Consider the following 87,300-nt stretch of genomic DNA (forward strand, 5'->3'; position numbering starts at 1 on the left):
GCCACCCGACAATGCGAACTCACTGTTCATGGCCTTGCACCGCGACATCTTCTGGGTCGGCAGACAATGGGCGGTGACAGGTGCCGGTATCCAGGCTGTCGATCAGCGTCTGCGTGGTGTGCTCGACATCGCGATCGCGCGGCTCTGGGATGACGATCTCGTGTGCAGCCGGCGGGCCAAGCCCGGCGTGAATGCTGCGGATTTCGACAAGGCGCTGACGGTGGCGCGCGAACGCTTTCCGCAAACGCCGGAGCCGGACCCGATCCTCGCGCAATTGGAGGCGCTAGGGGTGACCGAGGCTCCCGTCGTGAGCCTGGTGGTGCCGGCGATGAAGCTGCGCGCGGAAGGCAGGCTCGCACGCTTCCTGCCGCAATGGCGCATCCGCAGGTAGCAGGACCAGGCTGGGAACCCGCCCCTGGACCCTGTCGGCCGGTTTGCCTGATCGGCCCCGGCCGGATAAGACGGCTCAGACCCGCTTCAGGAACGATTTTTAACATGCGCATCCTCTGCACCAATGACGACGGCATTCACGCCCCCGGCCTCAAGGTCGTGGAGGAGATCGCACGCGCATTGTCCGACGACGTGTGGGTCGTGGCGCCCGAGCTCGATCAGTCCGGCGTGTCGCATTCGCTCTCGCTGAACGATCCGCTGCGCCTGCGCGAGGTCGGACCAAATCACTTCGCGGTGCGCGGCACGCCGACCGACTGCGTCATCATGGGGGCCCGCCATATCCTCGGCACCAAGCCACCGGACCTCGTACTGTCCGGCGTCAACAAGGGCCGCAACGTCGCCGAGGACGTGGTCTATTCCGGCACCATCGCCGGCGCGCTGGAGGGCACCATCCTGGGGCTGCCGTCTTTCGCCCTGTCGCAGGAGTTCAGCGTCGAGACGCGCGAGCGGCCGCTTTGGGACACCGCGCTCAAATTCGGACCCGACATCCTGCGCAAGGTGATCGCCGCCGGCATCCCGAAGGACACCGTCATCAACGTCAATTTCCCGGCCTGTACGCCGGAAGAGGTGCTGGGCATTCGCGTCACCCGCCAGGGCAAGCGCAATCTCGGCTTCCTCAGGATCGACGAGCGCAGGGACGGCCGCAACAATCCCTATTTCTGGATCGGCTTCGAGCGCGCCGCGATGATGGATACGCCTGCCGAAGGCACCGATCTGGCGGCGCTGCGCGAGCGCTATGTCTCCGTCACGCCGCTCCGGCTCGACCGCACCAATGAGGCGTTTTCCGAAGCGCTGAGCGCGACGCTGAAGTAATCGCTAGCCGCCGCGAAGGGCGGCTTCGATGGTCTTGCCGAGCGCGTCGAGCTGGAACGGCTTCTGCAGGGCCGGCCGGTCGCGGTACTGCTCGGGCAGGCCGGAGGAGCCGTAGCCGGTGGCGAAGATGAACGGGCAGCCCTTCGCCCTGATGACATCGGCGACCGGAGAGATGACCTTGCCGTTGACGTTGACGTCGAGGATGGCGATGTCGAACTCGGTCGCCTGGGCGAGCCGCAGGGCCTCGGTGATGTCACCGGCCTCGGCAGCCACCTTGTAGCCGAGCTCTTCGAGCATATCCGCGACCATCATCCTGATCATCACCTCGTCCTCGACGAGGAATACAGAGCGGCCCGAAGGTCCGGTCGCGGTCATAGTCGTTGAGTCCTTGCCCATTTGCGGAAAACGTTCGCAGATAACGCGAATCGACGCAATGCGCGTTTCGGCGAGCGGACACCTGAAAATGGTCTTTGCAGCCAACCCGTTGCAAGCCGATTTATGGTCCAATACCGCGCCCGAACGGCTATCATGGGTTCCTGGGTAGGAACAGGATTCCTGCCCCGGGTCTTAACGAGACAAGTGGCCCCGGACCCGACGAGACGATAAGCAGCGATGACCTCCGATCAGCACCCGCCGGAAAAGATGATGTTTCAGCTCTCGCTGAGGCGGCGGGGCATCAGCGATCAGGCGGTGCTGCGGACCATGGAGGAGGTGCCGCGCGATCTGTTCGTCGAGGAGACCGATCGCGACGCCGCCTATCGTGACAGCGCGCTGCCGATCGCCTGCGGGCAGACCATCAGCCAGCCCTTCGTCGTCGCCTACATGACCGAGCAGCTGCAGCTCCAGAAGAAGCACCGCGTGCTCGAGATCGGCGCCGGCTCGGGCTATCAGGCCGCCGTGCTGTCTCGGCTCGCGGGCCAGGTGCTGACCGTGGAGCGCTACCGCAAGCTCGCGGAGGCGGCACGCGCCCGGCTCGAAAAGCTAAACTGTCACAATGTCGAGGTGATGCTCGGCGACGGCCTCAACCTGCCGGCCAATATCGGCCCGTTCGACCGCATCATCGTGACCGCCGCGATGGAGCAGCTTCCGGAGAACCTGGTCGAGCGGCTGGAGGTCGGCGGCATCCTGATCGCACCCATCGGCCCGCACCATGGTGTGCAGACGCTGGTCCGCTTCAGCCGGACCGAAGCCGGGATCGAGCGCAAGGAACTCGTCGAGGTCCGCTTTGTGCCGGCGCTGCCCGGGGTGGCGCGGGAGCTGTAGATTTCCGGATCGGCTGTGCCGCCAACATCTTATTGGGAGGGTTAAGCCGTTATTTACTCGCGACGTGTTTACTTAAAAGACCAGTTCTGTTGCGTACGAGTGAGTAACCATGTCTGTAGTCGCCGAGTTGCTTTACTCGCGCCGCGTGCCGCAGGTTGCGGTCTTGGCGCTGATCTCGTTCAGCTTCGCAGGGTGCAGCGCCGACATGCAGTCGCGGCTGTCCCAGTCGAATTTCTCCAATCCTTTCGCGTCTGAGCAGACCGGCTCGGTGCAGCAGGCACCGCCGCCGCAGCGTGAGCTGCCGCAATATTCGCGGCCGCAGACGCAGCCCGGTTATTATCAGTCGCAGCCCTTGCCGCCGCCGGCGGTCTCCGCGCCGCAATCCTATCCGGTTGCGGCGGGTGGCGGGGTGTCCGGAGGCGGTCGCGGCGTCAGCTCCTACGCGCCCCCGGCACAGCCGCATCTTGAGACCACGGCCACCGTGCCGCCGCGCTCGGTCGCGGCCGCCCAGCCGGCCGGCGGGACCAAGATCATCGTCGGCACCAGCGACACGCTCGACGTGCTCGCCAAGCGCTATCGCGTCACGCCGCAGGCGATCCTCGCCGCCAACGGCTACAAGGGCCCGCGCGCGCTCTCGCCCGGCCAGCAATTGATCATCCCGCATCCGGCCACAGCGGCTGCGCCCGCACCGGCGATGGCTCCTGTCGCGGCGGCTCCCGCGATGGCACCAGCTGCGAAGCCGGTTGCAGCTGTCGCCGCGCCGCCGAGCACGCACTTCGTCAACCACGGCGACACGCTCGCCAGCATTGCCCGCAAGAACCACATCTCGTCGGCTGAGCTTGCCCGTGCCAACGGCCTCGATCCGTCGGCCAAGCTCAAGCTCGGCACTAGGCTGACCGTGCCGGGTGCCAAGACCGCTGCCCTCGCGGTGCCGGTTGCTGCGGCCCCTGTCGCGGGCACGCTGCAGCCCGTTGCGGTTGCTCCCGCACCCGCCACCAAGATGGCTGCTGTCGCCGCACCCGTGCAAAGCGCGCGTCTGGCCCAGGCCACGGCCAATGTCGAAGAGAAGGCCGCGGAGGCTCCGGCGAAAGCTGCGGAGACCACGAGCGCGCTGCCGACCTTCCGCTGGCCGGTGCGCGGCAAGGTGGTCACGAGCTACGGCGCCAAGACCAATGGCAAGTCCAATGACGGCATCAATCTCGCGGTGCCCGAGGGTACGCCGGTCAAGGCGGCAGAAGACGGCGTCGTCGCCTATTCAGGCAACGAGCTCAAAGGTTACGGCAATCTGGTCCTGGTTCGGCACTCCAACGGCTACGTCACCGCATATGCCCATGCGAGTGAGCTGATGGTGAAGCGCGGCGATACCATCAAGCGCGGTCAGGTCATTGCCAAGTCGGGTCAATCCGGGGAGGTGGCGTCGCCGCAGCTCCACTTCGAGATCCGTAAAGGATCGAGCCCGGTTGACCCGCTTCAATTCCTGAACGGCGCGTGAGGCGCGGGCCCACAGAGTAGGGCACGCAATCATCACGAGTATGCTGTCATCGCCCGCTTTGCGCGCATTGCGCACTGGTGCGGGCGATCCAGTATTCCAGAGGCGGCGGTCGCCAAGCCGAGAAGCTGCCTCGAACCGTGGCGTACTGAGGCTTTGTGTCCGGACAATCAATTTTCGAAAAACAACCCCATGCAAAGTAGCCGATGGCTGCCGGTGAAATGTCCTAATGTCCTGAAGCTGCTTCAGTTTCGAGGGCGCAGCGGACTTGGCAGGCCGGACCCGGCAACATCGCGAATAACCCGACCGGGACACCCTTTGATTTAGATCAACCTGGAAGCCTCGCGTTCCGTGTCCGTAGCAGCGCAGGCCAATGACGCACGGGTCCGGAGTTCGGCATGAAGCTGGCTGATACGAAATCGCCGCCTGATTCCGGACAATCGTACCAGCATCCAACAGGTGAGGGGATGCTGTTCGTGCCGGGTGGCACGTTTCGCATGGGTTCGGATCGGCACTATCCGGAAGAAGCGCCGGTCCACCGTGTCACTGTGGATGCGTTCTGGATGGATTGCCATCCAGTGACCAACCGGCAATTCAAGGCGTTCGCGAAGGCTACCGGCCACGTCACCGTTGCCGAGATCGCGCCCGATCCAAAGGACTATCCGGGAATACTCCCGCACATGGTCTATGCGGGCTCGCTGATGTTYTCTCCGCCCGCGCATCCGGTCAGTCTCCGGGACTTCAGCCARTGGTGGACCTTCGCCAAAGGCGCRAACTGGCGGCATCCCTACGGGCCGGGCAGCGACATCCGTGGGCWGGACGATCATCCCGTCGTGCATGTGGCCTTYAGCGATGCGCTCGCCTACGCAARATGGGCCGGCAAGGATTTGCCWACCGAAGCGGAATGGGAGTTCGCGGCGCGCGGCGGRCTGGACGGCGCCGAGTTCGCATGGGGAGATGAATTTGCGCCSGGGGGCCGTCACATGGCCAACACCTGGCAGGGCGAATTTCCACGCCAGAACACCAGGGACGACGGATACGAACGGACATCGCCGGTCACCGCATTTCCGCCGAACGGTTACGGGCTGCACGATCTGATCGGCAACGTCTGGGAATGGACGTCCGACTGGTACTCGCCTCGGCATGAGGCTGACGCAGCAAAAGCCTGCTGCATTCCAGAGAACCCGCGCGGCGGCCGCGAGGCCGATAGCTACGACCCCAGAACGACCAACGTCAAGATTCCACGCAAGGTCATCAAAGGCGGCTCGCATTTGTGCGCGCCGAACTACTGCCGACGCTACCGGCCGGCAGCGCGACACGCGGAGCCGGTCGACACATCCACGAGCCACCTTGGATTTCGGTGCATCAGGAGAGGTGTCTCTAACGCATCATAATGGGAGAGCGAGGCCATGTTGAATTGCATATTCAATGACAAGCCGCCGTTTGCCGCAATTCCACCGTTCAAGACATCCAGTTGCCACAAGAGGTCCTACGCCTCGCTGCTTGGCGCGACGATGTTGATGTCGCTGTTCGGGGCAGCCAGCACGCCGGCGACCGCACAGCCGGCACAAAAGCCCAACATCCTCTTCATCATGGGCGACGACATCGGCCTGTACCAGCCGAGCATCTACCATCGCGGCCTGATGGTCGGCGAGACGCCCAACATCGATCGCATCGGCAACGAAGGCGCAATCTTCACGCATTACTATGCCGAGCAGAGCTGTACCGCCGGTCGCAATGCTTTCTTCACCGGCATGCATCCGCTGCGGACGGGAATGATCCCTCCGCAACTGCCCGGCAGCCCGTCCTATTTGCGGCCCGGCACCCCGGCGCTCGCCAAGTTCCTGCTCGATCTCGGCTACAACACCGGCGAGTTCGGCAAGAACCATCTCGGCGATCACACCGACGCGCTGCCGACCGCGCATGGCTTCCAGGAATTCTGGGGCTACCTGTATCACCTCGATGCGATGCAGGGCGTGAGCTTCCCGGACATCAACAAGTCGCCCACCCAGCAGTCGGTTGCCCCGCCATGCAAGAATACGCCGATCCCCGGCATCCCGGAGGTACCGGGCGCGGTCGATCCGAAAACGACGGTTTGCCTGACGCCTCCGCGCAACGTCCTGTCGTGCAAGTCGGATGGTACATCCAGGACCCAGCAGTGCGTCGATCAGGGCCCGCTGACGCTCGATCGATCGAAGGGTGTCGACGAGGAGATCTCGGCCAAGGTCATCGATTTCATCGATCGCAACGATCCGAAGACGACGGGCAAGCCTTTCTTCGTCTGGTACAACCCTGCGCGCATGCACATCACGACCGTGCTGAATGACAAGTACCTGGCCATGGTCGGCGAGCCCGGCGGCAAGGACTGGGGCCTCAACGAGGCCGGCATGAAGCAGATGGATGACAACATCGGCTATGTGCTCAAAAAGCTCCAGGACATGGGCCAGCTCGACAACACGATCATCGTGTTCACCACCGACAACGGCGCCGAGACCATCACCTTTCCGGACGGAGCACCACTCCGTTCAAGGGCGGCAAGCTGAGCACCTGGGAAGGCGGCATGCGCGCGCCGGCGCTCGTTCGCTGGCCGGGGGTCATCAAGCCCGGCACCATCAAGAACGACATCTTCGCGTCACTCGACTGGCTGCCGACGTTTGTCAACATCGGCGGCGGCGCAAAGGGAGACGCGCTGAAGAAGCGCATCGAGGCCGGCCAATATCCCGGCATCGTGAAGACCACGCTCGATGGCGTCGATCAGACCGAATACCTTTCCGGGCGTTCGGAAACGTCGGCGCGCGATACCTTCTTCTACTATTCGGGCAAGGATCCGTCGGCGGTCCGCTACAAGAACTGGAAGATCTACTTCACGATGGTGTCCGACGCGCCGCAGGGCTTTATTGCCGGCGCGGCTCCCTATCACTGGGCCCAGGTCGTCAATATCAAGCGAGACCCGTTCGAAACCTCCATTGGTTCACAATACAAGACACTCATGGGCGTGGGCGGCGTAATCGGCTCCCCTTCTACAGCCTACGTCTATGACTGGAACATGCTGCCCATCGGCCAGGCGCTGTGGCTGAAGGAACTCGAGACCTATATTGCGTACCCGCCGCTCCAGGACCCGGCGAGCTACAACCTCGACCAGGTGCTGCAACAGGTCAAGCAGGCCAAAACTGCCGGTCGCAGCGACTAGCCGCGTGCGACGAGCGTGATCCGACGAAGCGGGCGCCCCAGGACGGGGCGCCCGCCAACGGAATGGCGAGCAAAGTGATAACGGCCCGCGCGGGCCGGTCGCCACCTCCACAAGCCATTTCGGCTTCCGATGCATCAAGCGAACAGAACCAATTGCGTCACAACGGAGAGGAGCACGTCATGAGTAACAAGCTTCCACCTGGAGATTCCCACGACGCTACTCCGCAATCGGGCAACGGAATGAAACGCCGCGATCTTTTGCTGAGCGGGAGTTCTCTTGTCGCCGCTTCGGCACTCACCGCGGTCGGGCTAACAAGTTCTGCGCATGCGCAGCAACCAACACCGTCACCCGCGCCAGCCGGGCAGCGGCCGAACATCGTCGTCATCATGGGCGACGACATCGGCATGTGGAATATCGGCGCATATCACCGCGGCCTGATGGCTGGGCGGACACCCAATCTCGACAAGCTCGCCGCCGAAGGCATGCTGTTCACGGATTACTACGCGGAGGCGAGTTGCACGGCAGGTCGCGCCAACTTCATTACCGGCGAGCTGCCGATCCGCACTGGTATGACCACGGTCGGTCAGGCCGGCGCTGCCATAGGCATACCGGCGCAGGCCGTGACCATCGCCACGGCGTTGAAAGGAATGGGCTACGCCACCGGCCAGTTTGGCAAGAACCACCTTGGCGACAAGAATGAATTCTTGCCGACAGTGCACGGCTTCGACGAGTTCTTCGGTTACCTCTATCACCTCGACGCCATGGAAGACCCCGCGCACCCGAATTACCCGCAGGACCTGCTGAACGTCGTCGGTCCGCGCAATATGCTCCATACATACGCGACCGCCGTGGACGACCCCACCGTGGATCCACGCTGGGGCAAGGTCGGCAAACAGCGGATCGAGGATGCCGGAACGCTTTATCCAAAGAGGATGGAAACCGTAGATGACGAAATTCGCGATCTCGCGCTGAAGTTCATCGAGAAGGCCAAGGCCGACAACAAGCCGTTCTTTCTATGGCTTAACCCGACCCGGATGCACATCGTCACGCATCTTTCACCAAAGTACGAGGCAACGCGCAACTCCAAGAACGGCTGGTCGATACATGAAGCCGGCATGGCGCAGCTCGATGACGACGTCGGCATGGTGATGCAGAAGCTCAAGGATATGGGCGTGGACGACAACACCATCGTGGTCTTCACCACCGACAACGGCACCGAGGTCTTCACCTGGCCTGATGGCGGGCAGACGCCTTTCGCGCAGAGCAAAGGCACCGTCATGGAAGGTGGCTTCCGCGTGCCCTGCATGATCCGTTGGCCGGGCAAGGTGCCGGCCGGCAAGGTCGAGAACGGCATCATTTCCGGTCTGGACTGGTTTCCGACCTTRCTGGCGGCCGCCGGCAACCCGAACATTGCAGAGGAGCTGCAGAAGGGCAAACAGATCGGTGACACGACCTATAAGTGCTATCTGGACGGCTATAACCAGATGGACATGATTACCGGCAAGGGGCCGTCGAACCGGCACGAAATCTTTTACTTCGGAGAGAGCGAACTCGGTGCCGTGCGCATCGACGACTTCAAGTATCGCTTCATCGACCAGCCAAAAGGCTGGCTCGGCGAAAAAACCAAGGTTGACGTGCCCTATTTGACCAATCTTCGCCTCGATCCATTCGAGCGCACGGGCTGGCCCGATAACGGGAGTAAAGAAGGCGCGCAGCAATACTTCGACTGGTTCAAATACGAATTCTGGCGCTTTGTATTTGTTCAGCAGCAGGTGGAAAAGCTGGCGATGACGGCGATCGAGTTTCCGCCGATGCAAAAGGGCGCGAGTTTCAACCTCGATGCCGTGAAGGCGAAAATCGAGGCGGCCCGGGCGGCGGTGGGCAAGTAGCGCCTGGCATCGACTGGTTTCATGGCGGGCGCACCGAACTCCTGTGCGCCCGCTTGGCAACGGAAAGGAGTCGACCTTGAAACCGATCATCCGTTTTCCTGCTATCGATCGCCGCATCCTGCTCTCGTCACTGGCCGTCCTTCCCTTGCTCTCCGCCTCACTCCGCTCCACCTCCGCGCTGGCACAGGCACGCGATCCACTCCCGTCCTGGAACGAGGGGGCGACCAAGGCTTCGATCCTCGATTTCGTCGCGCGGGTCACGACGCAAGGCGGGCCTTTCTTCGTGCCGGTCGAGCAGCGCATCGCGACCTTCGACAATGACGGCACGCTCTGGATCGAGCAGCCAATGTACATACAGCTGGCCTTCGCACTCGACCGCGTAAAGGCCATGGCGCCCATGAATCCGGAATGGAAGACCAAGCAGCCATTCGCAGCGGTGCTCGACAACGATCTGAAGGCGCTGGCGGCTTCCGGCGAAAAGGGATTGGTCGAGATCATCGCGGTAACTCATGCCGGCATGACGACGGCAGAGTTCGAAAAAATCGTGACCGACTGGCTCGCGACCGCGCGCGACCGTCGCTTCAAGCGCCCTTATACTGAGCTCGTCTATCAGCCGATGCTGGAACTGCTTGCCTACCTCAGGGCCAGCGGCTTCAAGACCTTCATTGTGTCAGGCGGCGGCATCGAATTCATGCGGCCCTGGACCGAGCGGATCTACGGAATACCGCCGGAGCAGGTGGTCGGATCGTCGATCAAGACCCGATTTGAGATCAAGGACGGTGCGCCAACGCTCTTCCGGCTGCCCGACATCAATTTCATCGACGACAAGTCCGGCAAGCCGATCGGCATCAACGAGCACATTGGCCGGCGTCCGATCGCCGCGTTCGGCAACTCCGACGGCGACCTCGAAATGCTGCAATGGACGACGCTCGGCGCCAGTGGCGCGCGGTTCGGCCTGATCGTCCACCATACCGATGCGGAACGCGAATATGCCTATGACCGCGACTCGCATTTCGGGAAACTCGACGTCGCGCTCGACGCCGCGGCCGTCAACAAGTGGACGGTCGTGGACATGAAGAAGGACTGGAAGCGCATCTTTGCCTTCGACTGACATCCTCTAAGGACCCATAGGTGCCATCTGGATGGCAATAGCCAGTGGACATGGTTACCGGCAAGAGGCACCCAACGCATTCCGGACTAGCACACCGACCATCTTTGTCGCCTGCGGCACCGCGTTCGAGGCGCGGACGTCCGCTGTTAACGCAAGGAGGACATCAGCAGGACGTTGGGCGCCCCCTTGGGCGGCACCACGGTCGGTGGCCAATAGGGTTTGGAACCCTTGGCATCCATATTGACCGTTCCGCCGAACGGCGCGGGCGGGTTTGGGAGATATTTGCCGTCTATCGTCGTCGTGGCGCTGGGTGAGCCCGGCGTTCCCGAGATCTGCTGGGCGAAGGTCGGACCAATTGTGAGAGCCAGAACGGAGGTCGACCATGCCAATGCGCGCATGGCGGGAGTGATGTTCATGGTCAGACTCCCTCGAATTGACTATTCGAAGCTAAACCTGCGAACAGCATGCGCCATACGCTTCAGGATGGCCGCATCGTCATCGACCACAATCACGAAGCGCCATCATGTCCGTGTAGCCCCGGTACGGGGGTGCGCCAAGAGTCTTGGCCGACCGTTGATCCAGATCAATGGAATAGTCCACCGTGAGCACAACGAAGGGTCGTTGTTATAAAGGCGGGCTTTGCCGACGGGCGCTGAGAATGTCCGGTGATGGGGACCGACCGGACGCGGCTGGCCTCGCGGTCGGTTGCTGACGAGGCGACGACGTCTTCTAAAAGCGAACATTTCCGGACTAGTGATCAAAGAAGTCTGCACGATGTCGGACCGTGAACCCATTCTCAAGCCCGTTGCGATCGCAGACCTGCGCCCGACCCAGATGACGGTCGGCATTCGGGAGGTCAAGGAGAAGCGCAAGCGCTGGCGCGACGAGAGCAAAGAGAAAGGAGCCGAGTTCCTGGGCAAGCACATGATCCCGGTCGTGCTTGGCCCGAAGGACCGCCACTACGTCATCGATCATCACCACCTGGCGCGTGCGCTCCATGAAGAAGGGGTCGAAGAGGTATTGGTTACCGTGGTGAAAAACCTCAGGACGCTGGAGCCCGATTCGTTCTGGTTCGTCCTGGACAATCAAAGCTGGATGCATTCGTACGACGACGAGGGCCGTCTGCGCCCTTACAAGGATTTGCCGAAGACCGTGGCCGGGCTTGTTGACGATCCGTTCCGCTCGTTGGCGGGCGAACTGCGGCGCGCCGGCGGGTACGCCAAGGACACGACGCCGTTCAGCGAGTTCTTGTGGGCGGATTTTTTGCGTCGCCGGGTCAAGCGCAAAACCGTAGAGACCCACTTCGAGGCCGCTCTCGAGCAAGCCCTGGAATTGTCCAAAAACGAGGAGGCGAGCTACCTGCCCGGCTGGTGTGGTCCCGTCTTGGAGGATTGAAGGCATGCCTATCCCGCTGGAAAAATCCGCAAGCGCGCCGAAGACCCGAGGAGCCGTGCTGGCCCGGTGCGAGAGGCTAACGGACAGCAGCATCGACTAAAGGAAAGAGCAACTCATGGCGCAAACAGTGGCCGACAGAACACTGAGCCATCTGGATCACGAGCTTGTCGCGTCGCTAAACGACTTCCACGATCCGAACCAAGAGTGGCGCCGCCTCTTCTCGGAGCTGCTCGGAACGTTCTTCCTCGTCCTCGTGGCCGCCGGTGGCGGCATGATGGGGCAGGCCTTTCCCGGCACGATCAGCCGTGCCGCTGCAGTCGTCGCGCCCGGTCTGATGGTGATGGCGATCATCCTCTTCATGGGCAAGGTGTCCGGCGCTCATCTCAATCCCGCGGTCAGTATCGCGTTCTCGGTGCGTGGCGACTTCCCGTGGCGTCGCGTACCGGGATATATCGTCGTGCAGTTGATCGGAGCGACGCTCGCGGCACTGTTCCTGCACGCCGTGATCAACGTGTCGGCCAGCTACGGGTCGAACTATCCCGCGTCGGGATACTCCGCGTCCGATGCGTTCCTGATGGAGGCCGTGCTGACCCTCGGTCTCGTCAGTGTCATTCTCGGCACGGCGTCTGGCGCTCAGAACATCGGGATCATCGGCGCGATCGGCGTCGGCGCGTACATTGCACTCGCCGGGCTGTGGGGGAGCCCTATCTCGGGAGCGTCGATGAACCCAGCGCGCACGTTCGGCCCGAACTTAATCGCGACCGACTTCACGAGCTACTGGGTGTATGTCGCAGGTCCACTCGTGGGCGCAGTTCTCGCAGTGGGTGCAGCATGGGTGCTCCGCGGTGCCGGCGGCGGCCGCGCAGGCTCAGGTGCGGCACAGGGGAGCCTTTTCACCGAAGTCGAGCACCCGGAGAAAGGGTGAGGCGCAGGCATAATGGGTCATGAGCTCTCGCTGTTCGTGGGTACGTTCGCGACTTTGCTCGCGATAATAAATCCGTTCGAGGTCCTGCCGGTCTATCTGAAGATGCTGGAGGGCAAGGACGCCGCCACACATCGCAAGGTGGCATGGAAAGCTTGCCTCTATGCGCTGCTTCTATCTCTCTTTTTCTTGATCTTCGGAACGCTGATCCTACGCTTGTTCGGCGTGCCGCTGAGCATGGTCCGCATCGTCGGCGGGATCATCCTGATGAAGATCGGCTTTGAACTATTTTCACCATCCGCTTCCGGTGGCGTGATTCCGGCCAGCGGCGCGGATCAGAGCGGTAACATAGCTTTCGTGCCGCTTGCGATGCCGCTCATGTGCGGACCAGGCGCTATCGCCACCATCCTCGGCATGACTGCCACGATTAAGCGATCATCAGCGGAACTGGCCTCCTTCGTAGCGATCGTCGTGGCTATTTTCGCGACGATGGTCGTCACCTACCTGTGTCTGGCATATGCCGGGAAACTTTTCGACAAGCTCGGCGCAATGGGGATCGATGCTATCACCCGAATAGTTGGCTTCTTCGTCTCTGCGATGGGCGTTGCGCTGATCTTCGACGGTATCATCGAGGCATTGCAGACGCATGGTGTGACGATTCTGCGTTGAACTAGCTGTTGGTGGCGCCACGCAAATTCCGGGGCGATCTTGACCTCGGATGTATTYTGCCAATCGGAGATTTGTTCTGAACCGAACCGAGTCCGAGGTGGACCGTATTACGCGGCGTCGGGAAGTTGTCCGCCCACAGTACAAAGGACGCGATCATCCACTTCGGACACCGAGACACAAGTCTCGTTGCGCGCCAGGTTGCCGTGTCAATTAACCGGGAACAGCAACGCGACAGTAGTTCGCAGGGACCAGGCCGGAGCGCCAGTCGGACGTATCACGTTGTAATAGGCTTGAATCGATGCGTTGATCGGTTGATCACCCACTCTGAAAACCCGACCGATACCGCCGCCGACCGGCACTGTCCACCGCTCCCCCGACGCCGCGAGCCAATCCGCGGTGATGATGGGTGATGTGTTCAGGTACCAGCCGTGCGCCATGTTGTAGTTGGCGAAGGGCTGGGCAAGGAAGGCGTTGACAGGCGGTCGCAGCGGATTGCCGCCGACCGACCACTGGTTATTGAGCAATACACCGATCACCCAGTGTGGCGGCGTGACCACTAACACGGCCGTTGGGCCGAACAAGAATTTACCGGTCCCGAGGATGGGATCGTTTGCGGACGGAACGGTGAAGACTGGTCCCACGCCCCAGATCAGCGGTCCGGGGTGCACGGGGGACACAAACAACGATTGAGTAATGTCGCCAATCCCGTTGGTGTTGCTGTCGAAGAACGGACTCGGCTGGCTCACCAACGGAATGATGGTACGTGAGATCACGTTCCAGTCTTCGTTTAAATGCATGGGCACGACGGGTTGAATGTTGAGTACTTCCTGGGTGCGATTGAATGGTCCGGTATTGAAATTGGTGTTGCTCTGAAACGRCACGCTGACCAAATCCGCGATCGGGTTTTGTGATTTCTTCTGTAGATCTTCGTCGTCTGAAGGCTCGTGGGAATGCTTCGGCGCCTCGACCTCCGCGGGAAGGCCGCTTTCGAATTTATAATTGATGCCAGCTTTGACCATTTGAAGGTCGCGGTTCAAAGCGACCGAGGGGACGGTGGGAGAACGCCAGTTCGATAGCCCAAGATAATCGTATTCGAGTTTGACGGTCCAATGCGACTTGAAGCCGTATTCGATGCCAGCGCCCGCCAACCAGCCGGTGTTCGTGCTGGTCCCGTTCCAAGCGGCGCCGGGGAGGTTCAAAGTAGCGCTGCTGTTGACCCAGCCGCCGCCAAGCTTGGCGAATACGAGCCATCGATCATCCACGAGGCCGACACGGCCCGCCACGGTGCCGATCCAGTGCTGGTCTACAAAGGCTAATGTCGGAGCAGGAAAGACCGGATGACCGAAGCCGGCTCCATCGAACTCACCTTCGACACCAAACAGAAAGTGGCCGGCCTGGAAGTTATAGCCCGCCTGCACGCCTCCAACGAATTCGGTCAGGCCGCCATACAGATTGTTGCCGGGAATGTTCAGGCTGCCGTTGGACCATCCCCCACCGAAGTTGGCACCAACATAAAACCCTCCCCAATTATACAAAGGTGCCGCGATTGGTGCTTTGTATATCGGAGCTTTGACGGGCAGGTCGGACGCAAGAGCGGGTCCGCTCAACAATCCTGCCGCGATGCAAATGAGGAAAACTCTCTGCACTGTCGCCTCCTCAAGGTCGGCCACAACTCGCAAACATATGGCCAAGAAGGTCTCTGACCAATCAACTTGTTTGATCTGCATCAAGCCTAGCTTGCTATGTCGATGCAGGTGACATTTCGGTCACAACGAAATTGAGGATCTTCGTGCCGCTTCGTGTTCTTTAAGTGAACATTGTTGTCTGACTTTGCGATCGTCTCCTGTTTGAGAACGCGCTGGGCGATCTGGCAGTGAAGCATTGGAATTTGTGCCCATGGCGGTCATCAGCACCGCAATAGAAGTTTCGGCTAACGAGGAGGTTGCTGCGTAGCCGGCTTCCCCACGCTTTGGCCGTACAGGGCCTTGGCGTAATCGCTTCTGGCGTGAGCATCGACGGTATCCTCGAATGGGCCAGCGGCCACAGGTGCGGCGAAGACTGACGCTAGAACGACGCCGACGAGCGTGAGTTTGAGGTTCATCGTCTGGCAACTTTGCTCTTGGTCACACTCGATTACCATAAGCAGTCGTGAGGCTTATGCGACCTAACAACGGCTGGCATCGCGTTGCAGCAAGAGACGCCGGCGAACGGTAACGCGAGCTTGCTTTTTTTCTCACTCGTTGGTGGGGGTCCGAAAATAGAATCAGTGGCACAAACTGCATACTCAACAATTCCAGCTGAGAGGGTTGCAGTAGGTCCGCCGTGGCGCCCGATCGGACTTGGGTTACCGAATGTGGCTCTTTGGTCGCAGCATTGATCTTTCTTGCGATAGATCTATCCCCGTTGAATTTTGCATGATGAGCCCCGATCGCCTCGGGGGTACGCTGTCGCCGGATTGTATTCGGAGGTAACACATCTTACGAGGCGCGACATGACAGTGAGCATTGCACTGGCGGCGGGGCAGAGTGAGCGATCGAAATCAGCACGTCGACGCAGACTTGGGGTTGCTGCATTCGTCTTGACGTCCGCGATTATGGGTTTTTCCCATTGCGCGTTGGCCGATGAAGGCGGCGTCAGCTTCTGGGTCCCCGGTTTTTTTGGAAGCTTGGCGGCTACACCGCTGCAGCCGGGTTGGTCGCTGACGAATATCTACTATCACACCTCCGTATCCGCCGGCGCCGACGTCGCGCGTGCGCGTGAATTCACGCTCAATAGGGTTCCGGTCAACGGCACCCTCAATGCAAATCTGAATTTGAACGTCAACGCCACGGGCGATCTTGGCTTTGTGCTCCCGACCTATGTATTCGCGACGCCGGTGCTCGGCGGTCAGGCGTCGGTGTCCCTCCTGGGAGCCTATGGTGTCGTCGGCACCAGCTTGGCGGGGACTTTGTCCGGTGTGATCTCGGCGCCGCCGCTCGCCGCTGTTCCCTTCGCGCGGTCCGACACCATCAGCGACACCACATGGGGCTTTGGGGATGTGGCGCCGGTATTCCAATTGCGCTGGAACGCCGGCGTCCACAACTACATGACCTATATCATGGGCGACATCCCGGTTGGCGCTTACCAATCCACGCGCCTGTCGAATATAGGCATCGGACACGGCGCGATCGACGCCGGCGGCGGCTACACCTATTTCAATCCGCAGACCGGCCACGAATTCTCCGGCGTGCTCGGCTTCACCTACAATTTCAAGAACACTGCAACGCAGTATCAGAATGGCGTCGACATGCACTTCGACTGGGGTGCATCGCAATTCCTGTCGAAGCAGGTCATGGTTGGCCTCGTGGGGTATGTCTATAAGGAGCTCGGCTGCGACAGCGGTTCAGGCGACCGCGTCGGCTGCTTTCGGTCGCAGGTGGTCGGCATCGGCCCCCAGATTGGATTCCTGTTTCCGGTCGGCGACATGCAGGGCTATCTCAATTTAAAGGCTTACGGTGAGTTCGCTGCGGAAAACCGGCCATCAGGCTGGAATACCTGGGTCACCTTCTCTATCTCGCCGCCCGCGCCCGGAGCACCTCCGACGACAAAGCCCATCGTTAGAAAATTCTAGCAGCTATCAAGCTGCGGCTGTCAGTTTGCTGATCATTCTTTGCAACACGCGGGCAACCGGTGGCACCTGGTCCCCGTCGAAGCTCGTTCCGGTGACCACCACCGAGGCCGTAGTGCCGGCGCGTAGCAGGCGTCGCCTTCGCGCGCGATTCCTTTGCGATCTCGCCCGCCGCGCCTGAAAGTACCGTCACGCCGACCCGGCACATGGTGACAAAGCAAGGCACGCGCCCTTGACCCCCGCCTTCGGGGAAGGGCGGCACGTAGCCAGGTTGCGATCCGACCGCTAATTCACCGTCAGCTTCACGCCGAGCCGCCCCGCAAGCTCCTGCACGAACTGCCAGGCAACGCGGCCCGAGCGGGAGCCGCGCGTGGTCGACCATTCCAGCGCCTCGCGCTCCAGCGCCTCGTCGTCGACCTCAATGCCGAAATGGCTGCAATAGCCCCGCACCATGGCGAGATATTCGTCCTGGCTGCAGCGGTGGAAGCCSAGCCACAATCCGAAGCGATCCGACAACGAGACCTTCTCCTCGACCGCTTCGCCGGGATTGATCGCGGTCGAACGCTCGTTCTCGATCATCTCGCGCGCCAGCAGATGGCGGCGGTTGGAAGTGGCGTAGAGGATGACGTTCTCGGGCCGGCCCTCGATGCCGCCTTCGAGCACGGCCTTGAGCGACTTGTAGGACGCATCATTGCCGTCGAAGGAGAGGTCGTCGCAGAACACGATGAAGTAGAAGGACGAGGCGCGCAGCTGCTCCATCAGCGCGGGCAGGCTCTCGATGTCCTCGCGATGGATCTCGATCAGCTTCAGCTTATCGGCGGCCTTGCGCTCCGCGTTGATGCTGGCATGCGCCGCCTTCACGAGCGACGACTTGCCCATGCCGCGCGCGCCCCAGAGCAGGGCATTGTTGGCCGGCAGGCCGTTGGCGAAACGCTCGGTGTTCTCCATCAGGATGTCGCGCATCCGGTCGACGCCCTTCAGCAGGAACAGCTCGACGCGGCTGACCCGCGGCACCGCAGCGAGGCGGCCGTCGGGGTGCCAGACATAGGCGTCCGCCCGCTCGAACGATTCGCGTTCGACGGCCGGCTTGCCCTGGGCGGCGAGGTGCGCCGCGATCGTCTCCAGCGCGCGGACGATACGATCCTGGGAGAGGTCCGGAGCTGCCTTATCGACTGCCTTGGGGGGGGCCTTGGGACGTTTTGCCGCGACGCGGGCAGGCGTCCTGGCAGGGGTGCGGGGGCCTTTGCCGGCCGGGCTTTTGCTTGGTTTTTTGGGCATGTCCGAAGTTCCTGAGAATGCAGCCTTATCGGGCCTGAGGGCGCGCCGCAAGGTGGCCAATTCGACGGTCTGGCAGCGTTGCAATTGGGGCAATGGCCGCTATAGTCCGCGCGAATTTGACCGAACCGGTCGCCTTTGAGGGCCTGACCGGTTTTCCCCCGTTTCCACGAGGATCGTCCGAATGTTCATTACCCCTGCGTATGCCCAGGCCGCGGGCGCCGGCGACACCAACAGCATGTTGATGTCGCTGCTGCCGTTCGCCCTGATCTTCGTGATCATGTACTTCCTGATTCTGCGCCCGCAGCAGAAGAAGGTGCGCGACCATGCCGACCTCGTGAAGAACATCCGCCGCGGCGACACCGTCGTGACCTCGGGCGGCCTCGTCGGCAAGGTCACCAAGGTCGTCGACGACGACCAGATCGAGTTCGAGATTTCCGACGGCGTGCGCGTGCGGCAGATGCGCCAGATGATCTCGGGGGTGCGCGCGAAGGGCGAGCCGGCCAAGGAATCCAAGGATAGCAAGGAAGCCGCCAAGGACGACGCCGCGTCGAAGTGAGCGCTTCCGCGAGCATCCCAATCTCCTGATCTGACAGGTCCAGTCGATGTTGTATTTCACGCGGTGGAAGGCGCTCGGGATTATCCTGACGGCGCTGATCGTGTGCCTCTGCGCGGTGCCGAACTTCTTCCCCGAAGCGCAGGTCAAGACCTGGCCCGCCTGGGCGCAGCGCCGGCTCGTGCTCGGCCTCGATCTCCAGGGCGGCTCCTATCTGCTGCTCGAGGTCGATTCCAGCTATGTGAAGAAGGAGAGGCTGGACCAGGTCCGCGACGACGTCCGCCGGACCCTGCGCGATGCCAAGATCGGATTCACCGGCGGCGTGACCGTGCGCAACGACGCGGCCGAGGTTCGCATCACCAAGGAATCCGACGTGCAGCCGGCGCTCGCCAAGCTTCGCGAGCTGTCCCAACCACTGGGCGGACTGATGGGATCCAGCGGTCAGCGCGACCTTGAGGTGACCGATGCCGGCGGCGGCGTGATCCGCCTGGCGATTCCGCAGGCTGCGATGCTCGACCGCATGCGCAAGACCATCGAGCAGTCGATTCAGATCGTCGAGCGCCGCGTCAACGAGCTCGGCACCGTCGAGCCCGTCATCCAGCGCCAGGGCAACGACCGCATCCTGGTGCAGGTTCCCGGTCTTCAGGATCCGACCCGCCTGAAGGAATTGCTCGGCAAGACCGCGAAGATGGAATTCCGCATGGTCGATGCGTCCGTGCCGCCGGATCAGGCGCAGCAGGGACGGTTGCCGCCGGAATCCGAACTGCTGATGAGCGCCTCGCCGCCGCCCACGCCCTATGTGGTCAAGAAGCAGGTGCTGGTCGCCGGTGGCGACCTGACCGACGCCCAGGCGAGCTTCGACCAGCGGACGGGTGAGCCGGTCGTCAGCTTTAAGTTCAACACCTCGGGCGCGCGCAAATTCGCGCAGGCCACGCAGGAAAACGTCGGGCTGCCCTTCGCGATCGTGCTCGACAACAAGGTGATCTCGGCGCCCGTCATCCGCGAGCCCATCACCGGCGGCCAGGGCCAGATCTCCGGCAATTTCACGGTGCAATCGGCCAACGATCTCGCGATCCTGTTGCGCGCCGGCGCGCTGCCGGCGCCGCTCACGGTGGTCGAGGAACGCACCGTCGGTCCGGGCCTCGGCCAGGATTCGATCGAGAAGGGCGAGCTTGCGGCCTATGTCGGCTCGATCCTGGTCATCATCTTCATGCTGCTGACCTACCGGCTGTTCGGGGTGTTCGCGAACATCGCGGTGGCGATCAACGTCGCCATGATCTTCGGCCTGCTGTCGCTGCTCAACGCCACGCTGACGCTGCCCGGCATCGCCGGCATCGTGCTCACCGTCGGCATCGCGGTCGACTCCAACGTGCTGATCTACGAGCGCATCCGTGAGGAGCTGCGCGGTGGCCGCAATGCGATTTCGGCGATCGACGCCGGATTCAAGCGGGCGCTTGCGACCATCCTCGATTCCAACATCACCACCTTCATTGCCGCTGCCGTGCTGTTCTACATCGGCACCGGCCCGGTGCGCGGCTTTGCCGTGACGCTTGGCATCGGCATCATCACCACGGTGTTCACCGCCTTCACGCTGACCCGGCTGATCGTAGCCTGGTGGGTGCGGTGGAAGCGGCCGCAGAGCGTGCCGATCTAGGAGCTAAGACCGTGACTCACTACGTTCTCATCGGCCTTGGCATTCTCATTGCCGTTCTCACCGTGGTCGCAGCGCTCGGGCTGCTGCCGTCGCTGCGCATCGTCCCGGACGATACGCATTTCGACTTCACGCGCTTCCGCCGGATCAGCTTCCCGATCTCGGCGGCGCTGTCGATCGTCGCGATCACGCTGTTCTTCACCCATGGCCTGAATTTCGGCATCGACTTCCGCGGCGGCACGCTGCTGGAAGTGCAGGCCAAGTCCGGCGCCGCCGACATCGCCGCGATGCGCACGACGCTCGATGCCTTGCATCTCGGCGAAGTCCAGTTGCAGCAGTTCGGCGGCCCCGAGAACGTCCTGATCCGCGTCGCGGAGCAGCCGGGCGGCGACGCCGCCCAGCAGGAAGCCGTGCAGAAGGTGCGCGGCGCGCTCGGCGATTCCGTCGAATATCGCCGCGTCGAGGTCGTTGGACCGCGCGTGTCCGGCGAGCTGCTGGCCTACGGCATGCTCGGCCTGATGCTCGCGATCGTCTCGATCCTGATCTACCTCTGGTTCCGCTTCGAATGGCAGTTCGCGCTGGGCGCCATGATCGCCAACGTGCACGACATCGTGCTGACGATCGGCTTCATGTCGATCAGCCAGGTCGATTTCGACCTGACCAGCATCGCGGCCCTTCTGACCATTCTGGGCTATTCGCTCAACGACACCGTCGTCATCTACGACCGTATCCGCGAAATGCTACGCCGCTACAAGAAGATGCCGATGCCGCAGCTGCTCAACGAGTCGATCAATTCGACCCTGTCGCGCTCGATCATCACCCACTTCACCGTGACGCTGGCGCTGCTGGCTCTGCTGCTGTTCGGCGGCCATGCCATCCACAGCTTCACCGCGGTGATGATGTTCGGCGTGGTGCTGGTCGGCACCTATACCTCGATCTTCATCGCGGCCCCGATCCTGATCTATCTCGGCGTCGGCGAGCATCGCGAAGATGCGCCCGATACGGCTACGCCGGCGAAGAAAAACAAGGCATGATCCGAACCGCATGCCCTCGCAGCCGTTTGCGAGGGCAGTAAGCTCATTCGGACGAAGCACATGGCCGGCGATCCCAACGCACCGCATTTTCCCCGCTCGGCGCCGATCGAAGCCTATGGCAAGGGCGGCTTCGCCTTTGCCGGCATGTCGCATCGTGGATCGCTGCTCTGCCTGCCCGACGCGATCTGGGCCTGGGACGTGACGGACCCGACGAAGATCGACCGCTATTCGCTGGATCGCGTCTTCACGGCGGCCAACAGCATCGACACGCTTCTGATCGGCACCGGAACCGGCGTTTGGCTGCCACCGCCGGACCTGCGGCAGGCGCTGAAGGCGGTGAGGGTGGTGCTGGATACGATGCAGACCGGTCCTGCCGTGCGTACCTACAACATCATGATCGGCGAGCGGCGCCGCGTCGCGGCCGCGCTGATCGCCGTGCCATGAGCAGCGCTGCGCCTCCGCCCGATTCCGTCGCCTTCTGCGCCGGCCTCGTGCGCAGCCATGACTTTCCGCGCTATGCCGCCACGCTGTTTGCGCCGGCCGCCGAGCGCCAGGCGCTGCTGGCGCTCTATGCCTTCAATGTCGAGATCGTCCGCGTCCGCGACCAGGTGAGCCAGCCCTTGCCCGGCGAAATCCGCCTGCAATGGTGGACCGACATGCTGTCGGGCCACGTCCACGGCAGCGCCGAGGGCAACCCGGTGGCGGCGGAGCTATTGCGTGCGATCAGCGATTTCGACCTGCCGGTCGAGCCGTTGTCGCTGCTCGCCGACGAGCATCAGTTCGATCTCTACAACGATCCGATGCCGACCATGGCGGCTCTGGAGGGCTATCTGGACGCGACCTGTTCGACGTTGTTTGCCCTCGCGGCGCGGGTCATGGTGCCACCTTCGGAGGCGGCCGAGCATGTCGCAAGGCATGCCGGGCTCGCCCAGGGCATCGCGCAGGTGATTGCGAATCTGCCGCGCGACTCGGCGCACCGGCAACTGTTCCTGCCGCAGCAGCTGCTGGCGGCCCATGGCTGCCAGATGGAGGACGTGTTCGCCGGCAAGGAGACGCCAAATCTGCATGCGGTGCTGGGCCAGCTCGTGGACGAAGCCGAGCAGCATTTGACGACGGCCTTGTCGTTGTTGCCGGAGGTGCCGGCGCCGGCACGGCCAGCGTTTCTGCTGCTGAGCCAGGTGCGGGGTGACCTCAAGCGCCTGTCGCAACCCGGGCGCAATCCGTTTGCGCCGCAGCCCCCGTCGCGGCTGCGCACGCTATGGACGCTGTGGCGGGCTTCACGTTCCCGGGAATTTACCAAATAGCGGCCGGCTTATCGCCTCAAACGGCCAAATGCTCTATGCTGTCCTATGGCTGAGTTGTCCCAAAACACGTCCCCCGATCTCAGTGGCTTGCCGGTCGCTCTGGGCGACATTCATGCTGCCGCAGACACCATCCGCGGCGCCGTCGTCGAGACGCCGTGCAGCTACAGCCGCACGCTGAGCAACATCTGCGGCTGCGACATCTGGCTGAAATTCGAAAACCTCCAGTTCACCTCCTCGTTCAAGGAGCGGGGTGCGCTCAACCGGCTCACCGCGCTGACGCCGGAGGAGCGTGCGCGCGGTGTCATCGCGATGTCGGCGGGCAACCACGCGCAGGGCGTCGCCTATCACGCCAAGCGGCTCGGCATTCCCGCCACCATCGTCATGCCGGTCGGCACGCCCATGGTGAAGGTCGAGAACACCAAGCACCACGGCGCCGAGGTGGTGGTGACGGGCGCAACGCTGGAAGAGGCGGCCGCCTATGCGCGCAGCCATGGCGAGGCCCGCGGCATGATCTTCGTCCACCCCTACGACGACCCGCTCGTCATCGCGGGGCAGGGCACTGTCGGGCTCGAGATGCTGAAGGCGGTGCCGGAGCTCGATACGCTGGTGGTCCCGATCGGCGGCGGTGGCCTGATCAGCGGCATCGGCATTGCCGCGAAATCGATCAAGCCGACGGTGCGGATTCTTGGCGTCGAGGCCTGGCTCTACCCCTCGATGTACAACGCCATCCATGACGGCAATCTGCCCGTGCGCGGCGACACGCTCGCCGAAGGCATCGCGGTGAAATCGCCGGGCAAGATCACGACCGAGATCGTCCGCCGCCTCGTCGACGACATCGCGCTGGTGAACGAAGCCGAGCTCGAGCGAGCGGTCGCGACCCTGATCTCGATCGAGAAGACGGTCGTCGAGGGCGCCGGCGCCGCCGGGCTTGCCGCGCTGATGTCCGATACGTCCCGCTTTGCCGGCCAGAAGGTCGGCCTCGTCCTGAGCGGCGGCAACATCGACACGCGGCTGATCGCCTCCGTCCTGACGCGTGAGCTGGCGCGCGAGGGTCGGCTGACCCAGCTGTCGCTCGATATCCCCGATAGACCCGGACAATTGGCTGCCGTCGCCTCACTGCTGGCCGAGGCCGGTGCCAACATCATCGAGGTCTCGCATCAGCGGACCTTCTCCGACCTGCCGGCCAAGGCGACGCTGCTTCAGCTCGTCATCGAGACCCGCGACAGCGCGCATCTGGACGAGGTCATGGCCAAGCTCGGCGCATCCGGATTGAGCGCGCGCTGTACCTGAGTGGCGCGCCACTATCGCGGCGCCAAACCCGCGAGGTGGCCGATCAGCCGGTCGATCTCGGCTTCCGTATTGTAGTAATGCGGGGAGGCCCGCACGACCGGCGGCAGCGAGCGGATCTCGGCATCGATACGGGTGCTCCCCGGATCTGAAGCGCCGATGGTGATGCCCGCCGCAGCGGCGCTGCTGACGATGGCGTCCGCCCCATACCCATCCAGCGTGAAGCTGACGATGGCGCCCGGTGCGCGTCCGAGGTCGCGAATGGTCACGCCGCGAACCGAGGCGAGGCCGCCGCGAAGACGGTCCGCAAGCAGACGGCAGCGCTGCTCGATGGGGCCGAGGCCGATCGCGAGGGCATAATCGATGGCAGTGCCGAGACCGAGACGTGCCGCGTAATTGTTCTCCCATGTCTCGAAACGGCGGGCATCGTCACGGAGCCGATATTCACCTCGCGAGACCCAGGGCGCGGCGAAGTGATCGATCATCGGCGGCTCGAGCCGTTGCAACATCTCGCGGCGGGCGTAGAGAAAGCCCGTGCCGCGCGGGCCGCGGAGGAATTTGCGCCCCGTCGCCGACAGCATGTCACAGCCGATGGCTTCGACGTCGACCGTCATCTGGCCGACCGCCTGGCAGGCGTCGAGCAGATAGGGAATCCCGTGCGCCCGCGCGATCTTGCCGATCGCCGCCGCGGGATTGACCAATCCGCCATTGGTCGGAACCCAGGTGATGGCGATCAGCTTCACGCGCTCGTCGATCATGCGCTCGAGCGCGTGGACGTCGAGCTCGCCGCTGGCATCGCTCGGCACGACATCGATGATCGCGCCCGTGCGCCTTGCGACCTGAAGAAACGCGACGTAGTTGGCAGCGTATTCCGCTTCGGCGGTCAGGATCCGGTCGCCCTGGCGGAACGGAAGCGCGTAGAACGCCATCTGCCAGGCAATTGTCGCGTTCTCCATGAGAGCGATCTCATCGGGGGCGGCATTCAGCAGGTGCGCTACGGAGCCATAGACCGCATCGAGCCGATCGGACTCGCGGTCGGCAGCGGCATAACCTCCGATCTCGCTCTCCAGGTCGATGTGGTCCTTCATTGCCGCGACGACGGCAGTTGGCATGAGGGCCGCGCCGGCATTGTGGAGATAAGCGAGGCGGGAGGCGGCCGGGGTGTCGGAACGTATCCGGTCGATGTCGATCAATGCTGGTCTCCGCCTCTGCCGTCCCGATCCCATGAATTAGGCGCGTTGACGAGCGCGAGCAAGCTTATGTGCTGCTTGGAACAAAATGGCGGATTATTGCCTCGTCTTGGTATCGGATTCCAAATCGGCGGCCTTTCTCCCCGGATTTTGAGAAACCCGGTGACTCCGGACGTTATATCTTCCCGGATCGGGAAACAGACCATGCAAGAGAAGACGCAATCCCGCTCAATGACCGGGACGCCCAGGACCAACATCACCCGACGGATCGACCTCACGACCCTCAGGCTGTTCATCGCCATCTGTGAGGAGGGCAATTTGACGCGCGCCTCGCAGCGCGAGGCGATCGCGCCCTCTGCTGTCAGCAAGCGCATGCATGATCTCGAGGAGGTGCTCGAGGTCGCGCTGTTCGAGCGGCATCCGAACGGCATGGCGCTGACGCCGGCCGGTGAATCGCTGCTGCATCATGCGCGCGTGACGCTGCTCAACGTCGAGAAGATCGCCGTCGACATGGCCGAGCATGCGCGCGGCGTGCGCGGGCATGTGCGGATGCTGGCCAATCTGTCGTCGATCGTCGAATTCCTTCCCGACGATCTGCCCGGCTTCTTTCGCTCCCACGAGCTGGTGCGGCTCGATCTGCAGGAGCGCCCCAGCGCCGATGTCGTTCGCGGCGTCGAGGAGGGCGTGGCCGAAATCGGCATCTGCTCGGCAGACGTGTCGACGCGCGGGCTGGAGCGGTTCTCCTATCGGCGGGACCGCCTCGTTATCGTGGTGCGATCCGATCATCCGCTTGCGTCGGCAAGAGACGTTTCGTTCGCCGACACACTCGACTACGACCATGTCGGCCTGTTTGCGACCAGCTCGATCTATCTGCGCTCGCAATACACCGCGCAGCAGATCGGCAAGTCGATCCGGTTGCGGGTCCACGTCCCGGGTTTTGATGCGGTCTGCCGGATGGTGCAGGCCGGCATGGGTATCGGCCTCATTCCCGACCGAGCGTTCGAGGTCCTCAGTCACGGCATGAACCTGACGGCCGTCGAGTTGAGCGACGACTGGGCTGATCGCGAACTGGTGCTGGTGGCCAGGGATCCCGCGGGATTGTCGGCGACGAGCCAGTTGATGCTCGATCATCTGCGATTGCCCGGAACCAAGCCTCACTGATGGCGCCCTTCGTGTCGTTCGTCATCCGCGAACGCGTGTTCATCAAAGGATATTGGACTTAGGGCCCTGCGCTCGGCGACACCACGATCAAAGACGATCGAGGAGCGCCAGACGTGGACGGACCATTATCCGGAATACGAGTCGTCGAACTCGGAACTTTGATCGCGGCGCCATTTGCCGCGCGGCTCTTTGCTGAGTTCGGCGCCGAGGTCATCAAGATCGAGCAACCTGGCAGTGGCGATCCCCTGCGCAGATGGCGCAAGCTGCATCAGGGCACCTCGCTCTGGTGGTACCTGCAATCCCGCAACAAGAAATCAATCGCGATCGATCTGAAATCACCTGATGGACGCGATGTCGCACTGCGTCTGGCCGCGCAAGCCGATGTCGTGATCGAGAATTTCAAGCCAGGGAGCCTCGAGAAGCTCGGCCTCGGCTGGGACGTGCTCTCTAAGCTCAATCCAGACCTGACACTGGTCCGCATCTCCGGCTACGGGCAGACCGGCCCTTATCGCGACCGCTCCGGGTTCGGCGCGATCGGCGAAGCTATGGGCGGGCTGCGCTTCACTACCGGCGATCCCGATAGCCCGCCCGCCCGGGTCGGCATCAGCATCGGCGACAGCCTCGCGTCGCTTCATGGCGTGATCGGTGCGCTGATGTCGCTGCTTCGTGTCAAGACGGGGCAGGGGCGAGGGCAGGTGGTCGACGTCTCGCTCTACGAGAGCGTGTTCAACCTGATGGAGAGTCTCGTCCCTGAATATGACCTCATGGGTCATGTCAGGACCCGCACCGGCGGCGCCCTGCCGGGCATCAGTCCTTCCAATACATATCCCAGCTCCGACGGGCGCCATGTCGTGATCGCCGGCAACAGCGACGCGATCTTCAAGCGCTTGATGCTGGTCATCGGGCGGCCGGACCTTGCCGACGATCCAGCATTCGCAAGCAATGACGGGCGCGTCCGCGGCAACGCCTTGCTCGATGCTGCCATCGCTGCATGGACCTCGGAGCGAACGATGGACGAGATCCTTGCACGCCTCGATGCGGCCGACGTTCCTGCGGGCCGGATCTATTCCGTCGCCGATATTGTCGACGATCCCCATTACGCTGCCCGCGAGATGATCCTGCCGACCGAGCTGCCGGGCGATGTCACCGTGAAGATGCCGGGCATCGCGCCAAAGCTCTCCGACACCCCGGGCGCCGTCAAATGGCCTGGCCCGACGCTGGGACAGCACACCGACGAGGTGCTCGCGGGCCTCGGCTTGCAGGCAGGCGATATCGCGCAGCTGCGCCGGAGCGGAGCGGTGCAATGACGGCAACGCCACCGGACATCCTGATCCAGGAGGTCGCTCCGCGCGACGGCCTTCAGATCGAAGCGAAATGGGTCGAAACCGGCGAAAAAATCCGGCTGATCAATTCACTCTCTGCGATCGGCTTCGGCCGCATTGAGGTCTCGTCGTTCGTGTCACCGGCGGCCGTGCCGTCGCTGCGCGACGCCACGGACGTCTTCGCCGGCATCGAGCGGCGGCCCGGCACGATCTACACGGCGCTGATCCCGAACCGGAAGGGCTCTGAGCTGGCGCTGGCCGCACGTGCCGACGAGCTCAATTTCGTGATGTCGGCGAGCGAGACGCACAACCGCGCCAACATGAACATGACGCATGCGGTGTCGCTGGCGTCGCTCAGCGAGATCGTGAAGCCGGCCCATGCAGGCGGCGCGTTGGTCAACGCGACGGTTGCGACTGCGTTCGGCTGTCCGTTCGAAGGCCTGCAGCCATTCGAGAAGGTGCTCGATATCGTCAAGCGCTATCTCGATCTCGGGGTCGATGGCGTCACGCTCGCCGATACCACGGGCATGGCCAATCCCAATCAGGTCTCGCGGCTGGTTGCCGAGGTCTTGATGCTGGTCCCTGCGGACATGCTCACGCTTCACTTCCACAACACGCGCGGTCTCGGGCTGGTTAACGTCCTCGCGGCCTATGACACCGGCGCGCGCCGCTTTGACGCCGCGCTGGGCGGCCTCGGCGGATGTCCATTTGCGCCGGGGGCCACCGGCAATGTCTGTACCGAAGATCTCGTCAATCTCTGCCACGAGACGGGCTTGCGAACCGGTCTCGACCTGCAGCGTTTGATCGATCTCTCGTTCCGATTGCCTGGACTGGTCGGACATGAGGTGCCGGGACAGGTCGCCAAGGCCGGCCGTCCCCTCGATCTGCATCCCACACCCGAGCGGCTGCGACGCTCGGGCTGATCGACCGCTATCAAAATTCAAAACACATTGGAGGAAACCATGACGATTGCCACGGCGGCGACTGCCGACCTCGATACTGGACTCACAGAGCATCAGGTCATCAAGAAGATTGCGTGGCGGCTGATGCCGCTGATCATTGTCTGCTACTTCTTTGCGTTCTTCGACCGCGTCAACATCAGCTTCGCCAAGGCTGCGCTGCAGGCCGATCTCGGCCTCAGCAACACCGCCTACGGATTTGGCGCCAGCCTGTTCGTCGTTGGTTACGTCTTGCTGGAAGTGCCGAGCAACATGCTGCTCTATCGCTTCGGCGCGCGGCGCTGGATCGCCCGCATCATGATTTCCTGGGGGCTGGCGACGGCGGCGATGGTCTTCGTTCATAGCGAGTGGCAGTTCTATGCGCTGCGCTTCGTGATCGGCGCCATGGAGGCGGGATTTGCGCCTGGCATTCTGTATTACCTGACACTCTGGTTTCCAAAATCGCATCGCGGCCGCATGACGTCGGTGTTCTTTCTCGCCACTGCATTCTCGGGGATCATCGGCGCGCCGATCTCGGGTCTCGTCCTCAATTACCTGAACGGGCTGCACGGTCTGGCCGGTTGGCAATGGCTGTTTCTGGCCGGCGGCATTCCCTGCGTTGCGCTTGGTTTCGTCGTGCTGCTGCGCTTCGACGACGGGATCGAGCACGCCGAATGGTTGAGCGACGACGAGCGCCGGTTGATCTCGGTTCAGCTGGACCGCCAGAAGAACGAGATCGGCGAGCATTCGGCATGGCGCTCGCTGCTCATGCCCGGCGTGCTGCTGCTCGGATTCATCTACTTCCTGATCCAGATCGCTTCCTACGGCCTCAATTTCTGGGCGCCTGACCTGATCAAAGCGGCCGGCGGAGGCAGTGCAGCCGCGATCGGCTTCCTGACCGCCGTTCCCTACATCTGCGGCGCCATCTGCATGATTATCGTGGGGCGATTGTCGGATGCATCGGGCGAGCGCCCGAAATTCGTCGCGAGCCTGGTTCTGGTCGCAGCGGTGGGCTTTTTCGCCTCAGGCGTATTCGACAGGAACGTCGTCACGCTGGTTGGCGCGCTCGCCATTCTTGGTGCCGGCGTGGTTGCGGCCATTCCGACATTCTGGACGCTGCCTCCGAAAATTCTCACCGGCGCGGGGGCGGCGAGCGGGATCGCGCTCATCAACACGCTGGGGCAGGTCGGTGGCATCGTCAGCMCGGTCATGGTCGGCTCGGTCAAGGATTGGACTGGCAGCACGACACCGGCGCTCTATGTCATCGGCGGCTTGTGCGTACTCTGTGCGTTGTTGCTGCTGACGGTGCTTCCGCGTGACCTGAAAGCCAGGGACGTGGCGGAACCCCGGGTCGCATAGGCCGCGGCATTGGCGCGCCTTGGTCAGGCGCATTCAAGAGGGTATCTAGGCGAAAGACATCACACCGCCGTCCATTCTCAATGGATGGCGGTGTGATGGCCTGGAACCGAAGGGGACGCGCAATGGCGAAAAACACGATCTGCCTCTGGTACGACAACGACGCCGAGGCGGCTGCCCGCTTCTATGCCGAGACGTTCCCCGACAGCGCAGTGAGCGCCATCCACCGCGCGCCCAGCGACTACCCGTCGGGCAAGGCTGGCGACGTGCTCACCGTCGAGTTCACCGTGGCCGGTGTTGCCTGTCTCGGCCTCAACGGCGGTCCGATCTTCAAGCACAACGAGGCCTTCTCGTTCCAGATCGCCACCGACGATCAGGAGGAGACCGACCGCTATTGGAACGCCATCATCGGCAATGGCGGGCAGGAGAGCGCCTGCGGCTGGTGCAAGGACAGATGGGGCCTCTCCTGGCAGATCACGCCGCGGGGGTTGACGGAGGCACTGGCGGCCGGCGGTGCCGAGGCAAAGCGCGCCTTCGATGCGATGATGGGGATGACGAAGATCGATGTCGCCGCGATCGAGGCCGCGCGCCACGGCTGAAATTATCTCGTCTCAGATACAGAGGCCGAGCAGCTTGATGTGGCAGCCGCTGGATTTCGGTTTGCTGGCGGGCGCGGCCTCGCGCTTCACGGCAACCAGCGGCTCCTCGTCCTTCTTGCCTTTACCTTTGCCCTTCGGCTCGTAGTCGCCCGCGATCACCATGGCCCAATAGGTTCGCTTGCCGCTGGCATTCTTGGCGCTGGCGATACCGACGCGGGAGGCGTTGTGCAGCAGCAGGTTCTTGCGATGCCCGGACGAGTCGATCCACTGTCCCAGCGTCTTCTCGAAATTGTCGTAGCCATAGGCGATGTTCTCGGCCGCGCGGCCCGCGCCGGCCGGTGCGACGCGCCGGTTGAACGGGCCGAGCGCGTCGTGGCTGAGGTCGTCCTTCGCCGCCATCGCGCGGGCCTGGTCCATGGCAATGCGGTCGAGGGTTGAATCGCGGACGACGCGGACCTCGCCGTTCTTGAGGCGAAAGCCGGAGATCAGCTCGGCCGGGGATTCGGCCATCGCGGGTGCAGCTGCAAGCAGCAGAAGGCCAGCGATCACGCCGCCAACCACACGATGCATCATCATCCCCCGAATGCCCATGACCCGCCGCCCGATTGATCCGATCGGTTCTCTATCGCCAATGTGGACGCTTCAAGGCGCGCGCAGCCCGTCAGCTCGCCGGCAGGTCCGCCTCGAAATTGAAGCGGTCGCGCAGGTTTTTCCGTTGTTCCAGGATGTCCTTGAGGAAGGCGCGGTCCTGGTCGTTCTTCATCATCGGCTCGATCAGGTCGAGCTGGTTCATGGCGACCAGTTGCAGGATCTCGGTTCGCGGCTTGCCGCTGGTATCGCGGGGCAGCGCGTGTACGACCTGGATGTGTTCCGGCGGCTTTGGGCCCTTGGCGGCCGAAAGCTCGCTGCGAAGCTCGCCTTCAAGCGTGGCCTGATCGGCCTCGACGAAGGCATAAAGCCCGACGCCGGAGCGGCGGTCGGCGAAGGCGACGATGGCGGTGTCGCGCACGGCCGGGTTCTTGCGGATCAGCTCGGCCAGCACCGGCGCGTCGTTGACCAGTCGGCGGCCGCCGCCCTCGCGGTCGGTGAAGTTGAACAGGCCGCGCGTGATCGCGCGGTAGACCTTCTTGCCGGTCGCGAGCCACAGGCTGGCGGCGAATGATTTCTTCGCCAGGATTTTTCGCTCGCGCGGCGTCAGCGCCTCGGGTGCATAGGAGCGCTTGTGCTTGAGCAGATGCCGCAGGTCCTCGTAGGCGAGGATGCGGTAGAGCCGGCCACGTCGGTTGAAGCAGGCCGCGAGCTGGAAGTCGGTCACGTAGGCGCGGCCGTCGCGGCCGACCAGCCAGTTCTGCTCCTTGGCGAGATCGTTGTGGCAGATGCCGGCGCGGCGCAGCCGGCGTAGCGCCGCCTTGGCCGAGCGGAAATAGGCGAGGTCGCCATGTGGCTTGGCGAGATGGAGCGCGACGCCGTCGACAAAGCCGCGCACGAGCGCCCGGCGGCCGGCCCACAGCAAATCGGGGCCGACATTGAGGCCTTTGGCCAGCGCCAGCGCGTGCTTCTCACGCGCGAACAGGTGGCGCGCCAAGGGGAATGACCACCACGGCACTTCGTCGAGCCGGCGCAGCACGGCGTCGACCTCGCCGCTGTCACCGCGGAAGCGGCCGCGCTCGACGGTCGAGAACACGTCGCGCTTGAGCAGCACGCCCTCGGTCCAGCGCGCCGACAGTGTCGCGGCGTCGTCTTTGGGAAGACTCATCGAAAAACTCACGCGGCTGCGGCGATGCGCAGGTGATCGGCGATCCAGCGATCGAGATCGGCGAGCGCCAGCGCGCTCATCGCCTGCTTCTTGGCCACCGTCTTCTCGTTGCCGCGCAGGCGGGTGCCGTCGGGCTTCTTCGTTGGAGCACTCGCAAGCGGCGGGAACAGGCCGAAATTGATGTTCATCGGCTGGAACGAGCGCGTACCGGGCTCGATGGTCTCGATATGGCCGCCGGTGATGTGACCGAGCAGCGATCCCAGTGCCGTCGTAGCGGGCGGGCTCGCCAGTGTCTCGCCGCGCGCATCCGCCGCCGCATAGAGACCGGCGATCAGGCCGACGCTGGCGGATTCCACGTAGCCCTCGCAGCCGGTCATCTGACCGGCGAAGCGCAGCCGCGGCTGCGCGCGCAGGCGCAGCTGGCCGTCGAGCAGCTTTGGCGAATTGAGGAAGGTGTTGCGATGCAGGCCGCCGAGGCGGGCGAATTCGGCCTTCTCCAGCCCCGGAATGCTGCGGAAGATGCGTTGCTGCTCGCCGTATTTCAGCTTCGTCTGGAATCCGACGATGTTGTAGAGCGTGCCGAGCTTGTTGTCCTGGCGCAGCTGCACGACCGCGTAGGCCTTCGTGGTGGGATCGTGCGGATTGGTGAGGCCGACCGGCTTCATCGGGCCGTGGCGCAACGTCTCGGGGCCGCGCTCCGCCATCACCTCGATCGGCAGGCAGCCGTCGAAATAGGGCGTGTTGGTCTCCCATTCCTTGAACTCGGTCTTCTCGCCCGCGATCAGCGCGGCGACGAAGCCGTCATACTGCTCCTTGGTCATGGGGCAGTTGATGTAGTCGGCGCCGGTGCCGCCGGGGCCGACCTTGTCATAGCGCGACTGGAACCAGGCCACCGACATGTCGATGGACTCGCGATGCGCGATCGGCGCGATCGCGTCGAAGAAGGCGAGCGCGTTCTCGTCGGTGAGCTCGCGAATGGCGTCGGCGAGTGGCGCGGAGGTGAGGGGCCCGGTCGCAACGATGACGTTGCTCCAATCGGCCGGCGGCAGGCCTGAAACCTCGCCGCGGGCGATCTCGATCAGGGGGTGGTCGTTGAGCGCCTTGGTGACGGCCGCCGAGAAGCCGTCGCGGTCGACCGCGAGCGCGCCGCCGGCGGGCACCTGGTTGGCGTCGGCCGCGCGCATGATCAGCGAGCCGAGCCGGCGCATTTCGGCGTGCAGCAGGCCGACGGCGTTGTTGGCGGCGTCGTCCGAGCGGAACGAATTGGAGCAGACGAGCTCGGCGAGCCCATCGGTGCGGTGCGCCTCGGTCATGCGGTCCGGCCGCATCTCGTGCAGCACCACGGGCACGCCGGATTTGGCGACCTGCCAGGCGGCTTCGGAACCGGCAAGGCCAGCGCCGATCACGTGCACAATGTTGGATTGGGGTCCTGTCATGGGGCGGACAGGTAGCGCTTTTCGGCGGTCAGTGGAATCGCCGAGATGGAGTTTTCTGCCATCAGAAACGACAACGCCCGCACGAGGCGGGCGCTATCGGTTCGTCCGGTGAAGGGCTGAACGATATCAGCCCTGATACTGACCGGCGGCAACGCGCGGGATGTCCGAGCGATCGAGGCCGATGTCGGCCAGTTCGCGATCGCTGAGCTGGGACAGCTCGGCAACATTGCGCTGATAGTCCCGGAAAGCCTGGATCATGCGGATGAGCGAGAGCAGCATTGGTAGTCTCCTGTAGTTCGATTCAGCCCTTGCCCGGGCCTCATCGTTGAAATGAATATAGGTGAGAGTGGTGCAGTGCGAAAGTTCCGATGTTGCGATGCAGCTAAGCGCGGGGTGCATAGCGGTGGTAACGGACGATTAACCCGGAAGCACTCTCGCCCAAAGGGTAGGCGAAATAGGGAATGCTTTGCCATAAATCACCGTGAATTCACGGGTTTACTGCAAACAAGCTCGTTACCGGTGAAATGGAAATAGGTAGGGTTCCAACTGTTCTCAAGGCGATCAGTCAGCGCCTGCACCCAAGTCTCGCATGCGCGAATCGCATGATAGCGGAACTATAGAGATGAATATAAATTCATTGATATGAGAGATACCACGCGACCGGATCTCGCCGATCCGACTCGCTCAGGGCTGGCGGATCACCAGGCGACCGGGCATGGAGCCTGCCGAAACTCACCTTGCCTCGTTTCAGACCGCAGCCGCCTCCTTGGTGCGGTGCACACACGCCGAACGTGTGGCGTTCATTACAAGGGTGTAATGAAAATCAGAAATTTCGCATGGTGCCTCTGCGCCGCGCGCAACATCACGCAATTTTCGCGAGAAATTTATTGCGGCAAGTTGCCGCGCCCGGAGGAAAGTCATGTCGCAGATTCTGGCAATGTCGCTGGTTCTGTCACAAGAACAAGAGAAGGAAAGTAACATCATGACGAAGTTACTCGGGGTTATCGCAATTGCCGCCGTCGCGTTCGCCGTCGCGCCGGCCCAGGCTGCCAAGCACGCCATGGGCGGTTGCAGCTCGGCCAACCTGGAGAAGACGGAGACCGCGATCGAGAACATGGCCGACGGCGACAGCAAGTTCGTGGCGCAGAAGGAGATCGCGGCTGCGCAGGACGCGCTTCTCAACGGCAAAATGGGTGTGTGCGGCGCGCACCTGAACAAGGCGATGAACGCCACCATGGGGAAGTAAACGCACCAAGAGAGGGCCGATCGCCGGGCGATCGGCCCTACGCGTCCTGTCGGGCGCTCTTTAAGGGGCGCGTGCGAGCTGGGTCGCGAAATAGGCGACGGTCTTGGAGTAGACTTCGCTCTTATTCCACTGCTGCAATACCGCAAAATTCGGACTGCCCGGCTGCCAATCCTTGCCGCGCTGCCAGCCGTAGCCGGCGAGATAATTGGCCGTGGAGGCGAGCACGTCGGGCGCGTTGTGCAAGAGGTCGCGCTTGCCATTGCCGTCGAAATCGACGGCGTATTTCATCCAGGACGACGGCATGAACTGGGTCTGGCCGAGCTCGCCGGCCCATGCGCCCTTCATGTCGGCGGGGGCGAGGTCACCGCGCTGGACGATGCGCAGCGCATCCAGCAGCTCGGCACGAAACTGGTCGGAGCGACGGCAATCATAGGCCAGCGTTGCCAGCGAGCGGATGGTGGCGAACTTGCCGGTGTTGACGCCGAAATCGGTCTCGAGACCCCAGATCGCGACCAGCACCTCGCCGGGCACGCCATAGGTCTGTTCGATGCGGGACAGCACCGAGCCGTATTGCTTCATCATGTTGGAGCCGCGCTGCATGCGCGGCGGCACCATGCGGCCGGAGAACTCCTCGAAGGTCTGGGTGAAGACTTTTTGCGAGCGGTCCCGGTTGAGCACGCTCTGATCGAGCGTTACGCCGGCAAGCCCGGCGGCAACGGCCTGCTGCGAGACGCCCTTGGCCGCGGCGTCGGCTTTGAAGTCCGCGAGCCAGGCGTCGAAATTGCCCGAGCCGCAGGCAACAGCGGCGAGGGCTGGCTGGGCGGTTAGGATTGACGCGGAGAGGGCGAGGGCTGCGAGAGCGAGACGAGAAATCGTCGGGGTCATCAGATGAAATGGATTCCGTGAAGTGATCTGACCGGCGGGCGCAATTTCGATTGTAACCGCGGCCAAAGCAAGGCGTATGACAGCACGCAATCCTGCCCGAGCCGAGCCCGGGCAGGATCGCATGTCACGATATCGTCAGGCGTCCGTCCGATTGCGCCAGGGGAAGAGGTTGGCGGGGAAGTCGGCGGCCGGCTTGCGCGGGCGATGCGGCGGGGGCGGCACCGGGCGTGCGCCGGGCTCCGAGACGATCACCTTGCGGTAGAGGTGCCAGGTGGCGTGGCCGAGCAGGGGGATCACCACGGCAAGGCCAAGGAACGCCGGAATCGTACCGAGCGCAAGCAGCACCGCCACAATCAGGCCCCAGGCCGCCATCGGCACCGGGTTCTTGGCGACGACGCGCAGGGACGTCACCATGGCCTCGAACGCGCCGGCATGGCGGTCGAGCATCAAGGGGAACGACACGGCGCTGATGCAGAGCGCGGCGAGCGCAAACAGGAAGCCGGTGCCGCAGCCGACCACGATCAGCCACCAGCCTTGCTGGGTCGTCAGCACGCGCGTCACGAAATCAGAGATCCCGGTCGCGCCCTCATAGCCGAACGCTGCGACATAGATCGCCTGAGCGGTCGCAACCCAAGTCACGAACAGAGCGAACAGCAGGGTGCCGAGACCGAGCATGGCGCCGAACGAAGGCGAGCGCAGCACCTCCATGGCATTCCAGGCGCTGGCCTCCTCATAACGTTCGCGCCGGCTGGAGAGCTCATAGAGACCGAGCGCGGCGAACGGGCCGATCAGCGCGAAGCCTGCGGCCAGTGGGAACAACAGCGGCAGCACCGAATAGCCCATCACCGCGCGGGCGAGCACGAGGCCCAGCACCGGATAGATCACGCAGAGGATGATGGCGTGGCTCGGCACCGCCTTGAAATCTTCCCAGCCGCGCCTGAGCGCGTCGTGCAGATCGGACAGTTGGATGGTTCGGATCACCGGTCCAGCCGCATCCGCGGGCTGGGCCACAGTGGGGACATTGCCCGGGTAGAGTGTGGCCATGGTCGCTAGCTCCCTTGCCATGCAGCCGAATTCGGCGCCGGCAACGGCGCAAGCGGCCGCTTTTCTGAGTTTCGCGATTCCGGCCAGACGCGAATTCCGGACGTCATCGCGAACTGAAAGTGGAGCGTACGCCCATTTCCGAGTCCTGTCCCACACGCTTGGTTGAGATTCGATGCCGCACCGCAACCTCAACGATGTCATTCGGTCGTCATTTCGCCGCAGATAAGCTGATGCTGGTTGTCGGTTCGCAGAACTTCGCGGGCGTAACGCCGTAACTTCGTTTATAAGTGCCACTCAAGGCCCTTCCAACGGATCCTATTCGGGGAGAAGACATGAGCATTTTCGGGAAAATCATGGGCGCGATCTTCGGCAGCCATCCGGCTTCCGCCGCGCCCGCAGGTGGCGCACCCTCGGGTAGCGCACCCGCCAGCGCCGCGCCGGGCGGATCGGCGCCTGCTGCCGCGCCGATGGCAACCGTGGACGTTGCGGCCATCGTCGACAAGCTGGTCGCTGCCCAGAAGGAGAAGCTGGAATGGCGCACCTCGATCGTCGACCTCATGAAGGCGCTCGACATCGACTCCAGCCTTGCCGCGCGTAAGGACCTCGCCAAGGAGCTCGGCTACAGCGGTGACATGAACGACTCGGCGAGCATGAACGTCTGGCTGCACAAGCAGGTGATGTCCAAGCTGGCCGCCAATGGCGGCAAGCTGCCGCCGGAGATCAAGCACTGACCGATTGCTCGGTCGTAAGCCAGGGGGGCCCGCGATCTCGCGGGCCCCTTTTGCATTCAGGCGACGAGGTCTGCTTCCTCCGGATGCCTGTCGAGATAGTCGACGACGAAGCCACAGCCGGCGATCACCTTCTTGCCGTCGCGGCGGATCAAGTCCAGCGCACCCTTGATCAGCTCGGACGCAATGCCGCGGCCGCGTAGCGCGCGCGGCGTCTCGGTATGGGTGATGATCACGGCCGACGGCGTCAGCCGGTAATTGGCGAAGGCGATTTCGTTGCCCGCATCGAGCTCGAAGCGACTCCTGTCCTTGTTGTCCCGTACCGCCATGCCAGATCCCTTCGAAGCGCTGCGTGTTCTCTGATTTAGGCGCCTGAACCGGCCCTTGCCAAGGTGCGACCAAGGGAGGTTGCCGCAGGGGAGATATCCGGAAAATGCGTGTCCCGCTCAGCCTCTTGGCGCTGCTTGCGGCGCTCGTCTCGACCGCGCCGGTGTCGGCTGCGGCCGAAGGCGCCCCGGCCTGGGAGGCCTGCGTCGGGCTGACCAGCACGCCGGACGCGCGGATCAAAGCCTGCTCGACCGTGATCGATACCAGGGGCGAGGGCGGGCAGAGGCTCGCCGGCGCCTATTGCAATCGCGGCCATGGGCTCACCGAGAAACGCGAGCTCGACGCCGCGTTGTCCGATCTCGACGAGGCGGTCCGGCTCGCTCCCGGCTATGCCTGCGCCTACAACAATCGCGGCCGCGTCTACAGCTTCAAGCGCGACTATGATCGTGCCATCGCCGAATACGACCTGGCCATCAAGCTCGATCCGTCGCTGGCGCTGGCCTACAGCAACCGCGGCGAGGCCCGTTTCAACAAGGGCGACCTCGACGGCGCCATTGCCGATTTCGACGCGGCGATCGAGCGCGATCCCAACTATGTCACCGCCTACGCCAACCGCGGCTTCGTCTACGCCCGCAAGCACGACACGGCGCATGCGCTCGCCGACTACAGCATGCGGATCAGGCTGGCGCCGGATCTGATTGCCTATATCGACCGCGGCAACGTCTACCGCGACAGCGAGCAGCTCGACCGGGCCTCCGCCGACTACGGCGAGGCGATCCGCGTCGCGCCGGCCGACGCACGCGGCTGGCGCAATCGCGGCATGATCCGGCTCTATCGGGGCGACAACAAGGGCGGCCTCGCCGACTACGACAAGGCGTTGCAATACGATCCCTCCGACGTGTTCTCCTGGAACAACCGCGGCCAGGCCAGGCTGCGCCTCGGCGACAGGCAGGGCGCGATTGCCGATTTCCGGAAGGCGCTGGAATTGCGTCCAGGCCTGCCGTCCGCCCATGATGCACTGCAGAAGCTCGGGGCGCTAACGCGTGAGCCATAATTGGCTCGCTGTTTCGCTTGCAAAAACACTGGTCAGTCTTGCAATCGTGCTCCCGGTTCCCCACGTGTTTCTTCAGGACATACGCCCGAATGCGGCCGGCACGGTCGCTAGACATTCGGAGTGTCATGATCGCCAGCCGCTGACGTATGCCTCTTTTGGAGGAGGATACGATGTCGGACTTTAGTTTCATCAAGACTCATCGAACATGGGAAGATTGGTGCGGGATGCTGCTCGGCGCGCTGATTGTCGCATCGCCGTGGTTCCCCATCCAGGATCACTCGTCGATCGTCGAACGCCAGACGATGATCCTGAACACGGTCGCAATCGGCCTCGTCGTATTTGGCCTGAGCCAGCTCGAATATGTCGCGTTGCAGCGCTGGCAGGAGGTGGCGACGATCCTGGTCGGGCTGTGGCTTATCGTCTCGCCCTATGTGTTCGGTTATTCCGGCGAAGGCTTTCTCCGGATCTACCATACGAGTCTCGGAGCGGTGGCGGTGATCCTCGGCGTGCTCCAGCTGTGGCAGGACTGGGGTCTGAGTGACCAGGATATGCTGAAGCATGGGCAATAAGCGGTAGATTTGAGCAGGCCTGCCGCGCGCTCGGCGGGCCTGCGCTCGCTTAACTCTTCACCAAATCCGCATACTCCGGATGTTTCTCGACCCACGCCTTCACGAACGGGCATTGCGGGATCAGTTTCAAGCCGRCCGCGCGGACCTGGTCAAGCGCGCCTTGCACCAGCTTCGAGCCGACGCCCTTGCCACCGAGCTCCTTCGGCACGTCGGTATGCTCGAAGGTGATGACGTTGCCGTCGAGCTTGTAGTGTTCGGTCGCGAGATGGCCCTCCACCTCCAGCTCGAAGCGATGATCGGCCTTGTTATCGATGACCTCGGTCATGGTGTCTCCCGTCAGGTCTTCAACGAGTCCGCCAGCATCTTGCGGATCGACCAGGCCTCGCCGTCGGACGAGCCCTTGATGTCGTCGATCCGCCAGCTGTTGGCCTCGCGCACGAAGTCATAACGCACGATCTGGTCGGCGGGTTTGCGGTCGTTGCGGTGGCCGGTGATGGTCACCGCGATCGTCGCCTTGTCGGCCTCCACCTTCTCCGCGTCAACCTTGAAGGATTTCACGTCCGGTTCCTGCGAGTTGGTGACAGGATCGAAATCGACCGGACCAACGTCGCCCTTCGGCGTATGCGCATCCGCCTTGGCCCACAGCGCGACCAGCGCCCCCGAGAGATATCTTGTTTTGGCCGCCTTGTTCTCGATGATGAAGGCGCCGCCGCCATCGCCTTTGCCCTTGGCCGCGCGCGTGTAGATGGCGGTCAGGATCGCGACGGGGTCGCTGGAGGCAGGCATCACGGCGAATGCCGGGGAGGCGGTGGCAAGCAGAGAGGCGGTGACGAAGGTCCGACGGGTGAGCATGAAATGTCCCTGAGATAATGACGTGCGACCGCAGGGCCGGAGCGGCCGGCGTCAGCGCGTATCTCTGTAGACCGATGGAGCGGCCGCTCGGTTCAATCGGTCGCTTTGGCGAGCCTGGAATCTTCAGATTGCGGCTGCGGGCGGAGGCAACCCTGGCAGATGACGAGGGAGCGGGTGACCCTGGCGTCCTGCTCGGCCTCGATGCCGTCCTGGGCCTGCCACCATTCCTTCGAATAGGGCTGAAGTCCGGCTTGCGACCTGTTGCGCTCGGAGCCGGCGTCGGCGCGCGTGGCACGCGGAGCCCCGGAACGTGGCTGGTTGGGATCCTCGCCGGCGCCGTCCCAGGCATAGCGCGCAGGCTTGAAGGCGGGGTCGGCGGAGAGGTGCGTCTGAGGCGCCACGGCACATCCGGCGAGCGCCAGCGACAACAGGAGGAAGGCGGGCGCTTTGACCATGATGCGGCACTCTGTACGCGAGAACTGGCTGAGGTTGCGCCGATCATGTTTAAAATTCCCTGAACGGTCGCGGCCGCGCCGGCGACAAACGCGAATGCGATATCTGGCCCTCCTGCTCACACTGCTCGCCACCGCTGCGCGCGCCGGCGATGCAAGACCGTTCAATGCCTCCGATTATCCGCCCGGCGTGCAGCAGGCTCTGCGCTACGCCAATGAGGAATGCGACAGCCAGGATGGTGGCCTGGTGACCTTCGCGCCGGACACCGTGCGCAAGATCGACCTGACCGGCGACGGCCGTGAGGACTACATCGTCGATTTCCGCGACACCAAATGCGGGGAGCGCGAGACCACCTATTGCGGAACCGGCGGCTGCGTCATGGACGTCCTGGTGACTCTGCCCGATGGCAGCGTACGTCCCGTGTTCGACGGCTATGTCCGCAGCTACAAGATTTTGCCGCCGCCGATGAAGCGTGGCGCGGCGCGCACCATTCGCTTCGATCTGCACGGCAGCTATTGCGGCGGTTTCGGTGCGCAGGCCTGCCGGAAGGAGAAGGCCATCACGGCGACGCCGTTTGCGTTCAAGCAGCCGTAGGGCAGATGCGCGACCGGCGGCCTTGCTACACCGCATTCGATGGCGATAAATGGGCTGCAAGGAGCGGGCGGCTCGTGCGCCGTCCGCCGTCGAAGAGGAAGCCCGATGCAGCCCCTGCGCATGTCCCGCCGCGTCATGAATCTCGCTCACATGCTGACCCAGAATGCGCGGCGGCATGGGGCGCGTCCCGGTTTCGTCTGGGGTGACAAATCCTGGACCTGGCGCGAGATCGATGCGCAGGTCTCGGCGCTGGCCGCCGCACTCGCCGCGCGCGGCATCGCCAAGGGCGACCGCATCCTCGTCCATTCCAAGAACGGCGACGAGATGTTCTTCTCGATGTTCGCCGCGTTCCGGCTCGGTGCGGTCTGGGTGCCCACCAATTTCCGCCTGATGCCGGATGAGGTCACCTATCTCGCGCAGGCCTCCGGCGCGAAGGCGTTCCTGTGCCACGTCGATTTTCCCGAGCACGCCTCAGCCGTGAAGGGCGGTGCGCTGGAGTTCACCTGGAGCGTCGACGGCAAGGGCTCGTTCGGAGAGCGCTCGGTGGCGGAAGCCATCGCCTCGCAGGCCGGTGCAAGCGTTGCGAACGTCGCCGTCGAGCACGATGATCCCTGCTGGTTCTTCTTCACCTCCGGCACCACCGGCCGCTCCAAGGCCGCGGTGCTGACCCACGGCCAGATGGGTTTTGTCGTCACCAACCATCTCGCCGATCTCACCCCCGGCGTCACGGAAGCGGATGCGTCGCTGGTGGTGGCGCCGCTGTCGCACGGCGCCGGCGTCCATCAGCTGGTGCAGACCGCCCGCGGCGTATGCACCGTCCTGCTGCCGACGGAGAAATTCGACATCAACGAGGCGTTCCGCCTGATCGAGGCGCATCGGGTCAGCAATCTCTTCACGGTGCCGACGATCCTGAAGATGATGGTCGAGCATCCGGCCGCCGACAAATACGATCATTCCTCGCTGCGTCACGTGATCTATGCCGGCGCGCCGATGTACCGCGAGGACCAGAAGGCCGCGCTGAAGAAGCTCGGCAAGGTCATCGTGCAGTATTTTGGCCTCGGCGAGGTCACCGGCAACATCACCGTGCTGCCGGCTGCGCTGCATGATCCCGAGGACGGGCCCTATGCGAAGATCGGCACCTGCGGCTTCGAGCGCACGGCCATGCAGGTCTCGATCCAGGACGACGAGGGCCGCGAGCTGGCCGCCAACCAGAGCGGCGAAATCTGCGTGATCGGGCCTGCCGTGCTCGCCGGCTACTACGACAACCCCGAGGCCAATGCGAAGGCGTTCCGCGACGGCTGGTTCCGCACCGGCGACCTCGGCCACATGGACGAGGAGGGGTTCGTCTACATCACGGGACGGGCCTCCGACATGTACATCTCCGGTGGCTCCAATATCTATCCGCGCGAGATCGAGGAGAAGATCTTGACGCATCCCGCGGTCGGCGAGGTCGCCGTGCTCGGCGTGCCCGATGCGACCTGGGGCGAGGTCGGCGTCGCCGTCTGCGTCGCGCGCGAAGGCGAGAAGCCGGTGAGCGAAGCCGAGATGGCGGCGTTCCTCCTGCCGAAGGTGCCGCGCTACAAGATGCCGAAGCGGTTCTTCTTCTGGGAGGCCTTGCCGAAGTCCGGCTATGGCAAGATCCCGAAGCGCATGGTGCGCGATGAGCTCGAGGCGCGCGGGCTGCTCGATCTCGACAACAAGCAGGCGGGCTGAGCATACGCGATGCGAAGTATCAAGCAGCCGGGCGCGCCTGTCGCCGAACGCATCCAATGGGTCGAGGCGAGGGGGCGCGCATTCTCGTTTAGGGTCGAAGCGGGTCTGCCGCTGCTCGAAGCCGCGCGGCGTGGTTTTGCGGCAGAGGGGTTTGCCAGTGGCGTGCTGAATTTTGGCAGCGCTGCACTCGGACCATTCGCATACGTGATGCCGGCGCTGTCGAAGACAGGTGAGAACGCGGCGTTCTACAGTGACACTTTTCGCCCCAGCGGCGTGACGCGGACGAAACTCGGCTGCATGACGCTCGGAATGCGCGATGGCGCCCCGTTCTTTCATTGCCACGGGCTCTGGACGGAGGCGGACGGCAAGGCAAGCGGCGGCCACATGCTGCCGGACGAGACTGTTGTCGCCGAGCCGTTCGAGGTTGAAGCGTTCGGCATCGACGGTGCGATGTTCACCGCGGAGCCCGATACCGAGACCAATTTCAAGCTGTTCGGGCCGGTGTCCGCTGCGAGCACCGGCGCGCGTACGACAAGCCGCGCCTTCGCGCTGCGGCTGCGGCCCAACCAGGATTTTGCCGGCTGCCTCGAAGCGTTCTGCCGCACGCATGGCATCGCGCGTGCGAAGATCCACGGCGGCGTCGGTTCGACCATCGGTGCACGCTTCACCCATGGCGGGGTGACCGAGTCGTTCGCGACCGAGCTCGCCGTGACAGCGGGGACGATCGTAGAGGGCAGTTCGGGCGCACCGGAGGCGACGCTCGACATCGCCCTGATCGACTACACCGGCGGCATTGCGGAGGGCCGTCTGATCCGTTGGGACAATCCCGTGCTGATGACCATGGAGCTGGCGCTCGAGGTGTTGGGCTAGTATCGGCGAGCGATCATCAGTGAGCACGTAGCTTGGCGATGGCCAAGAACGTGGATTCACTTATCCCTGATATGCCCGAGCTCGATCCTTGAAAGAGGTTGAGCAAGGGAGATTGACCCTGGCCGATGCTCTCGCCGTTTCTGACGTCATACATGGCGGAGAACCGGCTCAACAGTTTTTCAACCTTCGCCGGATCGGAAAGATCCTTGATCTTCATGAATTTGTCCACGACCTTGGCTTGCTGATCGATCTGCATCGAGGCCATCGAGTCAGGCAAATCGAAGGTGGTTCTGAACACCTCTGAAAGAGCCTTGTCGGCAAGGATGTCGTATGCGGACGTGATTTCTCCCGCCTTTCGCTGGAAATAGAGCGCAAGGCGTACGCCGGGATTCGTATCCCCCTGCTGCTGCTCCAGGCTTTGCTGGAGATAGTTCGCCTGTGTTTCCCGGAATTGATCTCTCTTCTGAGGACCCATCATCGGGAGGCGCGCAACGTTACCCTTGCTGTCGAAGTTGAACGATGCCACGATTTCGGCAAAGCGAGGATCGCTCTGCGTGTTCGCGAAGCTCTTTGGGTTGTTCAGGTCGGAGCTGAAGATCTTCTTGAGAAATTCGGTGCTGACCTTCTTGGGTTCCAAACCCTTGGCCAAGAGAATGAAATCGACCATCGGCCTGTTTGCGAGAAGGTCGGAAACGCTGTCGATGCCTGCGATGGCCTCTTGATAAGCCGTCGCATCTTTCGTGGCTTGTGCCCGGACGGCCGCTTGCTGCTGAGGGCTTGCCTGTTTCAGCGCTGCAATGACGTAGTTCCTCGCAATCTCGACGACTTCAGCCGAGTCCTGAGCCACCAAGGGGGTCGTCAGATTGCCTTTTGCGTCGAAGTTGAAGGCGTGTGCGAGCTGTACGTACCGGTTGTCCTTGAGGGTATAGACGAAGCTCTTGGGGTCACTGAGGTCGCTTTCGAGGACAGCCTTGATCGTGGCCTGCGAGACCCCCTTGGGATCGAGGCCGACGGCGCCCAGCGCAAAATCATACACGGCTGGTGTTGATACGAACGCCTGGACTGAATTGATCTTGAGGATGGCTGTTCTGAATTGCCTGACTGCAAAGGCTTCGTTAAGGGGGCTTGCTGCCGAATAGACGGCGGCCTTGCTGTCGTCGAACCGCGTTTTCGTGATCGCGACATTTGCAGCAGTCTGGGCGGATACACCTGACGGAAGCGACCCGTCGGACGAAAACTCGAACGCGCCGGCCAAGTCTACAAACCCGCCAATCGTCGATATCTGGTCGCCGAGGCTGGAAATGCTTTTCGTATATGACTCCAGGTGACTTTTTTCTACCAGGATCTGGATGTTCAACTGGTTCACGTCGGCGCCCGGCTGCGATAGTTGGGCCTTGTAAGCGGTTATCTTTAAATCAGCGGCGCTGGCATCCGATTTGGCTTGAGCAAGCTGGGCGTTGAGGCCGGTCAACTGAGAAGCGAAGGTGGTGTTGACGTAGCTGTTGGGATCGGATGGATCGCTGCGCAAGACCTGACTTATCGTGTCACGCGGCCACTTGCTTTCATCGATCCCATATGCCGAATAGACATAGTTGCGAAGACGGTCGTTGTTCAGGAGTTGGTCTGCACTGCTGATGTTGCCGATTTCGGCGCCGTAGTATTTCGAGTCGTCGGCAAGTGCATCGACCTGGCTCTTCTTGGTCGCCGTGTACAGATCGATCATCTCATCGATTTGGTTCTCCGATTGCGCAACCGGCGTCGCACCGCCATTGAAGGAGAATGCCGCGGCAAACTCCTGGTAGCGTTTGTCCACCAACTTGTTGACGAAGCTCTTTGGGTCGGAGAGGTCGCTCTCCAGCACCTTCTTCATGAAAGCCTTGGCGTAGGCCATGTCTTCCAGGCCATATGCCTTCATCGCATAATGATACAGGCGATAGTCCTTCATGAAATCATCGACGGTCTTCACCTTGCCGATGTTGGCTTTGTAGTAAGCCTCCTCGCGCGCGACATCCGTTTGCTGTTCGACCCGCGCCAGGGACTGCTTGAGATTGCGCGTGATGTAGCTGTAACTGAAATACGTCGATACCATCGCGCACTCCTCGCGGCTTTACGGTCCCGGACGTCCGTCAATCATTGCCGGGGTCGCGAGGTGGGAGCCGGCCTCATGCCGGCAACTGTCTCGTAGCTACGTTTTCTTAATTCGCACCCGGGTGGCGGATGGCGGGTTTGTTTCAATTTGTTTCTCAGATGCAGCTTTCGTGAGGATTGTGTTCCTGATATGTTCTTATTAAAAGATGGGTCGGAACGGGTTGGAAGCCGGGCATGAGCCGAAGAAGCAATCGCACGATCAACCTGCCGGCGCCGTATCTGAAGCGGCGTCTGGCTCGATCCGTCGCAAGTTCGCGATCGCGAGGCTTATCCGTTTTGCCTGCCCATCTTTCCGGATGATTTCGAGCTCAACTTCGACGCCGCCATCACGATCATCGTCGGAGAGAATGGCACCGGGAAGTCGACGATCCTCGAGGGTATCGCAGCGCTTGCCGGCTACGACGATGCGGGTGGAGGCAAGGGCTACATGCCCGTCGACCATTCCGAAGCGCGGGAGAAGATGGGCGGCCAGCTTCCCAGGGCCTTGCGCGCAAGCTGGCTGCCAAAAATCACCAACGGCTGGTTTTTTCGCGCCGAGAGTTTTTTCTCGGTCGCGCGATATCTCGACAAGGCCGCACGTGACGCCGGCCAGGCCGGCCCCGACTTCCTGTCGCATTCCCATGGCGAAGGTTTTCTGCGCTTCTTCGAAGAGCGCTGCCAGCGCCAGGGCATCTTCATCTTCGACGAGCCGGAATGGGCGCTGTCGCCGGCGCGTCAGATCGAATTCCTGAAGCTCTTGCGACGCATGGACGAGTCCCGCATCTGCCAGGTCATCATGGCAACCCATGCGCCTCTGCTGATGGCCTATCCAAACGCGAGACTGTTGCGGTTGGGCAAATACGGCCTGGAGCCGACGACGGTGGAGCAAACCGATCATTACCGGGTGATGCGCGAATTCTGTGACGATCCGCGCGGGTTCGTGGAGGCGACACTGGCGGAGTAGGCGAGGGCGCACTCCCACGGCACTCGCTCTTCTCGTGTCCCGGACGCGCTGCAGCGCGTAGCGGTGCGGCGCAGAGCCGGGACCCACGCAGTCACACGCTCGCTGATGCATGGGCCCCCGGCTCTGCAGCGCACCGCCGCACTGGACGATGCTGCGCATCGCCAGGGAAGCGCTGCGCTGCGTCCGGGGCACGCGAGCAGATTCTAGCTTTGCATTCGAATTCAAATCGCACGCACGGATTCGCATCCTCGCGGCAAGATCTGCCCGAGCTCTGCTGTATTCATCGCCCCCAAAAGTGCCGAGGGCGCAGGGAAGGCCGGGTGCCGGCTGGCACCCGCGGTCCACTGTGCGGAAATTGCGCTACGAAGTTTGCACAGTGGCATACAGGTGAAGCCAAACATCCGGCCTTCCCTGCGCAGTGGTTTTACGGCTTATGCCGAGCTCTCCCCGGGGAGCGATGCACTATTGCCCCCGTCACCTTGCGGATGACCGATGTGCGCGCCCGGTCGGGCCGCCACATCACCGCAAGACTTGGCGCACAGGCTCCGGGCGCCAGGACGGCACGGTTTTACCGTACACAGGCTGCACCGGTCGTGTGCGCGCGGCGTTCGCTCACGGTTGCCCGCCCTGCAAATCACCTTCGCGCCGACGCTGCCTGCGTCCACCACTTCCCATCCCGCGTATCGTGACGATCGCGATAACGCCCCTCGGCCCGGGGTGGGATGGCTTTCTATATGATAATCCGAAATACGGATAAAGAGAATTATTTCTGCGTGGCGTGGTTGACCCGCCCATTGGGTGTTTTGCCCGCCGGGCGGCGCAAGGGGTGGTTGTGGGACGCGCGAGCGCGCGCCGCAACGCCGCCATGAACAGGTCTCCCCTCGGCCGCAAAATGCGTTACCATGATCCCAGCGCGCCTCAAGTCGCGCACGATCAACGAGACGCATGAGGAAACGAGATGAGGGTGACGATTGGACGGCGCACGGTCATGGGCGCGGTGCTGACTGCCGCGGGCGCGGTGGCTTTGACGGCGGCGTTTGGCCCGGCCTGGGCACATGGGCCGACCCGGCAGAAGGTGCGCGAATCCATCGAGATCAACGCGCCGCCGGCCAAGGTCTGGGCCGCGATCGGCAATTTCCAGGACATGAGCTGGCTCCCGCCTGTCACCAAGACCGAGGGCGAGAAGGGCAATGAGATCGAAGCGACGCGGCGGCTGACCCTGACGGGAGGCGCCACCGTCGATGAGGAACTCTACAAGTTCGACGCTGCCGCGATGACCTATTCCTACCGGATCACCAAGGTGGACGTGAAGGTGCTGCCGGTCACCAATTATTCCTCGACGCTGGCGGTGACGCCGAGCGCCGACGGCAAGGGCGCGACGCTGGAATGGGCGGGCGCGTTCTACCGCGGCTTCCCCAACAACGATCCGCCGCCGGAGCTGAGCGACGAGGCCGCGGTGAAGGCGGTGAAGGGGCTCTATCAGGCCGGGCTCGAAGCGCTGAAGAAGAAGATCGAGAGCGGAAGCTGACCGTGCGGGCGCGGGTCCTGGCGGCGCTCGCCGCCAGCCTTTGCGCTGCCAGTATTGGCAGCGCGTCCGCCGAAGAGGCGTTCGTCACCAACCAGCTCAGCGACGATCTGATGGTCGTGGACCTCGCGACATCGCGCAGCGTCGCGACCATCCCGATCGGCGGCAAGCCGGCCGGCGTGGCCGTCAGCGCGGATGGGCGCTTTGCCTATGTCACGAGTCCGGACGCCAAGGCGGTGACCGTGGTCGACGCCGCAACGCGGCAGGTCTCGGGGCGGATCGAGGTCGGCGGCGGGCCGCTCGGCATTGCCGTGACGCCCGATGGCAAGACGGTCTACGTCGCGGACTGGTATGCGGCGGCCGTGCGGGTGATCGATACGGCCTCGCGCAGTATCACGGCCAGCATCGCGGTCGGCGCATCCCCGTCCGGTCTTGCTGTGACGCCTGATGGCAGGCTGCTGCTCTCGGCGGACCGCGACGACGACAGCGTCTCGGTGGTCGATACCGCGACGCGTGAGCGCAGGGCGACCATCAAGGTCGGCACCCGTCCGTTCGGCGTCACCATCGATGCCGAGGGAAAACGCGCCTACACCGCCAATGTCGGCTCCAACGACGTCTCGGTAATCGACATCGCCGCGAGCCAAGAGATCGGCCGCGTGCCGGTCGGGATGCGTCCCTATGCGGTGGCGCTGACGCAGGGGCGCGGCTTCGTCACCGACCAGTATGGCGGCACCGTCAGCGTGTTCGACCTGGCGACGCTGAAGCCGATCAAGCGGATCAATGTCGGCGACTATCCCGAAGGCATCAATGCGACCGCCGACGGCAAGCGCGTCATCGTCGCCTGCTGGGAGAGCAACACAATGAGCATCATCGATGCCACCGAGCTGAAGGTGATCGGCGAGGTGAAGGTCGGCGACGGCCCGCGGGCGTTCGGGGCGTTCCTGCGTAGGACGGAGTAGGGGGCGTAGGGTGGGCAAAGGCGCAGCGCGCCGTGCCCACCATCTCTCCGCTGCCTCGGCACGTAATGGTGGGCACGCTTCCGCCTTCGCCCTTCGAGCTACGGCGGACAAGTCGCTTTGCCCACCCTACGGCACCTTCGGCGCGGCAAACGCCTTCAACTTCAGGAAAAAGTCCTTCAGGATCGGGTTGCGATCCACATAGATCACGTAGCGGATCGGATGCCGCCGGCGGTCGACGCTCCACGTGATCTGATCCGTGAGAACCGGGGCCGGGATGATCACGCTCGGCGCCCAATCGGGATTGAGAAGCCAGCCGACCGGCGCCATGTCCCAGATCTCCTTGGCCCAACCCAGATGGTCGGACGAGTATTCCTTGAAGCGCATGGCGAGGAACGCGCCGATGCTGCCATACGGTTCGACGTAGCGCTCGATCTCCGGCACCGTGCTGTGAAGGTGCGAGGTGACGCCCTTGCATGGCACGAGCACGAGCGGCACGCCGCTGTCGAACAGCACCTGCGCGCCGCCGACGTCCTGCTTGAGGTTGAACTCGATCGTGTGCGGCCATTCCAGCGCGTGACCGCCAAGCCAGACCACCACCACGCGGTCGATGATGTCGGGGGCCTTGAGCAGCGCCGAGGCGACGTTGCTGATGGCGCCGATGGCAATGACGTAGAGCGGATTGTCAGGGGAGCCTGCGCGCGCCCGGGCCACGAGGTCGTTGACGGCGGGGGCCGCCTGCGCCGTCTTGCCGGGACCGACATGGTCGGTGACGCCGCGATGGACGAGGCCGTCCGGCGCGACGTTGAGGCGCTCCAGCAGGCGAAGGATTTCCTGGTAGCTCAGCTCCATGCCGTGGCCGGGACTGTCGGCGCGTGTGTTGAAGAACGGCGCGGCGTAGATCGCCTCGACGTCGAACCGGTCCTTCGACAGCAGCATCTGCACCAGCGCGAATTGATCGTCGATCTCGTTGTAGGTGTCGGTGTCGAGCACCACGCGCACCTTGCCGACCGGCGGCTCCAGCAGTTTGAGGCGGGCTGCGTCCGAGAGTGTCATCACCGTCTCCTTGGGCCGGGCGTGCCGATTGCGGATCAGGCCTTGAGCGAAATCCGGCAGACCACGTCTGCGATCTCATCCATCTGCGCGAACATGTGATCGGGCGCAAGCGCCCGCAGCGCCGCCGGCGCAGCGTAGCCCCAACTCACCGCGCCGCAGGCAATCCCCACCGCCCGCGCCGCCTCGATATCGCGGACCTCGTCGCCGATCGCGATCACGCGGCCTGGCTGCACGACCGCGCGCCGGATCACGCGGCGGAATTTCGCGGGCTTGCCGAACAGCGACGCCGCGCAGTCGAAATGCGCGAACAGGGCGGCGGACTCGCCAAGCTTCTCGCGCGCATTGGCTTCGCTATCCGACGTCACCAGCGCTAGCTGCACGCCGTTCCCGGCCAGCGTCCGCAGCATCGTCTCGACGCCCGCAAACAGCGGAATCTCGGCCGCCGCCTCCGCCTTCAGCCGCCGCGCATGGCGCGCGATCGCCGGCAGCTTCCACAGCGGTACCTCGAGCCGGGTGAGGATCTCGCGCGACGAGGCATGCCGCAGCGCTTCGATTTCGTCATCCGCGACGCGACGAAAATTGAAGCGATCGGCGACATCGTTGATGGTGCGCAGGAACCACGGAAAGCTGTCGGCCAGCGTGCCGTCGAGGTCGAAGATGGCGAGGGAGTAGGGCATTTGAGGAGGGTTTTGGAGTTCGCTGAAAAACGTGATGTGGCGTGCTATTATTTCAAGAGAATTCGAGGACAGTCATGCGACACGAGCGCATTGAAATCAACCCTGCGATCATGGATGGCAAGCTCGTTATCCGTGGGACGCGTGTGCCGGTCGAATTGGTGTTGCGGGAGCTGGGGCTGGCATGACGACCAAGGCCATCATCTCGGAATACCCGCTCTGGCTCGTGAACGAATGCGTGGCAGAGTGTGTCACCGCAATTTGCGCACGTGAACATTGATGTCGAGATCGATGTTGCTGACGCAGGTCTGCGTAGTCCGGTGAGAGCCGCCCTCGTGCCAGTGGCCATCGCGCGTGCGGGCGTTGGTGATATTGGCGAGCTTCAGGCATCGCCATTGCGGCAGCGGTCCGCTGCTTTCGCCGCCGAATTGCCAGGCGAGGACGGCTTCCTCACCCATCTTGTTGGTGCCGATGATGTGGGGGCAGAGCTCGCGATAGCGCCCCTCGTAGATGCAGGTTACCTGCTGCTCGGCGAGGATTGCCTTGCGGAAGAGCGTGTAGGTGCGGCTGGGCATCGCGGACACTTGCAGACTTTCCCCGATGATCCCGCTGACGAGGCGGAGTGAATTCTACTCCGCCGCCTCGCTCGTGCTCCGCCGCTTCGGCTTCCGCGCCTTCTTCAGCACAGGCTCCAGAAACTTGCCCGTGTAGCTCCTTGGCGCTTTGGCGATATCCTCCGGCGGGCCCCAGGCGACGATCTCGCCGCCGCCGTCGCCGCCTTCGGGGCCGAGGTCGATCACCCAGTCGGCGGTCTTGATGACTTCGAGATTGTGCTCGATGACGACGACCGTGTTGCCCTGGGCGACCAGCTCGTGCAGCACCTCCAGCAGCTTCTTGACGTCGTGGAAGTGCAGGCCGGTGGTCGGCTCGTCCAGGATGTAGAGCGTGCGCCCAGTGGCGCGCTTTGACAGCTCCTTGGCGAGCTTGACGCGTTGGGCTTCGCCGCCCGACAGGGTCGTCGCCTGCTGGCCGACATGGATGTAATCGAGGCCGACGCGGTGCAGGGTCTGGAAGGTCTCGCGCACGCGCGGCACCGCCTTAAAGAACTCGGCGGCTTCCTCGACGGTCATGTCGAGGACGTCGGCGATGCTCTTGCCCTTGAACAGGACCTCCAGCGTCTCGCGGTTGTAGCGCTTGCCCTTGCAGACGTCGCAGGTGACGTAGACGTCGGGCAGGAAGTGCATCTCGATCTTGATGACGCCGTCGCCCTGGCAGGCCTCGCAGCGGCCGCCCTTGACGTTGAAGGAGAAGCGGCCGGGCTCGTAGCCGCGCGCCTTCGCTTCGGGCAGGCCGGCGAACCATTCGCGGATCGGCGTGAAGGCGCCGGTGTAAGTCGCGGGATTCGAACGTGGCGTGCGGCCGATCGGCGACTGATCGATGTCGATGATCTTGTCGATGTGCTCGAGACCCTCGATGCGATCGTGGGGTGCGGCGCCTTCGCTGGCGTTGTTCAGCTTGCGGGCGATGGCCTTGTAGAGCGTGTCGATCAGTAGCGTCGACTTGCCGCCGCCGGAGACGCCGGTGACGGCCGTGAACAGGCCGAGTGGAATCTCGGCCGTGACGTTCTTGAGGTTATTGCCGCGCGCGTTGACCACCTTGATGGTGCGGCGATGGTTCGGCGGGCGCCGCTCCGGCACCTCGACCTCGAGCTCGCCGGTCAGATATTTGCCGGTGAGCGATTTCGGGTTGCGCATGATCTCGGCGGGCGTGCCTTCGGCGACGATGTTGCCGCCATGCATGCCGGCGCCGGGGCCGATGTCGAGGACGTAGTCGGCGAGCAAGATCGCGTCCTCGTCATGCTCGACCACGATCACGGTGTTGCCGAGGTCGCGCAGGCGCTTGAGGGTGTCGAGCAGGCGCGCATTGTCGCGCTGGTGCAGGCCGATCGAGGGCTCGTCCAGCACGTAGAGCACGCCCGTCAGTCCCGAGCCGATCTGCGAGGCGAGGCGGATGCGCTGGCTCTCGCCGCCGGACAGCGTGCCGGAGGAGCGGGACAAAGTGAGGTAGTTGAGGCCGACGTCGAGCAGGAAGGTGAGGCGCTCGCGGATCTCCTTGAGGATGCGGCCGGCGATCTCGTTCTGCTGCGTGTTCAGCGCTTCGGGCACGGTCTCGAACCATTCGCCGGCCTTCCTGACCGACAGCTCCGAGATCTCGCCGATATGCTTGCCGCCGATCTTGACGCAGAGCGCCTCGGGCTTCAGCCGGAAACCCTTGCAGCCCTCGCAGGGGACGTCGTGGAAATACTTTGCGAGCTCCTCGCGCGCCCACTCGCTCTCGGTCTCGCGATAGCGGCGGTTGATGTTGGTGATGACGCCCTCGAACGGCTTCTTGGTGTCGTAGGAGCGGACGCCGTCCTCGTAGGAGAACTTGATCTCGTCCTCGCCCGAGCCAAGGAGGATCGCGTTCTGCGTCTTCTTCGGCAGATCCTTCCATTTGGTGGTCAGCGTGAACTTGTAGTGCTTGCCGAGCGCGGTCAGCGTTTGAATATAGTAAGGCGACGACGACTTGGCCCAGGGCGCGATCGCGCCCTTGCCGATGGGGAGCTCCTTGTCGGGGATGACGAGGTCTTCGTCGACATGCTGCTCGACGCCGAGGCCGCCGCAGGCTGGACAGGCGCCGTAGGGATTGTTGAACGAGAACAGGCGCGGCTCGATCTCCGGAATCGTGAAGCCGGAGACGGGGCAAGCGAATTTTTCGGAGAACAGGATGCGCTCGGGCCCGCTCTTGTCGTGGATTTTTGCGGTCTTTTTCTTTTCTTCAGCAGGCGCAGCCGCTGCGGGCGCATCGGCGAATTCGACGACGGCGAGGCCCTCCGCGAGCTTCAGCGCGGTCTCAAAGCTTTCGGCGAGGCGCTGGCCGATGTCGGCGCGCACCACGATGCGGTCGACCACGACGTCGATGTCGTGCGGAAATTTCTTGTCGAGCGTCGGCGCCTCCGCGAGCTCATGGAAGGTGCCGTCGATCTTGACGCGCTGAAAACCCTTCTTGAGCCATTCGGCGAGCTCCTTGCGGTACTCGCCCTTGCGGCCGCGCACGACCGGGGCGAGCAGATAGAGGCGGGTGCCTTCGGGCAGCGCCAGCACGCGGTCGACCATCTGCGAGACGGTCTGGCTCTCGATCGGCAGGCCCGTGGCGGGCGAATAGGGCACGCCGACGCGCGCCCAGAGCAGGCGCATGTAGTCGTAGATCTCGGTGACGGTGCCGACGGTCGAGCGCGGGTTCTTCGACGTCGTCTTCTGCTCGATCGAGATCGCCGGCGACAGGCCGTCGATCTGGTCGACATCAGGCTTCTGCATCATCTCCAGGAACTGGCGCGCATAGGCCGACAGCGATTCGACGTAGCGGCGCTGGCCCTCGGCATAAATGGTGTCGAAGGCGAGCGAGGATTTGCCGGAGCCCGACAGCCCCGTGAACACCACCAGCTTGTCGCGGGGGATCTCGACGTCGACATTCTTGAGGTTGTGCTCGCGCGCGCCACGGATCGTAATTGCGCGCAGGCTGGATCCCGCGTTCTGCTGTTGGCGCTTCGCCTTGATCACTTCATCCATCCGAGTTGCCCTCAAGGAATCCCAAAGGTGCGCGATCGCGCCAACAAAAAAGGCGCGCGTCGCCCGGAACCGGGATCGGCGCCGATGGGTATGGCAGCGAACGTAGGAAGAACGGGAGCGGATTTCCAGTGGCGTGTGCGAATCGTCAACGGATTGTTGGCGCGCTGGCGGCATCTGGCAGGAGCGGGGCGCCCGGAACATGCGAAGGGCCGGCGCGAGGCCAGCCCTTCGTTCGCGTTTGAATGCGGATTTGGGGCAATCCGCACATGATCAGGACTTGGAGGTTCCTGTGGGAAGCTTTGTCTCAGTATTTGGCGACGACCGGGCCGCCCCAGCGGTAATTGATGCGGATCAGGCCCATGTCGATATCCTGGCCGATCCTGTCGGTGCGCGGGGCGAAGCCGCCGACGAGCGTTGCGAAGTCGGCGCTGTGATGGCCGAGGAAGACATGGTTGTACTCGCCGCCGACCGACCAGTTCTCCGCAAAGCCCCATTCCACGCCGATGCCGATGGTGTAGCCCCAGCGGGTCTGGTTGACGCTGTTGAACACCGCGGCCGGGACGCCGGGGACGAAGGTGTCGTACTTGTCGTGCGCCACCGCGGCGCCAGCCTTGCCATAGAAGAGCAGGTTGCTGACGGCGTAGCCCATCTGGCCCGTGAACAGGCCGAAGCTGTCGATCTTGGTCTGGTTGGTGAACAGCGGCAGCGCCACGCTGACATTGCTGCCCTTGAAGTCGGCCCAGTTGCCCTGGCCCTCGATGCCGAACACCCAGCGCGACTTCTGCCAGCGATAGCCGAGTTGTCCGCCGACTGTGCCACCGCCCGCATTGTGACAGCCTTCGCCAACGGCCGGATCGACAGCGATGCCGAGCGCGCGGGTCACGCCCCAGCAGGCATGGGCCAAGCCGCCGCCGCCGTTGATGCCGGCATAGATGCCGCTCCAGTCGTAGAGGGGAACGGCGGCCGCCGGTGCCTTGTAGATCGGGAGATCGGCGGCGGTAGCCGGCGCGACCGCGCCGAGTGCGAACAGGCTGACCGCAGCCAGCATCCACGTCTTCATGTCACGTCCCCAACTCGCCAAAGCCATATGCGGACGCCTTGCGCGCGCCTCACGACTCCAAGACGGTTGGGTGCATCCTCGCGCGAAAACAAAAAGGCCGGCGCAAGGCCGGCCTTTTGTAACGCGATGGCGTCGGAGGCGAAGATCAGTATTTGGCGATGAGGGGGCCGCCGAACCTGTAACTGACGCGGGCCGTTGCAATGTCAACGTCCTGGCGGATCCGATCGGCGCGCGAGAGCGTGCCGTTGTTGAACGTAAAGCGGTTGTCGCGCGATCCCATGAAGCCGTGCACATAATCGACGCCGACCACGATGTTGGGCGTTACGCCGAAATCGAGGCCAGCACCAACCGCTCCGCCCCAGCGCGTTTCATTCGCCCTGTCGAACACGAAGCCGGTGGCGGTGGTGAAGCCTTCGTATTTGTCGCTCACAACCATCGCACCACCCTTCGCGTAGAGCAGCACATTGCTCCAGGCGTAGCCGACCTGGCCGGTCACGAGACCGAAGGCGTTGATCTTCGAGCGGTCTGAGCCGACGCCGCCGGCAGCCAGGCTCGGTCCATTGGAGCCGGTAAGGTGAGCCCAGTCGCCCTGGCCTTCCACGCCGAACACCCACGACGCGCTTTGCCAGCGAAAGCCGGCCTGGCCGCCGGCCACGCCGCCGGTCGCGGTGTGGCAGCCCTCCGATGCGGGGGGAGTGACCGGCGCACCGAGGATGTTGGTGACGATGTCCCAGCAATTATGGCTCCAGCCGCCACCACCGTTGGCGCCGATGTAGAAGCCGCTCCAATCGTAGACCGCGGCGATCATCGGGGCAGGAGCTTTGGTGTAGGGCCTCGCCGCCAGATCGGCCGCCGAGACGGACGTGGTCATCGCGACTATGCCGGCGGCGGCAAGCATAAACTTGTTCAAGGCGGACCCCCCAAGGCCAAAGTTGTTGCGATCTTCGATACAACCTTTGAGGTGCGACAGTCTGTCACCGGAGGGTCACAACGCCCCGAAAAATGGAACTTGTCCGCAAGCGCTCGCGCCGTATGCGCGAAAACAAAAAGGCCGGCGCAAGGCCGGCCTTTCGTAACGTGATGGCGTCGCAGGCGAAGCTTAGTACTTCGCCACGACCGGGCCGCCGAAGGTGTAGTTCAGGCGAACGGTGCCCATGTCGACGTCCTGCTTGATACGGTCGATGCGGTCGTTGAAACCGATAAACGTAAAGCTGACATTGCGGCGGCCCATGAACAGATGGTCGTATTCGATCGCAACGGACCAGTTCGGCGCGAAACCGAATTCGAGGCCGGTGCCGACGGCGCCGCCCCAGCGCGTCTCGCTTGCGCTGTCGAGGACAACGCCGCCGATTAGACCGTTGTACTTGGCGTGCGTGACGGCCGCGCCGCCCTTCACGTACCAGAGCACGTTGTTCCAGGCATAGCCGACCTGGCCGGTGAACAAGCCAATCCCATCGATCTTGGTCTGGTTGACCAGCGGGGGCGGGGCAAGCACCAAGCTCGTATTCGAACCCTTCAGGTTGGCCCAGTCGCCCTGGGCTTCAAGGCCGAACACCCAGTTGGCCGACTGCCAGCGATAACCGACCTGGCCGCCGACGACGCCGCCGGTCGCATTGTGACAGCCTTCAGCCGTGTCCGGACCCGCAATGCCGAAGATGTTGTTGACGTCCCAGCAGTTGCGGCTCGAGGCGCCGCCGCCGTTGATGCCGAGATAGAAGCCGGACCAGTTGTAGATCGAGGCCACAGCAATGGGCGCCTTGGTGTAGGGGCGGGCCGCCAAATCGGCCGCCGAGGCGGGAGCCAACGCGCTGAGTGCGAACAGACTGGCCGAGGCCAGCAAAACCTTCTTCATTTCAATTCCCCAGTTTCGTTTCTCTTTGTCGGCGAAAAACGGCCGACCCAATGACCCAATCGATGTCATTGCTCTACACCATTGAAGCCGAAGGTTGTGTCACCGGGATGCCACAGCTCTCCCCGAAAAACGTTGGGAATCGGTTGGCCTGGATCTGGACGCGCGAAAACAAAAAGGCCGGCGCAAGGCCGGCCTTTCGTAACGCGGTGCGTTGGAAGCGAAGCTCAGTACTTCGCGACCACCGGGCCCCCGAAGTGATAGTTCACGCCGACCTGCACGGTGTGGAAGTTGAGCGTGCCGGTGGGCAGGGCGCCCGAGAAGTAGGTCTCGCCGCCGAGGCTGCGATAGAGGTACTCGCCCTTGACCGACCACTGCGGAGCGAAGAACGCCTCGACGCCCGCACCGACGGTCCAGCCGGAGTGCCACTTGCTGTCCGACGCGGTCAAGCCGAGAGCGGAGAGGCTGATCTTGTTGTCGATCCAGGCGTAGCCGCCGGTGCCGTAGAACAGGACCTGATTGACGGCGTAGCCGATACGGCCGCGCACGGTGCCCATGGCATCGGTCTTCGAGCTCGCCGTGGCGGTCACAACGCCGAATCCGGGAACAACAGTGGCGCCGGTCGCCGAAGCGCTGACGTCAGCCCAGGAACCATCAGCCTCGACGCCGAACACGACGTTGCCGGTCTGCCAGTTGTAGCCGGCGGTGCCGCCGACGAAGCCACCCTTCATCTTCGGGTCGCCGGAACCGTTTTCCCAGGCGCCGCCGCCGACGATACCGAGGTAGAAGCCGGTCCAGTTGTAGACCGAGGCCACCGCCACCGGAGCCTTGGTGTAGGGGCGCGCCGCGAGATCAGCGGCCGAAGCCGGAGCAGCGAGAGCGAACAAACAGGCCGAAGCCAACAAAACCTTCTTCATTTTCAAACTAATCCCAGTCCCGGTTTCTGTTTTTGCCTTCCGTGCGTTCGGAAGGACATCGGACGCCGTGGTCCAACTGATGTCGTGCTTACACCAGCAAAGCCGCAAGTTGTGTCTCCTAAAAGCCACAATAATCGCAAAACGTAACGGTGACTGACCTATAATTCCCGTTGCCCACGCAAAAAGGCCGGCGCGAGGCCGGCCTTTGATTTCCAAGCGATTTCAGAGGGATGTCAGTATCTTGCGATCATCGGACCGCCCCAGCGATAGTTCACGCGGACGAGGCCGATATCGACGTCCTGGCTGATGCGATCGGAGCGTGTGGCGACGCCGAGCGGGGCGAAATTGCCGGATCCGGTGAAGCCGATGGTGCGGTTGCCGAGGAAGATGTGGTCGTATTCGAAACCCACGGTCCAGTTCGGGGCGAATCCGAACTCGACGCCCGCACCCACGGTGCCGCCCCAACGGGTCTCGTTGGCCCGGTCGAACTCGAGGCCGCTGGCGACGTCGAAGCTGCGGTAGCGATCGCTGACGACGGCGCCGCCGCCCTTCACGTAGACCAGGACGTTGTTCCAGGCGTAACCGACCTGACCGGTAATCAGGCCGAAGGCGTTGATCTTCGAACGATCGCGCAGGCCGCTGATTGCACTGATGTTGTCACCCGAGAAATCGGCCCAGTTGCCCTGGCCTTCGAAGCCGAACACCCAGTTGGCTGACTGCCAGCGGTAGCCGACCTGGCCGCCGACCGTGCCGCCGGTCGCGTTGTGGCAGCCTTCGCCTACGAGAACGCCACCGCCGATATCGACGTCCCAGCACTTGTGGCTGGTGCCGCCGCCGCCGTTGATACCGATGTAGAAGCCGCTCCAGTCGTAGATGGTCGCGATCATCGGTGCCGGAGCCTTGGTGTACGGACGCGCAGCGAGATCTGCCGCGCTTGCGGGAGCCGACAGCCCCAACGCGATTGCACCAATAGTACCAATCAAAATCTTATTCATTGCAGTCCCCCCAGTTTCTGACCGCTTTTCGAAGTCCCCGAAGCGGCTGATCAGGCGCGACGCCTACAAGAATCTAATTCCGCGGCAAGCGTAGCTTAGGCGGGAGGCGGAGTCCGTCTCCGGAATGCAACAGTCGGGCGGCATCTGAACTGCTTCTAACTTGATGAATGTTAAGCTGTTTCGCCGTCCTCAGGAATTCGGGGAAATTCCATTTGGCGCAGGCCGTCTTTGTGCAGCGCGGTGTCGTCTTGCCAGCGCAACAAGGTGAGGGGTGTCATAAGAACAAATCTGGAACGAACCGGCCAGGGGTGCTATATGTGGGGATAAGTGGAGGGGTGACGGGCCGATCCGTCCGCGCAAGCGTATAGGGTCGCGTCAACAGGTTGCAGAGGACGCGGGCGCGTCCCGGGCCTTCTAAAATTCAGTGGCATTCGGAGTGGAGAGCGGCGATGGCGGGAAGCGTCAACAAGGTCATTCTGGTTGGAAATCTCGGCAAGGATCCCGAAATCCGCCGCACCCAGGACGGGCGGCCGATCGCGAATTTGAGCATCGCCACCTCGGAGACCTGGCGCGACAAGAACAGCGGCGAGCGCAAGGAAAAGACCGAGTGGCATCGCGTCGTGATCTTCAATGAAGGGCTCTGCAAGGTCGCCGAGCAGTACCTGAAGAAGGGCGCGAAGGTTTACATCGAGGGCGCGCTCCAGACCCGCAAATGGACCGACCAGAGCGGCGCCGAGAAGTACTCCACCGAGGTCGTGCTCCAGGGCTTCAACTCGACCCTGACGATGCTCGATGGCCGCGGCGGCGGCGGTGGAGGCGGCAGCTTCGGCGACGAGCCGGGCGGCGATTTCGGCTCCTCCGGTCCCGTCAGCAGCGCGCCGCGCCGCGCTGTGGCCGCCGGCGGCGGTGGCGGCCGCAACAGCGACATGGACGACGACATCCCGTTCTGAGGCGAGCGGGGCGCTTCGCCCCTGATGTCACCTTGCTCGCGTAGAGCGACAGGATTCCTTACCAATTGGCGGGCAAAGCTCGGTTTTTGCGGGCTTGCCTCATGTGCTGCCTCAAGCTTTTGACGAGGCGCGATGTGAATGGTATTAACTTGATGTTAATCCTATTCACATGGGTCGGCCGTCGATCGGAGAAAGCCCTGCATGAGCGTTGCGCCGCTGCTTGAGGCTGCTCCAGCGATCCCGCTGCACGCCTTTGCCGCCATGGCCGCCTTCGTGCTCGGCCTTGTCCAGTTTGCCGCCCCCAAGGGCACGCTGCCGCACCGGACGATCGGCTGGATCTGGGTGGGGCTCATGGCGGTCGTTGCGGCATCGTCGTTCTGGATCCACCAGATCCGCCTGGTCGGGCCGTTCAGCCCGATCCATCTCCTATCGATCTTCACGCTGGTGATGCTACCGCTCGCGGTGTGGCGGGCGCATACCCATCGGGTCGCCGATCACCGGCGCATCATGATCATGACGTTCATCGGCGCGCTCGTCATTGCCGGGCTGTTCACGCTCGTGCCTGGACGGATCATGCACCGGGTGATTTTCGGAGCCTAGGACGTGGTTCTCGGCGGCCCATTCCGGCTTCGCTCGAGGCAGTGGTGCTGAGCTCGTAAGTCTCTGGAAAAACAGTCGGAAAAACCGCTTCCCTAGACCTCGCAAGGGTGGTTATCAGGGGGGCGATGCGCTATATGATTCCCAGATAAAATCTCACCGGATTTCCCCTTGGCTGACGACGACAACAAGCCCGGCGACCAGCCGGCGCAACCCTCGGACATTCGTCCCGTTTCCATCTACGAGGAGATGAAGAAGTCCTACCTCGATTACGCGATGAGCGTGATCGTGGCGCGTGCGCTGCCCGATGCGCGCGACGGGTTGAAGCCGGTTCATCGCCGCATCCTCTACTCGATGAACGAGCAGGGGCACACGCCCGACAAGAAGTACGTCAAGTCGGCGCGCGTGGTCGGTGACGTCATCGGTAAATATCATCCGCATGGCGACCAGTCGATCTACGACGCCATGGTCCGGATGGCGCAGGACTTCTCGATGCGCGTGCCGCTCATCGACGGCCAGGGCAATTTCGGCTCGGTCGACGGCGATCCCCCGGCCGCCTATCGGTACACCGAAGCGCGACTGACGAAGGTGGCGTTGGCTCTGCTGGCCGACATCGACAAGGACACCGTCGACTTCCAGCCGAACTACGACAACAACGAAACCGAGCCGTCGGTCCTGCCGGCCAAGTTCCCGAACCTCCTCGTCAACGGGGCGGGCGGCATCGCGGTCGGCATGGCGACCAACATCCCGCCGCACAATCTCGGCGAGGTCATCGACGCCTGTGTCGCGTTGATCGACAATCCCGCACTTACGATCGAAGAGCTCATCAACATCGTTCCGGGACCGGATTTCCCGACCGGCGGCGTCATTCTCGGACGCGCGGGCATCCGCGCCGCCTACCACCTCGGCCGCGGCTCCATCGTCATGCGCGGCAAGGTCGCGATCGAGACCATCCGCAAGGAGCGCGAGGCGATCATCATCACCGAGATTCCCTACCAGGTGAACAAGGCGACGATGGTCGAGCGCATCGCCGAGCTGGTCAAGGAAAAGAAGATCGAGGGAATCGGCGACCTGCGCGATGAATCCGACCGCGACGGCTACCGTGTTGTGATCGAATTGAAGCGCGACGCCGTGCCGGATGTGGTGTTGAATCAGCTGTACCGATTCACGCCGCTGCAGACGAGCTTCGGCGTCAACATGGTGGCGCTCGACAGCGGCCGTCCGCGGATCATGCATCTGAAGGATCTGCTGGCGATCTTCGTCGACTTCCGCGAGCGGGTCGTCACGCGGCGTACCAAGTTCCTGCTCGCCAAGGCGCGCGATCGCGCCCACATCCTGGTCGGTCTGGCGATCGCGGTCGCCAATATCGACGAGATGATCCGCGTCATCCGGACCTCGCCCGACCCGACCACCGCCCGCGACACCCTGATGGCGCGCGACTGGCCGGCACGGGACGTCGAGGACATGCTGACGCTGATCGACGATCCGCGCCACCGCATCAGCGAGGACGGCACGATCCGGCTGTCGATGGAGCAGGCGAGGGCCATTCTCGATCTGCGCCTTCAGCGCCTCACCGCGCTCGGCCGCGACGAAATCCGCGACGAGCTCGACAAGCTCGCCGGGGAGATCGCCGACTATCTCGACATCCTGCGCTCGCGCGCCCGCGTGCTGGGCATCATCAAGACCGAGCTCGCCGAGGTGAAGGCCGAGTTCGCGACCCCGCGCCGCACCGTGATCATCGAGCAGGAGGGCGAGGTCGAGGACGAGGACCTGATCCAGCGCGAGGACATGGTCGTCACCGTCTCCCACGCCGGCTACGTCAAGCGCGTGCCGCTGTCGGCCTACCGGGCGCAACGCCGGGGCGGCAAGGGCCGCGCCGGCATGCAGACCCGCGACGAGGATTTCGTCAGCCGCCTGTTCGTGGCGTCGACGCACACACCAGTGCTGTTCTTCTCGTCGCGCGGCCAGGTCTACAAGGAGAAGGTCTGGCGCCTGCCGATGGCCGCGCCGAACGCGCGCGGCAAGGCGCTGATCAACATCCTGCCGCTGGAGCAGGGCGAGCGCATCACCACCATCATGCCGCTGCCGGAGGATGAATCGACCTGGGGCAACCTCGACGTGATGTTCGCCACCACCGGCGGCAACGTCCGGCGCAACAAGCTGTCCGACTTCGTCGACGTCCGCCGCTCCGGCATCATCGCCATGAAGCTCGATGAGAATGAAGCCATCGTGGACGTGCAGATCTGCACCGAGCGCGACGACGTGCTGCTGACCGGCGCCGGCGGCCAGTGCATCCGCTTCCCCGTCCCCGACGTGCGCGTGTTTACCGGCCGCACTTCGATGGGCGTGCGCGGCATTGCGCTTGCCGAGGGCGACAAGGTGATCTCGCTGGCCATCTTGCGCCACATGGAGACCACCTCGGACGAACGTTCGGCCTATTTGAAGATGCGTCGTGCGGTGGCCGGCGAAGCCGTGGTCGACGAGGCTCCGGCGGATGCCGAGGCCGAAGAGACGACCTCCGGCAGCTTCCAGCTCCCGCAGGAGCGCTATGTCGAGATGTCGGCGGCCGAGCAGGTCGTGCTCACCGTCTCCGTCAACGGCTACGGCAAGCGGACCTCGTCCTACGAGTACCGCACCACTGGCCGCGGCGGCAAAGGCATCGTCGCCATGAGCGTCAACAACCGCAACGGCAACCTGGTGGCCTCGTTCCCCGTGGAAGACGCCGACCAGATCATGCTGGTCACGGACAAGGGCCAGCTCATCCGCTGCCCGGTCGAAGGCATCCGCGTCGCCGGCCGCTCGACCCAGGGCGTGATCGTGTTCGACACCGCCGAGGACGAGCACGTCGTCTCGGTCGAGCACATCACGGAAGAGGCCGATAGCGGGAACGGCGAGAACGGGAACGGTTCGTAGATCGAGCCGATCCCGTCAGGTGTCGTCTCCGTTGACGCTTGCAATCAACCGGATAGGTCCGGCACGGCACAACGCGCCGGTGTCCGGCCTATGATCCTGGAAGATGCGGCTGGCGCGATGCCTTCCAGCCGAGCACGGCCAGCGGAATTGCCAGTGCTGCCCAGGACAGCGCGTCCCAGCCATCGTCGCCGAACAGCGCCGACGCCAGCCCGACAAGGATGAGCCCCCCGAGCAGGAGCGGCCAGCGAAAGATCTCGTCCATGGTGTGGCGCTCGCGCTTCATGGACGGATCCCGGATGTCGCTACGACAGGCGGCCCGTCCTGCGCGCGCGTGGTGACGCGAGGTGATTTGCGCTTGCCGAGCCAGAGATAGACGCCGCTGGCAAGCACGACGATGGCGGCAAGATCGAACAGCGCCCAGATGATCTTCAGCGGCAGGCTGCCGTAGTCCCCGAAATGAAGCGGGCGCGATACCTGCAACGCCCTGAGATACCACGGCAGGCCACGCGCGGTGACGAGCTGCCCGGTTTCGGCGTCGAGCATCGCGGGCGTGAACAGGCGCGAGGTGATCGGCGTCGTTCCCTTGGTCCAGACGATGAAGTGCCGTGGTGTCCCGAACCGTGCGACCGTCGGAAAGATGATGCTGGCCGGCGTATTGCCGTCGAGCGCCCGACGTGCTGCGGCCATGACGTCGTCGACGTCGGCCCATTTCGCAAGCGGCGGCTTGCCCAGGTGCGGCGCGATCAGCTCCGGCATCACCTCCGCGCGCCAGGCGGAGAACAGCGGCAACGATATCGTGTTGATGACGCCGGTGACGCCGACGGCAAGCAGCCATATGAGAGTCACTCCGCCGATCAGATTGTGCAGGTCGAGCCATTTGACCCGCGACGCGCCGATCCGACGCACCGTGCCGAAGTTGAGCCGGCGCATGAAGGGCGCGTAGAGCATGATGCCGGAAACGATCGCGATGACAAACAGCAGGCCCAGGACGCCGAGAAACAGTTCACCCGGCAACCCCAAGAACATGTCGCGGTGGAATATGCGGATGGCGCTCATCAGGCCGCCCTGCTGCGTGTCTTCGCCGATCAGTTCCGCGGTCCTGGAATCGAATGACAGCTTCAGGAAACGTTGGCCGGGGGGAGCTTCGGGCGTAGCCGAGAGGAATACGTTGACGACGTTGGCGCGATCGTCGTCCCAGCCGAGCACCTGGAGGTAGCGCTGCGGATAGCGCGCCTTGGCGGCGTCGACCAGCCGGCTTAGCGGAGCCTGCGGAGTATCCGCCGGGAGCTCTCTGGCCGAGGCTTCCGACTTGAGGAGCTCGTCGATCTCGTCATGAAAGATCAGTGGGAGCCCGGTGATGCAAAGCATCAGGAGGAATAGCGTGCAGACCAGGCTGGTCCATTTGTGGACCAGCGACCACCATTTGACTGACTGTGCTGTCATCCTCTCACCACCGGTAGGTCAGCGTCGCCAGCACCGTGCGCCCCAGCGCCCAGCGGCAGCCGCCGGCCGTGCATAACGAGACATAGGTCTTGTCGAACACGTTGTTGACGTTCACCGCCGCACTGAGGCCCTTCCACTGCTGATACCGCATCCCGAAATCATAGGACAGCACCGCATCGAACACCGTGCTGGCCGGCACCGTGGCGGCGGGCAGGAAGACGCCCGGCACGATGGTCGGAACCGTCAGATTGTTGGCGTTGGTCGTGTACATGTCGTGGACGTAGCGGACGCCGCCGCCGAAGCCGAAGCCGGTGGCAGGACCGCCCTGCACCAGATAGTTGGYCCAGAGCGAGGCGGTGTGCATCGGGACGTTGGCGAGCCGCTTGCCGAAATTGACGTCCTGGGGCGAACTGATCCGGTTGTCGAGATAGGAGTACTGCCCACGCAGGCTCAAGCCGGGCAGGGGGCTGCCGACGACGGACCCTTCGAACCCGCGCGACCTGACCTCGCCGACCTGCGCCGTTGTGTTGGCCGGAATGCCGGGGCCACTGATGACGGTTGCGACGTTTTGCTGCTTGAGGTCGTAGACCGCGGCCGTGAACATCAGATTGGTCCCGACCGGCTGATACTTCACGCCGCCTTCGTACTGCTCGCCGGTGGTCGGCTTGAACGGCTGACCGTTGAGCAGCGTGCCGACCGAGGTCGGCTGGAACGAGGTCGAGTAGCTGACATAGGGCGCGATGCCGTTGTCGAAATTGTAGATCGCGCCGATGCGGCCGGTTGGCTTCTGGTCGTCGTTCAGGACGCGAACGCCGGTGTTCTGGGCCAGCGTATTGCCCTCGGCCCAGTCGTAGCGGACTCCGCCGAGGACGGTGAGCCGGCCGAGCCTGGCCTCGTCCTGGACGTAGAGGCCGCGCTGCGACAGGTGCTGGTCGAGGTTCTGGAAGAGCGCCGTGGGGACGGCGATGTTCTGCGTGTAGTTCGGCGCCAGGATGTCGAGCGTGTTGGTGGCCGCAAAGCGGGCGAGATTGTTGAAGTCGAACCGCTGGTAGTCGACCCCTGCGAGGACCGTATGCTGCAACGGTCCCATGTTGAACTTGGCCTGGAGCTGGTTGTCGGCAGCGAATGTGTCGAGGTTCTCGTTGGTCGAGAAGTAGCTCCGGTTGATCGTGCGGCCGTCGACCAGCCGGAGCGTGGCGCCCGCGCCCGTCGTCGTGAACCCGCCGGGCTGCACCTCGACATAGCTGAGCTCATTGTGCAGGTAGCGTACATTCTGGCGCACCGTGAAGACGTCGTCGAAACGATGCTCGAACTCGTAGCCGGCGGTTGCCTGCTTGTATTTGAGAGTCTCGTAGTTGAGATCGCCGGCAAAGAAATTGCGCGGGATCTGCCCGAACGTCCCCGGCACCAGCGTGCCTTGGATCGGCAAGAGCGCGAAGGCACCACCCTTCGGGTCCTGCCGGTAGCTCGCCAGGAAGGTGATGGTGGTGTCGATACTCGGACGCCACGTCCAGGCCGGCGCGATCGAAAATCTTTGCTCGCCGATATTTTCGACCTGGGTGTCGGCGTTGAGGCCGATACCGGTGACGCGGTAGAGCAGCGTCTTGTCCTTGTCGACGGGGCCGCCGACATCGAAGGCGCCCTGGATCCGGTTGAACGAGCCGGTTTGCAGGGAGACTTCTCCGAACGGATTTTCAGTCGGGCGCTTGCTGACGAGGTTGAGGATGCCGCCGGGCGAGGCGGCGCCGTAGAGAATTGATGCCGGCCCGGTGATCACCTCGGCGCGCTCGAGCAAATAGGGATCGACCCGCGGCGCACCGAACGGTCCGCCCTGGAGCCGCAGCCCGTCCAGATATGTTTCGAGGCTGAAGCCGCGCGCGCTGACGTTCTGAAAGCGGAAATCGGTATCGTTGCTGAAATAGATTCCTGGCGCGTAGCGCAAGAGGTCGCGGATGCTCTGCGCCTGCCGTACATTCATTTCGTCGCGAGTGATGACGGCGATCGATGCCGGCGTCGACATGATCGGCGCATCCGTCTTGGTGGCGCCGGAGGCGCGGGTGGCGACGAACCCGTTGGTGCCGGCGTTGACGCGCGCTGCTGTTCCCACCAGCGCTTGGGGCTCCGGCTGTACTGTCGAACGGTTGGCCTGTTGAGCGGACCGCTGGCTCGCGCTGCGCCGCGCCGATGCGTTGCGCCGGACCTGGACCGGACGTTGCGCGCGCTGAACGGGTGCGTCGACCGTCACCGGCGGCAACGCGGATGCACCGGATTGGCCAGTGTTCTGTGCGTTCACCGGCGTGACGGCCATCAGCAAGCAGCCCAGCGTGAGTGCGCTGGCTGTGCTCTTGAAAGTGTTCCTTAAAAAATAGACCGCACGACCACGCAGGCCGTGTCCATCGCATTCCATGTCAGCGCCCCATCCGGCGATCGCCGCGCCGGCGGGATGATCCTTCTGACCTCACGCGACTTCGCACCCGCGCGCGTGTTAGATGGCGACATTGCGAGCGTCGAGTTGGACGAATTTTGAATCACTCGAAACGTCATAATTGGAGGCATTCTTAGAACTTCTAAAAAAGCGAAGCTAACTGATCGACAAGACATTGGAATTTGTTGCTGCGTATGTCTGGTGATGGGCCAGACAAAATTGAGGTGCGCGCGAATGTCGCACACTCCCGGGTAAGCGGGCGTGACGAGCTCTACCTGTCGATGATCGGCATCCCATCGAGACGCGTGGTGCGAAGCCTGCCTTGCCCTGAACGGGCGATCCGCACGACGATCAGATCTCCAACTCGGTCCCGAACTCCACCACCTGCCTGGTCGGCACGCCGAAGAACGCGGCGGAGCGTTCGGCGTTGCGCTGGAGGAAGGCGAACAGGCCTTCGCGCCAGACCCACATGCCCGGAATGTCCTCGCTCGGGATGATGGTCTCGCGGCCGACATAGTAGGTGATGTCGGAGAGGTCGATGCCGGGCAGCTTGCCCTGGCGGCAGGCGAGCGTCAGGCCCGCATAGATCGTCGGATTCTGCATGAAGCCGTAATGCAGGACCACGCGGGTGATGCCGGGGATGATCTCGATCACCTCGGCGCGGTCTTCATCGGTGATGTGCGGGGATTCCTCGATCAGCACGGTGACGAGGACGATGCGCTCATGCAGCACGTGGTTGTGCTTGACGAATTGGGTCAGCGCCAGCGGCACGCCGCGCGGTGCGGAGGCCAGGAAGACGGCGGTCCCGGGCAGTCTGGCGCGGCACTTGTTGACCGCGGTCTCGATCAGGTCCTCCTCGGGCTGGCGCAGCTTCGCGCGCGCCGCCTCGACCAGCTTCACGCCGCTGCGCCAGGTCAGCATCATGAAGGCGACGAGGGCCGCGAGCAGCAGCGGAAACCAGCCGCCCTCGAACAGCTTGATCGAATTGGCGGAGAAGAAGATCACGTCGATCACGAAGAAGAAGCCGTTGACGGCGACCACGATCCACGGCGAATAGCCCCACTGGATCGCGACCAGGGCCGCGAGCAGCGTGGTGATCGCCATCAGCAGCGACACCGCGATGCCGTAGGCGCCGGCGAGCGCTTCCGAGGTGCCGAAGCTCAGGACCGCGCCGAGCGTTGCGGCAGCGAGCAGCCAGTTCACCAGCGGCACGTAGATCTGGCCCATCGCATGGCTCGTGGTGTGGCGGATCTGCATGCGCGGCAGGAAGCCGAGCTGGATCGATTGCTGGGTCAGCGAGAACACGCCGGAGATGATCGCCTGCGAGGCGATCACGGTCGCGAGCGCCGAGAAGGCGACCAGCGGATAGTGCAGGGCGTCCGGGCAGAGCTGGAAGAACGGATTCTCGATCATCGCGGGATCGGTGATCAGCAGCGCGGCCTGCCCAAAATAGTTTAGCACCAGCGCGGGCAGGCAGATCGCGAACCAGGCGAGCCGGATCGGGAAGCGGCCGAAATGCCCCATGTCGGCGTACATGGCTTCGCCGCCGGTCACCGCCAGGAAGGCGGCGCCGAGGATCGCGAAGGAGATGTGGAAGTCCTGGTGGATCAGGAAGTTGAAGGCATAGAGCGGGCTCAGTGCCGCGAGCACAGCCGGGGCCTTGACGATGCCGTGGACGCCGAGCGCGGCCAGCACGAAGAACCAGGCCAGCATCACCGGCCCGAAGATGCGGCCGATGAAGCCCGTGCCCTGCTTCTGGATCATGAACAGCCCGATCAGGATGGCGACGGTGATGGGCACCACCACAGGCGCGAGCGAGGGTGCGTCGACCTTGAGACCCTCGATGGCTGAGAGCACCGAGATCGCCGGGGTGATCGCGCCGTCGCCATAGAGTAGGGCGGCGCCGACGAGTCCGACGACGAGGAGATGCGCGCGCCAGGTGCCGGACTGGGCGTGGCGGGCATGCAGCAGCGCCAGCAGCGCGACGATGCCGCCTTCGCCGCGATTGTCCGCGCGCAGGATCAGAAGCGCATATTTCAGCGAGATGATCAGCAGCAGCGCCCAGAGGATCAGCGAGGCAACTCCCAGGACAGCTTCGGGAGTCAGCGTAGCGCCATGGGCGGCCGCCTTGGCGGCTTCCTTCAGGGCATAGAGGGGGCTAGTGCCGATATCGCCATAGACAACCCCGAGGGCGCCCATGGTCATTGCAATCGGCAGAGGGTCAGGCTGATGGCCGGAAACGACTGCGGGCGTACTGGACAAGGTCGACCCCCCGATGGGATCGCGCCCGCCGGGCCATTCCGACGGGCGCGAGCATCAGACAGTCTGCGACGAGACGTCGCAAATATCCATGGGATTTATCTCGGGGTTTATGTGACGCGAAGCTGACAGGTTCGACTACGGGGTCCGGTCGGCGGTCACGAGGCGGGCCTCGCGGATGTTGGCCTTGGTGCCGGCCTGGCGCAGGCAGGACGCCTCGAAGTTCGGCCAGGCCTGCTGCGAGCAGTCCTTGCCGACGGTGCGGATATCGAGGCGGTCGCTCTTGGCCAGCGGCTGCGGGACGCTTGCTTCGACGGACGGAGCGAAACCGGGAAGGACGGTGAGGGCAGCAGCGACGAACGCAGCAATAGCGATGGCCGAGATGGTCTTGATCATTGACGGTCCCCTGTGATGCGGCCGCTACGCCCAGTTGTGCGGCCCGTCATTCGTTGGGTGGATTAGTAACCATGGCCAGTTTCCGGACGTCTTCGCGGACGCCCGAAATGGTTTCGTTCGCACTTCGTTTTGTTTCATGGCCGTCCCGAGGACGAAACAATTCGAGGGATTCCGACTCGGCGCCGCCGAAAAACCGGCAGGGAACCCGTCTGRCTTGCCGGGCCGGGCCGGGCGCGGTAGGACGGGGACATGCCGCGTATCGCCTTCTATCCGGGTTCCTTTGACCCCATCACCAACGGCCATCTGGACGTGGTCCGGAACAGTGTCCCCCTGTGCGATCGGCTCGTGGTCGCGATCGGGGTCCATCCCGGCAAGAAGCCGCTGTTCTCAACTGAGGAGCGGCTCAAGATGCTCCATGACGTCTGCGGGCCGGTCGCGGCCCAGGTCGGCTGTACGCTTGAGGCCGTGACCTACGACGATCTTGCGGTCACCGCGGCACGCAGGCACGGCGCGACTGTCATGATTCGGGGTCTGCGCGATGGCACCGACCTCGACTACGAGATGCAGCTCGCCGGGATGAACGGCGCCATGGCGCCCGACGTCCAAACCGTGTTCCTGCCGGCCTCTCCGGCCGTCCGCCCCATTACCGGCACGTTGGTGCGTCAGATCGCAGCCATGGGCGGAGATATCTCGACCTTCGTGCCGCCGCTCGTCGCCAACCTGCTCAAGGCCAAATTCGCCGGATAACGGCGCAATTCGTCATCCTACCTGATCCGGAGTTCTCATGATCCGTCGTCTCGCAATTCTTGCCACGATCTTTGCCGCGCTCTTCAGCGCGGTCCCGGCGGTGGCGCAGCAATTGCCGGCCAATCTCGACAAGGCCAACGCCATCGTCATCGACACCACCAAGGGCCGCATCGTCATCAAGCTGCGGACCGACATTGCGCCCCAGCATGCCGAGCGCATCAAGCAGCTCGCGCGCGAGGGCTATTACAACAACGTGCCGTTCCATCGCGTGATGGACGGCTTCATGGCCCAGACCGGCGACGGCGAGAAATTCAACGGCACCGGCGGCTCGAAATATCCGAACCTGAAGCAGGAATTCTCCAAGGTGCACTTTTCACGCGGCATCGTCGGGATGGCGCGGCGCGGCGACAGCGTCGACAGCGCCAACTCGCAGTTCTTCATCATGTTCGCGGACGGCGGCAGCCTGGATAACCAGTACACCGTGATCGGCGAGGTCGTGCAGGGCATGGACGTCGTCGACAAGCTGAAGAAGGCACCGCCCGGTTCGGCCGGCGGCGCCGTCACCGATCCCGACAAGATGGTGAAAGTCCAAGTCGCCTCCGACATCAAATAGGATGGGACCATGGCGCGCTGTGGCAATAGGCTTCTGCTGGCTGCCGCGCTGCTGCTTTCAGGCGTTTCCGGCGCGGCCGCCGGGGACCCAGAGGTCAACACCATCCAGGACATCTTCCAGCACTTGCGGACCTGCTGGAAGCCGCCGCCGCCCAGCAAGGCTCGCCCTATCGACATCACCGTCGTCGTGAGCTTTAACCGGGCCGGAAACATTCTGGGCCATCCGAGGATTACCTATGAATCCGCGGAGGCCTCCGACAATGACCGGCTGCAATACCGGGTCGCGGTGATGGAGGCGCTGCAACGCTGCACGCCGATGCCATTTACCGATGCAATGGCCGGCGCCGCCGCGGGCCGTCCGTTTGCGATCCAGTTCCGTAACCGGAAGACTTCACCCCCAACGCAAGAGAGACGAGCATGAGCGTCACCGAAAACACCCTGATCCTCGAGACCACGCAGGGCCCCGTCACCATCGAGATGCGGCCCGATCTCGCGCCCGGCCACGTCGCGCGCATCAAGGAACTGGTCCGCGAGGGCTTTTACGACGGCATCGTGTTCCACCGCGTGATCGAGGGCTTCATGGCGCAGACCGGCTGCCCGCAGGGCACCGGCACCGGCGGCTCCGGCAAGAAGCTGAAGGCCGAGTTCAACAAGGAACCGCATGTGCGCGGCACCACCTCGATGGCCCGCGCCGCCAGCCCCGATTCCGGCGACAGCCAGTTCTTCATCGTCTTCGACGACGCCCGCTTCCTCGACAACCAGTACACGGTGTGGGGCAAGGTCACCGAGGGCATGGAGAACGTCGACAAGATCAAGCGCGGCGAGCCCGTCCAGAACCCCGACAAGATCGTCAAGGCGCGGATGGCCGCGGACGCGGAGTAATCGCTCAACCCTCATCCTGGGGAGCGCGGAACGCGCGTCTCGAAGGATGAAGGCCCCGCTGTTGCAGCTCGGCCTTCATGGTTCGAGACGGCGCTACGCGCCTCCTCACCATGAGGGTCTGACTGCGTGGCGCTGAGCCCGACATGCGCACTGATCTCTTCGATTTCGATCTGCCCGCCGAGCGCATCGCGTTGCGCCCGGCGAGCCCGCGCGACTCCGCGAAGATGCTGGTCGTGGAAGGTGGCGCGCTGCGCGACCAGCTCATTTCCGAGCTGCCGCAATGGCTGAAGGGCGGTGACCAGCTCGTCGTCAACGACACCAAGGTGATCGCGGCGCAGCTCAAGGGCCGCCGCATCGGCCGCGAGACCGAGCCCAAGATCGAGGCGACGCTGATCAAGCGCCTCGACGGCTCGCGCTGGCAGGCACTGGTCAAGCCGGCAAAAAAGCTCGTGGCCGGCGATCGCATCCGCTTCGGCAACGAGGGCAAGGTCTGCCTGCTCGGCCATCTCGACGCCGAGGTCGAGGCCAAGGGCACCGATGGTGAAGTGACGCTGTCATTCTCGTTTCACGGCCCGGCGCTGGATCAGGCGATCGAAGATCTCGGCAGCCCGCCGCTGCCGCCCTATATCGCCTCGAAGCGCACGCCCGACGATCAGGACCTCGCGGACTACCAGACCATGTTCGCTGCGAACGAAGGCGCCGTCGCGGCTCCCACCGCGGGCCTGCATTTCACCCCGGCGCTGGAGCAGGCGCTGAGCGACCGCGGCGTCGGCATCAACCGCGTCACGCTGCACGTCGGTGCCGGGACCTTCCTGCCGGTGAAGGTGGACGACACCGAAGGCCACAAGATGCATGCCGAGTGGGGCACGATCTCGGCCGAGACGGCGGAGCGGCTCAACACCGCACGGCAGAATGGCGGCCGCATCATCGCCGTCGGTACGACGTCACTGCGGCTGCTCGAAAGCGCGGCGAGCGAGGACGGCACCATCCAGCCGTTCGCGGCCGAGACGTCGATCTTCATCACCCCCGGCTATCGCTTCCGTGCCGTCGATATCCTACTGACCAATTTCCATTTGCCGAAGTCGACGCTGTTCATGCTGGTGTCGGCCTTCTCCGGGCTCGAGGCGATGCAGCAGGCGTATGCGCACGCGATCGCGGAAGGGTACCGGTTCTATTCGTACGGCGATGCGTGCTTGTTGTTTCGGGCAGAGCCGTAGGGTGGGCAAAGGCGCGTAGCGCCGTGCCCACCATCTATCCGCATATTTCAGGTCGATTGGTGGGCACGCTTCGCTTTGCCCACCCTACGACACCGGTTACGCCATCACCCGCTGCGGCAAGAGCTCCGCGATCTGCACCGCGTTCAGCGCGGCGCCCTTGAGCAGCTGGTCCGCCGCCACGAACATCGAGATCGAATGCCCTGAGGGATCGCTGAGATCCTTGCGGATGCGGCCGACCAGGACGTCGTCCTGGCCCGAGGCGTCGATCGGCATCGGGAAGTAGTTCTTCACGCGGTCGTCGACGAGCTTCACACCGGGCGCCTGCGCCATGATGGCACGGACCTGGTCCTCGCTGATCGGCTTCTCGCATTCGAAGGTGATGGCCTCGCAATGCGCGCGCAGTACCGGCACGCGGACGCAGGTGACGCCGATCGCGATCTTGTCGTCCTCGAAGATCTTGCGGGTTTCCTTGATGACCTTGGTCTCTTCGTCGTTGTAGCCGGTTTCAGGGTCGACGGCGGTGTTGTGGTTGAAGAGATTGAAGGCGTAGGGGTGCGGCATCACCTTGGGCGTATAGACCTGCCCGTTGAGATTGGCGCGGGTGGACTCGACGAGCTCGTCCATCGCGGCGGCGCCGGCGCCGGAGGCCGCCTGGTAGGTCGAGATGATGACGCGCTTGATGCGGTTCGTCTGGTGGATCGGCCAGAGCGGCACCAGTGCGGTGATCGCGGCGCAGTTCGGGTTCGCAATGATGCCCTTGTGGTCGCGGATGCGGTTGGCGTTGATCTCGGGGATCACCAGCGGCACGTTCGGGTCCATGCGGAAGGCGGAGGAGTTGTCGACCACGACGGCGCCGGCCTTGACAGCGATTGGCGCGAACTTCTTGGAGATGCTGCCGCCGGCCGAGAACAGCGCGATGTCGACGCCCTCGAAAGCGCGCTCGGTCAATTCCTCGATGGCGACGTCCTGCCCGCGGAACGACACCGTCTTGCCGGCCGAGCGGGCGCTTGCGAGCGCCTTGAGCTTGCCGACGCGAAAGCCGCGCTTGTCCATGGTGGCGATGAATTCGGCGCCCACCGCACCGGTGACGCCGACAATCGCGACGACGGGATCGTTACTCACATTCTCCTCCATTGCATTGAGTTGAAGACAACAAAAAAGCCCCGGACCAGAGGTCGGAGCTTCGGTAGAGTGGATTGCGTTTAAGTCGACGACCTACGCGCGCACGCCTCCCCGGGCCCCGAAGGCCGTGGTGATTTTAGTCGTGCGTTTGGTGGTCGTGAACATGGCGGCGACTTATGCGGGAGAGTTTCGCGTCCGTCAATGGCTTTTCGGCGGGATTGTGGCCGCCGCTATTTCGCCCGGGCGCCCGGCGGCTCCAGGATGACCTCCTTGAGGTTGTCGCCGCTGATGACGACGATCGCGAAATTCAGCCGGCCGCGTTCGCGCACCAGTCCGCCGCTGATCGCCTTGCCCGAGGCCGCACGTTCGGCGACGTGCACGGCATCCGCAAGGCGGTGCTTGATGGCACCGAGCGCTGCGAGGTTGCTGCGGTCGTCGAGATCGAGTTCGGCGAGGGGGAGGGCGGCTTCACCGCCGACGAGTTCGCCGGTTGCGGCGTTGATGGTGTGGCGCCAGATGCGGTCGTTGTGCAGGGTCTTCACCCGGTAGACCGGCACGCCGGAGGCTCCGTCGAAACTCACATCCGCCGTCGTGGCACCGGCATGACGGGCTTCCGCAATCGCCATGGCCTGGCTGATCGAGATCGACGAGCTGCGGAATCGTTCGATTTCGCGGCTGACCGCTTGGCGGTCTGCTTCGGCATCACCATCTGTGTCGCCGTGAAGCGCGGTTGGCGTGCCCGTGGTGACAATCGCCTGCGCCGGCGCGGCAAGGAGCAGCGCGGGCAAGGCGATCGCAAGTAATCGCGCGGTCAATCGTTTGGCTGTCGTCATGCTCGAAACCCTCGGCCAGCGAGTGTGCCGGATGATCGTAAAGAATTCGCGGCCGACCTTGGGCATCGGCCGGCCGCGGAGCGTCGCAGCGGGCTGGACCCGGCACGGCGATCTTGGGCGGTACGGACCCCTTTGGGGCTGGTGAAAAAGCGGTCCGTATCGCTTATAACTAAACCATACCGTATCGTTTTGTTTTGGTCAACGACGCGGGCGTAACCTCGAAGGGGAAACGTCGCGACCTCACGGAATTGTCAGCGGGACGGGCGCCGCCGCTGTGTGCCCTTTGCGGGGCTCTGGATGCGGTCTGCTGGTCCCAGCGCGCCGGCCAGGAACAGCTTGATCGCCGCGCGCATGCGCTTCTCGGCGGCCTTCAATTCCAGCGCCGTGCCGAACGTCGCCAGGCGGTGGGTGTGACCGACGACGACGTCGAGGAACACCTCTGCCGCGATCGTGGTGTCGTCGACGTTGAGTGCGCCCTGCGCCACCAGACGGTCGAAGAAGCGGGCCGTGGTGGCGACGGCCTTCAGCCAGCCTTCCTCCTTGCCGAGCTTGGCGATGTCGGGGAAGTTGATGGCCTGTGACGTCATCATGCGGCTGAATGCGACGGCATCGGGCCCGCAGGTGAAGGTCAGCATCTCGCGCCCGATCTCGACCAGCCTCTGTTCGACCGAAATGTCCGAGGCGCTGGAGAGCTGGGTCTCGGCGGCTGCCGATAGTGGCGCAAGCCAGCGCGCGATTTCGCGCCTCAGCACGGCGGCAAACAGGCCGCGCTTGTCCCCGTAGCGGGAATAGACGGTGGGTTTGCTGACCCGAGCGGCCTCCGCGACCGCGTCGAGCGAGGTCGCGTCGAAGCCGCGATCCAGGAACAGGCGGGTGGCGACCTCAATCAGCCGCTGATCGCGCTCGATCGCAGCGGTTTTCGTCGGACGGCCGCCGCGTGATTTCGGCACCTCGCGCCGTGGCGTTGCCGGCTTTGTCCTGGTCGCAGTCAATCCCATGCCCAATGATTCCTGCGCGCTTCTAATCGTCGTCATTCGCTCTATATCGCGCAGGAGCGGGGGCGTCATCGCGAATCTGGCCGAATTGGCCGTATCGTCAACGGTTTCGGCACGGTCTCGTTCCGTCACGAGAGATCACGGCAGCTTCGAAGTCCAGGCCTGGCCTGAGGCAGCCTTCTCGTATCCGTACTGATACAGCGCCCGCATATAGGCGGTGTCGAACCCTTCCGAAGGCGGCGCGGGGTAATCGCGCGCGATGTAGGAGAGGTGGAAGCCGAGATTGTTGCGCTTGGCGAAATCATAGGTCGAGAAGATGATCGAGCGCGTCTGCGACTGGGTGATCGACGACAGGCTGCGCGAGGCGACGTCGATGGTGCTGTTGGACACGAGCTCGAAATTGCGTTCGATCTTCTTGTTGACGAGGATGTAGATGTTCATCCGCGCGTTGCCGGGCAGGCGGTCCTGGGAGAGCAGGGCTTCCGGCAGCGTCAGCACCGGCGCGGTCACGCCGCCGTCGACATGCATCTCCTGAAATCTGCGGCCCTGGCCTTCGGCGTCGATCATGATGGGCGGAAACACCAGGGGAATGCTGGCGGAAGCCGCCATCACGTCGCGAAACAGTTTTAGCGCCTCGGGTGTTCCGACCGCTGCGATCTTGCCCATGTCCCAGATGGCGGTCCGCTGGGTGTCGAGATCGGTGGTCACCACCAGCAGCTTTCGGCCCTTGGCATTTTCACGCGCGACCTGCGCCATGATCTCCGGCCCGACATAGCGGGCGACGAGCTCGCGCAGCCGCGTGTTGCCGAACAGGCCGGACCCGAACAGCACACGCATGATGCTGGGATCGTTCAGGAGGCTCTCCGCGATGCCGCTGGTGTAGACCTCCCTCAGCGTGTCATCATACTGCGAGCCGAGGAACGCAAAGGGCGCGATCAGGCCGCCGGTGCTCACGCCCGAGACGACCGAGAAGGTGGGACGGGTTCTGGCAGCGGTCCAGCCGCTCAGCACGCCGACGCCATAGGCGCCATCGGCGCCGCCGCCGGAAAGCGCCAGATAGGACTTCGTCGCGGTGCTGGTGTCCTTCTCGAAGCTGAATTTCGTGACGGGCTCGTCGGCGTAGCGGCGCAAGCCGTCGATATCGAGCACGCGCGACGTGCTGGCCTCAGCGGCCGTATAGGGCGTGCGGGGCAGGGAGGTGCAGGCGCCGAGTGCCAAGCTGCATACCAGAACCAGGAATCCGGTCAGGCGGACGCCTGTCTGTCTGATCCAGCCGCGCGAGGGGCCGGACATTTCGGTCGAACATGAAGCGGAGGGCATTGTCGGTGGCTGGCGATCACACAAATACTGCCGCCGGCAAAATTCACCGCGGCATCTCGTCCAGCCCCGCGCAAAAACTACACTGTATCGTTTTGTTTGGCAAGCGCGCCGGGCGATCAAGTCGGCGTCAAATGTGTCCCGCTCTGAGCCACAAGCCGGCTCTGGCGTGGTCCGAGCGGGTTGATCAGCCTCTTCCGACACGCAATAAGCACGACCATGAATCTTCCTGACACCGGTCTACCCAATCACTTCGAGCTGCTCGCCACCGATGGCGCCGCGCGCACCGGGCGCCTGACCACGCCGCATGGCGTGGTGCGGACGCCGGCCTTCATGCCGGTCGGAACCGCCGGCGCCATGAAGGGCATGCACTGGCGCGAGGTGCGCGAGGCCGGCGCCGACATCGTGCTCGGCAACACCTATCATCTGATGCTGCGTCCCGGCGCCGAGCGGATCTCGGCGCTCGGCGGCCTGCAGCGGTTCACCGGCTGGAACGGGCCGATGCTGACGGATTCCGGCGGCTTCCAGGTGATGTCGCTGTCGGACCTGCGCAATGTCACCGAGAACGCCGTCACATTCCGTTCGCATATCGACGGCGCCAAGGTCGAGCTGTCACCGGAGCGCTCGATCGAGGTGCAGCGCTTCCTAGGCTCCGACATTGCCATGCAGATGGACGAATGCGTGCGGCTGCCGGCCGAGCGGGACGACATCGAACGGGCGATGCGGCTGTCGCTGCGCTGGGCCGAGCGAAGCAAGCGCGCCTTCGAGAGTGCGCCGGACGGCTACATGCTGTTCGGTATCGTGCAGGGCGGCGACGTGCCGCAGCTTCGTCACGCCAGCGCCGAAGGCCTCGTTGCAATCGGTTTCCACGGCTATGCGATCGGCGGTCTTGCCGTCGGCGAGCCACAGGCGGTCATGCTGGCGATGATCGACGAGACCGCACCGATGCTGCCGAGAGAGCGGCCGCGCTACCTGATGGGCGTCGGCACGCCCGATGACATCCTCGAAGCGGTCAAGCGCGGCATCGACATGTTCGATTGCGTGATGCCGACGCGCAATGGCCGTCATGGCGTTGCCTTCACGCGCTTCGGCCAGGTCAATTTGCGCAACGCGCGCCACGCCGACGATCCGCGTCCGCTCGACGAAGAGAGTTCCTGGCCGTCGGCGCGCAACTACGCGCGCGCCTACCTGCATCATCTCGTCAAGGCGGGCGAGACGCTGGGAGCCATGCTGCTCTCCGAGATCAATATCGCCTACTACCAGTTCCTGATGCAGGGCATCAGGGACGCGATCGCACACGGGACGTTCGACGAGTTCTACCAGCGTACGCGCCAGGACTGGGCGAGGGGCGACATCGCCCCGCGCTAGTCAGTTGCAGACGATCCGCTGCTTGACGGCGTGCTTGGTCACGAAGCCGTAGCCGCAATTGTCGCAGGTCCAGAGATAGCTGATCATATGGTCGGAGATGTAGGCGGATGCTTCGGCGGCGACCATCGAGTCGGCGCAGACGGCGCAGGTCGGCAACTCGCTGCAACGCGGGGCGCGGTGATGTGCGACGGTCGACAACACTTCAGCGACTGCTGACATCGTGGTGACCTCTCTGCTTTGAGACCTAAGTCTAACATAGACCGAATCAGTTGACGAGGTCGCAACACAAATGCGTTGGTTTTCTGATAATTACAGCTCACGCGATTTTGCGATGCAGCGTATTTAACATGTGCCGCATTGTCGCTTGCGTGTCGTCCCAAGCTGTCCGTTACTGCGCAAGAGACGCTGCAGAAACAGAAATTGTCGTCACAGGGAGTTCATCATGGACGCATCGTCCAACACGGGTGCAGCGCACCAGCCCGGCCGCGGCCGGATCTACTCTTCGATCGTCGAGGCCTTTGGCGACACGCCGATCGTGCGCTTGCAGCGGCTGCCGGGCATGCACGGCGTCAACGCGACGATTTTGGCAAAACTTGAATATTTCAATCCCGCCGCGAGCGTGAAGGATCGCATCGGCGCGGCCATGATCATCGCGATGGAGAAGGCCGGCATCGTCAAGCCTGACACCGTGCTGATCGAGCCGACCTCGGGTAACACCGGCATCGCGCTCGCCTTTGTCGCGGCCTCGCGCGGTTACCGGCTCAAGCTGGTGATGCCGGAATCGATGTCGATCGAGCGGCGCAAGATGCTCGCCTTTCTCGGCGCAGAGCTGGTGCTGACGCCGGCGGCACAGGGCATGAAGGGCGCGATCGCGACCGCCGAGGAGCTCCTGAAGACGACACCGAATTCGGTCATGCCGCAGCAGTTCAAGAACCTCGCCAATCCCGAGGTGCACCGCCGTACCACCGCCGAGGAGATCTGGAACGACACCGGCGGCAACGTCGATATCTTCGTCGCCGGCGTCGGCACCGGCGGTACCATCACCGGCGTCGGCCAGGTGCTCAAGCCACGCAAGCCGTCCTTGCGGGTGGTGGCGGTCGAGCCGGAGGAAAGCCCGGTGCTCTCAGGCGGCCAGCACACGCCGCACAAGATCCAGGGCATCGGCGCCGGCTTCGTGCCCGACATCCTCGACCGCTCGGTGATTGACGAGATCGTGAAGATCAACTCGACGACCGCGATCGAGACCACCCGGGCGCTGGCGCGGCATGAGGGCATTCCCGGCGGCATCTCCTCGGGCGCGGCGATCGCAGCTGCGCTCCAGATCGGCAAGCGGCCGGAAGCTGCGGGAAAAACCATTCTGGCTATAGTGCCGTCCTTCTCCGAGCGGTATCTTTCGACGGCTCTGTTTGAGGGAATCTAGGACATGACGGATCAACCGAGGCGGCCGCGCACGCTTGGCGATGCGCGGTCGGAGGCCGAGGCGGCGKTCAAGAAGGTGACCGCCAAGGTCGCCGTGGCGCCACCGAAACCGAACGTGGCGCCGGGAATCAAGGAGCAGGTCACGCTGCGCATCGACCAGGACGTGCTGGAGTTCTTCCAGCAGGGCGGTCCCGGCTGGCAGGACCGCATCAACGAGGCGCTGCGCAAGGCGGCGGGGAAGTAGCGCCTCCTGCCAGGGGCGCCGAAGGGCGGCGCGCCGGCAAACTCAGAGGACCTGCGACAGAAACCGCTGCGTTCGCTCGTCCTTGGCTGCCGTAAACAAGGCTTCCGGCGGCCCGTGCTCGACGATCACACCGCGATCGGTGAAGTAGACGTGATCGGCGACCTCACGCGCGAAGTTCATTTCATGGGTGACGAGGAGGCATGTCATGCCATCCTCGGCAAGCTCCCGGATGGTGACCAGGACCTCCTTGACCGTTTCCGGATCGAGGGCGGCGGTAACTTCGTCGAACAGCATGATGTCCGGTCGCATCGCCAGCGAGCGGGCGATGGCCACGCGCTGCTGCTGTCCGCCGGAGAGCTCGCCGGGATAGGTATCCTCCTTCCCCGCGAGCCGAACCTTGGCAAGCAGCGCCCGGGCGCGCGCTTCGACCTCGGCACGTTTCTGGCCGAGAACATGGATCGGCGCCATCATCACGTTCTGGAGCGCCGTCCTGTGCGGGAAGAGATTGTATTGCTGAAACACCATCCCGACCTTGCGGCGAAGCGCCAGCTTGTCGAGCCTTGGATCGGACACCTCGATGCCTTCGATCTGAATGCTGCCGGACGTGATCGGCTGGAGCGCATTGATGCAGCGGATCAGCGTGGATTTCCCTGATCCGGACGGGCCGATGATACAGATCACCTCGCTCTTTCTGACCGACAGGCTGATGCCTTTCAGAACCTCGAGAGCTCCGAACGACTTTCTGACGTCGACGCATTGGACGATGGGCTGATCCGGAGTCCAGCTCGTGGCCATGCACTGCTCCCTCAGCGTATGCGGAACCGACGCTCGAGACGCGCGGTCCAGAGGTTGATCGGATAACAGTAGAGAAAGAAACACAGCAGCGCGAAACCGTAGAGCGGCGCGAACAGCTCCGGCCTGCCGCCTTCGGCGGCATGCACCTGCGCCGTCAGCGTGAGCATCTCCGAAACACCGACGATCGATGCCAGCACCGTCGACATCGCGACCAGCGCATAGACGTTCATCCAGGGCGGCAGCATGCGCTTGATGCACTGTGGCAGCATGATCAGCCACATCGTCTGGCGCCGCGTGAACGAGAGCGATTCCGCCGCCTCCCATTGCGTCGACGGAATGGAGCGGACGGCACCGCGCACGACCTCGGCGACATTCGCCATGACAGGCAATGCGAAGCCGACCGTTGCCTTGATCCAGTCCGGCAAGGGGATGGTCGTCTTGAAGAGGGTGACCTGGAAGGGCACCAGAAACATAACGAAGAACAGCAGCACCAGCCAGGGCGCGTTGCGGAAGAATTGAGTCAGGAGCCAGCTGACGGCGGCGAGCGGCCGAAACTCCGACAACAACCCCAGACCCAGGCCAAGCCCGGCGACGGTCCCCAGCAGCATGGCCAGCAGGGAGATCAGGATGTTGAAGGCGAACCCGCGCAGCAGCAGCGGCGACCACTTCACAATGACTTGCAGCGGGGACAGCACCGCCGGTCCGGTCTGCGCCCACGCGGTGGACGCGGCCATGATGGCGCAGAAACCGAGGATCGCGGCGGCCAGCGGGCCGATCCGAACGGACATCCGGGTCGGCACGGGACGATACGGCAGAAGGACGGCAAGCCTGTGCTCGGGCTGGGCGCCTTTCATCGGGCGTATCCCGGGATGCGCATCGCTCGCTCCCAGCGATGCATCAGCCAGACGAGGACGCCGACAAGGATGCCGTAGGTCGCCAGCAATACGACCATCATTTCGAAGACGTTCTGCGATTCCGACCAGACCTGCTTGACCGCATACAGCGTCTCGGGAACGGCGATCGCGTAGGCGAGGGTGGTCGTCTTGAGCAGGTTGACGAGGTTGTTGTTCAGTGCGGGAAGGCAGACGCGAATGGCCAGCGGAAGGACGATATGGACGTAAGCCTTAAGGCGCGTGTATCCGAGCGCCTCCGCGGCTTCCAGCGTCGTCCTCGGCACCGCCTCGATGCCTGAGCGGAAGATTTCGACGTTGAAGGCGCCCGCGAACAGCGACAGAGAAATGATGGCCCATTGGACGTTGCTCAGCAGCGGAACGCGCATGCCTGCCGCCTCGACGGCCGGGAGCATGGTGCCGAGGCCGAAATAGAAAAAGAAGATCTGGACCAGCGGCGGCGTGTTGCGGAACACCACCACGAAAGCATTGACGGGCAACCGCAGCAGCATGGACGGACTGCCTTGCAGCAAGGCGCCGACCGCGCCGATGATCAGGCTCAGCAGGATGGTCGTGACACTCAGAAGCAACGTCATCTTGAGCCCGCCGAAATAGCGGTCCCAATCGTAGGCATCGTAGAATACGGAGAAATTCAGCCCCGTCGTTTCGTAGAGCCGTTGAAACCAGTCGCCGATTTCGTGCATTTTGCGCGACACCAAACTGTTGAGGCGATGCCTCGTATCAGTGCATTGGCTCGACCTGTTCGGAGCGCAAGACGGATCTGGCGCTCCGCTCTGCGCGTCTATTTGTCCTTGTATTGCTCGTGCATGAGCAGCGAATACTCGGTCGGCGTAATGCCCCACTTCTTTTCCGCTGCCACGATGAAGCCGGTCTTCATCCAGTCCTTTGTCATATCTTCGAGCAGCTTCTGAAGGCTGGAATTATCGAGCGCGACAGCGATCATCCATGGCGATGGCAAAATACCTTTCAGGGGCAAGTCGTAGTCCGCCTTCCACTCGTCCTCGAGCAGCTTGCCTTGCAGGAAGGTCTGATCGTAGACATAGCCGATGCAGTTGCCCTGCTTCATGGCGAACAGAGGCTTCTCCGAGCCGTCAAACGCAACGATTTCGGGGCCGTAGGATTTGGCAACGTCCTTGTTGTACCAGGCCCCCGACGTTGCACAGACGGGTTTTCCCTTGAGCTCGGCCCAGTCCTTGATGCCGGACTTCTTGTTGAGAAGGATGTTCACATAGTCCGAATAGTATAGCGGTTCGATGGCTTGAACCACGCGACGGCGTTCCGGCCTGTCCGACATGGTCGCGATCAGCAGGTCGACCTTTCCCTGCTGAAGAAATTCGATCCTGTTGGAGGCCGCGACCGGAACGAGTTCGAGTTTGACGCCGAGGCGCTTGGCAATGTCTGCGGCGAGATCCGGCTCGATGCCGACCACGTTTCCCGTGGGATCGCGGAAGCCGAAGGGCTTGTAGTCAGCCTTGACGCCGACATTCAACGTGCCGCGCTGCTTGATGGCATCGACGCCATCGGCGGCTTGGGCACTGCCAAGCATCAGCAGCGCCGCGATGCCTGTCATCATGGAACGGACAATGTATCTCATCGGATGACGCCTCCAGGATTGTGATCACGACGCGCGTTGAGCGCGCTTGTTCAAGATACAAGGCTCGTGCCAAACGTCACGAAAAACGGGAGATGGAGAATGGGCTGAGGTCGATCGCGCTTCGACCGTCGGTCACCATCCCGGCGACGACGTTGCCGATACCTGCCGAGTGCTTGAAGCCGTGGCCCGAGCACGCCGAGACGACACAAATCCGGTCCTGGTCGGGATGGCGGTCGATGATGAAGCCCCGATCGGGCGTCACCGTGTAGATGCAGGCAGCCGCCTGCGCGACGCGCGGCGTGGCGCCGGCGAGCCGCCCCGCGACGTGCTTCCGGTACATTTCAGCCGATTCCGCGGGATCGACGGTGCGGTCGATGGCGTCGGCCGTCGTGTTGGTCTCGTACTGCTCGGTCGCGACCTTGAGACGACGATCGCCAGGCAAAGGCGGGAAGCCGTAGAGGTAGTCGACATCCGTCGCGCCATGCATCCATATGAACACAGGGGCGTCGGCGCGATACGCGCTGGTATCGTCGAGCTCGTACCAATGCAGCACCTGCCGCTTCACCGTAAGCACGCGGTCAAACGGCGCGCCGAGCAGGTGGGCATTCCAGCCGCCGGCCGACACCACCACTTGGTCGGCCTCGAATGTGCCCGAGGACGTTTCCACCCGAACGGCGGAGCCGCGCTGCGCGATCGAGAGGACCTCGACTCCCGTGCGTATCGTTGCGCCGAGCTGCTCCGCGCGCGTCAGCTGCGCCTTGATGCAGCGCTCCGGAAAAACGTACCCTCCGCCGGGCTCGTAATAGGCCTTCTCGTTGCCCTGGAGATTCAGGAACTGCGGGAAGCGATGAGCCACCTCTCGCCCGTCGATCACTTCATGCGCGATGCCGAAGTCACGCGCGGCTCCGATCGAGCGCGCGACGAAATCCGACTTGCCGTGGTGCGACGTCTCGCCGACACCGGGCGCCATGACGACGAGGCCGCACGGGTTCAGCAGCTCGGCAGACGTCTCGGCTTCGAGCTCACGCCAGATCCGGTGGGTATCCAGCACCAGGGGCACGTAATCGCGGCCTTCGCCGACCGCCTGCCGGGTGATGCGGGTTTCGCCGTGGCTGGATCCCATCGTGTGAGGCGGGGCAAAGCGATCGAGGCCGACCGCCTTTACCCCTCGCCTGGCCAGTTGATAGAGGGCCGCGCTGCCCATGGCACCGAGGCCGATCACCAGAATATCCGCTTGCTCACTCATGGATCGGGGCTGCTTAATTGTTAGGACGATCCGAAGTCTGCTTTCGGATGCGGCTCTCCTACAAGGATAATTCATGTAATGAAGGCAATTTGCATATTAATATGACTTCTGCTTAAGCTATGGATATGACGCCACCTGTTCCAGACTTGCGAAGCTTGCAGATTGTCGCTGCCGTCGCGGAGTCCGGCAGCATGCTTCAGGCGTCCCGTCAGTTCGGGATGACGCAATCAGCGGTTTCTCAGGCTGTGCGGCGGGCCGAGGCCTCGATCGGCGTCGCGTTCTTCAACCGTAGCCGGAGGCCGCTTACACTGACGCGGGCGGGCCGCATTCTTGCTGGCCGTGTTCGCGATCTGAATCGCGACTTTGACACGTTACTCAGCGCACTCCGGGACGCAGCGAAACTGCCTGAGCGTGTCGATCTGAGGCTCGGCCTCATCGACTCCTATGCCGCCACGGTCGGCGCACACCTCGTCAAGGAGCTCATGACGGGCGAGGTCGCACTGAGTCTGTCCGTTTGGTCGGGCCTTGCTCACTCGCATGCCGAGGCGCTGGTCCACCGAACGATCGACGCGGCGATCACATGCGATGCGATGGATGACCTGTATGATATCGAGCGCTTCCCGTTTTACCGCGAGCCAAATCTGCTGGTGGTGCCGCGCGGATTGGAAGCCGAATTTGCTGACCTTGATTTGCGGGAGATCCTGACCCGGCATCGCCTGGTCCGGTACAGCGAACGCTCCTATGCAGGCGCTCAGGTCGAGCGCCACCTGAGCCGTTTGGGCATTCGCCCACCGCGGGCCTTTGAGTTTGACACCTCGGACAGCCTGGTCGCCATGGTCGCCACCGGGATGGGCGTGGCGATCACCACGCCGCTGTGTCTGTTGCAGGGGCTCGCTCACGCTGGTCAAGTCAGCGCTCTCCCTCTGCCGGGCCCCGGATTTTTTCGTGAGCTGCTTCTGGTGACCCGCCGTGGCGATCTCTCGTCACTGGCGCCGCGCATCGCGGAGATGGCTCGGACGAGCATTACGATGCAGGCGATGCCGCGGATCCGGACGCTCGTGCCTTGGTTCACCCAAGATTACTAGCAACGAAAAAGCCCGGCGCGAGCCGGGCTTTTTGTGTTTGCGATCTGGTCCCGCCTCAGCGGCGGAACATGCCGCCCATCATGCCGCCGACGACACCGCCGACGAAGGCCGCGCCGGCATCGCCGCCGCCGCTGTTGCGATGCTGAACCGGTGCGCTGCTCTGGGCCTGGGCCGGGGCAGCACGCCGGGCCGGCTTCGCGC

General features: G+C 63.6%; 83 protein-coding genes and 3 pseudogenes. 46 read left to right on the forward strand and 40 right to left on the reverse strand.

Translation table 11 applies throughout. The features are described 5' to 3' along the window. Positions 1-28: 28 nt before the first annotated feature. A complete protein-coding gene (locus AC1DW2_RS14865) occupies positions 29-391 on the forward strand; it encodes a hypothetical protein (RefSeq protein WP_477006431.1) in 363 nt (120 codons plus the stop codon). Positions 392-495: 104 nt separating this feature from the next. Then, complete coding sequence (gene surE, locus AC1DW2_RS14870) at positions 496-1,263, forward strand: 5'/3'-nucleotidase SurE (protein WP_085404650.1); 768 nt, start codon at positions 496-498, stop codon at positions 1,261-1,263. Between the two features lie 3 nt (positions 1,264-1,266). On the opposite strand, the gene AC1DW2_RS14875 is transcribed toward surE, so the two are convergent. Further along, a complete protein-coding gene (locus AC1DW2_RS14875; protein ID WP_028152469.1) occupies positions 1,267-1,638 on the reverse strand; it encodes a response regulator in 372 nt (123 codons plus the stop codon). A 237-nt stretch (positions 1,639-1,875) separates the two neighbouring features. Here AC1DW2_RS14875 and AC1DW2_RS14880 point away from each other — a divergent pair, with 237 nt between their 5' ends. From AC1DW2_RS14880 to AC1DW2_RS14905, 6 genes and pseudogenes are all read left to right on the forward strand, one after another. Further along, complete coding sequence (locus AC1DW2_RS14880) at positions 1,876-2,526, forward strand: protein-L-isoaspartate(D-aspartate) O-methyltransferase (RefSeq protein ID WP_028152470.1); 651 nt, start codon at positions 1,876-1,878, stop codon at positions 2,524-2,526. A gap of 109 nt (positions 2,527-2,635) precedes the next feature. Further along, positions 2,636-4,018, forward strand: a complete 1,383-nt coding sequence (locus AC1DW2_RS14885) for a LysM peptidoglycan-binding domain-containing M23 family metallopeptidase (protein WP_166341931.1) — start codon at positions 2,636-2,638, stop codon at positions 4,016-4,018. A gap of 395 nt (positions 4,019-4,413) precedes the next feature. Further along, positions 4,414-5,409 (forward strand): formylglycine-generating enzyme family protein, encoded by a 996-nt coding sequence (locus tag AC1DW2_RS14890; protein WP_477006432.1) that lies wholly within the window; start codon positions 4,414-4,416, stop codon positions 5,407-5,409. 126 nt (positions 5,410-5,535) lie between these two features. Continuing rightward, positions 5,536-7,205 (forward strand): annotated as a pseudogene (locus AC1DW2_RS14895) (arylsulfatase). A 239-nt stretch (positions 7,206-7,444) separates the two neighbouring features. Then, the gene (locus AC1DW2_RS14900; protein WP_477006476.1) at positions 7,445-9,094 is read left to right on the forward strand and encodes an arylsulfatase; all 1,650 of its coding nucleotides are present in this window, start codon (positions 7,445-7,447) and stop codon (positions 9,092-9,094) included. 130 nt (positions 9,095-9,224) lie between these two features. Then, positions 9,225-10,205 (forward strand): HAD family hydrolase, encoded by a 981-nt coding sequence (locus AC1DW2_RS14905; RefSeq protein ID WP_477006477.1) that lies wholly within the window; start codon positions 9,225-9,227, stop codon positions 10,203-10,205. A gap of 161 nt (positions 10,206-10,366) precedes the next feature. Here AC1DW2_RS14905 and AC1DW2_RS14910 read toward each other — a convergent pair. Then, positions 10,367-10,603: pseudogene (locus tag AC1DW2_RS14910) on the reverse strand (hypothetical protein); the annotation flags it as partial. A gap of 376 nt (positions 10,604-10,979) precedes the next feature. Between AC1DW2_RS14910 and AC1DW2_RS14915 the strand changes: the two are divergent. From AC1DW2_RS14915 to AC1DW2_RS14925, 3 genes are all read left to right on the forward strand, one after another. Next, the gene (locus AC1DW2_RS14915; RefSeq protein ID WP_071913628.1) at positions 10,980-11,600 is read left to right on the forward strand and encodes a ParB-like protein; all 621 of its coding nucleotides are present in this window, start codon (positions 10,980-10,982) and stop codon (positions 11,598-11,600) included. A 115-nt stretch (positions 11,601-11,715) separates the two neighbouring features. Continuing rightward, the gene (locus tag AC1DW2_RS14920; protein ID WP_063983122.1) at positions 11,716-12,525 is read left to right on the forward strand and encodes an MIP/aquaporin family protein; all 810 of its coding nucleotides are present in this window, start codon (positions 11,716-11,718) and stop codon (positions 12,523-12,525) included. 12 nt (positions 12,526-12,537) lie between these two features. Beyond that, on the forward strand, positions 12,538-13,191 hold the full coding sequence (locus AC1DW2_RS14925) for a MarC family protein (RefSeq protein ID WP_071913630.1): 654 nt from the start codon (positions 12,538-12,540) through the stop codon (positions 13,189-13,191). 206 nt (positions 13,192-13,397) lie between these two features. Here the strand turns inward: AC1DW2_RS14925 and AC1DW2_RS14930 are convergent, their stop codons facing one another. After that, positions 13,398-14,918 carry an outer membrane protein gene (locus AC1DW2_RS14930; RefSeq protein ID WP_477006478.1) on the reverse strand — a complete coding sequence of 507 codons (1,521 nt, stop codon included), beginning with the start codon at positions 14,916-14,918 and terminating at the stop codon, positions 13,398-13,400. Positions 14,919-15,784: 866 nt separating this feature from the next. On the opposite strand from AC1DW2_RS14930, the gene AC1DW2_RS14935 reads away from it, so the two are divergent. Continuing rightward, complete coding sequence (locus tag AC1DW2_RS14935; RefSeq protein ID WP_354118373.1) at positions 15,785-16,801, forward strand: SphA family protein; 1,017 nt, start codon at positions 15,785-15,787, stop codon at positions 16,799-16,801. 282 nt (positions 16,802-17,083) lie between these two features. On the opposite strand, the gene AC1DW2_RS14940 is transcribed toward AC1DW2_RS14935, so the two are convergent. After that, positions 17,084-18,076: an ATP-binding protein gene (locus tag AC1DW2_RS14940; RefSeq protein WP_477006433.1), complete on the reverse strand. Its 993-nt coding sequence runs from the start codon at positions 18,074-18,076 to the stop codon at positions 17,084-17,086. A gap of 181 nt (positions 18,077-18,257) precedes the next feature. Here AC1DW2_RS14940 and yajC point away from each other — a divergent pair, with 181 nt between their 5' ends. Genes yajC through AC1DW2_RS14970 form a run of 6 tightly spaced genes read left to right on the forward strand, consistent with a single transcriptional unit; the run spans position 18,258 to position 23,908 of the window. Then, the gene (gene yajC / locus AC1DW2_RS14945; protein WP_071913636.1) at positions 18,258-18,632 is read left to right on the forward strand and encodes a preprotein translocase subunit YajC; all 375 of its coding nucleotides are present in this window, start codon (positions 18,258-18,260) and stop codon (positions 18,630-18,632) included. 46 nt (positions 18,633-18,678) lie between these two features. Then, a complete protein-coding gene (secD, locus tag AC1DW2_RS14950) occupies positions 18,679-20,283 on the forward strand; it encodes a protein translocase subunit SecD (RefSeq protein WP_071913639.1) in 1,605 nt (534 codons plus the stop codon). A gap of 11 nt (positions 20,284-20,294) precedes the next feature. Then, positions 20,295-21,314: a protein translocase subunit SecF gene (gene secF / locus AC1DW2_RS14955; RefSeq protein ID WP_028152341.1), complete on the forward strand. Its 1,020-nt coding sequence runs from the start codon at positions 20,295-20,297 to the stop codon at positions 21,312-21,314. Positions 21,315-21,374: 60 nt separating this feature from the next. After that, positions 21,375-21,758 carry an Mth938-like domain-containing protein gene (locus AC1DW2_RS14960; RefSeq protein ID WP_028152342.1) on the forward strand — a complete coding sequence of 128 codons (384 nt, stop codon included), beginning with the start codon at positions 21,375-21,377 and terminating at the stop codon, positions 21,756-21,758. Beyond that, complete coding sequence (locus AC1DW2_RS14965) at positions 21,755-22,618, forward strand: phytoene/squalene synthase family protein (RefSeq protein WP_477006434.1); 864 nt, start codon at positions 21,755-21,757, stop codon at positions 22,616-22,618. Before AC1DW2_RS14960 ends, AC1DW2_RS14965 begins: the two co-directional genes overlap by 4 nt. Positions 22,619-22,663: 45 nt before the next feature. Then, a complete protein-coding gene (locus tag AC1DW2_RS14970) occupies positions 22,664-23,908 on the forward strand; it encodes a threonine ammonia-lyase (RefSeq protein ID WP_477006435.1) in 1,245 nt (414 codons plus the stop codon). Positions 23,909-23,919: 11 nt separating this feature from the next. Here the strand turns inward: AC1DW2_RS14970 and AC1DW2_RS14975 are convergent, their stop codons facing one another. Beyond that, positions 23,920-25,098, reverse strand: a complete 1,179-nt coding sequence (locus tag AC1DW2_RS14975) for an aminotransferase class V-fold PLP-dependent enzyme (protein ID WP_477006436.1) — start codon at positions 25,096-25,098, stop codon at positions 23,920-23,922. Positions 25,099-25,299: 201 nt separating this feature from the next. On the opposite strand from AC1DW2_RS14975, the gene AC1DW2_RS14980 reads away from it, so the two are divergent. From AC1DW2_RS14980 to AC1DW2_RS15000, 5 genes are all read left to right on the forward strand, one after another. After that, on the forward strand, positions 25,300-26,256 hold the full coding sequence (locus AC1DW2_RS14980; RefSeq protein WP_224517269.1) for a LysR family transcriptional regulator: 957 nt from the start codon (positions 25,300-25,302) through the stop codon (positions 26,254-26,256). A gap of 113 nt (positions 26,257-26,369) precedes the next feature. After that, entirely contained in the window at positions 26,370-27,563 is a 1,194-nt protein-coding gene (locus AC1DW2_RS14985) for a CaiB/BaiF CoA transferase family protein (RefSeq protein ID WP_477006437.1), read from the forward strand. Beyond that, complete coding sequence (locus tag AC1DW2_RS14990) at positions 27,560-28,501, forward strand: hydroxymethylglutaryl-CoA lyase (protein WP_477006438.1); 942 nt, start codon at positions 27,560-27,562, stop codon at positions 28,499-28,501. Before AC1DW2_RS14985 ends, AC1DW2_RS14990 begins: the two co-directional genes overlap by 4 nt. A 39-nt stretch (positions 28,502-28,540) precedes the next feature. Beyond that, positions 28,541-29,875 carry an MFS transporter gene (locus tag AC1DW2_RS14995; protein WP_477006439.1) on the forward strand — a complete coding sequence of 445 codons (1,335 nt, stop codon included), beginning with the start codon at positions 28,541-28,543 and terminating at the stop codon, positions 29,873-29,875. Positions 29,876-29,997: 122 nt separating this feature from the next. After that, positions 29,998-30,471, forward strand: coding sequence for a VOC family protein (locus AC1DW2_RS15000; protein WP_477006440.1), 474 nt, complete (start codon positions 29,998-30,000; stop codon positions 30,469-30,471). 12 nt (positions 30,472-30,483) lie between these two features. Here the strand turns inward: AC1DW2_RS15000 and AC1DW2_RS15005 are convergent, their stop codons facing one another. The 4 genes from AC1DW2_RS15005 to AC1DW2_RS15020 form a co-directional block, all read right to left on the reverse strand. Beyond that, on the reverse strand, positions 30,484-31,041 hold the full coding sequence (locus AC1DW2_RS15005) for a CAP domain-containing protein (protein WP_477006479.1): 558 nt from the start codon (positions 31,039-31,041) through the stop codon (positions 30,484-30,486). A 91-nt stretch (positions 31,042-31,132) separates the two neighbouring features. Continuing rightward, positions 31,133-32,227 carry an AMP-binding enzyme gene (locus tag AC1DW2_RS15010; protein WP_063983138.1) on the reverse strand — a complete coding sequence of 365 codons (1,095 nt, stop codon included), beginning with the start codon at positions 32,225-32,227 and terminating at the stop codon, positions 31,133-31,135. Positions 32,228-32,235: 8 nt separating this feature from the next. Then, positions 32,236-33,663 (reverse strand): methylenetetrahydrofolate--tRNA-(uracil(54)-C(5))-methyltransferase (FADH(2)-oxidizing) TrmFO, encoded by a 1,428-nt coding sequence (trmFO, locus tag AC1DW2_RS15015; RefSeq protein ID WP_477006441.1) that lies wholly within the window; start codon positions 33,661-33,663, stop codon positions 32,236-32,238. Positions 33,664-33,789: 126 nt separating this feature from the next. After that, positions 33,790-33,942: a DUF1127 domain-containing protein gene (locus AC1DW2_RS15020; RefSeq protein WP_007590701.1), complete on the reverse strand. Its 153-nt coding sequence runs from the start codon at positions 33,940-33,942 to the stop codon at positions 33,790-33,792. Positions 33,943-34,582: 640 nt separating this feature from the next. Between AC1DW2_RS15020 and AC1DW2_RS15025 the strand changes: the two genes are divergently transcribed. Then, complete coding sequence (locus tag AC1DW2_RS15025; protein WP_028152352.1) at positions 34,583-34,909, forward strand: hypothetical protein; 327 nt, start codon at positions 34,583-34,585, stop codon at positions 34,907-34,909. 60 nt (positions 34,910-34,969) lie between these two features. Here AC1DW2_RS15025 and AC1DW2_RS15030 read toward each other — a convergent pair whose 3' ends face one another. Then, positions 34,970-35,794 (reverse strand): lytic murein transglycosylase, encoded by an 825-nt coding sequence (locus AC1DW2_RS15030; RefSeq protein WP_063983140.1) that lies wholly within the window; start codon positions 35,792-35,794, stop codon positions 34,970-34,972. A 135-nt stretch (positions 35,795-35,929) separates the two neighbouring features. After that, the gene (locus AC1DW2_RS15035; protein WP_477006442.1) at positions 35,930-36,838 is read right to left on the reverse strand and encodes a DUF2189 domain-containing protein; all 909 of its coding nucleotides are present in this window, start codon (positions 36,836-36,838) and stop codon (positions 35,930-35,932) included. 332 nt (positions 36,839-37,170) lie between these two features. On the opposite strand from AC1DW2_RS15035, the gene AC1DW2_RS15040 reads away from it, so the two are divergent. Further along, positions 37,171-37,569: a DUF3597 domain-containing protein gene (locus AC1DW2_RS15040; protein ID WP_028156132.1), complete on the forward strand. Its 399-nt coding sequence runs from the start codon at positions 37,171-37,173 to the stop codon at positions 37,567-37,569. Positions 37,570-37,625: 56 nt separating this feature from the next. Here the strand turns inward: AC1DW2_RS15040 and AC1DW2_RS15045 are convergent, their stop codons facing one another. Beyond that, positions 37,626-37,895, reverse strand: coding sequence for a GNAT family N-acetyltransferase (locus tag AC1DW2_RS15045; protein WP_028152356.1), 270 nt, complete (start codon positions 37,893-37,895; stop codon positions 37,626-37,628). A 104-nt stretch (positions 37,896-37,999) separates the two neighbouring features. Between AC1DW2_RS15045 and AC1DW2_RS15050 the strand changes: the two genes are divergently transcribed. Next, positions 38,000-38,947, forward strand: a complete 948-nt coding sequence (locus tag AC1DW2_RS15050; protein ID WP_477006443.1) for a tetratricopeptide repeat protein — start codon at positions 38,000-38,002, stop codon at positions 38,945-38,947. 170 nt (positions 38,948-39,117) lie between these two features. After that, entirely contained in the window at positions 39,118-39,516 is a 399-nt protein-coding gene (locus AC1DW2_RS15055; protein ID WP_477006444.1) for an SPW repeat protein, read from the forward strand. A 49-nt stretch (positions 39,517-39,565) separates the two neighbouring features. Here AC1DW2_RS15055 and AC1DW2_RS15060 read toward each other — a convergent pair whose 3' ends face one another. The 3 genes from AC1DW2_RS15060 to AC1DW2_RS15070 form a co-directional block, all read right to left on the reverse strand. Beyond that, positions 39,566-39,841 (reverse strand): GNAT family N-acetyltransferase, encoded by a 276-nt coding sequence (locus AC1DW2_RS15060; protein WP_477006445.1) that lies wholly within the window; start codon positions 39,839-39,841, stop codon positions 39,566-39,568. 11 nt (positions 39,842-39,852) lie between these two features. Then, positions 39,853-40,368, reverse strand: a complete 516-nt coding sequence (locus AC1DW2_RS15065) for a DUF3828 domain-containing protein (protein ID WP_477006446.1) — start codon at positions 40,366-40,368, stop codon at positions 39,853-39,855. Positions 40,369-40,460: 92 nt separating this feature from the next. Further along, positions 40,461-40,823 carry a hypothetical protein gene (locus AC1DW2_RS15070; RefSeq protein ID WP_477006447.1) on the reverse strand — a complete coding sequence of 121 codons (363 nt, stop codon included), beginning with the start codon at positions 40,821-40,823 and terminating at the stop codon, positions 40,461-40,463. 94 nt (positions 40,824-40,917) lie between these two features. Between AC1DW2_RS15070 and AC1DW2_RS15075 the strand changes: the two genes are divergently transcribed. The 3 genes from AC1DW2_RS15075 (at position 40,918) to AC1DW2_RS15085 (ending at position 43,998) form a co-directional block, all read left to right on the forward strand. After that, positions 40,918-41,415, forward strand: coding sequence for a hypothetical protein (locus AC1DW2_RS15075; RefSeq protein ID WP_477006448.1), 498 nt, complete (start codon positions 40,918-40,920; stop codon positions 41,413-41,415). 105 nt (positions 41,416-41,520) lie between these two features. Next, complete coding sequence (locus AC1DW2_RS15080; RefSeq protein WP_477006449.1) at positions 41,521-43,128, forward strand: acyl-CoA synthetase; 1,608 nt, start codon at positions 41,521-41,523, stop codon at positions 43,126-43,128. A 9-nt stretch (positions 43,129-43,137) separates the two neighbouring features. After that, positions 43,138-43,998, forward strand: a complete 861-nt coding sequence (locus tag AC1DW2_RS15085) for a PCC domain-containing protein (protein ID WP_477006450.1) — start codon at positions 43,138-43,140, stop codon at positions 43,996-43,998. Between the two features lie 16 nt (positions 43,999-44,014). Here the strand turns inward: AC1DW2_RS15085 and AC1DW2_RS15090 are convergent, their stop codons facing one another. Then, a complete protein-coding gene (locus tag AC1DW2_RS15090; RefSeq protein WP_477006451.1) occupies positions 44,015-46,087 on the reverse strand; it encodes a DUF1217 domain-containing protein in 2,073 nt (690 codons plus the stop codon). Positions 46,088-46,320: 233 nt separating this feature from the next. Here AC1DW2_RS15090 and AC1DW2_RS15095 point away from each other — a divergent pair. From AC1DW2_RS15095 to AC1DW2_RS15105, 3 genes and pseudogenes are all read left to right on the forward strand, one after another. Next, positions 46,321-47,089, forward strand: a pseudogene (locus tag AC1DW2_RS15095) (AAA family ATPase). A gap of 958 nt (positions 47,090-48,047) precedes the next feature. Beyond that, a complete protein-coding gene (locus AC1DW2_RS15100) occupies positions 48,048-48,617 on the forward strand; it encodes an SRPBCC family protein (RefSeq protein ID WP_085404680.1) in 570 nt (189 codons plus the stop codon). Positions 48,618-48,619: 2 nt separating this feature from the next. After that, positions 48,620-49,573, forward strand: a complete 954-nt coding sequence (locus tag AC1DW2_RS15105) for a YVTN family beta-propeller repeat protein (protein ID WP_477006452.1) — start codon at positions 48,620-48,622, stop codon at positions 49,571-49,573. 126 nt (positions 49,574-49,699) lie between these two features. On the opposite strand, the gene AC1DW2_RS15110 is transcribed toward AC1DW2_RS15105, so the two are convergent. Together AC1DW2_RS15110 and AC1DW2_RS15115 are read right to left on the reverse strand one after the other, a co-directional pair. After that, positions 49,700-50,626: a nucleoside hydrolase gene (locus AC1DW2_RS15110; protein WP_477006453.1), complete on the reverse strand. Its 927-nt coding sequence runs from the start codon at positions 50,624-50,626 to the stop codon at positions 49,700-49,702. 35 nt (positions 50,627-50,661) lie between these two features. Then, positions 50,662-51,303, reverse strand: a complete 642-nt coding sequence (locus AC1DW2_RS15115; RefSeq protein ID WP_477006454.1) for an HAD-IA family hydrolase — start codon at positions 51,301-51,303, stop codon at positions 50,662-50,664. Between the two features lie 110 nt (positions 51,304-51,413). On the opposite strand from AC1DW2_RS15115, the gene AC1DW2_RS15120 reads away from it, so the two are divergent. Beyond that, positions 51,414-51,488 (forward strand): DUF433 domain-containing protein, encoded by a 75-nt coding sequence (locus AC1DW2_RS15120; RefSeq protein WP_354118374.1) that lies wholly within the window; start codon positions 51,414-51,416, stop codon positions 51,486-51,488. A gap of 63 nt (positions 51,489-51,551) precedes the next feature. Here the strand turns inward: AC1DW2_RS15120 and AC1DW2_RS15125 are convergent, their stop codons facing one another. The 7 genes from AC1DW2_RS15125 to AC1DW2_RS15155 all read right to left on the reverse strand — a co-directional run bounded on the left by AC1DW2_RS15125 (position 51,552) and on the right by AC1DW2_RS15155 (position 59,729). Next, positions 51,552-51,884 (reverse strand): hypothetical protein, encoded by a 333-nt coding sequence (locus tag AC1DW2_RS15125; protein WP_247305423.1) that lies wholly within the window; start codon positions 51,882-51,884, stop codon positions 51,552-51,554. 45 nt (positions 51,885-51,929) lie between these two features. Further along, positions 51,930-54,908: an excinuclease ABC subunit UvrA gene (gene uvrA / locus AC1DW2_RS15130; protein WP_477006455.1), complete on the reverse strand. Its 2,979-nt coding sequence runs from the start codon at positions 54,906-54,908 to the stop codon at positions 51,930-51,932. A 304-nt stretch (positions 54,909-55,212) separates the two neighbouring features. Next, complete coding sequence (locus AC1DW2_RS15135) at positions 55,213-55,968, reverse strand: outer membrane protein (RefSeq protein ID WP_477006456.1); 756 nt, start codon at positions 55,966-55,968, stop codon at positions 55,213-55,215. A gap of 145 nt (positions 55,969-56,113) precedes the next feature. Then, a complete protein-coding gene (locus AC1DW2_RS15140; protein WP_477006457.1) occupies positions 56,114-56,878 on the reverse strand; it encodes an outer membrane protein in 765 nt (254 codons plus the stop codon). A gap of 189 nt (positions 56,879-57,067) precedes the next feature. Then, positions 57,068-57,820: an outer membrane protein gene (locus AC1DW2_RS15145; RefSeq protein ID WP_477006458.1), complete on the reverse strand. Its 753-nt coding sequence runs from the start codon at positions 57,818-57,820 to the stop codon at positions 57,068-57,070. A 224-nt stretch (positions 57,821-58,044) separates the two neighbouring features. Beyond that, positions 58,045-58,734, reverse strand: coding sequence for an outer membrane protein (locus AC1DW2_RS15150; protein WP_071913698.1), 690 nt, complete (start codon positions 58,732-58,734; stop codon positions 58,045-58,047). Between the two features lie 233 nt (positions 58,735-58,967). Further along, positions 58,968-59,729 (reverse strand): outer membrane protein, encoded by a 762-nt coding sequence (locus AC1DW2_RS15155; protein ID WP_085404690.1) that lies wholly within the window; start codon positions 59,727-59,729, stop codon positions 58,968-58,970. A gap of 449 nt (positions 59,730-60,178) precedes the next feature. Between AC1DW2_RS15155 and AC1DW2_RS15160 the strand changes: the two genes are divergently transcribed. From AC1DW2_RS15160 to gyrA, 3 genes are all read left to right on the forward strand, one after another. Next, complete coding sequence (locus AC1DW2_RS15160) at positions 60,179-60,679, forward strand: single-stranded DNA-binding protein (protein WP_212451249.1); 501 nt, start codon at positions 60,179-60,181, stop codon at positions 60,677-60,679. A 201-nt stretch (positions 60,680-60,880) separates the two neighbouring features. Continuing rightward, a complete protein-coding gene (locus AC1DW2_RS15165) occupies positions 60,881-61,279 on the forward strand; it encodes a DUF2306 domain-containing protein (RefSeq protein ID WP_477006459.1) in 399 nt (132 codons plus the stop codon). 168 nt (positions 61,280-61,447) lie between these two features. Continuing rightward, positions 61,448-64,189 (forward strand): DNA gyrase subunit A, encoded by a 2,742-nt coding sequence (gene gyrA / locus AC1DW2_RS15170; RefSeq protein ID WP_135213710.1) that lies wholly within the window; start codon positions 61,448-61,450, stop codon positions 64,187-64,189. An 88-nt stretch (positions 64,190-64,277) separates the two neighbouring features. Here gyrA and AC1DW2_RS15175 read toward each other — a convergent pair whose 3' ends face one another. The 5 genes from AC1DW2_RS15175 to AC1DW2_RS15195 all read right to left on the reverse strand — a co-directional run bounded on the left by AC1DW2_RS15175 (position 64,278) and on the right by AC1DW2_RS15195 (position 70,712). Continuing rightward, positions 64,278-64,472 carry a hypothetical protein gene (locus tag AC1DW2_RS15175; protein WP_071913707.1) on the reverse strand — a complete coding sequence of 65 codons (195 nt, stop codon included), beginning with the start codon at positions 64,470-64,472 and terminating at the stop codon, positions 64,278-64,280. Beyond that, positions 64,469-65,632: a PepSY-associated TM helix domain-containing protein gene (locus AC1DW2_RS15180; protein ID WP_477006460.1), complete on the reverse strand. Its 1,164-nt coding sequence runs from the start codon at positions 65,630-65,632 to the stop codon at positions 64,469-64,471. The genes AC1DW2_RS15175 and AC1DW2_RS15180 overlap by 4 nt, the downstream gene beginning before the upstream one ends. Before the next feature lie 4 nt (positions 65,633-65,636). Beyond that, the gene (locus tag AC1DW2_RS15185) at positions 65,637-67,940 is read right to left on the reverse strand and encodes a TonB-dependent siderophore receptor (protein ID WP_477006461.1); all 2,304 of its coding nucleotides are present in this window, start codon (positions 67,938-67,940) and stop codon (positions 65,637-65,639) included. Between the two features lie 468 nt (positions 67,941-68,408). After that, positions 68,409-70,262 carry a potassium transporter Kup gene (locus AC1DW2_RS15190; RefSeq protein WP_135213707.1) on the reverse strand — a complete coding sequence of 618 codons (1,854 nt, stop codon included), beginning with the start codon at positions 70,260-70,262 and terminating at the stop codon, positions 68,409-68,411. Between the two features lie 192 nt (positions 70,263-70,454). Continuing rightward, positions 70,455-70,712, reverse strand: a complete 258-nt coding sequence (locus tag AC1DW2_RS15195) for a hypothetical protein (protein WP_477006462.1) — start codon at positions 70,710-70,712, stop codon at positions 70,455-70,457. A 249-nt stretch (positions 70,713-70,961) separates the two neighbouring features. Between AC1DW2_RS15195 and coaD the strand changes: the two genes are divergently transcribed. The 5 genes from coaD (at position 70,962) to queA (ending at position 74,170) form a co-directional block, all read left to right on the forward strand. After that, positions 70,962-71,459 carry a pantetheine-phosphate adenylyltransferase gene (gene coaD / locus AC1DW2_RS15200; protein ID WP_085404698.1) on the forward strand — a complete coding sequence of 166 codons (498 nt, stop codon included), beginning with the start codon at positions 70,962-70,964 and terminating at the stop codon, positions 71,457-71,459. Between the two features lie 37 nt (positions 71,460-71,496). Continuing rightward, positions 71,497-72,072 (forward strand): peptidylprolyl isomerase, encoded by a 576-nt coding sequence (locus tag AC1DW2_RS15205; RefSeq protein ID WP_477006463.1) that lies wholly within the window; start codon positions 71,497-71,499, stop codon positions 72,070-72,072. A 9-nt stretch (positions 72,073-72,081) separates the two neighbouring features. Further along, positions 72,082-72,492: a hypothetical protein gene (locus tag AC1DW2_RS15210; protein ID WP_477006464.1), complete on the forward strand. Its 411-nt coding sequence runs from the start codon at positions 72,082-72,084 to the stop codon at positions 72,490-72,492. Beyond that, a complete protein-coding gene (locus AC1DW2_RS15215; protein ID WP_071913717.1) occupies positions 72,489-72,953 on the forward strand; it encodes a peptidylprolyl isomerase in 465 nt (154 codons plus the stop codon). The genes AC1DW2_RS15210 and AC1DW2_RS15215 overlap by 4 nt, the downstream gene beginning before the upstream one ends. A 143-nt stretch (positions 72,954-73,096) precedes the next feature. Continuing rightward, on the forward strand, positions 73,097-74,170 hold the full coding sequence (gene queA, locus AC1DW2_RS15220) for a tRNA preQ1(34) S-adenosylmethionine ribosyltransferase-isomerase QueA (RefSeq protein WP_477006465.1): 1,074 nt from the start codon (positions 73,097-73,099) through the stop codon (positions 74,168-74,170). A gap of 96 nt (positions 74,171-74,266) precedes the next feature. Here queA and AC1DW2_RS15225 read toward each other — a convergent pair whose 3' ends face one another. The 4 genes from AC1DW2_RS15225 to AC1DW2_RS15240 all read right to left on the reverse strand — a co-directional run bounded on the left by AC1DW2_RS15225 (position 74,267) and on the right by AC1DW2_RS15240 (position 78,413). Then, complete coding sequence (locus tag AC1DW2_RS15225) at positions 74,267-75,304, reverse strand: aspartate-semialdehyde dehydrogenase (RefSeq protein ID WP_477006466.1); 1,038 nt, start codon at positions 75,302-75,304, stop codon at positions 74,267-74,269. 218 nt (positions 75,305-75,522) lie between these two features. Further along, the gene (locus AC1DW2_RS15230) at positions 75,523-76,125 is read right to left on the reverse strand and encodes a PepSY domain-containing protein (RefSeq protein WP_477006467.1); all 603 of its coding nucleotides are present in this window, start codon (positions 76,123-76,125) and stop codon (positions 75,523-75,525) included. Between the two features lie 251 nt (positions 76,126-76,376). Beyond that, positions 76,377-77,123: a TetR/AcrR family transcriptional regulator gene (locus AC1DW2_RS15235; protein WP_477006468.1), complete on the reverse strand. Its 747-nt coding sequence runs from the start codon at positions 77,121-77,123 to the stop codon at positions 76,377-76,379. 135 nt (positions 77,124-77,258) lie between these two features. Next, complete coding sequence (locus AC1DW2_RS15240) at positions 77,259-78,413, reverse strand: patatin-like phospholipase family protein (RefSeq protein WP_167767903.1); 1,155 nt, start codon at positions 78,411-78,413, stop codon at positions 77,259-77,261. Positions 78,414-78,656: 243 nt separating this feature from the next. Between AC1DW2_RS15240 and tgt the strand changes: the two genes are divergently transcribed. Beyond that, on the forward strand, positions 78,657-79,805 hold the full coding sequence (tgt, locus tag AC1DW2_RS15245; RefSeq protein ID WP_477006469.1) for a tRNA guanosine(34) transglycosylase Tgt: 1,149 nt from the start codon (positions 78,657-78,659) through the stop codon (positions 79,803-79,805). Here the strand turns inward: tgt and AC1DW2_RS15250 are convergent, their stop codons facing one another. Further along, positions 79,806-80,024, reverse strand: coding sequence for a hypothetical protein (locus tag AC1DW2_RS15250; protein WP_028152106.1), 219 nt, complete (start codon positions 80,022-80,024; stop codon positions 79,806-79,808). Positions 80,025-80,247: 223 nt separating this feature from the next. On the opposite strand from AC1DW2_RS15250, the gene cysK reads away from it, so the two are divergent. Further along, positions 80,248-81,225: a cysteine synthase A gene (cysK, locus tag AC1DW2_RS15255; protein WP_166096645.1), complete on the forward strand. Its 978-nt coding sequence runs from the start codon at positions 80,248-80,250 to the stop codon at positions 81,223-81,225. Between the two features lie 3 nt (positions 81,226-81,228). Next, a complete protein-coding gene (locus AC1DW2_RS15260) occupies positions 81,229-81,468 on the forward strand; it encodes a BrnA antitoxin family protein (protein ID WP_477006470.1) in 240 nt (79 codons plus the stop codon). A 42-nt stretch (positions 81,469-81,510) separates the two neighbouring features. On the opposite strand, the gene AC1DW2_RS15265 is transcribed toward AC1DW2_RS15260, so the two are convergent. The 5 genes from AC1DW2_RS15265 to solA form a co-directional block, all read right to left on the reverse strand. Continuing rightward, positions 81,511-82,263 (reverse strand): amino acid ABC transporter ATP-binding protein, encoded by a 753-nt coding sequence (locus AC1DW2_RS15265; RefSeq protein WP_063983178.1) that lies wholly within the window; start codon positions 82,261-82,263, stop codon positions 81,511-81,513. A gap of 11 nt (positions 82,264-82,274) precedes the next feature. After that, positions 82,275-83,117: an amino acid ABC transporter permease gene (locus AC1DW2_RS15270; RefSeq protein ID WP_085404708.1), complete on the reverse strand. Its 843-nt coding sequence runs from the start codon at positions 83,115-83,117 to the stop codon at positions 82,275-82,277. Beyond that, positions 83,114-83,857 (reverse strand): amino acid ABC transporter permease, encoded by a 744-nt coding sequence (locus tag AC1DW2_RS15275; protein WP_166096643.1) that lies wholly within the window; start codon positions 83,855-83,857, stop codon positions 83,114-83,116. The genes AC1DW2_RS15270 and AC1DW2_RS15275 overlap by 4 nt, the downstream gene beginning before the upstream one ends. A gap of 98 nt (positions 83,858-83,955) precedes the next feature. Continuing rightward, a complete protein-coding gene (locus AC1DW2_RS15280; RefSeq protein ID WP_477006471.1) occupies positions 83,956-84,768 on the reverse strand; it encodes a transporter substrate-binding domain-containing protein in 813 nt (270 codons plus the stop codon). Positions 84,769-84,844: 76 nt separating this feature from the next. Next, positions 84,845-86,014: an N-methyl-L-tryptophan oxidase gene (gene solA, locus AC1DW2_RS15285; protein ID WP_477006472.1), complete on the reverse strand. Its 1,170-nt coding sequence runs from the start codon at positions 86,012-86,014 to the stop codon at positions 84,845-84,847. Positions 86,015-86,139: 125 nt separating this feature from the next. Between solA and AC1DW2_RS15290 the strand changes: the two genes are divergently transcribed. Continuing rightward, positions 86,140-87,099 (forward strand): LysR family transcriptional regulator, encoded by a 960-nt coding sequence (locus tag AC1DW2_RS15290; RefSeq protein WP_063986358.1) that lies wholly within the window; start codon positions 86,140-86,142, stop codon positions 87,097-87,099. The last annotated feature ends 201 nt before the right edge of the window (positions 87,100-87,300 follow it).

The sequence above is a fragment of the Bradyrhizobium sp. P3_C3 genome (assembly GCF_056402655.1).

Bases quoted from the DNA above. Each gene is read 5' to 3' on its own strand.
- AC1DW2_RS15010 (WP_063983138.1), bottom strand. From the start codon at position 32,227: ATGAGTCTTCCCAAAGACGACGCCGCGACACTGTCGGCGCGCTGGACC.
- AC1DW2_RS15070 (WP_477006447.1), bottom strand. From the start codon at position 40,823: ATGGTCAAAGCGCCCGCCTTCCTCCTGTTGTCGCTGGCGCTCGCCGGA.
- AC1DW2_RS15230 (WP_477006467.1), bottom strand. From the start codon at position 76,125: ATGACGACAGCCAAACGATTGACCGCGCGATTACTTGCGATCGCCTTG.
- AC1DW2_RS14970 (WP_477006435.1), top strand. From the start codon at position 22,664: ATGGCTGAGTTGTCCCAAAACACGTCCCCCGATCTCAGTGGCTTGCCG.
- AC1DW2_RS15100 (WP_085404680.1), top strand. From the start codon at position 48,048: ATGAGGGTGACGATTGGACGGCGCACGGTCATGGGCGCGGTGCTGACT.
- AC1DW2_RS15265 (WP_063983178.1), bottom strand. From the start codon at position 82,263: ATGGCCACGAGCTGGACTCCGGATCAGCCCATCGTCCAATGCGTCGAC.
- AC1DW2_RS15045 (WP_028152356.1), bottom strand. From the start codon at position 37,895: ATGGCGGTACGGGACAACAAGGACAGGAGTCGCTTCGAGCTCGATGCG.
- AC1DW2_RS15240 (WP_167767903.1), bottom strand. From the start codon at position 78,413: ATGTCCGGCCCCTCGCGCGGCTGGATCAGACAGACAGGCGTCCGCCTG.
- AC1DW2_RS14960 (WP_028152342.1), top strand. From the start codon at position 21,375: ATGGCCGGCGATCCCAACGCACCGCATTTTCCCCGCTCGGCGCCGATC.
- AC1DW2_RS15270 (WP_085404708.1), bottom strand. From the start codon at position 83,117: ATGAAAGGCGCCCAGCCCGAGCACAGGCTTGCCGTCCTTCTGCCGTAT.
- AC1DW2_RS14885 (WP_166341931.1), top strand. From the start codon at position 2,636: ATGTCTGTAGTCGCCGAGTTGCTTTACTCGCGCCGCGTGCCGCAGGTT.
- uvrA (WP_477006455.1), bottom strand. From the start codon at position 54,908: ATGGATGAAGTGATCAAGGCGAAGCGCCAACAGCAGAACGCGGGATCC.
- AC1DW2_RS15115 (WP_477006454.1), bottom strand. From the start codon at position 51,303: ATGCCCTACTCCCTCGCCATCTTCGACCTCGACGGCACGCTGGCCGAC.
- AC1DW2_RS14880 (WP_028152470.1), top strand. From the start codon at position 1,876: ATGACCTCCGATCAGCACCCGCCGGAAAAGATGATGTTTCAGCTCTCG.
- solA (WP_477006472.1), bottom strand. From the start codon at position 86,014: ATGAGTGAGCAAGCGGATATTCTGGTGATCGGCCTCGGTGCCATGGGC.
- AC1DW2_RS15210 (WP_477006464.1), top strand. From the start codon at position 72,082: ATGGCGCGCTGTGGCAATAGGCTTCTGCTGGCTGCCGCGCTGCTGCTT.
- AC1DW2_RS14965 (WP_477006434.1), top strand. From the start codon at position 21,755: ATGAGCAGCGCTGCGCCTCCGCCCGATTCCGTCGCCTTCTGCGCCGGC.
- AC1DW2_RS15195 (WP_477006462.1), bottom strand. From the start codon at position 70,712: ATGATCAAGACCATCTCGGCCATCGCTATTGCTGCGTTCGTCGCTGCT.
- AC1DW2_RS14920 (WP_063983122.1), top strand. From the start codon at position 11,716: ATGGCGCAAACAGTGGCCGACAGAACACTGAGCCATCTGGATCACGAG.
- AC1DW2_RS15005 (WP_477006479.1), bottom strand. From the start codon at position 31,041: ATGCATCGTGTGGTTGGCGGCGTGATCGCTGGCCTTCTGCTGCTTGCA.
- secD (WP_071913639.1), top strand. From the start codon at position 18,679: ATGTTGTATTTCACGCGGTGGAAGGCGCTCGGGATTATCCTGACGGCG.
- AC1DW2_RS15040 (WP_028156132.1), top strand. From the start codon at position 37,171: ATGAGCATTTTCGGGAAAATCATGGGCGCGATCTTCGGCAGCCATCCG.
- AC1DW2_RS15215 (WP_071913717.1), top strand. From the start codon at position 72,489: ATGAGCGTCACCGAAAACACCCTGATCCTCGAGACCACGCAGGGCCCC.
- trmFO (WP_477006441.1), bottom strand. From the start codon at position 33,663: ATGACAGGACCCCAATCCAACATTGTGCACGTGATCGGCGCTGGCCTT.
- AC1DW2_RS15020 (WP_007590701.1), bottom strand. From the start codon at position 33,942: ATGCTGCTCTCGCTCATCCGCATGATCCAGGCTTTCCGGGACTATCAG.
- AC1DW2_RS14865 (WP_477006431.1), top strand. From the start codon at position 29: ATGGCCTTGCACCGCGACATCTTCTGGGTCGGCAGACAATGGGCGGTG.
- AC1DW2_RS15190 (WP_135213707.1), bottom strand. From the start codon at position 70,262: ATGACCATGGGCGCCCTCGGGGTTGTCTATGGCGATATCGGCACTAGC.
- AC1DW2_RS14980 (WP_224517269.1), top strand. From the start codon at position 25,300: ATGCAAGAGAAGACGCAATCCCGCTCAATGACCGGGACGCCCAGGACC.
- AC1DW2_RS15160 (WP_212451249.1), top strand. From the start codon at position 60,179: ATGGCGGGAAGCGTCAACAAGGTCATTCTGGTTGGAAATCTCGGCAAG.
- AC1DW2_RS15085 (WP_477006450.1), top strand. From the start codon at position 43,138: ATGCGAAGTATCAAGCAGCCGGGCGCGCCTGTCGCCGAACGCATCCAA.
- AC1DW2_RS14875 (WP_028152469.1), bottom strand. From the start codon at position 1,638: ATGACCGCGACCGGACCTTCGGGCCGCTCTGTATTCCTCGTCGAGGAC.
- AC1DW2_RS15155 (WP_085404690.1), bottom strand. From the start codon at position 59,729: ATGAATAAGATTTTGATTGGTACTATTGGTGCAATCGCGTTGGGGCTG.
- AC1DW2_RS15065 (WP_477006446.1), bottom strand. From the start codon at position 40,368: ATGCTCACCCGTCGGACCTTCGTCACCGCCTCTCTGCTTGCCACCGCC.
- AC1DW2_RS15025 (WP_028152352.1), top strand. From the start codon at position 34,583: ATGTCGCAGATTCTGGCAATGTCGCTGGTTCTGTCACAAGAACAAGAG.
- AC1DW2_RS15050 (WP_477006443.1), top strand. From the start codon at position 38,000: ATGCGTGTCCCGCTCAGCCTCTTGGCGCTGCTTGCGGCGCTCGTCTCG.
- AC1DW2_RS15135 (WP_477006456.1), bottom strand. From the start codon at position 55,968: ATGAAGACGTGGATGCTGGCTGCGGTCAGCCTGTTCGCACTCGGCGCG.
- AC1DW2_RS15150 (WP_071913698.1), bottom strand. From the start codon at position 58,734: ATGAAGAAGGTTTTGTTGGCTTCGGCCTGTTTGTTCGCTCTCGCTGCT.
- AC1DW2_RS15165 (WP_477006459.1), top strand. From the start codon at position 60,881: ATGAGCGTTGCGCCGCTGCTTGAGGCTGCTCCAGCGATCCCGCTGCAC.
- AC1DW2_RS14925 (WP_071913630.1), top strand. From the start codon at position 12,538: ATGGGTCATGAGCTCTCGCTGTTCGTGGGTACGTTCGCGACTTTGCTC.
- AC1DW2_RS15055 (WP_477006444.1), top strand. From the start codon at position 39,118: ATGTCGGACTTTAGTTTCATCAAGACTCATCGAACATGGGAAGATTGG.
- AC1DW2_RS15235 (WP_477006468.1), bottom strand. From the start codon at position 77,123: ATGGGATTGACTGCGACCAGGACAAAGCCGGCAACGCCACGGCGCGAG.
- AC1DW2_RS15275 (WP_166096643.1), bottom strand. From the start codon at position 83,857: ATGCACGAAATCGGCGACTGGTTTCAACGGCTCTACGAAACGACGGGG.
- AC1DW2_RS15075 (WP_477006448.1), top strand. From the start codon at position 40,918: ATGCGATATCTGGCCCTCCTGCTCACACTGCTCGCCACCGCTGCGCGC.
- AC1DW2_RS15250 (WP_028152106.1), bottom strand. From the start codon at position 80,024: ATGTCAGCAGTCGCTGAAGTGTTGTCGACCGTCGCACATCACCGCGCC.
- AC1DW2_RS15110 (WP_477006453.1), bottom strand. From the start codon at position 50,626: ATGACACTCTCGGACGCAGCCCGCCTCAAACTGCTGGAGCCGCCGGTC.
- AC1DW2_RS15145 (WP_477006458.1), bottom strand. From the start codon at position 57,820: ATGAAGAAGGTTTTGCTGGCCTCGGCCAGTCTGTTCGCACTCAGCGCG.
- yajC (WP_071913636.1), top strand. From the start codon at position 18,258: ATGTTCATTACCCCTGCGTATGCCCAGGCCGCGGGCGCCGGCGACACC.
- AC1DW2_RS15225 (WP_477006466.1), bottom strand. From the start codon at position 75,304: ATGGAGGAGAATGTGAGTAACGATCCCGTCGTCGCGATTGTCGGCGTC.
- AC1DW2_RS15280 (WP_477006471.1), bottom strand. From the start codon at position 84,768: ATGAGATACATTGTCCGTTCCATGATGACAGGCATCGCGGCGCTGCTG.
- AC1DW2_RS15180 (WP_477006460.1), bottom strand. From the start codon at position 65,632: ATGACAGCACAGTCAGTCAAATGGTGGTCGCTGGTCCACAAATGGACC.
- cysK (WP_166096645.1), top strand. From the start codon at position 80,248: ATGGACGCATCGTCCAACACGGGTGCAGCGCACCAGCCCGGCCGCGGC.
- AC1DW2_RS14990 (WP_477006438.1), top strand. From the start codon at position 27,560: ATGACGGCAACGCCACCGGACATCCTGATCCAGGAGGTCGCTCCGCGC.
- tgt (WP_477006469.1), top strand. From the start codon at position 78,657: ATGAATCTTCCTGACACCGGTCTACCCAATCACTTCGAGCTGCTCGCC.
- AC1DW2_RS15205 (WP_477006463.1), top strand. From the start codon at position 71,497: ATGATCCGTCGTCTCGCAATTCTTGCCACGATCTTTGCCGCGCTCTTC.
- AC1DW2_RS15030 (WP_063983140.1), bottom strand. From the start codon at position 35,794: ATGACCCCGACGATTTCTCGTCTCGCTCTCGCAGCCCTCGCCCTCTCC.
- AC1DW2_RS15000 (WP_477006440.1), top strand. From the start codon at position 29,998: ATGGCGAAAAACACGATCTGCCTCTGGTACGACAACGACGCCGAGGCG.
- AC1DW2_RS15175 (WP_071913707.1), bottom strand. From the start codon at position 64,472: ATGAAGCGCGAGCGCCACACCATGGACGAGATCTTTCGCTGGCCGCTC.
- AC1DW2_RS14935 (WP_354118373.1), top strand. From the start codon at position 15,785: ATGGGTTTTTCCCATTGCGCGTTGGCCGATGAAGGCGGCGTCAGCTTC.
- surE (WP_085404650.1), top strand. From the start codon at position 496: ATGCGCATCCTCTGCACCAATGACGACGGCATTCACGCCCCCGGCCTC.
- AC1DW2_RS15090 (WP_477006451.1), bottom strand. From the start codon at position 46,087: ATGGTATCGACGTATTTCAGTTACAGCTACATCACGCGCAATCTCAAG.
- AC1DW2_RS15080 (WP_477006449.1), top strand. From the start codon at position 41,521: ATGCAGCCCCTGCGCATGTCCCGCCGCGTCATGAATCTCGCTCACATG.
- coaD (WP_085404698.1), top strand. From the start codon at position 70,962: ATGCCGCGTATCGCCTTCTATCCGGGTTCCTTTGACCCCATCACCAAC.
- AC1DW2_RS15035 (WP_477006442.1), bottom strand. From the start codon at position 36,838: ATGGCCACACTCTACCCGGGCAATGTCCCCACTGTGGCCCAGCCCGCG.
- queA (WP_477006465.1), top strand. From the start codon at position 73,097: ATGCGCACTGATCTCTTCGATTTCGATCTGCCCGCCGAGCGCATCGCG.
- AC1DW2_RS14915 (WP_071913628.1), top strand. From the start codon at position 10,980: ATGTCGGACCGTGAACCCATTCTCAAGCCCGTTGCGATCGCAGACCTG.
- AC1DW2_RS15290 (WP_063986358.1), top strand. From the start codon at position 86,140: ATGACGCCACCTGTTCCAGACTTGCGAAGCTTGCAGATTGTCGCTGCC.